This window comes from Bradyrhizobium sp. LHD-71, assembly GCF_031157255.1.
In the GTDB taxonomy this organism is placed as follows: Bacteria; Pseudomonadota; Alphaproteobacteria; order Rhizobiales; family Xanthobacteraceae; genus P52-10.
Window position 1 is genome coordinate 55,014 of sequence record NZ_JAVIFX010000012.1, and the last position, 110,356, is coordinate 165,369.

Here is a 110,356-nt window from a genome sequence, read left to right on the forward strand (position 1 = left end):
AACACACGGCGCTGATCCGGCAAGACGCGTCCGTTGTATTTTGTACCGTGTCGCATAAATTGAACCTGATCAAGGATTATTTTGCGAAGTGGTACAAAAAAGATCAGATCGTCCGGCCAAGAGCGAGGCGCCGACGGCGCCAAGGAAGCGCGGTCGGCCGCGCGCCTATGAGCCGGACGTTGCGCTCGCACGGGCGATGGACGTGTTCTGGCGCGACGGATTTGCCGCGACCTCACTCGATACGCTCAGTGCTGCGACCGGTATGAATCGGCCGAGCCTGTACGGCGCGTTCGGCGACAAGCGCGACATTTATGTGAAGGCCTATGAGCGTTATCGCGAGCGGGGGCGGCAGCGGATGGCCGATATCTTCGCATCCGATCGGCCGCTGCGCGAGCAGTTGCGCCAGATCTATGCGGTCGCAATCGATATGTACGTCTCGGGTGAGGACGGCCCGCGCGGCTGTTTCACCGTCATGACCGCGACGTCGGAAGCCGTGTTCGATCCTGTTCTGCGCGAACTTGCCGTCAGCGGCCTTGATGAGATGGACCGTGCCTTCGCACGCCTGTTCAAGGCGGCGCAGGCGAAGGGCGAGCTTGCCGCCACCGCCGATCCCGCGCTGCTGGCGCAGCTTGCGAGCGCCGCCATCCACACGCTGGCGGTGCGTGCGCGGGTGCGTGTGCCGCGCAAGGATCTGGAAGCCATTGCGGCAGCGGCGGCCGACCTCATCTGCGGCAGGCCGAAGGATCGATAGAGCTCGCCTAAACTTGCGCCAGAACCCTTCGGCTTGGGCGCAAATCCTTCAGTGACGGTTCACTGCAAGTCATGTAATAGCCATTCACATGAGCTGGCGCAGGGATCGCGGCCGCAGCGAACGCGGCTATCACCACGGCAACCTGAAAGAGGCGTTGCTGCAGGCCGCGCTCGATCTGATCGCAGAGAAGGGCCCTGCCGGCTTTACCTTCGCCGAGGCGGCGCGTTCGGCGGGCGTCAGCCCCGCGGCGCCTTACCGTCACTTCCGGGATCGTGACGAGCTTCTGTCCAGCATCGCGCAACGCGGCTTCGAGCAGTTCGAGGCGCTGCTGACTGCTGCCTGGGACGATGGTCGTCCCGATACACCGACCGCGTTTGAGCGCCTTGGCAAAGCGTATCTCAAATTCGCGCGGGACGAGCCGGCGTCTTATTCGGCGATGTTCGAGTCGGGCCTGGCGATCGATGCCTATCCGGGATTGTTCGCGGCGAGCGAGCGCGCTTTCGCTGTGATCCGCAACGCCGCTGAACGGCTTGCGGCAATGACGCCGCCGGGCGTCTCGCGCCCGCCGGCGATGATGATGGCGCTGCACATCTGGTCGTTGTCGCACGGCATCGCGTCGCTGTTTGCGCGCGGTGACGGTTCGCGGCGCAAGTTGCCGATGTCGCCCGATGATCTGCTGGAGGCCGGCGTGCTGATTTACCTCCGCGGCCTTGGATTTCCGATCGGTACGGACGCCGAGAAGCCAAGGTAGCTGGGCCGCGGTGCCGCAGTTCCTGAAGAAACATTTTTCACGCGTTTGTGGATTTGGCTCGCTTGACTTCCACGCCATCTCCGCTAACTATGTAAATGTTATTTACATTCACGGTGGCAGTCAGTCACCCACGGGAGAGGATCATGTCCAATACCGCAGACAGCGAACGGTGGGGCCGTCCTGCCTGGAACGACAGCCCGAGTTTCTGGGAGACCCCGTCACACCCGGGCTGGATTGCCCTGATGATCCTCGGCTTCGTGTTCTGGTGGCCGATTGGTCTCGCCATTCTCGCCTACATCATATGGGGAAGAAAAATGTACGGATGCGGCGGCCGCTGGCAGCACAAGATGGAAAAGATGCAATACAAGATGGAGAAGATGCGCTCGCGCATGGAAGGGCGATACCCCTCCAGCGGCAACCGCGCCTTCGACGAGTATCGCACCGAGACGTTGAGGCGGCTCGAGGACGAGCAGAACGAGTTCAAGGATTTCCTGAACCGTCTTCGTCACGCCAAGGACAAGGCCGAGTTCGATCAGTTCATGTCCGAGCGCCGGTCGCGTCCGCCGACGCCGCCTGCGACCGATAATCCGCCGCAGAGCTGATCGCGCCCGAGCGGACCAACCAGGAAAGACCGCCCGCCTGCACACTGCAGGCGGGCTTTTTTCTGCGGGTGCGATGACCTCTCGCGCCGACCCATGCAGGAGCGGCCGTCCTTGCTTCGGCCTCCACGCATGCGCTCATGACGCGCATGGTTGCAGCAGCGGCGGTTCAGCCGGTCGCTAGCGTGCCGTTGCGAATATCGGTGACGAGCATGCAGCCCGGGGCGTGGGTGATGCAGAACCCGGGCCGCACAGTGGCGATCACGGCTTGCGGTGTGACGCCGCACGCCCAGAACACCGGTATTTCGCCAGGTTTGATCTCGACGGGGTCGCCGTAGTCGGGGACCGCGATGTCCTGAATTCCGATGGCAGCAGGGTCGCCCAGGTGAACCGGCGCACCATGGACCGACGGAAAGCGGGCGGTCACCTGGACCGCCCGGATCGCATCGGCCGGCGACAGCGGACGCATCGATACGACGAGCGGGCCGGAGAAGCGGCCCGCCGGAGTGGTCGCGATCGAGGTGCGATACATCGGCACGTTCCGGTTCTGCTCGATATGGCGCACTGGAAGTTCGGCGGCGATCATCGCCTCCTCGAAGGAGAACGAGCAGCCGATCAGGAAGCTGACGAGATCGTCGCGCCAGAGTTCACGGATGTCCGTCGGCTCCGCCACGAGCTCGCCATCGTGCCAGACGCGGTAGCGTGGAAGATCGCTGCGGACGTCGAGTTCGCGCCCGAGTGCCGGCAGCATGGGATCGCCGATCTCCGACATCCCGATCAGCGGACAGGGCTTCGGATTGCGCTGGCAAAACAGCAGGAATTCGAATGCGAGGTCGCGCGGCAGGATCGCCAGATTGGCCTGCACGAAGCCCGGCGCGACATTCGCCGTTGGCCCGTCGAGGGCGCCTGAGCGGGCGGCAAGCCGCGCCGCATAAGGATCGGATATGGACAGATTGCTTTGCATGGCCTCAGTCGTCATTAGCTGCGCGTAGCGCCAGTTTCATCACCTGTCCGATGGACAGGATCGCGATCGCAACCGGCTGAGCCGGCGATTATCAATCCAGTCAACCAAAGGAGGTCGCCCGCGCCGTTGCGCGAGCGTCCTTGCAGTTCGGTCGCCGTCCGGCGCATGATCAGGCCACAACCGGCAACTGCTCTATCCGGTAGACGTGCTCGATGGTGCGGCCGAGCACCGGGTCAAACAGCTCCATTGCGAAGACCGGGGCGGGTCGGATCCCGCCGATCGCCCCGACTGTGCCGCAGATCATGCCCGTTCCTTCCGGCAGGAGCGTGGCGCCGCCGGTGAAGCCGCGGATAAGTTCGAGCGGCGGCCGTAGCGCGGCCAGCGGACCTTCCTGGTAGAGGACCCGCGCTCCGTTCTCCTCGATATAGGAGCGGATGACCATCTCGTCCCAGTGCCCGGCGACCTCGGCGAAGCGCCACGCTGAACGCGCCAGAGGCTTGGCGCAGATCTGCTTGGAAAGCGCGACCCCCAGCGTCTCCAGCTTACGGTCCGTATGGTCGGAAGCGAGGCTGACATACATCTGGCCACCTGCGCTGAAGACGAAAGTCTCGACTTCGCCGGAGCTTTCGCCGCCGAGCACCTGGATGCGGTTCGCCTGCGTCATCAGGTTCTCGGCGACGCGATAATAGAGCGGCACCGTGCTCGGGCGCGGCACGCCGATGGCGGCGAGCTCCTCGATATGATGCTCGATCGCCGCGCGGTCGCGCCCGGCCCAGCCCGCGACTACCAACTCGGTGAGATCGACGCTGAGCGCCTGCCCGCCGGTGCTGCCGTCGACAATGAAATTCAGTTCCATGACGTCCTGCGGTTATTTGATTGGAAGGCAGTGCGCCGCGGCTATTCGAAAACGCGGGGCAGGAAGAGCGCGAGGTCGGGAAAGATCGCCAGCAGCAGCATCAGCACCGCCATCGCTGCCACGTAGGGCATGCTGCCGGTGATCACTGCGTTCATCGAACCGCTCTTGCGCAGGCTTTGCACCACGAAGAGGTTCAGGCCGACCGGCGGCGTGATCAACGCGGCCTCGACGAGGACAATGATCAGAATGCCGAGCCAGATCGGATCGTAGCCGAGCTGGATCATGATCGGCGCTACGATCGGGATTGTTGTAATCATCATGGAAAGCGTCTCCATGAAGCAGCCGAGGATCAGGTAAAAGACCACGATCACCACGAGCATCTGTACCGGCGACAAGCCCAGGCCTCTGATCGAGCCGGTGATTGCGTCGGTGATGCCGGTCGCCGACATCACGAAGTTCAGGAAGGCCGCCGCGATGATGATCAGCATGATCATCGCAGTCGCCTTCATGGTGCCTTCGACGGCTTCGCGCAGCATCGAGAGCGTCAGCCGTCGGGACCATGCCGCGAGGGCCATCGCGCCGGTAACACCGAGCGCGGCAGCTTCCGTCGGTGTGGCAAGGCCGGCATAGATCGATCCGACCACAAGCAGGAAGATGCCAAGCGGCGGCACGAGATGGGCAAGGCTGACGAAACGCTCGCCCCAGGTCGCGGTGATGCGCCGCCCACCCCATTCTGGCTTCGCCACGCAGCCGATGATGACCGTGAGCATGAACAGACCGGCCAGCAGCAGGCCCGGAATGATCCCGGCGAGATAGAGCTTCGGCACGGAGGAGTTGGTCAGGACCCCGTAGAGTACGAGGTTGATCGAGGGCGGGATCAGGATGCCAAGCGTTCCGCCCGCCGCCAGGCTGCCGAGGAACAGCGGCTCGTTGTAGCCGTAGCGCTTGATCTGTGGCAGCGCGACCGTGCCGACAGTCGCGGCCGTTGCGACGCTTGATCCCGAGGTCGCCGCGAACAGGGCGGAGGCGCCAATATTGGCGTGCATCAGTCCGCCGGGCAGCCAGGAGAGCCACAGGCTCATCGCGCCGTACATGCGTTCGGCGAAGCCGGCGCGCAGCAGGATTTCACCAAGGAGGATGAAGAGCGGGATGGCGACGAGAAGAAACTCGTTATTGGTGCTCCATGCGAGCTCGCCGATGCCGCGCGTCAGCGGCAACATCGAGTAGAGCGGGTCAAGGATCAGGCCCAGCACGCCGAGCGCTGCGGCGACTGGAATCGACAGGCCGATCAGGACGAGCAGAAGGATCAGGGTCGTGGCGATCATGCGGCCTCTCCCTTGACCATGCGCTCGCCGGCGGCAGCTTCCTCTTCGGCTTCCTCCTGCGTCGAGCGAACTCCGGCGATCGCCTTCACGGTTGCGATATCGCCGGTCACCAGCGCGATCGAGGCGCGTAGCAGCATCAGCGCAAGAATGACGCACATGAACACGAGGCCCGAGAACCACAGCCCCTGCGGGATCGCCAGCGGCGTCGCTAGCGGCGTATTGGCCCGCGAGCCCTGGGCCAGCGACGCACCGACCACGTCATAGGCGTAATAGGTCAGCATCGCCATAAAGACGCCAAGCGCGACCAGGGACAGCCAGTCGACGACTGCAGCCAGCCGCACGGGGAAGTACTGGTAGAGCGCATCGACACGGACGTTGGCCCGCTGCAGGGTGGCGAAGGCGAGCGACCAGCTCGTGCTGACGGCGAAGGCGTAACTCGAGAGCTCATCTGCGCCACCGGTGGTGAAGCCGAGGAATTTCCGAGCCAGTACATCGAACGAGATCAGCAGAACGCTCGCGATCGTCAGCGCCCCGGCGCACCAGACGGCGACGCGCGACAGGGTTTCGGCATGACGCAGCAGTGCCGCAAGAGCGTCAGGCGGGGACGAGCTTGTCATGGAATCCTGGGCTCCCGAGAGATGGCGGAGACCGGCGCGCCGGTCTCCGTTTGCAGCGGTCACTTCTTGGCTGTCAGGCCGAGCTCCTTGCCGATCGTGGCGTTGAAGCCGGAAACACAATCGGCCGAGCAGCGAGCCGCCCATTTGGGCAACACCTTCTCCTGCAGCACGGTCTTGAGCAGCGCCTTGTCGGCATCGCTCGGAACGACGAGCTGCATCTTGCCTTTCACGGGGAGCGTGCAGGCTGCGGCGCCAGTATTGCAGTCATAGCCTTGCTGGGTCTGTTGCGCGGCGGCGTCCCAAATCTGCGCGACCAGGGTCTTGATGTTGGTGGCCAGAAACTCGCGGACTTTCGGATCGATCTTGTTCCACGCAGCCTCGTTGACCGCATGGATCTGCTGGTTCCAGTTGATCGGGAGCGCCAGAAGGTGGGTGGAGACCTCGTACCATTTGGCTGAATAGCCCGAGAGCGAACCGGTAATGGCGCAATCGACGACCTTGTTCTGCAAGGCCGGCACAACCTCGCCGAAGGCCATGGTCACGCTGGAGCCGCCGAAGGCTTCGACAAATTCGGCCTGGGTGCGGCTCGAGGTCCGGACCTTCTTGCCCTTGAGGTCTGAAAGCCCCTTCATCTCGGCGTTGCAGAACAGGACCTGCGCCGGATAGGGCGAAATACCGAGCAGGCGGACCTTCGAGCCTTCGCCGTAGAACTTGGCATAGACCGGCTCGAACGCCTCGGTGACCATGCGCGCTGTCTTGGCGTCGGGCGCGAGGCCGGCAAGATCGATCGCTTCGTTGATCGGGTTGTCGCTGGCGAAGTAGGACAGGGTGGCGGTGCCGAATTCGATCACGCCCTGCGACATCAGCCGCAGCAGCTCGGGCCCTTTCAGCCCCATCTCATTGAAGCCCTTGATTTCGGCCGTGACCTGGCCCTTCGACTTTTCTGGAATCGTCTTGCTCCAGAACGGCTGCTCGTAATCCTGGTACGCTGTGAGGTTGCTCAGCCCACCCACGACCTTGAGGTTGGTTTTCGGCAGGTCCTGTGCGGCGGCACCGGTCGCGGTGAGCAGACCGGCGGCTAGAATGAGAGCTTTCATCGATTTCCCCTGGTTGCTTGTTGTTGATGCGGTTCTCCGCGCCTCGAGTCGCAGGACCGGCACGCGCGGCGTGGCCAGCAGGCGTTCTTGGCTGTTCGGCGTGACGAGAACCATCTCGGATCAGGCCGAGACGAGCGCAGCGCGTGTGATAAAGCGCACCGAAACAGTGGGTGTTTGCAACGTTCAACGCCTGACCCTTGCCGTGACTTTAGAGCCGTCTATGCCCTGTCATTGCAAGGGCATCATGGACATTGCTGTCCAATCGTATGTTTGGAACCAGGGTATAAGCCAAATTTATCACTGTCCGGCACCGGACGCGTCCTGCCGGGCAACCGCTTGCGCCATGCGTGCGATGATGCGGGATGGATAGCTATCGGGCCCGTCGATCCAGCTCGCGGTGAAGCTCAGGTCGGGCAACGGATCGGCCTCGACCTGGAGGATGCGCAATTCGCCCCGCGCCAGTTCACGACCGAGGAAGACTGGTGTGATGACCGCCGCACCGATGCCATCGAGCACCATCCGCACCACCATCGAGAGCGAGGCGCTGCCATACATGCGCGGGGTCGAAATGCCGGCGCGCATCAGCATGTCGCGGACCTGTCGGTAGGGCGTGCTGCTGGAGGCGTAGGTGATGATGGGGAGCTCGGCGATGCGTGCGAGCGGGACCGGGCTGGGTCCGAGATCGGCGCCGGGTTTGACGACCCAGGCGAGCGGATACGTACAGAGCGGCAGGTTCTCCACCCGCGGCTCGAGAACCGGGCCGAGCAGGAAGGCGAGATCGATCTTGCGCGCCATCAGATGGGATTGCAGCACATGTGTGCTGTCGACTTCGATCTCGAGGACGAGTGCCGGATAGGCGACGTGAACTTCCTCGATCAGCTTGGGCAGCCAGGTCTGGACAATGGTCTCGGCTACGCCGATACGTAGCGTTCCGCTCATTGTGGTCTGGTCGCGGGCGGCCTGGATCATGTCGCGCCGCGCCTGCATCATCCGTTCCGCATAGGCGAGCAGTTCATGGCCCTTGGCCGTGAGCTTTACGCCGCGCGCGTCGCGCTCGAACAGGCGAACACCGAGCGCGGCCTCCAGCGAGGCGATCCGCTGCGAGATCGCGGGCTGGGTGGTGCCGAGCTTCTCCGAGGCTGCGCGAAGGCTGCCAAGCGCGGCTGCCCAGAAAAAGGTCTCGATGTTGCGGAAGTCGATCATGACTCGATGATGCCGAGGGGCCGACCGGGAACCAACAAGAAAACGGCCAAGAGCGCGAACGGTCCGCTTCCGCCGGGACTACGTCTCATCTGCCGGCTGCGATCGCCTTGATAAGTGGACCGATCATGGAATCTCGCCGGCGCGAAGCCGCTTCGGCCTGACATCAGCCGTCGCCGCTCCCGTTGTTCGCCGGTGCATGTGGAGCGTGTCGTCGAGCCAGTCGAGAAACACCCGGTTCGCCAAGGAGCGGTTGAGCTGCTCGCAGTGCATGCCGGCGCCGTCCGCGTCCGAGAACTCGCGGAACGTCTTCGGGCAGGCCAGCGCATCATACAGGTCCTTGGCGTTCGACGAGACTGGATCGGACTCGGCCGCAGCGACGAAGGTGGGACATCGGATGGCCGCCACCTCATCGGGTTCGAGCTTCCACTTCGACATCTCGGCCAGATACGACCGCAGGTCGGCCGCGCCATTGGTCCAGAAACCGCGCTGCACGATCGTCCATCGCGCACGACGGTTGCTCCCGATCGCGGTCATGATCTTCTTCTCGTGCTCGGGATCGATGGCCGGCAGTCGGGCCACGGCGGCGTCGTCGAGGCCGAGCATTTTCATCATCTGGAAGATCTTCACGCCCACGTCGAATTGACCGGGGTCTGCGATGACGGCGGCCAGCCGTGGTTCGTACGCGGCGACCCGTGGTGCGAAGTAGCCGCCGAGACTGCACGCCTCGTAGACGACTCGGTCCTGGTCGACGACGTCGATGGCCAGTGCGGCGTCGACGACGGGGGTGACCACCTTCTCCCAGTCATGGCGAAGCGGGAGTCCTTCGTCGATGAGGAGGCGGCCTTGACCGGGGCCATCGTGGACGAGGACGTGGTAGCCCCGCCGCAGGGCGGCGACACCCATCTCGAGGTAGCTTTCGACGAACGTGGAGTCCCAGCCATCGCTGATGATGATTGTCGGCCGGACTTCGGTCGCATGCCCATGCGCGCGCAGGAAGTAAGCCGGCAGCGTGGTGCCTTCGTACGGGATCTCGAGCTTCTCGCCCGGCGGGTCGAGGAGCGCCATCGCTCGGTCGAAAGTGTCCATCTGGAGGTGGAATGCGTCGGCGAGACGCGGATCGACCGGCGTGCCGTAGAGCGGATGGTAGGCCATGCCGAGCAGGGCCGCGGCGCGCAAGTAGCAGTCGTGCGCGCTCTCGCGATGCCCGTTGGCCGCGGCGGAATTGCCCTCGTCGATACGGCGACGAGCGTAGGTGACGAACGCGTCGAAGTAGGAGCCGTCGTCGCCGTCCTTCATCGCGCGGGCGATCGCCTGGATCTCCCCGACGTCACCACCGCCGTAGGGCGCGAACCCGAGAACAACGCTCGCGAACTCGTCGTGCAGTGGATCGCTGAAGAACGTCATGGCCGGACCTTCCACCTTCGAGGACGACGGTACGAACCCGCCATGCACGCAGTGGGTCGGCGGCGTCCGGTCACGCTCGCATCATGGGCGCGAGAACTCAACTGCTGCTGAACATTTGCCGCCACTGTGAGTTTAGAAGCGGTGACTGTTGCGGTTCGCAATTTTATTAAACCGAAGTGGCCCGCCAGCGCATCGCAGCGCGTTTACGAGCGCAGTTAGTGCAGCAGGCTGATGCTGGCGACTTGGGTAATACATGAAGAAGCCGGGAATAGGGGGCGTCCAGTTCTCCAGCACTCGAATGAGGCGGTGCTCAGCAACATGCTCCGCAACCTGCTCTTCATAAGCGAGCCCAAGGCCGGCTCCGGTGAGCGCCGCCTGAATCACTAGGTTGGTATCATCGATTATGAGCGGGCCATTCACACCGACTGTGATCGTCTTGCGGCCCTGCTCGAACTCCCACCGATACGGACCGCTCGGAAGGCGCAGGTTTAGACATCGATGATCGTTTAGATCCTTGGGCTTCTGAGGAATGCTGCGTGACGCAAAATAGCCGGGCGATCCCACCACCGCCAAACGCAAATCGTGCGTGACGCGCACCGCGATCATATCTTTTTGGACATACTCGCCGAGTTGAATACCAGCATCGAACTCGCCCGCGACGATGTCCACGGGACCAGTGACAGTAACAACGTCAAGAACGATGTCAGGGTAAGCCTCGGCAAATGCCGTGAGCCTCGGCAACAGCACCATCACCGCAGCCGAGCGCGACATTACAATTCTAAGCCGTCCCGCAGGCCGGTGGCGAACGCTTCGGGCTTTGTCCAGCGCACGAGTAATTTGCTCAAGCGCCGGAGACAGGTCCTTCAAGAGGGCTTCGCCGCCCGCAGCGGTTGGCGCTACACTCTTGGTCGTCCGAGCAAGAAGCCGGAGCTCCAGTCGCTGCTCGAGTCTCCGGATCGTGTGGCTCAGAGCGGACTGGGAGACGCCGAGCTTCGCTGCAGCACGTGTAAAGCTTCGCTCACTGGCGACGATTGCAAACGTAGCGAGTTCATTCAGCTCATTGCCCATGATTGATGAATATCACTCATGACCCCATCCTGTGCAACATATCTAGTTTCATAAGCGCCTTTTTCCTAGATTTGACCGGCAAGGTGACGCGAGTCGACGGTTTGTCCGCTTCGGCCTGCCTGGCGCTCGACGCGAGATCGCAGCGCGTATGCAATAGTTAGACGTAACAGGAGGTGGCCATGGATGCCGATGTTCGTGCTTTGCGCACCCTGGCGCAGACCTATTTTGACGCCGCCTATGAAATGGATGCTGAGAAATTTGCATCCATATTTCATCCCTCGAGCTCCGTGACGAAGGTGGCCGACGACGGCGACGTGGGCGTGACGCCGGTCGCGATGTGGCTGGCAGTCGTGCGTGATACGAAAGCCCCAAAACAAAAGGGCGAGGAGCGTGACGACGAGATCCTATCAATTGACGTCGAAAGAGACCTCGCGCTTCTGAAGGTGAAATTGCAGGTACCGCCACGCCACTTCACGGACCTCTTGTCGTGCTTGAAGGTCAACGGAACCTGGAAGATCGTTCAGAAGGTGATGACTTCGAAAGCATAACGGCTTCAGTGACGCGATAGAAAATTGAAACACCCCGCTTGGCAGGTTACCCGTGAAATTTCTGTCTCAAAGCGCCAACGTCATGGCCTGTGCTTCGGGATCGTCGAAAGTTTGGTCGCTCTCCGACGGATATGTCGACCTGCCGGCTCAATCGCTCAGGTATCCGAACGACAAGGTATGTACGCAGACAGCATCGCCTCAGCGGGAAGAGTCGCTGGTTCGCCTGTCGGTCAACTGCTTCCTACTCGATCGTTCAGGCAGTGACCGCGTTTTGATAGATTGTGGAGCGGGGGGAAGCTGGGACCCGTCCATGGGCTACCTCGAGGAGACGATGTGCGAGGCAGGCATCGACACATCATCCATCACGGTGGTCGCCCTCACGCATGCCCATGGCGACCACATCAACGGTCTTCTTACCCCTGACGGGCGGCGAACATTTCGAAACTTGAGCAAGATCGTGATTGGGGAGGACGCAGTTGAGGATTTCCTCGCAGAGCCACGACTAGCGGATTTTCGGCCACTCCTGGCTCCAGTTAGCGGAGGAGACCGGCCGGACGATCATTTGCTGGCGGTGGCGATGCCCGGGCATGCTCCGGCCATATGGGTTACCTCCTCAGCACTGGCGAAGACGATATCTTATCCTGCGGCGACCTGATCCACGTTCCTGCTGCACAGTTTGCCCGTCCCGAGCTTACTTGGGCCTATGACGCCGACGAGTCCGTGGCGAGGGCTAGCCGGCTCAAGCTGCTCCAACACGCCGCGGATGCACATATTTGGCTAGCCGGCGCTCACATGGGACGACCCGGCATGGGCAAAGTAGTCAAGGAGGGGCATGGATATGCGTTTATTTCGGCAGCGCGAGCTCTATCCGACGCAAGAGGCTTGATGAACTTTCAAGGTAAGTCGGCCTGGGCATCCAGGCCCGCCTGACTCAGCCGCCGCCCGAGGTCCGGGCTTGGGCGCTTAATCGATCAATATGTAGGCTTCCGACGCATTTCTCGTTCACAGCGCAGTGCTAGGGAAATGGAGATTCTGTGGACTCGGTCTGCTGCCGCGGTGGCTAGATCTGAAGGACCAGCAAATGATCAAGCGAGCGCTTTGTGGGAAACAATAGCTGAGCTTTCAATCGTGAAGATCTCGCAGAGTCCAATTGCTCCTGAGAAGCCAACCTCCGACGTTGCAGCACAATCTTCTACTTTGCCCGGCCCGGTGTTCCTTGACTATAGCCGGGAGCAACTCGACAAAGCCTACGATCAATCGCTCTGGGCGCCCCAGATGGCCGAACTCGAGGCGAATGACGGCGCCAGGAGCGCAGCCGTGCGGCTGACAATGCCGCCACGGACGGAGCAATACGGCCCGAGCGATGTGGAACAGATCGACATTTTCGCGCCGACGGATGCGCGCGGCGTCCCGGTTCTGGTGTTCATTCATGGTGGCGCATGGACACGCAATACAAGGCAGGACGCGTCCTTTGCAGCTCCGACCTTTGTCAGGCGCGGCGCCGCCTATCTTGCTCCCGATTTCGGGAGCCTGAAGACAGCTCGGCTTCCGGATCTCGTGGAGAATTGCCGGCGCGCCCTGGAGTGGACGGTGCGGAATGCTGCCAGCTTCGGCGGTGATCCAGGTCGCGTCTTTCTTTCAGGCCATTCGTCAGGCGCTCACCTTGCCGCATGCGTGCTCGTCACGGATTGGACTAAGCGCGGATTGCCCGCAGATGTCATCAAGGGCGCTCTGCTATTGAGCGGCATGTACGATCTCTATCCGGTCCTGCTCTCATCGCGCAGCGCATATCTCCACATTACGGCTGAGGAGGAGCGAGCGCTCAGCCCGATGCGTCATCTGGATCGGATCGCTTGCCCGATCGCGATTGTCTCGGCCGACGAAGACAGTCCGGAGTTCAAGCGCCAGTCGGCAGTGTTCGCAGATGCGCTCGAAGGGATGGGACGGCTTGCAAGCCGTAACGTCGCATTCAACACGAACCATTTCCAAGAAGCCGAGCAGCTTGCTCATGCAGACAGTATGGTCAGCCAGGTGGCGCTCTCGATGATTGGGGTGTCGTGATGAGATCGCCGTAGTGCGGCGAGGCCGTTATCGCGCCAACAGAAGGCGACGGCACATTATCGACTACCCGGCGATCCTCTCCTGTGAAACGGCGCGCATGGTTCGAGCGTGGCCTTATAGTCTTCAACCGCAGATCTGCCGGCGAGAGGTCAACGCCGCCCCGGTTACGCGGATGTGCGGGTGAGAGCAGCGCGACCACGGCTATTCGAGAGTCAGTCGTATTGAGTGTAATTGGAATGGAGAGCAACAGGATGCTGCCATTGCAGAATTCTGCCAGAGCGCAGGGCAGGTCGGCGGCCGTCCTCGCCCTAATCGCCGGGTATGTCGATTCTTACACCTTGCTGAATTACTCGGTCTTCTCATCATTCATGAGTGGCAACACGACACAGACCGGCTTGCAGGCAGGGCAGGCAAATTTTGCGGAAGCCGGACACAATTTGCTACCGATCCCTGTTTTTGTTGTCGGCGTTTTCGTGGGAGCACTCCTCGTGCATCCCGGCAACCGCCATCGGCTGCGCTGGGTGTTCGGGCTCGTGGCGGCCCTTCTGGCGGCTGTTGTCGTCACCTTTCACGCGGGCCCACTACCTGGATGGTGCAACATTATGATCCTCAGTTTGGCGATGGGCATCATGAACACCACGATCACCCGGGTGGGCGAACAATCGGTGAGCCTCGGCTATGTTACAGGCACATTGAACAATGCGGCTCAACATCTTGCGCTGGCGGCCAAGCGCGAGCCCCTGCCCGATGCAGAGGGGTCCTGGGATACTCATGTGCGGCGGGCGGCCCTGCTCGCCGGCATTTGGACCGCCTTCATCGTTGGGGCGCTGCTGGCAGGGGCTGCAACGCCTCGCTTCGCTGCTTGGTCCCTGGTGCCGCCCATCCTCATTCTGTTGATGCTTTCTGCGTCTTACCGCGCCGCCAACCCGCGTGCCTGATGGCCGTCGCCAGGCCGATCCCACCGGCGTCTGCCTGTCGGTCGTGAGGAGCCCTTTGTCACCGCCGTACCGCTCACGGGAGGTGAGGGCGGGGCTGGACGGCCAGATTGGCGCTAGGCGGCACGGCGTGGGATGATTCAAACACCACTCCGCCAGCGGCCGCCGGGCCTGCTACGCCGACGTAGCCGGGAGGTAACGGCGGCAGACGGCGGTATTTGGCGCCCCATCGTAGACGAAACTGATAACTACGTTTCCGGCGCGGTACTATGAATTTCTATCCGTTAGACGGCGAATTCCGCCGCGTGCATCCGGCTCTTGCCAAGGTTGCTACAATCGATCGCTGCGATCTACGTGTGGGTCATTTTATTAGGACGGGCGATGGGAGAACACGATTGGGCCGACGCTTTGCTGGGCCGTTGGGGTTGCAGTTGGATACCCGTAAGCACTGGAGAATCGAGCGATCTCGTCTATCGGCGCGACGATAGGCTCGCCTACGCCAAATTGGCACCGTCCACCCGGTCCATCGACCTTGCCGGCGAGCGCGACCGCCTCACATGGCTCGACGTCCAAGCGATTGCTTGTCCCAAAGTTATCGACTGGCAAGAGGCCGAAGAGGGCGCTTGTTTGGTGATGAGCGCCATCCCTGGCATCGCGGCGGTCGAACTCTCGGCGCCTGAACTGCTGAAGGCTTGGCCGTCAATGGCGCGACAGCTCGGCGCTCTCCACGAGCTTGCGGTCGACCAATGTCCGTTCAATCGCGGCCTCTCACTCATGTTTGAGCGCGCTGTGAGTGTCGTCACGCGCAACGAGGTCAATCCCGATTTTCTACCCGACGAGGATAAGGATACGCCCGGGAGCGAGCTGTTGGCGCGGATTGCAAGCGAAGTTCCGGCCCGACGCGATCAGGAGGATGCCGACAGGGTTGTTTGTCACGGCGACCCTTGCATGCCGAACTTCGTGGTTGACCCGCAGACCCTCCAGTGCACCGGTGTCATCGATCTGGGTCGCCTCGGTACTGCCGACCGGTACGCCGATCTGGCTCTAATCATTGCGAATGCTGCTGAGACATGGACGACACGAGAGCAAAGTGAACAGGCCGGTGCAATTCTGTTCAATACCCTGGGGATAGAGGCGCCGGATCGGGAACGGCTCACCTTTTATCTCCGGCTTGATCCGCTGACCTGGGGCTGATGTGCCGCGGCGGTATTTGGTGCGCCCGACACGATTCGAACTTCTGCCTCTCGAATGCGGGGATCTCGGCATCTCGAGGACGCGAACGACTGCCAACAGCGCCCGAGGGGTACCGGCCCTCGCGGCCTGGATCACAAGCCGGGAAAGGGATCTGGTGCCCCTCCTGCAGATCGCTGCTTTATCTCGGGTTCAAAGGCCGCCGCCGAACGGTTCCATCTGTCTCCTGTCATCTTGAAATAGTTCCTCTTTTCCCGTCGGCGGGGATTTGTGGTAACCGCGCATTAACCAACCCTGGCGTTTGGTCGAGGGGTGTGCCGGAGGCGGGTTCAGCCCTAGTTTGGACACCTTAGGCGGAGAAGCATGCGCGGCCTTGGGACAGGGGCCTCCCGTGCGACATGAATCCGGCTGCGGCGACTTGGGTGGACTCCCGGGCGCGCGCCGATTGATCGGCGTCGAGCTTATCGGGCTCCACCCCCGAGTTGGGTGCGTATTCACGGGGCACGCGTTGAGAGGACACGAGCGATGAATCCAGCCGACGTTGCGCAATCCGCGCTGCCCGTTGCGGCTGCCGCCGACGTATCGTTGATTGCCTTGTTCTGGCAGGCTCACTGGATCGTGAAAGCGGTCATGCTCGGCCTGATGGGCTGCTCGGTCTGGGTCTGGGCGATCGCCATCGACAAGATGTTCATGTATGCGCGCGCTAAACGCGCCATGGACCGTTTCGAACAGGCGTTCTGGTCGGGACAGTCGATCGAAGAGCTTTATCGGGCGCTGGCGGCCAAGCCGACGCAATCGATGGCCGCTCTGTTCGTGGCGGCGATGCGCGAATGGAAGCGCTCGTTCGAAAGCCAGTCGCGCTCGTTTGCCGGCCTGCAGATGCGCATCGAAAAGGTGATGGACGTGTCGATCGCCCGCGAGGTCGACCGGCTGGAGCGGCGGCTTCTGGTGCTGGCGACGGTCGGCTCGGCCGGACCCTTCGTCGGTCTGTTCGGAACCGTCTGGGGCATCATGAGCAGCTTCCAGGCGATCGCGGCGTCCAAAAACACCTCGCTGGCGGTAGTGGCGCCGGGCATTGCGGAGGCCCTGTTTGCTACCGCGATTGGCCTTATCGCTGCCATCCCAGCGACGATTTTCTATAATAAGTTCACATCCGAAGTGAACCGGCAGGCACAGCGTCTCGAGGGGTTTGCGGACGAGTTCGCCGCGATCCTGTCACGGCAGATTGATGAACGCGCCTGATCATGACCTTGAGGGTCCGTCGAAAGCCAGGACTGTGAGCGCACCATGGGGATGAGCGCGGCCGGAGCATCGGGCGGAGGCGGCGGACGGCGGCATCGGCGCCGCCGCGCGGCCGTGATGGCCGAAATCAACGTCACACCGATGGTGGACGTGATGCTGGTGCTGCTGATCATCTTCATGGTTGCGGCGCCGCTTCTCACGGTTGGCGTTCCGCTCGATCTGCCGCAGACGCAGGCGAAGACGCTCGACATCGACAAGGAGCCGATCACGCTGTCCGTGCGGCTCGACGGCAAGGTCTTTCTCGGTGAGAACACCGAGATCGCGCTTGATGAGCTCGTTCCGAGACTGACAGCAATCACCGCGGCGCGCGGCGGCATGGACGAGCGGATCTTCGTGCGCGGCGACAAGAAAGTCGACTACGGCACGGTCATGCGGGTCATGGGCCGCCTGTCGGCAGCGGGCTTCAAGCGCGTCGCGCTGGTGACTGAAATGGAGCAAGGGTCCTAATTCGCTTGAAGATCGCCGGATACGAGATCGACAAGTCGCTCGCAGCATCGCTCGCCCTGCATCTCGGGGTGATCGGCTGGGGAATCGTGTCGTTTTCGACCCGCTCGCTTGATGCCAAGCAGGAGGAAGCACTGCCGGTCGATATCATTTCGACCGAGCAGCTTTCACAGATCACCAAGGGCACCAAGACCGGCCAGAAAGAAAATTCGAAGCCGCTGGTCGAAAAGGTCGGCGAGCCGACGCCGAACGATGAACCGGTTGGGAAGGTGACCGAGAAGAAGGAAGTCGTCGCAGCCAACGACAAGCCGCCCGAGCCGAAGCCGCCGGAGAAAAAACCCGAGCCGCCGAAGCCGGTGGAGAAGAAGCCCGAGCCGCCGGTCGACCAGATCGCCGAAGCCCTGAAGAAGGATCAGGCGAAGAAGCCGGTCGAGAAGAAAGAGACCAAGGCCGAGCCGAAAAAGGAAGAGAAGCCGAAGAAGGAGCGCACGTTCGACCAATCGAAGATCGCGGCGCTACTCGACAAGCGCAGCCCGGAGCGCCACGCGGTGGCCGGCGACACGATCAATCCGCATTCGTCCTTGGGCACGGCGGCCGGCCAGGCGCAGAAGCTGTCGATGAGCTGGGTCGGCGCGCTGCAGGCGCGCATCAAGCAGTGCTGGAACGTGCCGGCGGGCGTGCGCGACGCAGAGAACATCGAGATTCGCGTCTATTTCGAGTTGCGCAAGGACGGCTCCGTGTCAAGCCAGCCACGTCTCTTGGCCGGGCCGCCGAGCGCGAACGGTCCTGCGATCGCCGAAAGCGCGATCCGCGCGATTCAACAGTGCCAGCCCTATTCGTTCCTGCCGCAGTCCGAATATGTCGGCGGCTGGGATCGTCTCGACATCACGTTCAGTTCCAAGGATATGTTCCGGTAAAGGTCATTTCGATCATGAGCAAGCGGCGCGAGCAAGAGCTCGCACAGATTTCGCCTTCCACCTTCACGCGCCGGCAGGTGTTGGCTCTCGGCGCGGGACTTTCGCTCGCATCGGCGATTTCGATCAGGGCGCACGCGCAAACGCGGTTGCAGGTTGAAAGTGGCAACATCCAGCCGATTCCGATCGCCATTCCGAATTTCGTTGCGGGCTCGCAGGTGGATAGCGAGGCCGCCGCCGGCGTGACACAGGTCATCACCAACAACCTGCGGCGCAGCGGCCTGTTCTTGCCGATAGACCAGGCCGCTTATATCGAGAAGATCACCAACATCGACGTGCCGCCGAACTTCCAGAGCTGGCGCACCATCAACGCGCAGGCGCTGGTGACGGGCCGCGTCACGCGCCAGCCGGACGGGCGGCTGAAGGCGGAATTCCGTCTGTGGGATATTTTCTCCGGCCAGCAGCTCACGGGACATCAGTACTTCACGGCCGCGGAATTCTGGCGCCGCATCGCCCACATCATCTCCGACCAGGTGTATGAGCGCCTGACCGGAGAGAAGGGCTATTTCGATAGCCGCGTGGTGTTCGTCGATGAAAGCGGGTCGAAGGAGCGCAGGGTCAAGCGGCTCGCGATCATGGACCAGGACGGCGCCAATGTCCGCTACCTGACGCGCGGCGAGGATCTGGTGCTGACACCGCGTTTCTCCCCCTCGACGCAGGAGATCACCTACATGGCGTTCGGCCAGGGTGACCCGCGCGTGCTGTTGTACAACATCGAGACCGGGCAGCGCGAGGTGGTCGGTAACTTCCCCGGCATGACGTTTGCGCCGCGCTTTTCGCCGGATGGGCAGCGCGTGATCATGAGCCTCCAGCAGGGCGGCAACGCCAACCTGTTCGTGATGGACCTGCGCTCGAAGTCGACGACGCGGCTCACCGACACGCCGGCGATCGATACCTCGCCGTGCTACTCGCCGGATGGGCAGCGGATCTGCTTCGAGTCAGACCGCGGCGGCAAGCAGCAGATCTACGTGATGGCTGCGGGTGGCGGTGGCGCACAGCGCATCTCGTTCGGCGACGGCAACTACTCGACGCCGGTCTGGTCGCCGCGCGGCGACTATATCGCCTTCACCAAGCTGGGCGGCGGCAATTTCTCGATCGGCATCATGAAGCCGGACGGCTCCGGCGAGCGGCTTTTGACGTCGGGCTACCACAACGAGGGACCGACGTTCGCGCCGAACGGACGCGTCGTGATGTTCTTCCGCGATGCCGGCGCGGGCCCCGCCCTGTTCACCATCGATGTCTCCGGCCGCAACGAACTGCGCGTGCCGACGCCGGCTTTCGCGTCCGATCCCGCCTGGTCGCCGCTGTTGTCTTGAGGCAATCCAGGAGGACCAATCGTAGCCCGGATAAGCAAAGCGCCATCCGGGGCTGGCTCTCCGCAAATCCCGGGGTCGCTTCGCTCGCCCGGGCTACTGATCCGCCACTCGCCCCTACGTGATGATCTCGTTGAGCTCCTTGCCGGAGTGTTCCGGCACCATGAAGACCACGCCGATCGCCATGGCGATCATCAACACCGGAATGCAGAGGAAGGACAGCGCGAATGATCCCGTGGCCTGCTGCAGCGCCACGGTGACGAACGGGAACAGGACGAAGCCGACGAAATAGGCGATCGCCCAGACCACGCCGTTGGCTGCGCCGCGGATCCGCGTCGGAAACACTTCCGCGGTAAGCGTGGTGCTCGGTCCCCAGAAGCCGAGGAAGCCGAAGCTCCAGGCAAGGCCGAACACCCAAAGCAGCAGCCGATCTTCAGTATAGACCCACAGTGTCATGAAGATCGCACCTTCGATCAGCGTGACAACGAAGGCGAGTCTTCGGCCGATCTTGTCGGCGAGCCAGCCAGCGACGCACAGGCCGAAGAACCCCGAAATGCCCCACAGCACGTAGAAGGTGCTGTATTCGGCAGTGCTCCAGTGCTTTTCCGTCGCGAGATAAAGCGGCATCCAGCCGCCGACGGTGCCGAAGATCGAGGTCGAGCAGCAGGCCACAAACAGCGCCACCAGTGTCGCCGGCAGCACATCCGGCATGAAGACTTGGCGGATGCCGACCGATTTCGCCTTGTTGAACCACTGCTGGTCCTCGTCGCTGACACGGCCGCCGGCCGCCAGCGTTTGCGTGATGCGCCGCTTGCGGTCCTGTGCACGCACCCAGTAGGGAGATTCCGGACAGGTGGCACGGACATAGATCGCGAGCAGGGCGATGATGCCCGGCACGATCACGGCTGCACGCCAGCCCCACTCGGTCGCAAAGGCGAGCGTGATGGCGCCTGCGAGCGAGGCGCCGAGGCACCATGTCGATCGGGTGATGCTGACCACCCGTCCGCGCAGCCGCGCCGGCCATGTCTCCGCGACCAGCATGGAGCCGAGCGCCCACTCTCCGGCCAGCGCGAAGTTGACGATGCAGCGTGCGATGACAAAGAACGCAAAAGTCGGCGACAGCGCCACCACCGGCATCAGCAACGAAAAGATCGCGATGTTGACTGCGAGCAGCGTGCGCCGTCCGAGGCGATCGGAAAGCCATGGCCAGAAGTAAAGTCCGAGGATGCTGAACATCAGCGCGAGCTGCAGGCTCCAGCGATATTCCGGCACCGTCAGCGAGAATTCCTGGATCACCAGCGGCGAGATCAGTGCGAAGATCACACCGTCCATGCCGTCGAAGCCCCAGCCTGCGGCATTGGCGGTGGCAATGTGCCAGTGCGTTGGCGTGAGCTTGTCGCCCGCCTCAGCGACCGCGCGGTAGTTCGGGTTCTTCAGGTGCTCCTGTTCGAGCGGACCGATGACTTGATCCGAATCCGCGCCGGTCTTGATGCCGGCATCGCCGTCAGCCGTAATGCTGCTCATGTGTCCTCCCCAAGCGCGCCGCACGTTGTCGGCGTGATGTTGTTGTTCTCGTCAGCAACCGCGTTGACGCGGTTTGCTGCGTCAGGGTGACGCGCCTTTTTGCACGCGGCAAGTGAAATGCCGGACCGGCTGCACGCGTCAGGCGAGATAGAGAGTTGCAAAAATGACGGAGCCGTCAGCAAAGCGACGGCGGTAGCCGGCACGCGCGAAGCGATACCCGGTGCTGACCGCTCGTCATTACGAGGGCGCGACCGGCAGGGGCTCAGGCCGAACAAAGAACGGGACGAGGCTGCACGCGTGGTCCGGATGAGCGAAAGCGGAAATTCGGGAGCTGACTCTGCGTCCGTATCACCCGGATGTCGCTTCGCTCATCCGGGCTACAGGTTACGGGCTGTTTGACAACTGAATACGAGCGAACGGGCGAGCTTGCGCGGCGCCTCACTCGGCGAGCTTCACCAGCATCTTGCCGGTGTTCTCGCCGTTGAGCAGGCCGATCAGCGCGCGGGGCGCGTTCTCGATGCCGCTGACGATCGTCTCCTGGTACTTGATCCTTCCGCTCTTCACCCAGCCGGTCATCTCTTCATTGAACTTCGGCCGCAGGTGAGGGAAGTCGTCGGCCGTGAAGCCGCGGATCGTCACGCGCCCGTAGATGATGTTCGACAGAGTGTTGATCGGCGCCGACAGCGCGCCCGGATTGTTGTAGGCCGAGACCATGCCGCAAACCGGAATCCGTCCGAGCAGGTTCATGCGCGGCAGCGCGGCGTTCAGGTGGTCGCCCCCGACATTGTCGAAGTAGACGTCGAGGCCCTTCGTCGCCGCCCGCTTCAGCGCGTCGCGGATCGGCTCTTTCTTGTAGTTGATCACGACGTCGAGGCCGAGCGACTTGAGCCACGCAGCCTTCTCATCCGAGCCGGTCGAGCCGATCACGGTGCAGCCCTTGATCTTGGCAATCTGCGCGACGATCGAGCCGACCGAGCCTGCCGCCGTCGAGACGAACACCTGCTCGCCGTCCTTGAGCCTGCCGATCTCGAGCAGCCCGCCATAGGCGACGAAGCCACCGTTGCCGAGCACATGCATGTAGACGGTCAGCGGCAACGCCGGATCCACAGCGAGCTTCGTCACGCCTCCACCATCGCAGACGGCGTATTGCCGAAACGAAAGGCGGTGCTGGACGATATCGCCCTCCTTGAACGCGGGGTTTCTCGACTGGGTGACGCGTCCGGTGGCCGGGCCTCCGATCGGCTGATTGATCTCCTGCCCACGCGACAGGCGTGGCCGCATCGCCGGATCGACCGACATGTAGAGATTCTGGATCTGGATCTCGCCGTCACGCGCGTCGGGAATGCTGCGTTCGATGGCGGCGAAATCGCTCTCGCGCGGCATCCCGTCGGGCCGGTTAACGAGATGAATGTCAATGGTTTTGGGCATGCTGTTCCCCCGGATGATCAATGGAGCGTGATGACCAATTCGCCAGATTTCCGAAAATTTAGCGGTTCGGTCAAAGACTTGGTAACGATGTTGTATCAGAGAAACTTCATAGGCTCGACGTAGGAGTGGCGCTCGACCTTGTAACGGGACGCCTCGATGTTGAGAGCCGGCAAGCGGCCAAGAGACGAGACCGAACTGTCGCCGTCGATTTCGACAGCGCTGGTCGATTCCCTTTTTCAGAATTATCTCTCGGTGTTCGCAGGCAGCCTTTCGGCTGCAGTGGCGGCGGTTATGATTGCCTGGAGGCTCGGCAATCTCTCGCTTTGGCTGTGTGCGCTCTTCATCATTACTGTCGGAATCGCCCGCGCCATTCAGATGCGGATATATGAACGTGAGCGGCGCAACGAACCCTTGACGCTGGAGCGCGCGGCCTGGTGGGAGCCGCGATACAAGGTCGGAGCCGATCTGTTCGCCGCCTCCCTCGGCATCTGGTGCTTCGTGGTTCTGGTCTGGTCGGACGATACGATCGCCCACATGCTGTGCACCTCGGTGACCATAGGCTACACGGCAGCGAGCGTTGGTCGCAATTACGGGCGTCCCTGGATCATCCAGCTTCACATTCTGTTTGCGTGCGCGCCGCTTTCGGTTGGTCTCGCACTCAGGGGCGATCTCTATTACCTGGGGCTCGCCCTCCTGCTCGTGCTGTTCTTCATCGGCCTCAAATATATCAACCTCAATCTGAACCAGATCTTCGTGAAGGCGCTGGTTTCGCGGGAGCGCGAGGCGGCGCTTGCAGGACAGTTCGATACTGCGCTGAACAACATGCCGCATGGCCTCTGCATGTTCGACGCTGACGGAAGTCTCGCGGTGATCAATCGCCGGTTCGTGGAGATGATGCGCCTGCCTGACGCAGAGGTCGAGCGGGGCATCTATCTCGATGAAATCATGTCGGCTTGCGTAAAGGTCGGTACACTGCAATCAACCAGCGCCGAGATGGTTGCGGATGGCGTGCGGAACGCGCGAGCCACCAATATCGTCACGATCGATCCGGGTGAGGCTCGTGAGCGCGCGCTCGAATGGACTTTCCAGCCGATGCCGCAGCAGGGCACGGTGGTTCTCGTCGAGGACGTCACGGAGCGACGGCAAGCCGAAGCCCGCATCAACCATCTGGCCCGGTTCGACGAACTGACGGGGCTGCCCAATCGCGTCGCGTTCCGTGATCTGATCGGAGAAGATCTCGCGCGCCGCGACAACAAGCGGACGTCGGCGCTCCTGTTTATCGACCTGGATCAGTTCAAGCAGGTCAACGATACGCTCGGTCATCCGTGCGGCGATATGCTTCTGTGTGCGGTCGCCGACCGGCTGCGGGAAATGCTGCGTCCGGACGATGTTGTCGCCCGTTTCGGCGGCGACGAGTTCGTTGTGTTTCAGCGTGAGATCCAGTCGCACGAAGATGCGGCTTCGCTCGCACGCAGGATCGTCAATCGTCTGAGCGAACGCTACGAGATCGAGCATCATCTGGTCGAGATCGGCGCCAGCATCGGCATCGCGCTGACGCCGCCGCACGGGATTTCCGCCGACCATCTGCTGAAGAACGCAGACGTGGCGCTGTATCGGGCGAAATCGGATGGACGCGGGACGTTCTGCTTCTTCCGCGAAGAGCTGGCGACCCGGGTCGAGGCGCGCCGCACCCTCGAACTCGATCTGCGCCATGCACTCGCGAATGAGGAATTCGAACTCCATTTCCAGCCGTTGGTGAACCTGAAGTCCGGTCGGGTCACGACATGCGAGGCCCTGCTGCGCTGGAATCATCCGACGCGCGGAGCAGTGTCCCCGGGCGATATCATTCCCGTCGCCGAGGAGATGGGGATGATCATCGACCTCGGACGCTGGACGCTGCGAAAGGCGTGCATGGAGTGCATGAAATGGCCGGGTCCGGTTGGCGTCGCCGTCAACCTGTCACCGTTGCAATTCCATCAGCGCGACGTCGTCCAGGACGTTCGCTACGCGCTTGAGGTGTCGGGGCTGCCTCCGCACCGGCTGGAGGTGGAGATCACGGAGTCGTCTCTGTTGAGAAACACGCAATGGACCCGGGACGCGCTGGCGGAACTCCGGAAGATCGGCGTGCGGATCTCGCTGGACGATTTCGGAACCGGCTATTCCAGTCTGAGCTACCTGCACAGCTTCCCGCTCACGAAGGTTAAGATCGATCGATCCTTCCTCGAGGGAATTGCCAGCGACAAGCCGCTGACGCTCCTTCGGGGCATCGCGCGGCTGAGCGCCGATCTCGGCATGTCCGTGGTGGTGGAAGGGATCGAAACCAGCGAGCAGCTCGAGCTCGTCGGGCGGGACGGGACGGTCACGGAGGTGCAGGGCTACCTGTTCAGCCCGCCGGTTACGGCCCCCCGGATTCGACGCTTGCTCAGAGCTTCGCATGGCCGCGGCCCGGTTCTGGCACCGGAACAGGTCCCATTGCGACCCGCAGCTCTCACCTGAACCTGAACCGCCCGCCGCTTTATTCACCTTCGGTCCGTCACGCCGGCCAGTTAGGGTTACTGGCCGGTTTCTTTTGCAAAAAATTAAGAAAGGATTATCTTTCAACGTAAGCGGGACGCCGGCATTGGAGTGCGTTCAGAGGTTGCAGATGAGTGCGCAGGTTGGGGCGACGACCCAGTTGGACGAGCGAGTTTTCCGTCTTCTTGAACGTGTCGATTACCGGTTGGCCGAGACAAGTGCCGAAAAAGCGGAAATCTATCGCCTGCGCTATCGGGCCTATTTGGACGAGGAAGCGATCGCACCTAATTCCGAAAAGCGGTTGTGGGATCGGTTCGACGATTTGCCGAATTCTTGGATTTTCGGCGTTCACATCGACGGGATGCTCGTAAGCTCGCTCCGCATTTGCGTCGCGTCACCGGAGAATCCGGACACGCCGGCCGTCGAGGCATTCGGCGACCTGCTTCGGCCTCTGCTGGCGCAAGGCAAAGTGATCGTCGATCCCAACCGCTTCGTCGCCGAGCCTTCGCGCGCGAAGTCGCCCATGCTGCCGTATCTGACGTTGCGTCTCGCCTATGCGGCTTGCAGCTACTTCAACGCGGATGTCGGGACCGCGACCGTGCGTTCCGAGCATCGCGCGTTTTATCGGCGGGTCTTTCTTCACGAGCCGCTCTGCGAACCGCGACCCTATCCGACATTGACGAAGCCGCTGTGCCTGATGGCCGTGGATTTCCCGGCACGGCGCGAGAAGGTCTTTCGGCGCTACCCATATTTCAGTTCGACAATGTCCGAGCGTCGTGCGCTGTTCGAGCGCCGCATGCCGTTCAAGCGCAGCAGCCTGGCTCCGGACCGGTCGCTTGGCGTCGACGCCATAGGCGACGCGGAGCGCATTACTTTGCAGCCGGGACAGGCCGTCCGCTGACCCGAGGCCCGGGGCTTCACCGTCGCGCCACATTTACCGGCCATTAACCATACGGGGCGCTTTAGCTCGATTCCGGGCATTTGAGCGATCCCGGCAACCTCTCATCAAGGTTGACGGAACGTTCGTTTAACCATCGCCCTGTAGACCGGATGCGGGATCCGAGAAACGTGAGCGTGGAGGCTCCGGAAAAATGAACAGTCCAATGCGTATCCTCCAGGGGTTGAAGTTTGCCGCGGTCTTGGCCGTCGCACTGACGATGGCGGCTTGCGCTAACAAGAACCAGCTCGGAGCGGACGGGGCGATGGCGAATGCGGCCTCGCCGGGTAGCCAGCAGGATTTCGTCGTCAACGTCGGCGACCGTGTCTTCTTCGAAAGCGACCAGACCGACCTGACGCCGCAGGCGATCGCCACGCTCGACAAGCAGGCGCAGTGGCTGCAGCAGTACAATCGTTACTCGTTCACGATCGAAGGTCATGCCGACGAGCGCGGCACACGCGAATACAACATCGCGCTCGGCGCGCGCCGAGCGCAGGCGGTGCGCAGCTATCTCGCCTCGCGCGGCATCGATCCGAACCGCATGCGCACGATTTCCTACGGCAAGGAGCGCCCGGTCGCAGTATGTAACGACATCTCCTGTTGGTCGCAGAACCGTCGTGCGGTCACAGTGCTGAACGCGAGCTCGTGACCAGCCGTCAATGGTTGATATTTGGACACGATGAAGTGACGGCGCCTGCGGGCGCCGTGTTCGTTTCGGGCCGCTCGCCCTTTGCGCGCATCACATTTTTGGCGTACTCCAGCGGCACATGGTCACCACGGTTCCGGTGAGGCGGGAACCGCCAGGCATCCGTCGGGCAGCGATGTTTTCCAGATTGAGAACGATGACGTGCGCAGCGGTGCTGATCGCGCCGGCGCCGGCATTCGCGCAGTACGCACCTATGGGCGAGACCGATGCGGTGGTCCGCGTCGAGCAGCTTGAAAACCGACTGCGGCAGCTGACCGGAGAGAACGAGCAGCTCCAGTTCCGAGTCCGCCAGCTCGAGGAGCAGCTGCGCCAGCAGGGCGGCGCGGCGGCGCCGGCCGGTCGAACGAACACAGCCACGGCGCCACCCCAGCGGCAGGTGGGAACGCCGCAGGATGCCGCGCCGCCGCCGCCATACCAGCAGCAGCCAACCTATCCGCCGCCTCCCTATCAGCAGAGCGCGCCGCAACAAGTGGCCGTTCCGCCGGGCTACCCGCAGCAGGCAGGCCGTCGCGGCGACGCTTTCGATCCCAATGCCAACCCGAATGCGCCCGGCGTGCCGCGGCCGCTCGGCAGCATTGTCGGCCAGCCGAGCGCGCCGGAACGTGCCGATGTCGGCGCACCGGGCGGCCGGGCGGCCGGCGAGCCGCTCGACCTGGGACAGATGTCGCCGCAGCAGAGCGCCGGCCCGACGCTTGCGACCACCGCGCCGACGCAGACGCCGAGGGACGAATATGATCTCGGCTACGGCTATATTCAGCGCAAGGACTACGCACTCGCCGAAGAGACGCTGCGCGGCTTCGTCAGGAAATATCCGAACGATCGCCTTGTCGCCGACGCTCAATATTGGCTCGGCGAGAGCCTGTTCCAGCGCCAGCGCTATCGCGATGCGGCGGAGTCGTTTCTGACCGTGACGACCAAGTACGACACTGCGACGCGAGCGCCCGACGCGTTGCTGCGCCTCGGCCAGTCGCTCGCAGCGCTGAAGGAGAAGGAGGCCGCGTGTGCGGCCTTCGGCGAGGTCACGCGCAAATATCCGCGGGCGTCCGGTGGCGTGAAGCAGGGCGTCGACCGCGAGCAGAAGCGCAACGGCTGCTGAACCATGCCGCGCAACGGCGAGAGGCCTCAGTCAAGACTCTCGCGCGGTCCTTCACCGATTTCATCTGCGGAAGTTTCGCGACTGTTTGTGGATCTTAGGCGGGCGGCGGTGCTCGTGCTCGCCGTGTCGGGGGGGCCGGATTCGACCGCGCTGATGTGGCTCGCCGCGCAGTGGCGCAGACGGCTGCGGCGCGGCCCTGAGCTCGTCGCGATCACCGTCGATCACGGCCTTCGCAAGGAGTCGCGCGCGGAAGCGCGGGGCGTCAAGAAGCTGGCTGCAACGCTGGGAATCCGGCACACGACCTTGATCTGGTCGGGCACCAAGCCACCGCGCGGGCTACCCGCTGCGGCGCGCGAGGCACGCTATGCGATGCTTGCAGACGCTGCACGCAAAGCGGGCGCCGAGTGCATCCTGACCGCGCATACCCGTGACGACCAGGCCGAGACCTTTCTGATGCGCCTGTCGCGCGGTAGCGGTCTTGCGGGGCTTGCGGCGATGGCCCGCTATTCGGTCCGGGGCGATGTCGTTGTCGTGCGCCCGTTGCTCGACATGCCGAAGGGCCGGCTGATCGCGACGCTCGACAAGGCAAGGATCTCGTTTGCCGACGACCCGACCAATCGCGACCCCGCATTCACCCGGCCGCGCTGGCGTCAGTTGATGCCGCGACTGGAACAGGAAGGGATCGACGCGCGCAGCATCGCAAGACTTACGGCGAGACTTGCGCGGGCGAACGCGGCGCTGGAGGCCGTGGTTCATCGTGCAGAGAGCGTGCTGGTACGGAGCGAAGACGGCGGCGCGCAGCGACGGACGATCGATGCCTCGGCCTTTCTCTCGCTTCCGCCTGAAATCAGACTGCGCCTGCTTCACCGCGCCGTCGATCGCGCCGGGCACGAAGGACCCGCCGAACTCGGCAAGGTGGAAACGCTTCTGGAAGATCTGACCGACGCGCTGACGGCAAAAACTGCGCGTACGTTCCGGCGCACCCTGGCCGGCGCGCTCGTCGGATTTGCGCGGGGGGTCATCAGCATCGAACCCGCCCCGTTGCGGCGCCGTTAGAATCCCGGCCCCTATGTTTCGGCGCCAAGATGCTCTTAACCGAACGGGGCAATAGGTCGCGCTGGACCCCGGAACACGCCTTAAATATCGCCGGAATCTGATAAAAGGTGTGTCCGTTTCCCTTGGCAGGACCGTGGCCGCTACATAAGTTACCCGCCAGCCACCAGCCGTCCGGCCGAACAAAAAACCCGAGCCGGTTCAAGGACACCGGACCAAGGCCGCGCGGCGCGCGGCCATGAAGGAAGCCCGATGAACGCCAATCTGCGTAATTTCGCCCTGTGGGTCATTATTGTCCTGCTGTTGCTGGCGCTGTTCACGCTTTTTCAGAACCCGGGTCAGCGGACCTCGTCGCAGGATATTCCGTTCTCGCAGCTTCTTTCCGACATTGACGCTGGCAAGGTGCGCGACGTCGTGATCCAGGGGCCGGAGATTCACGGGACCTACACCACTGGCGGCAGCTTCCAGACCTACGCGCCCAACGATCCGACGCTGGTCAAGCGCCTGTACGACGGCAAGGTAACCATCACGGCGAAGCCGCAGGGCGACAACGTCCCGTGGTTCGTGTCGCTCTTGGTTTCTTGGCTCCCATTCATCGCGCTGATCGGCGTGTGGGTGTTCCTGTCGCGGCAGATGCAGGGCGGCGCCGGCAAGGCCATGGGTTTTGGCAAATCGCGCGCCAAGATGCTCACGGAGGCGCACGGCCGCGTCACCTTTGAGGACGTCGCCGGCGTCGATGAAGCCAAGCAGGATCTGCAGGAGATCGTCGAGTTCCTGCGAGACCCCGGCAAGTTCCAGCGCCTTGGCGGGCGCATTCCGCGCGGTGTGCTGCTGGTCGGTCCTCCCGGCACCGGCAAGACCTTGATCGCGCGTGCGGTCGCCGGTGAAGCCAACGTGCCGTTCTTCACCATTTCGGGCTCCGACTTCGTCGAGATGTTCGTCGGCGTCGGTGCGTCGCGCGTGCGCGACATGTTCGAGCAGGCGAAGAAGAATGCACCGTGCATCATCTTCATCGACGAAATCGACGCGGTCGGCCGTCATCGCGGCGCGGGTCTCGGCGGCGGCAACGACGAGCGCGAGCAGACGCTGAACCAGTTGCTCGTCGAGATGGATGGCTTCGAAGCCAACGAAGGTATCATCCTGATCGCCGCGACCAACCGCCCCGACGTGCTCGATCCGGCGCTGCTGCGTCCCGGCCGCTTCGACCGGCAGGTGATCGTGCCGAATCCGGACGTCGTCGGCCGCGAGCAGATCCTGAAGGTTCACGTCCGCAAGGTGCCGCTCGCGCCCGATATCAACCTGAAGACCATCGCCCGAGGCACCCCCGGCTTCTCCGGTGCCGACCTGATGAACCTCGTCAACGAGGCAGCGCTGATGGCAGCGCGGCGCAACAAGCGCATGGTCACGCAGAGCGAATTCGAGGATGCGAAGGACAAGGTGATGATGGGCGCCGAGCGCAAGTCGCTCGTCATGACCGAGGAAGAAAAGCTTTTGACCGCCTATCATGAGGGCGGCCATGCGATCGTGGCTTTGAACGTCAAGGCGACCGATCCGGTGCACAAGGCGACGATCATTCCGCGCGGACGCGCGCTCGGCATGGTCATGCAGCTGCCGGAGCGCGATAAGCTGTCGATGTCGCTGGAGCAGATGACCTCGCGCCTCGCCATCATGATGGGCGGGCGCGTGGCCGAAGAGCTGATCTTCGGCAAGGACAAGGTCACCTCGGGCGCTGCCTCGGATATCGAGCAGGCGACGCGGCTCGCGCGCATGATGGTGACACGCTGGGGCCTGTCGGACCAGCTCGGCACCGTGGCCTATGGCGAGAACCAGGACGAAGTGTTCCTCGGCATGTCGGTATCGCGGCAGCAGAACATTTCCGAGTCCACCTCGCAGAAGATCGACTCGGAGATCCGCCGTCTTGTCGAGGAAGGTTATCAGGAAGCAACGCAAATTCTCACCGAGAAGCGCGATGACCTGGAGAGCCTTGCCAAGGGCCTGCTCGAGTTCGAGACCCTGACGGGCGACGAGATCACCGACCTGCTGAACGGCAAGAAGCCGAACCGCGAGTCGATCATCGAGCCAACCGGGCCGCGTTCGTCGGCGGTGCCGAGCACCAAGAACCGGCCGCGGCCTGAGCCCGGCGGTGACGTCGCGCCGCAGCCGCAGGCCTGATCCGGCGGACCCGAAACATGAAAACGCCCGCCTTTTCGGCGGGCGTTTTTTTTTGTTTTGCGGGACTTGAGGCGAGGCTATTGCTTCCGCAGATTCTTGAAGCCTTCCATTTCCTTGATGTTGATCTTCATGCCTCCGGCCATCATCACGTCGCCGGGCTTCTGATCCGGCTTACAGGCGCCGACAAACCTGCCTTCGAGCGTCACATTGGAGACGACCGGCGCGCTGTCCGGTTCGTCCTGTATCTTTTTTTCGGCGGCCACCGTGTAGCTCGTCTGAAAGTCGCCGGTCACATCGGCATGCACGGCGAAAGTCTTGTTGTCGATGCGGCAGACCGCGTCGATCGTGTAGTGCTCGGCGTGCTTCTGGATATCGCTCTTTGGGCAGTGGTGAGGGGCAAGCGGATTGAACATCGTGCTCATTTGCCGATCGGTCGACTCGTCGGTGCAATGATGCATCATCGCGGTCGGCGCTGCGCCGCCGGTCAGCTTGATCTTGATCTCCCAGAGGCCGGGGCGCCGGATCGGCAGTTCTGCCGCGCTGGCGGGCAGCAATCCGCCGAGCGAGATCGACAACACCGCTGCGGCGGCAAGCCCTGCTCGCACCATTCTATGGCCCCTCGGGTCATTCGGTGCCACGATTAGACGCGCGCATGCCCGCGGACGCAAGCCTGCAGCCCTCGTGCTGCGGTGCAAATCCGCCGGCCTTGGCAATGCGATGGGTCTGATCGACGCGTTTCGCGTGCAGGATCAGTATCTGACCCGCAGGACGTGAATCGGACGTTCCGCCCGAGGCCAGACGCAGGCGAACGAAATGTATCCGCCGTAGCGGCGTTGCGTGGCGAGCCGCTTCGTGAGCTTGCCGTAGCGCGCGCAGTGGTCGACCGCGAGCCTTCGCGCGTCGATCTCCCCGGCCAGGGTCCAGGCGATGATGCCGCCGGTGTCGTTGCCCTTGAAGGGGGGCACCGTGTCCAGGAATGCGTTCGCCGGGCTCGACACGCACACCGCAAGGCAGATGGCCGCAAGGCCGGCAAGGGGAAGGGCGCGACGATTGACCTGCATGTCGTTCTCCGGTGCGATTCAGTGGCGGATTCTAGTGTGGCCGGCGGGTAAGGGAAAGCCACGCGCAGGCGGTTTTCGTCTCGTCGCTTGACGACTGTGGCCCTGCTGCACTTGACCCGGGGGCGGCGCAGCGGCACCGTCCGATAAACTGACTCGGTGTACCAAATGCCGCGACGAAATCTGCTGACCGCCTGCCTCCTCGTGCTGATCGCGACCGTGCTGTCGGCCGCTTCCGGCCCTGCAAACGCGGCCAATCTGTGGGAAAAGAACTTCTGGCTCGAGGGGCCGCGCTACGACAGCGTGGTACCGCCATGTGAGGCCATGCTGGGCAAGGTCGCCAAGAACTTCGCCGATAAGGAAAGCAAGTTCTGGAATTCGAGCCTGCAGATTCTCGAGTTCGCAAACGTTCGCGAAATCGCCTTCCGACCCTGGGAGTCGGACAACATTCCGCGCCGCTTCTGCACAGCGCGGGCGACGATCAGCGATGGAAAGGTCCGGACGGTTAATTTTTCCGTCATAGAGGACGGCGGCTTCGCAGGCATCTGGCCCGGCGTAGAGTTCTGCGTGGTCGGACTCGATCGCAATTGGGCGTTCAACCCAGCCTGTCGCATGGCGCGCCCCTGAGGCGGCGCCTTTGTTCCAACACACAGTTTGTTCTTGAAATGTTCCGGGCAGCATGTTTAGTGCCTCTCGGATAGGTTGCGTCGGGGCTGTTTTCATGTCGCGCGTTCTCTGGTGCGGGCTGGTCAGGCTTGCGGTCGTGATGTCGGCGATCGTCGCAGCCGGCACGGCGAGCGCACAGGATCGGCGGCAAAACAGCCCGGGCGAGTTCGACTTCTACGTGCTGGCCCTGTCGTGGTCGCCCTCCTACTGCGCGGCAGCGCACGAGCGGGGCCGGCTCAGCCGGTCGCACCAGCTCCAGTGTGGCGGGCGGCCTTACTCGTTCGTCGTGCACGGGCTCTGGCCGCAATATGAGCGAGGCTTCCCGAGCTATTGTCAGCAGCCTTCGCCTCGCCTGGACCGCCGTATCGTCTCCTCGATGCTTGATCTGATGCCTGCTCCCGGCTTGATCTACAACGAGTGGGACAAGCACGGGACATGCTCCGGCCTGCAGCAGCGCGCGTATTTCGAGACCATCCGCAAGGCGCGCGCCGCGATCAAGATCCCCGAGCCGTTCATCGACCTCGCCGACTATCAGATGGTCACGCCGGGTGACGTCGAAGACGCCTTCATCACGGCCAATCCCGGCCTCAGCGCGTCGGCCATCTCCGTCACCTGCGATGCGCGGCGCCTCACCGAAGTGCGCATCTGCGTGAACAAGGACCTGCAATTCCGCGCCTGTGATGAAGTCGATCGCAGGGCCTGCCGGCGCGAGAAAATCGTCATGCCGCCGATGCGCGGTGGCTGACCCGCAAAGCTGCCGCGCGGCGCCGGCTGCGAGGAGATCGCTGATCGCCCTGCATTCGTGTTACAGCGCTGCCCATGAATTACCGACACGCCTTCCACGCCGGCAACTTTGCCGACGTCGTCAAACACATCGTGTTGACGCGCGTGCTGGGCTACCTGCACGAGAAGCCGTCGGCCTTTCGTCTGATCGATACCCACGCCGGCGCGGGTCGCTACGACCTCACCGGCGACGAGGCCCGGCGCAGCGGTGAGTGGCGGCATGGCATTGCGAAGCTGTTCGAGGCCAAGCTCGATGCGACCGCAGCAGGCTTGATCAAGCCGTATCTGGACATCGTCCGATCCTACAACGCCGACGGGGACCTCACGGTCTATCCCGGGTCGCCGCTGATCGCCCGGGCACTGCTCAGGCCGCAGGACCGGATGACGGCCTGCGAACTCGAACCTGGCGCGCATGCCGAGCTCGTCGCTGCGCTGCGCCGCGACCGGCAGGCACGGGTGGTCAAGATCGACGGTTGGGCCGCGTTGCCGGCCTACGTGCCACCACACGAGCGGCGCGGCGTCGTGCTGATCGATCCGCCGTTCGAGCAGGCGGACGAGTTCGACCGCCTCGCGTCCGGCTTCAAGTCCGCGTTCGCCAAGTGGCCGACTGGAATTTTCATGCTCTGGTATCCGCTCAAGGATGCCCGCGCCGCGGGCCAGCTTGGTCAGCGCGTGGCGGACGTGCTGGTGTCAGGCCAGGTGTCCGCAAACGCGTCCGCCCGCAAAGCGCTGGCCGAACGATACCTGGCAATCGAATTCCAGACCGGCAGCACAGTGCGTACGGACGGGCTGACGGCCGCGGGACTGATCGTCGTCAACCCGCCTTGGACGCTTGAGAGGGAGATGGCGGCAGTCGCGCCTGCTCTCGTCACGGCTCTGGGCACCGAGGGACGGGGACGCTTCCGGATAGGCGCTTACAATCCTTGAGTGTGCCGGCCGCGCGCCGAGCGTGCGCCAACCGGCCTCACAAAAAAATGATGTCACCCATAGTCGCCCGCGCACAACCGTATTATGTTTTGCCGCATGGCTGGCTTTACGTTCCGCTTTCGCAAATGATCGCGGCGGAGTGACAAGGCTTTGGATGTCTCCCGGCGCACGCACGGTTTCGCCGCAGGAAACAGCCCTGTTGCCGATGCTTTCCGGGAGTGATGTCCGGTCGTGCCGTTGCGCGGGGGGCGCGCGGCAAAGCATGACGGGGAGGAGTTTCCCGATGGCAATGACGGGGACAGTCAAGTTCTTCAACGGCGAACGCGGCTACGGTTTCATCAAGCCGGATGATGGCGGGCGCGATGTATTCGTTCACATCACGGCAGTCGAGCGAGCGGGACTGAAGGGACTGAACGAGGGACAGCGGATAACCTTCGAAGTCGAGCCCGACAAGAAGGGCAAGGGACCGAAGGCGGTGAATCTCGTGATATCGCCTTAAGTCCGCTGCACCTGCTGCGCATTGCCGATGCAAGATAATCCCGGACAAATCCGGGATTCTCGTCCACCAGCTACGCGGATCAGAACTTGTAGTTCACGCCAAACCGCACGACGCTGAAATCATAGCTGTTCGGCATGCCGGTCACCATGAAATGGTTCTCGTTGAGACTGACGTAGAGGTATTCGGCCTTTACCGACCAGTTCTGCGTGAGGCCGATCTCGGCACCCGCGCCCAGCGTCCAGCCCGCGGTTGTGTTGGTTTCGGTGAGGTTCAGCACCTGGGCGCGGACGCTACCGAAGGCGAGACCGCCAGTGCCGTAGATGAGGATATTATTCATAGCGAAGCCGGCGCGACCACGCAGCGTGCCGAACCATGGATTGGAAAATTTCCATGCCGCGAAGGTATCGCTGGCGCCGCTTGCCTGGATGTCCACTTCGCCGCCTAGCACGAATTGACCGAACTGCCAGTTGTAGCCGCCCTGAACGCCGCCGTTGAGGCCTGACGGTTCTGCCCTGTTCTGGGAGACGTCGCCCCACGCGTAACCGATGTTGCCGCCGACATAGGGGCCTGCCCAGCTGTAGCCGTTCAGCGGTTGCTCCACCGTGTAGGGGGCGCGATAGCCGTAGGGGTCGGCCGCCTGTGCGGACGTGACACCGATCAACACAAGCGCGATCGCGACGGTGAATTGGATACGCATGTTACTTCTTACTTCCTCTGGAACCCTGCCCCGTGAGCCTCAATTTGACGTGCGTTGGGGCGCTCGGAGTTCGAAGTTGTTCCGAGCTCCCTGCTGTCATGGCTAAAATTTATCGAGAGTTTTAAGTTAAGCATCCATTAAGCCGGCGAGAGCGGCGCACGATCGTCGTTAAGAGAGTTTTACTTGCAGTGTCGGGCGCAAGGGCGCGCTGGTGGTCCCTCGACACTCTCCAGAAACCGTCAGCAGTGGCGTCCGAACATGGTGATTTTTTGGTAAAAAATCCTGCGGAAGAGGCGTAGTCGGCGTCTGGCCGCAGCCATTGCATGCGCTTAACTTGGGGACGATGAACGAGAGCACTGACGACCCTAAGACCCCGCACGAGCAGTCGTTTGAGAGAAACGGGACTGCCGGCGACATCGATCCTGCGACCACGGCCGTCGAGGAGGACGACGAGGCGCGCCTGCCGGAATCCCAGGATGAGCCCGTCGAGCCTGTCGAGGAAGGAACTCTCGCTTTCGGTCGGGCAGCGATCGCGCGCGCGGTGCGGCTCGCGCCGGCCTCGGCCGGCGTCTATCGGATGCTGAATGCCGCCGGCGACGTGCTCTATGTCGGCAAGGCCAAGAGCGTCCGCAAGCGTCTTGCCTCGTATGCGCGCCCGACCGGCAACGCCATCCGCATTTCCCGCATGATTGCGGCCACCGCGAATGTCGAGATCGTCTCGACCGCCACCGAAACCGAAGCGCTGCTGCTCGAAGCCAATCTCATCAAGCAGCTTCGGCCGCGCTTCAACGTGCAACTGCGCGACGACAAGTCGTTTCCGTACATCCTTTTGACGGGTGATCACTGGGCGCCGCAGATCCTCAAGCATCGCGGCGCTCAGACGCGGCCCGGCAGCTATTTCGGTCCGTTCGCATCTGCCGGCGCAGTTGGGCGAACGATCACTGCTCTGCAGCGTGCATTCCTCATTCGCTCCTGCACCGATGCCTTCTTCGAAAGCCGGACGCGGCCATGCCTGTTGTACCAGATCAAGCGCTGCTCGGGCCCATGCACGCGCGAGATCGACTTCACCGGCTACTCGGAGCTCGTGGGCGAGGCCAAGGACTTTCTGTCCGGCCGTAGCCGTGCCGTGAAGGAGCAGCTTGCGCGCGAGATGGAGCAGGCATCCGCCGGTCTGGAGTTCGAGCGTGCTGCGCTCTATCGCGACCGGCTGGCGGCGCTCTCTGCTGTGCAGGCCCAGCAGGGCATCAATCCGCGCACGCTCGAGGAAGCCGATGTGTTCGCGATCCATCAGGAGGGCGGCTATTCCTGCGTCGAGGTGTTTTTCTTCCGCACCGGCCAGAACTGGGGCAATCGCGCCTATTTTCCGCGTGCCGACCGTAGCTTCTCGGCGGCTGAGGTGCTCGGCTCGTTCCTCGCGCAATTCTACGAGGACAAACCGCCGCCGCGGCTGGTGTTGCTCTCGCACGAGATCGACGAGCGCGAACTGCTGAGCGAGGCGCTTACCGCCAAGGCGGGCGTGAAGGTCGAGGTCAGCATTCCGCAACGAGGCGAGAAGCGCGATCTCGTCAACCACGCGCTGGCGAACGCGCGAGAGGCGCTCGGCCGCAAGCTTGCCGACTCGTCGTCGCAGATGCGTTTGCTTCAGGCGCTGGCCGTGACGCTCGGTCTGCCGCGCGTACCGAAGCGGATCGAGGTCTACGACAACAGCCATATCCAGGGCACCAACGCGGTCGGTGCGATGATCGTCGCGGGCACCGAAGGCTTTGCGAAAAACCAGTACCGGAAGTTCAACATCCGTTCCGAAGCGCTGACGCCCGGCGACGACTACGCGATGATGCGCGAGGTGCTCGAACGCCGTTTCAAGCGGCTTCTCAACGACGCGCCGCGCGCGCAACAGCCGGCGCCGCCAGCGACTGCACAAGCAACGCCGGATGCTGCGACCGTAGCGGAGGACACGGCGCCGCAGGACGACGCACCGCAATGGCCGGATCTCGTAGTGATCGACGGCGGCCTGGGCCAGCTCAGCGCTGCCCGGGAGATCCTCACGACCCTGGGGCTCGCCGACGTGCCGCTGATCGCGGTCGCCAAGGGGCCGGAGCGTGACGCCGGTAAGGAAACAATTTTCCTGCCGGACCGGCCGCCGTTGAAACTCGAGCCGCGCGACCCGGTTCTCTATTTCATCCAGCGGATGCGCGACGAGGCGCATCGGTTCGTGATCGGATCGCACCGCAAGCTGCGGCATAAGGGCATCCGTGAGGCAGGCCTGCAGGAGATAGCTGGCATCGGGCCGTCACGTAAACGTGCTTTGCTGCATCACTTCGGAACCCTGAAAGCGATCGAGCATGCCTCGGTTGCGGACCTTGCGAAAGTTCCGGGAATCAGCGCCGAGAGTGCACGTAGAATCTACGAGTTTTTTCATTCTGCGGCGGGTTAACCCTTGAGGCAGCGGAATGGGTCGGTAGGCAACGATGTGTGGCCTTCGTTCTGGAGCATGAGCCGTGATAGACCTTGTGAAAGTTGACCGCGGCGGTGGAGACGTATTGGTAGGACGGATGAAAGACACGGTCACCCGGGCGCCGGTCGATCGGTCTCTGGCGCTGCCCAATATTCTGACCTATTCGCGGATTGCGGCCGTCCCGGTCGTGGTTGCCTGCCTGTTTGCCCAGTCGGTGCACGGCGGCCCGCTCTGGCTGCGCTGGGTGGCGCTGGCGATCTTTATCGCGGCCGGCGTGACTGACTTTCTCGACGGCTACTATGCCCGCACCCTGGGCCAGCAATCGGCCTTCGGCCGGATGCTGGATCCGATCGCCGACAAGCTGCTGGTGGCGTCCTGTCTCTTGATGCTGGCGATGGACGAAACGATCCGCGGCTGGACGCTGTGGGCGGCCATCATCATTCTCTGCCGCGAGATCCTGGTGTCTGGCTTGCGCGAGTATCTCGCCGCACTGCGCGTCAGCGTGCCCGTTACCAAGCTCGCGAAATGGAAGACGACGGTCCAGCTCGTCGCCATCGGCTTCCTGATCGCAGGTGAAGCGGGCGACGAGATCCTGCCATGGACCTCGCAGATCGGCATCACGCTGCTGTGGATTTCAGCGATTGTCACGCTCTACACGGGATGGGACTACTTCCGTGCGGGCGCGCATCACATCATGTCGGAGTGAGGGTTTGCGCGTTCTCTATTTCGCCTGGGTTCGCGAGCGTATCGGTAAGGCCGAGGAAAGCGTCGAGCCGCCGGCGTCGGCGGCGACGGTCGCGGACCTGATCGCTTGGCTCGCCTCGCGCGGCGAGGAATATGCTCATGCCTTCGAAAAGCCCGGCGTAATCCGTGCGGCGATCGACAAGGTGCATGTCAAACCGGAGACGGCGATCCGCGGTGCGAAGGAAATCGCATTCTTTCCGCCGATGACCGGCGGCTGAGAGCTGATATAAGGCGCGCATGAGCGCTCCCGTCACCATCCGCCTGCAGACCAGCGATTTCGACGTTGCCGCCGAGACCGCCGCGCTGACGCGCGGGCGCACCGACATCGGCGCGGTCGTCAATTTCGTCGGTATCTGCCGCGGCGGCGAGGGCGAGGGTGCCATCTCGGCGTTGACGCTAGAACACTACCCCGGCATGGCCGAGGAGGAGATCGCGCGCCATGCCAACGAGGCGCTGGCGCGCTGGCCGCTGACCGGGCTGACGATCATCCACCGCTATGGTCGGCTCATGCCCGGCGAGAACATCATGATGGTGCTCACCGCGTCGGCGCATCGCGCGGCGGCATTCGAGGCAGCGCAGTTCCTGATGGATTACCTGAAGACGGCCGCGCCATTCTGGAAGAGCGAGGAGCGCGCGTCCGGAGCGCGGTGGGTGGAGGCGACGCGAGAAGACGACGCAGCGGCGGCACGCTGGACGAAATCCTGATGGCGAAGACGGCGAAAGTCGCCCGTCGCAAGGCCGCGACTGCAAAAAAGGTTTCGCGCCGCGCCGCGCCGACCTCCGCGGCGAAGGTGAGGCAGGCAAAGAAGAAGCCGATCAAGTCGGTTGTCGCCAAAACCCAACCGGCCACGGTCCTCGATCACATCCGGACTGCCGCCAGCCGTCTCAGGAAAGCGCGCGTGGTGTTTGCGCACGGCACGACCGATCCGGTGGCGGAGGCTGCGTTCATCGTCGGCGAAACGCTGGGTCTCCGCCCTGACGCCATCGAAGACGCCTGCGATCGCCGGGTCACGAAAGCCGACAGTGCCAAGATCCGCGAGCTGGTGGAGCAGCGCGTTCGCACCCGAAAGCCGGCCGCCTACCTCCTCAATCGGATGTATATGCGCGGGCTGCCGTTCTACGTCGATGAACGCACGATCGTGCCGCGGTCGTTCATCGGCGAGATCCTCGACGATCATTTTGGCGACGAAGCCAGCTTGCAGCTGCGCGACCCCGCAACGGTGACGCGCGTGCTCGATCTTTGTACCGGCTCGGGCTGTCTGGCGATCCTCGCCGCCCGCGCATTTCCGAACGCCGTGATCGACGCCGCCGATCTTTCGGCCGACGCACTCGCCGTAGCCCGACGCAATGTCATGGACCATGGGCTAGAGCGACGGATCCGTCTCGTGCAGGGTGACCTGTTCACGGCGCTCGGCGGCGAACGCTACGACCTCATCATCTCCAACCCGCCCTACGTGGATGCGGAAGGCATGGCTGGCCTGCCGCGCGAATGCGCGTATGAACCGAAGATGGCATTCGACGGGGGCGCCGACGGCATCGCCCTGGTTCGCCGTATCCTGAGTGACGCCGGGGCACATCTCGACGATGACGGCGGCCTGTTGTGCGAGGTCGGCCGCTGCCGCCCGGCGCTTGAGGCGGCCTATCCGAGGATGCCGTTCCTCTGGCTCGACACGGAGGAATCGGAAGGCGAGGTGTTCTGGCTGGAGGCGAGCCAGCTCTAGGTGCTAGGCTCCTCCCGCAGCAAACGAAGGGACATCTGCGTGGAGCAACGGTTCTCGTTTGACAGGACGGCCGATCTCTACGGCACCTCGCGTCCGATCTATCCGGAAGCCTTGTTCGACGAGATCGCGAACTTCGCCGATCTTGCCCACGATGATGCCGTCCTTGAGCTCGGATGCGGAACGGGGCAGGCGACGCGGGGTTTCGCGCGTCAGGGGTTGAGCGTCCTGGCGCTGGACCCGGGCGCCGAGTTGCTGCGCGTCGCGCGCCAGACTCTCGCAAGCTTCCACAGCATTGAATTCGTCCAGGCGACGTTCGAAGCGTGGCCGCCGCGGTCGGCCGCATTCAAGCTGGTCGCCTCGGCGCAGGCATTTCATTGGATTGCGCCTGACGTACGCTTCGTGAAGGCCGCCGAGGTGCTTGCGCCGAGGGGCACATTGGCGGTTTTCGGCAACGTTCCGGTCGGGCTTGACGCGGCGCTGCTTGCTGAATTTCGACGGGTTTATGCAGCGCACGGCTTTCCGGAAACGAGTCCGCCCGAACGCTGGTATCTGCCGAGCGGGCCGATCGCGCAGTTATTCGCCGAGTCGGAACTGTTCGAACCCACCGTTCACGCGAGCTTTGCCTGGAACAGGCTGTTTACGTCGTCGAGCTATGTCGCGTTTCTTCATACGCGCTCCGATCATCAGATGATGGAAGCCGTCACGCGCGAGAAGCTGATCGCCGATATCGCCCAGGAAATTGTTGCGCATGGCGATGAGTTCGAGATGAACTACGAGACGCATCTCTATATGGCGCGCCGCGCGAGCTAGATCTTTTTGTCGTCCCGGCCAAGCGAAGCGGCGTGGCCCAAGCGTAGACGTCTCGCGCTACGCCGCCTTCCGGCCTTTCGGCTGCACCTCGAACGTGTAGTCATCCATGAGCCGCTTGGAGACCGCGCCCGGCGTGAATTTCCAATCGGCGATCTCGGACACCGGTGTGACTTCGGCGGCCGTGCCGGTGATGAAGCACTCTGAGAAGCCGGTGAGCTCCTCCGGCATGATGCGGCGTTCGATGACCTCTATGCCGCGCTTCTTCGCCAGGTCGATCACCGTCGTCCGCGTGATACCGTCGAGGAAACAGTCGGCAATCGGCGTGTGCAGCTTGCCCTCCTTGACGAAGAAGATGTTGGCGCCGGTGCATTCGGCGACCCGACCTTCCCAGTCGAGCATTAGAGCGTCGGCATAGCCTTTGCGTTCGGCTGCATGCTTGGAGATGGTGCAGATCATGTAGAGGCCCGCCGCCTTCGCCAGCGCGGGGATCGTGCGCGGGTCGGGTCGACGGTACTCGGCCATGTCGATGCGGATACCCTTCAGCCGCTCCACGGGATCGAAATAGCTCGGCCATTCCCAACATGCGATCGCGAGGTGGATCGTATTGGATCGCGCCGACACTCCCATCATCTCCGAGCCGCGCCAGGCGATGGGCCGCAGATAGGCGCCTGGCAGGTTGTTCTTCTCGATCACCAGTTGTTTTGCGGCGTCGATCTCGGCGACCGAATAGGGAATCTCGAAGTCGAGGATCTGCGCCGAGCGCTTCAGCCGCTCGGAATGCTCCCTGCTCTTGAACACCTCGCCGCCATACGCGCGTTCGCCCTCGAACACACAGCTTGCATAATGCAGGCCATGGGTCAGCACATGAACATTCGCCTCCGCCCACGGCACAAGTTTGCCGTCGAACCAGATGATACCGTCGACCTTGTCGAAAGAAACTCCCATGGCATGCCTCCAAAAGGATGCGTCGAAGCGACGACCGCCTGACCGCGGCGCGACGTGGCGCACGCGGGCGCTTTCAGCCCTGCGCTAACGAGAGAGAAGCGAATGTTACGGAAGCGGCGGAGTCCGTCGCCACTTACAGGATTTTTCTGATCCAGTTGTGCGGGTCGGCCGCGCGACCGTACTGGATGTCGACAAGCTTCTTGCGCAACCCCATGGCGACGGGGCCGGCGGCGCCGCCGCTGATGAGGAAATCGCCGTTCACGGAACAGACCTTGCCGATCGGCGAGATCACGGCCGCCGTTCCGCACGCAAAAGCCTCTTTCAGCTTCCCGCTAACGGCATCGGCGCGCCACTGGTCGATCGTGTAGGCTTCCTCGCGCACGGGTGTGCCGGAATCCTTCGCGAGGGCGATGATCGAATCGCGGGTGATCCCCGGCAGGATTGTGCCGAGCGGCGGCGTCAGCAGCGAGCCGTCGTCGAATACAAAGAAGACGTTCATGCCGCCGAGCTCCTCGACGTAACGGCGCTCGACCGCGTCGAGAAACACCACCTGATCGCAACCGTGCTCGATGGCCTCGGCCTGGGCGCGCAGGCTCGCAGCGTAGTTGCCGCCGCACTTGACGGCGCCGGTGCCGCCGATCGCGGCGCGCGTGTAGTTCTCCGATACCCAGATCGACACCGGCGCAGGTCCGCCCTTGAAATAGGAGCCGACAGGCGAGGCGATGACCGCGAAGATGTATTCGGCAGAAGGTTTCACGCCGAGAAACACCTCGCTCGCGATCATGAAGGGCCGCAGGTAGAGACTGCCTTCGCCGCCCGGAATCCAGGCACGGTCGATGCGCACGAGCTGCTCGACCGCTTCGATGAACACGGGCTCGGGCAGCGGCGCCATGGCCATGCGCTCGGCCGAACTCTTGAAGCGGAGGGCATTGGCATCGGGGCGGAACAGGTTCACGCCGCCGTCGTCGCGCTTGTAGGCCTTGAGGCCTTCAAAAATCTCCTGCGCATAGTGCAGGACGGCCAGTGCCGGATCGAGCGGGAAATTCGCGCGGGATTCGATGCGCGCGCCATGCCAGCCCTTCGCCTGATCGTAGCGGACGATCGCCATGTGATCGGTGAAAATCCGGCCGAAGCCCGGGTCCACCAGCTTGGCCGTGCGGTCCTTCTCGGACGTGGGCTTGCTCGTGGGCTGGATTTCGAATTTCAAGTTCATCTCCGTGCTTCCCGGCTGTCGGAACAGCATGGTCTTTCTCCCGGCTCCGGTCGGCGCCGTCCGTGGCGCGCGGCCCGTTTTGCGTCCAAACCTTATTCCCAGTATGTTTCGCGAAATGCCGACCGACAATCGCAGCGGTAATCACTTCGCCAAGGCGTTTCGCCGATGCGCCTGGATCGATCACTCGTCGATACGGCGCCGCGAACGAAAATTTCGCTTCAGTCCTGATTTTTGTAACACTCGACCGAAATTATGTCAACATGACTGACATAAATTTGAAGGGCACGGGCTCCGTGCGCCCGGCTGAACAACCGACCCGGTCGGGTGAGCCGCTCTGGGATATCATCGAATTGCTGTTCTACGCCTATCGGGACTTCGTCGGCGATGCTGATGACGTGCTGAAGGAGTTCGGCTTCGGCCGCGCCCACCATCGGGTGATCCATTTCGTCCACCGCTATCCGGGACTGAAGGTGGCGGACCTCCTGGACGTCCTGCGGATCACCAAGCAATCGCTAGGTCGTGTGCTGAAGCAGCTGATCGACGAGGGCTACATCGTCCAGCGGGCTGGCGAGAGCGACAAACGGCAGCGCCTGCTGTTTGCGACGCCCAAAGGCGAGGCTCTGGTCGCGAAGCTCGCAGGCCTGCAGACCGATCGCATCACTGCGGCGCTCAAGGGGCTCGATCCGGCCGGGGCAGACACAGTTCGGCGATTTTTGCGCGCCATGATCGACCACGACGATCCGGACAAAGTGCTGCAGATCGTGCTTGGCGGCGCCCGTTCGGGGCCGCGCGACACCACGAGGTGACCTTAAGGTGAGCGATATCTTGACCGCTGTTCCTGTCAGAGCGGAGCTCGCCGACGACGCGCCGCACCTGATGCTCGTCGACGACGACCGGCGCATCCGTGATCTGCTGTCGCGCTTTCTCGCTGGCGAGGGCTATCGCGTGACCACGGCCATGAGCGCGTCGGACGCCCGCGCGAAACTCTCCGGCCTGCATTTCGATCTCCTGATCCTCGACGTGATGATGCCGGGCGAAAGCGGCTTCGATCTCGCCCGTTCGATCCGCCAGTCGTCGAACGTGCCGATCATCATGCTGACGGCACGCGCCGAAGCGGACAGCCGCATTGAAGGCCTGCAGATCGGCGCCGACGACTACGTCGCCAAGCCGTTCGAACCGCGCGAGCTGGTGCTGCGCATCGGCAACATTCTCAAGCGGGCGGCACCCGAGCCACCGCCCGCAGCGGACTCCATCAGCTTCGGTCCATACGTATTTCATCTCGAACGCGGCGAATTGCGACAGGGTGAGGAAGTCGTGCGGCTGACCGACCGCGAGCGCGAGATGCTGCGCGTCCTGTGCGCGACGCCGGGAGAAACCGTGCCGCGATTGGCGCTCGCCGGCGGCGGCTCGGTCAACGAGCGCGCGGTCGACGTCCAGGTGAACCGCCTGCGGCGCAAGATCGAGCGCGATCCCGCCAATCCGCTGTTCATTCAGGCCGTACGCGGAATCGGCTACCGCCTGGTGGCATCGCCGTGAAACCCGCCGTCAAACGCTGCTGAGCGCGATGAGCACGCTCGACACCCGCACGACGTTGATCCGCACCGCTTCGCGTCATGTCGCCAGTGCGAACGACTGGCTTGGGCAGGCGTTCAAGGATTGGATGCCGAAGGGGCTCTATGCCCGCGCGCTTCTCATCATCATCGTTCCGATGGTCCTGCTGCAGTCCGTGATTGCGTTGGTGTTTATGGAACGGCACTGGAACACGGTGACGCGCCGGCTCTCCACCGTCGTCGTGCAGGATATCGCGGCGCTGATGGATATCTACAGCATGTATCCGCAGGACAAGGATCGGCTGCGATATGTTGCACAGCACCGGCTTGGTCTCGTCGTGGACTTCCTGCCAGTTACCGACATGCCGCCTCCCGGGCCGAGGCCGTTCTTCTCGCTGCTCGATCAGACGCTGTCGGTTCGATTGAGCCAGAACGTCGGCCGGCCATTCTGGATCGATACGGTCGGCCGGTCATCGCTGGTGGAAATCCGGATCAAGCTCGACGATGCGGTAATGCGGGTGTTCGCCCAACGCAGTGCGGCCTATGCCTCGAACTCGGAAATCTTCCTGTTCTGGATGATAGGTACCTCGCTGGTCCTGCTGACGGTCGCCGTGCTGTTCCTGCGCAATCAGATCAGGCCGATCGTGAGGCTTGCCGATGCCGCCGAGAGTTTTGGCAAGGGGCGGGAGGCGCCGGGCTTCCGTCCGCGCGGCGCGCGTGAAATCCGTCAGGCCGCACTAGCATTCATCGAGATGAAGACCCGCATCGAGCGTTCGATCGAACAGCGCACAGCGATGCTTGCGGGCGTGTCGCACGATTTGCGAACCATCCTGACGCGCTTCAAGCTCGAGCTGGCACTGATCGGCGACAGCCCGGAAGTCGAGGCGATGCGCAAGGACGTCGACGAGATGAACGGCATGCTTGAAGGCTATCTGGCCTTCACCCGCGGCGACTCCAGCGAACAGGCTGCGCCCACCCATATCGGCGTGCTGCTGGATGAGCTGCGCAGCGAGGCCGAGCGGCAGGGGCACAAGGTGACGGTCACCTTCACCGGCCAGCCGGTCGTGATCGTCAAGCCGGCGGCCTTCAAACGGTGCGTCGGAAATCTTGTTTCGAACGCGGTCCGTCATGCCGACGCGATCGTCATCCACGGTCAGCGCGATCATCGCTGGCTGACGGTGGCGATCGACGACGACGGCCCGGGCATCCCGCAGAACATGCGCGAAGAGGTCTTCAAGCCGTTCCTCCGGCTCGACGCGGCGCGAAACGTGGACGAAGGCGGCAGTGGACTGGGCCTCGCCATCGCCCGCGACATCGCTCGCTCTCACGGCGGCGATATCTTCCTCGGCGACAGCCCGATGGGCGGCCTGCGCGCAACGGTACGTGTGCCAGTGTAATTGTCCGCTGCGACTGACAACGCGGCTCAGCCTGCGAGCTCCCTGGAGCGCCTTGTCGCCGCGGCGACGGCACGGGTCATCAGGTCCTTGAGGCCATCCTTGCCCATCAGCACTTCGAGCGCGGCCGCGGTGGTGCCGCCGGGCGACGTCACGTTCTTGCGCAAGGTTGCGGCATCGAGATCCGACTGGCGCAGGAGTTCGCCTGAGCCGGCCACGGTCTCGCGCGCCAGTCTGGTGGCGAGATCGGCCGGCAACCCCGCCGCGACGCCCGCCTGCGCGAGCTCTTCGGCGAGCAGGAAAATGTAGGCGGGACCTGATCCTGAAACCGCCGTCACCGCATCCATCAACGCTTCGTCAGCGACCCACTCGACCTCGCCGGTTGCACGCAACAACGCGTCCGCGAACACGCGCTGATCGGCGCTGACGGAGGGCGCGGCGACGGCCACCGTCATTCCGCGGCTGATCGCTGCCGGCGTATTGGGCATGGCCCGAACCACCGCGCCGCCGCAGCCGCCGCTGATCTTGTCGATCGTCACGCCCGCCATGATCGAGACGACCAGCGTCGAAGGCGTCGTAAATGTCTTAAGCAGGGCGGCCGCTTCGCCGAAGGTCTGTGGTTTGACTGCCACGACCAAAGCAGCGAGCGGCCCTGTCTCGTCCTTGGTTGGATTGATACGGAGGTCCAGTGCGGCGAGCGCGCGGAGATCGTCCGAGAGGTGTGGTTCGATCACGGCGATGCGGCCGAGCGCGACACCCGCGTTCAGCCAGCCTGTCAGCATTGCGCCGCCCATCTTCCCCGCACCGGCCAGAAGGATCGTGCCGGGAACAGCAGTCAGCGCCTGTGCGGTGTCCTTGGTCATCTGTCGTCCCGTCGAGATTTGATGTCGGGCGCACTGTCGCCGAGGAATCGTCTGAGATCAATGTAGCGGGAAATACTCCCGGTGGCGGCTGGCTGGAACAGCTATCTGGAAGTCATCTCATCGACCTGTCGTCGCGGCACGGGCTCTCTTATTCATCGTTGCGCGAGGCCGCATCGAAGCTGTGCAGCACGCGATGAAAGATCGGTGCCAGAACCACGCCGGCGGCGACCAGAACGAACAGGCCGGCAAATATCGAATAGGCCCCGAGAAAGATCTTGCCGGGAGTTGTCTTGGCCGAGCTGAAATCGCCCATGCCCGACAGGATCATCGCGGAATTGGTAAAGGCATCGACGAACGACATGCGCTCGAGCACGAGGAAGCCCACCATGCCGATTGCGAGCCCGATGAGCGCGAAGCAGAACCATACGGTCACGGCCTTCGACATGCGTGCGGCGAAACGCCGTCGCGACGCCAATTTCTGATTGCGGCTTTCAAACCGAAACAAGCGAGGCATGTTCCGGATTGGGTATGACGAGGGACTTGCCTGTTCAAGCGCGCTGCCGCAGGCGATCCGATGAAATCAGCAAGGATGCTTCACGCAGGGTAAATCGATCCAACGTACTTGAAGCGTCAGGTGCGGCAATCAGGCCTCGCCTTCGGTATCGAACATCGCGGCTTCCATCGCCTCGCGCGCGGTCTTTCCAGCCCAGACGACGAACTGGATCGCCGGAAAATAGCGTTCGCTGGCATCGACGCCGCCACTGAGCATCGCCTCGCATTGCAGGGTGGTCGCGGTCAGTCCGCCGTTCAGCGGCAGCGCTTGACGGAACATGATCAGCCCGGACTGCATCCAGATATCGAAGTGGCCGACCCAAAGTTGCTCATTCACCATTGCAATCAATCGCTGCACTTCCGCGCGACGCGCTTCCGGAATCTTCATGTCGAAAGAGCAGGCGAGATGCAGCGCTTCAATCTCGCGCATCCAGGTGAAGCAGATCTGATAATCAGACCAGCGGCCTTTGACGAGAATGGTGATCTCGTCATCGCCCGAGCGCTCGAATGCCCACGAATTGACCGAGGCGACGTCTTCCACCACCTGCAAGGGATGAGGCGCGGAATCGCTGATGAATTCGATCAGGGACATGCCGTGTCGACCTTATGTTCGTAAGCTGTTGGATACGCACGCTGCAAGCTTGACTGCTTTCACCGATCGCGAGGCGCGGCGTTGCCAGACGCCCTTGGCGGTTGCCGTGGTCGACCGAAGCTTGCGGAGATCAAGTGATGTGATTTGCGGAATCCGTGCAACCGCGACGCGGCCCATTCCACAAGCAAACGGAAGATTGTGACTCAGCATCCACAAGTAAGGACGCCGCGTCGAATTCCTGATGAGAACAAAACGGAATCGGATTCGCCTCATGCGAGTCCGTCCGTACAAGTTCTCGGACTATGATGTACGCAATACATAGGCTGCCACATAAAATTCTACCGATGGTGCTTTTGCGGCCAACTTTTAGCGGGAAGTTGTTCGTTAGTGGCAAAAAAAGGGCGCTTGCAGCGGCGGAGGGAGTTGCTCGGGATGCGCGGATGCATGCGCTGGCGCCATAGGCCGGCCTTATTTGCGGATGGCTCAGAACTTGTCCTCCACAATTTGGCCGCCATAATCATCGGGCCGCCGATGGTGGCGGTAACGTTCTCAGGGCGGGGTGAAAGTCCCCACCGGCGGTAACGACGGTCTTGCGGCCGTCCAAGCCCGCGAGCGCCTAGCCGGACGCAAGAGCCGGCAGGGTCAGCAGATTCGGTGCAATTCCGAAGCCGACGGTCAAAGTCCGGATGGAAGAGAGCGGGAAAGACTGGCCGCAACGGGTGTTCTCATACCCGTGCGCGGCATTGCTGGCCCGTGTGCCCTGATTCTGGTCCCAACGAGGAAATCCATGAATCAGCTGACTGCTAATCCAAACTCATCGTCGTCTCAGCCCATCTCCGGACAGCGGATCGCCTTCATCCAGTCCGGCTGGCACCGCGACATCGTCGATCAGTGTCGCTTCCCGTTCATGAAGGAGATGGCGGCAAAGGGCTTTTCCGAGTGGCAGGTGGATGTGTTTGATGTTCCCGGCGCCTTCGAGATTCCGCTGCAAGCCAAGTTGCTGGCGAAGACTGGTCGCTATGCGGCGATCGTCGCTGCGGGCTTCGTCGTCGACGGTGGCATCTATCGCCACGAGTTCGTGGCAGGTGCGGTGATCGACGCCTTGATGCGCGTGCAACTCGAGACCGAGGTGCCGGTGCTGTCGGCGGTGCTCACCCCGCAGCACTTCCACGAGCACGCAACCCATGCGGAGTTCTTCCACAAACACTTCGTGGTGAAGGGTGCAGAGGCCGCCAACGCCTGCTGGGCGACAATGGCGAACATCGGTCGGCTCAAGCAGGAGCAGACGGCGGCGTGATTCTTCGCGTCATGCGTGTGAGATGAGTGAGAGCAACTGCGCGCTCAGCCTAAGTCCCTCTCTCCACCGGGGAGAGGGAGCACACCAAGTTCGTTGCGACTTCTAAGAGTCCGATACGCTTCAATGCTGCGCTCAAGGGGAAGGTTGAAGCGGAGTGCGTGGCACCCTGCTCAATTGAACAGGCTGGAAACCGACTCTTCGGCAGCGGTGCGTTCGATCGCTTCGCCGATCAGAGTCGCGACCGACAGCACGCGTACATTGCGCGCGACACGGACAGCTTCGGTCGGCTGGATCGAATCGGTAATGACAAGCTCTTTCAGCTTCGAGGCGGTGATGCGCGCCACCGCACCGCCGGACAGCACACCGTGAGTGATGTAGGCGTAGACGTCCTTGGCTCCGTTTGCGAGCAGGGCGTCGGCAGCGTTCACCAGTGTGCCGCCTGAGTCGACGATGTCGTCGATCAGGATGCAGGTGTGGCCGGTGACATCGCCGATGATGTTCATGACCTCGGACTCGCCGGCACGCTCGCGCCGTTTGTCGACGATGGCCAGCGGCGCGTTGATGCGCTTGGCGAGTCCTCGCGCTCGCGCGACGCCGCCGACGTCCGGCGACACCACCATCACGTTCGCGAGGTCGAAAGTCTCCTTGATGTGGCGCACCATCATCGGCGCCGCATAGAGGTTATCCGTCGGAATATCGAAGAAGCCCTGGATCTGTCCGGCGTGGAGGTCGAGCGTCAGCACGCGGTCGGCGCCGGCATTGGTGATCAGGTTGGCGACGAGCTTCGCGGAAATCGGCGAGCGGGAGCCAACTTTACGGTCCTGTCGCGCGTAACCGAAATAGGGAATGACCGCCGTGATCCGCCGCGCTGACGCGCGGCGAAGCGCGTCGATGATGATGAGCAGCTCCATCAGGTGATCGTTGGCGGGATAGGAGGTGGACTGCAGCACGAACACGTCCGAGCCGCGAACGTTCTCCTGGATCTCGACGAAGATCTCCATATCCGCAAAGCGGCGGACGATCGCCTTGGTAAGCGGAATGCGCAAATGTGCGGCGATCGCATTAGCGAGCGCCGGATTGGAATTGCCTGCGACGAGCTTGATGTCGCCGTTTTTCGCCGACGTCACTGTTTTATCCTGCAAACCGGTGGATGCATTGTTCAGCATGACAGCCGCCTTGACTGGCTTTGGAACAAGCCTCGGTTTTCGCGCGATTGCGCCAGCGTGATATCAAGGAGGGGCAGCCAAAGGCAATATGCCGCAGCTGTTTTCCTGCGCTAAATCGAGACGTTTTTGCCGCCAAGTGTGCCTATTCGCGCTGGAACGCGAGGGTGGTCGGACCTTGCGAGTCAGCCGCTCCGGAAGGCGGCGGTATCGGGGCCTCCGCGATTGCAGGCCCGCCGCCCGTCGCCGGGGCAGCCGGCGGCTCCGGCGCCTGAATTCCGTTCATGAGGTCGGCCATGCCGGCTATGCCGTTTTGCGCGATCCGACGCAGCAAAGCGGCATCCGCGAGCATCCAGGCGTCCCGTCCCGGCTTGCCGGCCACCTCTTCGCCGGTCAGCCGCAGGGCGCGCTGCTGACCCGCCTCATAGACGTCGAATGTCCAGGCAATTGTCGTCCGTCCGCGGATGACCTGCGCCGCCAGATAGGCCCGCACCCGATAGGTGGCCGTTCCGTCTCGCGACACGATCGGCAGCGCTTTCGCCTGCGCCTCGGTACTTAGTGCCTCGACGAAACGCTCGAAAACCTGCGGTGGCGGCCCATCGACGGAATCAAAGGTGACGGTCGCGCTGCTTCCTTGCGCAAACGAGTTCATGCGCTGATCGGTGACGCAGCCACCCGCGGCAAAGGCGATCGCCAGCAATGCCAGCGCAGTGCGTCCGCGCGAAGCGCGAACGCGCTTGGCTGATGCGGAATAACGGCTGGTCAGATGCCTGAACAACGCTGCAACGGTCCCCGTCCGTCAGTCGGTCGAGCGGTAACCGCTCCGCCAGCCTGTGAAAGGCACCGATAACGTTAATAGCTGTTAACGTCTAGGGCAACGATGTCGATCGTCGGCCTCGTCAGGAGGGCTCGATCACGGGCCTCTCAAGCACGCGGGCTGCCGTTGAGTCTGGCCTCGAGTGCATCGATCCGCGCTTTCAGCGCGTCGTTCTCCTCGCGCGCGATCCGCGCCATTTCCTTCACGGCCTCGAACTCCTCACGCTTCACCACGTCCATGTCGTTCAGGAATTTCTCGGCTTGATGCTTGACGACGGTGTCGACCTCGCGCTTGAAACCCTGTGCTGCGCCGGTCGCGTCGTTCACAAGTCGCGCCATCTCGTCAAAAAACCGGTTGCTGGTCTGGGTCATCGGACCGATCTCCTGCCGCAAGCGCCTACTGGACTAGTCCTCATGACAATGGCGATCGGCAGGCCATTGTTCAAGCGGCTAAAGTCCCGGTTCGAACGTTCGCCGTCGCGACTGGTCTGCGAGCGCTCGAATCAAGAGCGACACCAGCAACCTTAAGTAGCCGGTGCGCTTTTGGATTGGAGGTTCGTACCGAGGCTCGCGGCAAGGCAGATCGAGCGCCAAATCCGGTGCACTGGCGGCACTCCGTTGCTTGTCACACAGCAGAATCCTTGCGAGCCTGAACTTCAGCGTGCATGAGGGGCAGAGATTCTGGCTCGGTCGACTCCTTCATCATGCACACCAGGACCATCTGACCCGCATGCCCTTCCTTGCCCTGCCGTTTCCGAAATTCGATCCGGTCGCCATCAGCCTCGGTCCGTTCGCCGTGCGCTGGTATGCGCTCGCCTATATCGTCGGAATTCTTCTCGGCTGGCTCTATGCGCGCAAAATCCTGCGCACCGACAGATTCTGGGGCGGGCCCGCGCCAATCTCGGTTACGCAGTTCGACGACTTCGTGCTTTGGGTGACGCTTGGCATCATTCTCGGCGGTCGCGCCGGCTATGTGCTGTTCTATAATCTCGACCACTTCATCCAGCACCCGCTCGAGATCCTTCAGCTATGGCAAGGCGGCATGTCGTTCCACGGCGGCTTTCTCGGCTGCGTCGTTGCGGTGCTGCTGTTCGGCTGGCTCAACAAGGTACCGGTGCTCTCGCTCGGTGACATCACCTGCGCAGTCGGTCCGATCGGTCTGCTGCTCGGCCGGCTGGCGAACTTCATCAACAGTGAATTGTGGGGCCGAGTGAGCGATGTGCCGTGGGCGATTGTGTTCCCGACCGGCGGCCCGCTGCCGCGGCATCCGAGCCAGCTTTATGAGGCGGCGCTTGAGGGCGTCCTGCTGTTGGTCGTGCTGGCGCTGATGATCCGCCGTGGTGCGTTGCAACGGCCGGGTCTGATCATTGGCACCTTCGCTGTGCTTTACGGCCTTGCGCGAATTTTCAGTGAATTTTTCCGCGAGCCGGACCCACAGCTCGGTTTCCTGTGGGGAGGTCTCACCATGGGCATGCTGCTGTCGCTGCCGATGATCGCCGTGGGCGCGGCTTTTATGCTATGGACTTTGGTTCGGCCTCGAACCGGCGAGGCCGCACGCTAGCCTTCCTTCCGTCCGGCAAAAATGGATGCCGGTTTGAGGCAAGACATGCTGCGAACATAGCTTGGACCCAGTCGTGAGCGCCTATCCGTCCGCTGCCGCGGAAATCCGCAAGTTGATCAGGTCGGCCGGTCCCATGCCGGTGTCGCGCTACATGGAACTCTGCCTCACGCATCCCCAGTTCGGCTATTACATGACTCGCGACCCGTTGGGCCGTGAGGGTGATTTCACCACCGCGCCGGAAGTCAGTCAGATGTTCGGCGAATTGCTGGGCCTCTGGGCCGCGGCAGTTTGGAAGTCGATGGGCATGCCGGAGCCGGTGCGGCTCATCGAACTTGGCCCCGGCCGCGGCACCATGATGGCCGATATGCTGCGCGCGATCCGCGTGCTGCCGAATTTCCATGAGGCGGTGACGATCGATCTGGTCGAGATCAACCCGGCATTGGTCGACCGGCAAAGGGAGGCGCTGGGCGGCGCGAAGCTCCCCATCAATTGGCATGACCGCATCGACGGCATCGGCGAAGGGCCAGCCATCGTATTCGCGAACGAGTACTTCGACGCGCTGCCCGTTCACCAGGTGATCCGCCGGCAACACGGCTGGCATGAGCGTGTGGTCGATATCTCCGAGGGCGGGCAGCTCGTGTTTGGCGCGGCGCCGGAGCCGCTCAAGCACTTCGACCTGTTGCTGCCGCCGCTGGTGCGTGCCGCGCCGATCGGTGCGATCTTCGAGTGGCGTCCGACACAGGAAATCATGCGCATCGCCCGCCGCCTGCGCGACCATGGCGGCGCAGCGCTGATCATCGATTACGGCCATGTGCGCAGCGACGCTGGTGACACCTTCCAGGCAATCGCCCGTCACAGCTTCACAGACCCGCTGCGCAGTCCGGGGCAGGCCGACCTGACGGCACATGTGGATTTTCAGGCGCTGGCTCTCGGTGCCGAAGACGCCGGGGCGCGGCTGCATGGGCCGGTCGAGCAAGGCGAGTTTCTGCGGCGCCTCGGCATCGAGACGCGCGCGGCCACGCTGATGAGCAAGGCGAACCCGCAGGTTGCGGCAGACATTCAATCGGCGCTGAAGCGGCTGACGGGAACCGGCCGCGGTGGAATGGGCGCACTGTTCAAAGTGCTCGGCGTGTCGCATCCGGACTTGAGAATCCTGCCAGGGCTGTCAGATGGTCAGCAGGACGATGTGGACGCGTCGGAGGCGAATGAATGACGGTTGAGTCGCTGTTGCTCTCGAGCGTGCCGGGCATTCGTCATGCATTCTTCACCCGCGCCGGGGGCGTTTCGTCCGGGATCTATGCGGGATTGAACGGCGGAATCGGCTCGCAGGACGAACCCGACAAAGTCCAGGAAAATCGGCGCCGGATGGCGGCTGCACTCGATGTGCCGCCGGAAAAGCTCCTCACGCTGCACCAGATCCATTCGCCGGACGTCGTCGTCGCAACCGAGCCCTGGCCGCTCACCGTGCGGCCGAAGGGCGATGCGATGGTGACCAAGGTGCCAGGCATCGCACTTGGCGTCACCACAGCCGATTGCGCGCCGGTGCTCATGGTCGACCCCAAGGCGCGCGTGATCGGTGCGGCGCATGCAGGCTGGAAGGGGGCGCTCGGCGGCGTACTCGAAGCGACCATCGATTCCATGGAGGGCCAGGGTGCGTCGCGTGGCGACATCGTTGTCGGGCTCGGTCCGATGCTCCGGCAGCGCAACTACGAAGTCGGCATGGAGTTCGTCGCGCGCTTTCAGGAGGCCGGCGCCGATAACGAACGTTTCTTCTCGTCCGCGTCGCGGCACGGTCACGCCATGTTCGATCTGCCGGGCTACATCCATGCACGCTTGCATGGCGCGGGCATCCTGATGGTCGATGATGTCGACCTTTGCACCTACGCCGACGAAGACAGCTTCTTCAGCTACCGCCGCTCGACCCACCGCAAGGAGGCCGATTACGGCCGCCACGTTCACGCGATTGTACTGGAGGACTGATAGGCGAAAGGCTCGAACAGCCGAATCAGCCTCACATTGTTATTTTTTTACGGTGATCCCATGTCAGATCGCGCTCCAGTTCTCACTCGCCACCTGAACCTCGCCGGCGCCAGCAACTTTCGAGATCTCGGCGGCTATTCGGCCCGCGGTGGCAGGCTGACGCAGTGGCGGCGGCTGTTTCGTTCCAATCACCTGGGCCATCTGACCGAAGATGATATCGCGGTGCTGCGCGAACTTGGCCTGAAGAGCGCGTTCGATTTGCGCGGTGTCGACGAGCGCCTGCCGGCCCTGTGCCGGTATGACGGGATTGCGGTCCATTCGCTGCCGATCGAGCCGGTGACACTTGCCGTGCTCCGTGAGCGGCTAGTGACCGGCAAGCCGCTGCGTGCCGAGGAGACCGCAGAGATCATGCGCGACTCCTATCGGAACTACGTCCGTCACAACACGGAAAGCTACAGGACGCTGTTCACGCACCTGCTCGACGACTCAGCGCCGCTGGTGATCCACTGCACCGCTGGGAAGGACCGGACGGGCTTCGCCGCAGCCTTGATCCTGAAGGCGCTCGGCGTGTCCGATGAGCTGATCATCGAGGACTATCTGCTCACGAACAGGTTTTATAAACGCGTCGAGCTCGGAACCAGCAGCGACTTTCCAGACGAGGTTCGCACGGTACTTGGCTCGGTCGAGGCATCGTTCCTGGCTGCTGCGCTGGACGCCATTCGCACCGACTACGGTGATCTCGAAGCCTATTTCGAAGCCGGCCTCGGGGTCGGCCCTCGCGAGCGCGCAATGCTGGACCAGCGCTATCTCGACTCATGAGCGCGAGCCAGCGCCGCCGGAACCGCGCCAGGGCCTTTTAGTGCTTGATTTGACTGCAATAATTGTTTTTTTGCGCCGGTAACGCTAAGCGCCCCATTTCCTTGTCATTTCGCGGGTTCGGAGCTATAAGCCGCCCGTCCGTGGCCCCCGCACCCCTGGAGGCTTGCCGCGGCTCGAGAGCGATCCTGGAAAGTGGGTACCGGTTTTCCGAAAGGGGTCGTGCTCAAAGTTAAGTAAACGGGCCGCCTGGGCGGCCCTTTCCATTGGAAAAGGACAATAACGATGGCGACCGTCAGGGAATTGAAGGCGACCGCACGTCCGAAGAGCGGCAAGGGGGCCGCCCGGGCAGAGCGTCGCGCCGGCCGAGTGCCGGGTGTGATCTATGGTGACAACCAACCCCCGCTGCCGATCTCGGTCGAGACGGTCGAGCTGCGCACGCGCATCTACGCCGGCCACTTCCTCACGACGATCTACGACATCGATCTGGAAGGCAAGAAGCACCGCGTGATCCCGCGCGACTACCACCTCGATCCGGTGAAGGATTTCCCGATCCACGTCGACTTCCTGCGGCTCGGCGAAGGCGCGACCATCCGCGTCAGCGTGCCGTTGCATGTGAAGGGCACGGAAACCTCGCCCGGCATCAAGCGCGGCGGTACGGTCAACGTCGTCACGCATACGCTTGAGCTCGAGGCATCAGTCGAGAACATTCCGCAGTTCATCGAGGTCGACGTTTCTGCCCTCGAGATCAACTATTCGCTGCATCTGTCTGACGTGACGCTGCCGGTGGGCACAAAGCCGCTGTCGCGCGTCGATGCCACGCTGGTGACGATCGTTCCGCCGTCGGGCTATGCCGAAGAGCAGAAGGCCGCCGCCGCTGCGCCCGCCGAAGGTGCCGCTGCGCCTGCAGCTGGCGCTGCCGCGCCCGCCGCGGGTGCCGCCGCTCCCGCCGCCGGTGCGGCCAAGGCTCCGGCCGGAGGCGGCAAGAAGTAAGCTTGCCCGGAGGGCGTCATGCGCCTCTTTGTGGGGCTCGGCAATCCTGGTGCGAAGTACCGGGGCCACCGGCATAACATCGGTTTCGTCGTCGTTGACGAGATCCAGCGGCGTCACGGATTCGCTCCGTGGCGCCGTCGCTTTCAGGGCGAGACGGCTGAGGGGACGCTGGAGCGCGAGCGCGTGATCCTGCTCAAGCCGACGACGTTCATGAACGAGTCCGGTCAATCGGTCGGCGAGGCGGCGAAGTTCTTCAAGCTGGATTTGAGCGACATCGTCGTGTTTCACGACGAGCTTGATCTTCCGGCCGCGAAGCTGCGCGTCAAGGTCGGCGGCGGCAATGCCGGCCACAATGGCCTGCGGTCGATCGATGCGCATGTGGGCAACGCGTTCCGCCGCGTGCGCATCGGCATCGGTCATCCGGGGGTCAAGGAGCTCGTTCACCCCTATGTGCTGAACGATTTCGCAAAGGCGGAGCGGCCGTGGGTGGACGCGATGGTCGATGCGATTGCGTCGAACGCCGGCATGATTGCGACCGGGCAGGACGCGAGCTTCCAGAACAAGGTGCACCTGGCAATGCGGGCGAAGGGATTTGGCGACGACAGCAACGGCGACAAGCTGAGCTAGTTCGCCGTGCAAAGCCGCAACTCGCGGCGGTGACGAAAAAATACTGAGGAAGTCATGGGATTCAAATGCGGCATCGTCGGACTGCCGAATGTCGGCAAGTCGACGCTCTTCAATGCGCTGACGGAAACAGCGGCGGCGCAGGCGGCGAACTATCCGTTCTGCACGATCGAGCCGAATGTCGGCGAAGTCGCGGTGCCCGATCCGCGGCTGGACAAGCTCGCAGCGATCGCAAAGTCCGCGCAGATCATTCCGACGCGGCTCACCTTCGTCGATATCGCCGGGCTCGTGCGCGGCGCATCGAAGGGCGAGGGCCTCGGCAACCAGTTCCTTGCCAACATTCGTGAGGTCGATGCGATCGCGCATGTGGTGCGCTGCTTCGAGGACTCTGACGTCACCCACGTCGAAGGCAAGATCGATCCGATCGCCGACATCGAAACCATCGAAACCGAATTGATGCTGGCCGATCTCGACAGTCTGGAGAAGCGTGTCGACAACCTGACGAAGAAGGCGCGCGGCAACGACAAGGAAGCGAAGGAGCTGCTTGAGCTCGTCAACCGCTCGCTGGTGCTGCTGCGCGAAGGCAAGCCCGCGCGCATGGTCGAGCGCAAGGCGGAGGAAGAACGCGCTTTTCGCATGCTCGGCCTGATGACCTCCAAGCCGGTGGTCTATGTCTGCAATGTTGACGAAGGCTCGGCCAAGGAGGGCAACGAGTTCTCACGCCGGGTCGAGGTGCGGGCGAAGGAGGAGGGCGCAGTCTCGGTCGTGATCTCGGCCAAGATCGAATCGGAGATTGCGACGCTGTCGCGCGAGGAGCGCACTGAATTCTTGCAGACGCTGGGGCTCGACGAGGCGGGCCTCGACCGGTTGATCCGCGCCGGCTATGAGCTGCTGCATCTCATCACTTACTTTACGGTCGGTCCGAAGGAAGCGCGCGCCTGGACCATCAACCGTGGCACCAAGGCCCCGCAGGCGGCCGGCGTCATCCACACGGATTTCGAGCGCGGTTTCATTCGCGGGGAGACGATCTCCTACGACGATTACGTTACGCTCGGCGGCGAAGCGGGCGCCCGCGATGCCGGCAAGCTGCGGCTCGAAGGCAAGGACTATGTCGTCGTCGATGGCGACGTGATGCACTTCCGCTTCGCCACTTAGCCCATTATTCTGCGACGGTCGGATTCGTCGGGCGGACTATTGCGCGAACCGCTTGATCGCGTCGTAGTCGGGGCCGACCCCGAGCCCGGGAGCCTGCGGGACGATCACGCGGCCGCTCTGCGTGGCGTCGAGCTCGCCGCCGAATGGGCGTGCGGCCAGATCGCAGAAATACCATTCGACCAGCGACGACGGCAGCAACGCTGCGATGAGATGCACGGTCGCTGCGAGCCCGGGGCCGAAATACGGCGAATGCGGCGCAACCGTCACGCCGCGCGCTTGCGCGAAGCGGATGATACGGACCATTTCGGAAATGCCGCCGACCTTGGTCACGCTGGGTTGCACGAAGGCGACCTTGCCGATGTCGATCAGCCGCTCGAATTCCTGCAGCGATCCGGCATTCTCGCCGGCCGCGAGCCTGATCGGCGACCTCGCGGCGAAGGTCGCCATCGCCGAGAAGTCATCGGGCGGCCAGATCGGCTCCTCCATCCAGTAGAGGTCATAGGCCGTCCACGCCTCGGCCATCGCCAGCGCTTCGTCACATGACCAGGGGCAGTTCATGTCGACGGTCAGCGGCGTTCCGGGCCCGATCGCGGCGCGGGCGGCGGCGACCTCGGCGGTGCTGATCTCGTGCACCTTGATGTTGGCGAAGCCGCGTTCGACGGCGAGTTCGGACGCGCGGGCAACGACGCCCGGATCGCCATAGCGCAAGAGGCTCGCATAGGCCGGCAGGTCGGCCACGGTCGGTTCTGAGAGCAACTTGTAGATCGGCTTCCCGGCAATCTTGCCGGCGATATCCCACAGCGCGATATCGATGCCCGACAGGCCATAGGCAACCGCGCCGGTGCGGCCGTAGTTATGCAGCTTGCGCGCCAGCTCGTCCATGAGGGATGCGATGTCGCGCGGATCCTTGCCGATGCAGAGCGGAGCGATCAGCGTTTCGACGGCACGCCGCGTGGTTGCGCATGACATGAAACCGAAGGCCTCGCCCCATCCTTCGACACCTTCGTCGGTTTCGATCCGGATCAGCAGCGTGTCGATGGTCGGCCAGCCCGACGATCGGCTGGACGACGCCGGCCGATGATAGGTGTAGGGCAGTGCGCAGTGGATCGCTTCGACCTTGCTGATGATCACGATGCACCTCGCTGGGAGACTAGCGCTGGTCGTTCTGATCGCGGATGGCGCCGAGATGTTCGTTGATGCGGAAAACGATCAGGATGAACTCCGCCGCCACGCGGGCGAAGATGATGCCGGCGACAACGCTGGCGATGCTCGCCAGCACGACGATGAAACCATTGAAAGGGTTGATCGCCATGGTCGCCAAGCCTGTGAAGATGCCGGACAGGCCGTAGAGCACCGCAAGCACGATCGCCAGCCAGTAAAAGATCTTAATAATCGTCGGTGTGATGAAGCGGTCCCACTGAAAGAGATCCTGCCAATCGAACATGAACGTCTCCTCGCACAGCACGCGTGCTCCGGCCCCGCCTCCGAAGCTTGTGATACCGAATAGCCGATATGCGGAGCTGCCCCAAATCTGGTTGCCGGCACCCTCGTCGCCTATAATAGCGGCGATAATCGGATTATTGACGCAATCCCCTCCGCTTTCCGCCCCAAAGACCACAATTTCCCACATGCCGCCACTGACATTCGAAGACTTCAGGCCCGGCCATTTCGCGACGCTGGGACCGCGGCATGTCACGCGAGCGGAGATCATCGCGTTTGCGCGCGAATTCGACCCGCAGCCGATGCACCTCGACGATGAGGCCGCTAAGCTTTCGATGGCCGGCGGCCTTTCAGGCTCGGGCTGGCACATGTGCGCGCTGGCGATGCGCATGCAGGTGGACGGGTTCATCGGCAGGTCCGCATCGCTCGGCGGTCTCGGCGTCGATGAGGTGAAGTGGCTTGCATCTCTGCGGCCGGGTGATGACCTGACGCTCGAGGTTCATGTCGATGCGGCACGCCCATCGAAGAGCCGGCCCGACTGCGGCATCGTCAAGTTCAGAGCGGAGATGTACAACGCCGCCGGAACGCGGCTGATGACTATCGTCAGCAACGGCTTGATGCGGCGGCGCGAGCCGGCCGCGCTTCAAAGCGAGAGCGACGCGTGATTTTCCTCGAGGATACCAGGATCGGCGTGCGGCAGGCGCTTGGCTCCTACACCTTCACAGCGGACGCGATCAAAGCGTTCGCGCGGGCCTACGATCCGCAAGCGTTCCATCTCGATGAGGGGGCGGGCGAGCGATCGCTGTTCGGCGGGCTGGCGGCCTCCGGCTGGCATACTGCGTCCGTCTACATGAAGCTGCTGGTCGCATATCTTGAAACGCTCGCGTCCGAAGCGAAGGCGTGCGGCGAAGAGGTCGCTGCAAGCGGGCCGTCGCCGGGGTTCAAGAATCTGAAATGGCCGCGTCCGGTGCTGGCCGGCGACACCATTAGCTACTTCTACGAGGCGACCTCGATGCGTCCCCTGGCCTCACGGCCCGGCTGGGGCATCGTTTTCGGCACGACGACGGCCGTCAATCAACGCGACGAGTTGGTTTTATTTTTCGAGAATTCCGTCTTTCTTCGGCGCCGCAGTTTGTGACTGCACCTCTCGCAAGTGGCGAGGAGTCTGTTGCTTCACCGGTGCGTCGCGAACCATCCTTTAACACTTGGCCTCTAGGTTGAACCTTCAGGGAGAAATGTCCGACAGAACGCCTGTAAAGGACGGACGACCATGGCTGACCGAAACGGATTGAAATTTTTAGGCGTTCTTTTCGCGAGCGTGACGCTCGCGGTGATGCTGACCACTGTGTTCGTGGTGAAGGGTCACGCCGACGGCCGGTACACGCTGGACGGCGTCGAGCCTGCGGTCATCGAAGCCGCCGAGTAGGCGAGCGTTCTGCCGGGCCTGGATTGCTTTTTCGGATTTGTTTTTGATCCGTGTGCCGTGCGGCTAACGCAGCCACGCAAACAGCAGAAGTCCGCTTGCGATCACGACCAGCAGTCCAAAGCGGAGGATGACTTGTCCTAACCGGGGCGGGTCGGTGCGAACCGGGATCGGCTCCGGCTTGTCCGGGCGAATCGTCTTCACGGCAAAATCCCATCGGCAATTGACTTAAAGCGCAGCTGTTCGTCGCGGCACGAGCAGGTGCGGTTCACGCCGGGGCACCGATCTCACGGTCGGCCAAGACCGGAAATGGCCATCATTGCCTGATGCAAAACTGAATCGCCGCGCCCGAGGGGCGCGGCGATGTGACCAGAGGCCCGATGAGCCTCTGTCAGCCCTGCCGGAAATTCTCTGCGGCGCTTTTCCACTGCGACAGGTTTTCGGCGATGATGCGCGTGGACTTCATGGCCTGGTGGCTGAGGTGGGCGTAGCCCGCGATCTCGCGCTGCACCCGCTGGCCCTCGGCATGCAGCAGATCGCGCAGGCTCTCGAGTTCGGTGATCAGGTTCTCGATTTCGGCAAGTGAGGTACCGGCAACGCGCTGGATCAGCGAATTGACGTTTTTCACCGTCGCGTCGTTCTCCGTCGAATCAGGCGGGGGCGTCTGGCCAGGCCTGCGCAGATAAGCGACGTCGTTGCGAACAAACTCTCGGATCCCCGCTTCGACCTCGGTGACGGCGGCCAGGCTCGGATTGGCCTCCTCGGTATTCTCGTTTTCAACTTTTTCGGATGGAATTGCGTTCATCGGCTTTTTCCCTATTTCGCAACCTGCGCAAGTGGTGTCCCCCGCACGACGGACGTTGAAGCCCGATCTGGTCAGTTGAATTTGTCTAGACAGGGGCGAGTTTACGGCAACTGCTCGTTCATTTGTCGCGTAAATTGATGAAAATTCAGGAAATTCCCCTCATAGTCCGGTTCCACGTACCGGTACCCCGATCCAGATCACCAGCTGCTTTTGAAGCCGGCGGTAAGGCTCGTGTTGCTGAAGCCTTCCGGCGTCTCACTCACCGAGCCGCTAATGCTCAAACCGCCGAACAGCTTCTGCTCCGCGCCAATGCTGTTCAGCCAGCGGTCGCCCGCGGGCGCGAGGGACTGGCCGGCAAGGAAACTTGTGCCGGTGTCGGCGATGCTGAATTTGGCAGAACGGTCCATTTCGAAACTGCGCCCATGGTCGACGCCGCCCGGCAGCCCCGGAATCGCGTCGTGCTGGGTGATGTAGTAGCCGTGTCGCAGCGTCACCGAGACGTGGTCGCCCCAGAGAGGCAGTGATTTGCTGAAAGCGGTTCCCAGCCGCGCGTCGTGCGCCATGCGCGCTTCGATCGCCACGTTGTCAGACAGGTAGGGCACGCCCGGCGCCTTGGCGGTCATCCAGGCCGCGGCCTGCGAGTCCTGCACGCGGTGATCGCTTGCGAGCTTTTCCGGAAGCGTATCGGGGATCCGCAGCGGCGATGACGCAGTCGCGACGTCGAGATCGACGCCGGCCTTCATGTCCCAGAACGGGCTGAGCTGCTGCTTCAACGATAACGCCGCCGTGCCGTTCGCATTGTCGTTGCGCGACCAGGCTGCCGCGGTACCGGTGTTGCCAGGCGGCCGGGCGGCGCGAAGCTTCGGTCGTGACGTATATGGCATATCGAGCGGCGCCGACAGCGCATTCCAGTCGATCGCTTCGGGCGGTGGCGCATCATCGGACGGCGGGATAGTCGCCGCGTCTTGCCCGGCGGGGGGAGAGATCTCTTCTGCGCGCACCACATCTCTTGTGATGACGGCGGCGAGGATCAGCATGGCGGCACCGATCAGCGAGCGCGCGGCGATCGGCATGGGAATTCCGAACATCATGTAAAGGCAGTAGTGCGACGGCAACAGCGTTGCCACCCTGCATACGCGTTTAATGTGGCGACTTGTTGAATCGCGTGATGGGCGAAGCAAATGAACCGAGAAAAAGAACAGCCCCGCGACCGCGGGGCTGTTTCACTTGCGCGGCAGGCTTCGATTGGAGACTACACCATTGCCGGCAAATGAATCGGCCGGCCGAGTGCCTGCTCGACCAGATCGAATGTATCGATGACTGCGCGCAGGCTCGCGAGTTTGCCGTCCTTGAAGCGCAGGAACGCGGCGAGGCGCACGCTGATCGGGCGATTGGTCTCATTCGAGTTCAGCGAGCAGCGCAGCAGCGCCGACGCCGAGTTGTCGCCGAGCACGACATCCTCCTGCTTGATCTTGTGCAGTCGGAAATTATCAGCCATCCGCGCGATCGAATCGAGCGCGGCCTCCTTGCCCTGGCGGGCGCCGAGGTAGGGAAACATATCGATCGGACCGAATATGGCCCAGTCGACCTCTTCGTGAAGGCACGGCGCGATCTCCGCGCTGCTCTGGCTTCCAAGCCCTTTGCGCAACGCATGCGTGAATGTCCAGAGGGGGTGCCCCGACATGGCCGACTCTTGATCCCGGATTTTGTGTGTACGAACAGCAATGGCCCTGAAGGCATCGTCGATGACGCCGTTCCAGGTTGCTGCATTCCATTTCAACTGTTGGCAGCTAAATAGAATGCTGCACGTCTGTTACACAACCGTCGTTTTTGCATTGCACAAATGCACGCTGCTGCGCGGCAAATGGCGATTGTCTGCGCCCGCCTGAAGCCGGAGCTACCCATTAACTCTTGTAATTACTGAAGAAATTGGTCCGTAGGACGGGGCGGGCCGGCGCGCAGCTCCGCCCTGTAGCTGTCTGCTGACACGGCTCGAAGGTTCAATGCTCAAGGGGCGGCGATGCGTATCAAGGGTTGACCGCAAGCGGGCTTTCGCGCTGAGAATCGCCGGCAACCACACCGCCAATGAATCCCTGAACAAATCAGCCCACCGGGAGTGAACCTCGATGTCCGTCCAGGCCCTGAATCTGCCTTCGGCGCCGCCTTTGAACGCGCCGACCGCGTCGCCGGAATCTGTCGGCATGTCTTCGGCCCGCCTCGGCCGCCTCGAGGATCATCTCAAGCGCAACTACATCGATTCCGGTCGTTTTCCCTGCACGCAGACGATCGTCTACCGGCGCGGCAAGCTCGTCCATTCGGCGGTCCAGGGCATGGCCGATGTCGAGCGCAAGACGCCGGCGAAGGACGACACGATTTTTCGCATCTATTCGATGACGAAGCCGATCACGTCGGTCGCGTTCATGATGCTGGTGGAGGAGGGGCGCGTCGCCATCGACGAACCTGTCCACAAGTACATTCCCGAGTGGAAGAACCTCGGCGTCTATGTCGGTGGCATTCCGACCCTCGGCACCAAGCCCAGCGCCGTGCCGCAATTTCTCACCCGGCCCGTGGCCCGGCCAATGCAGATCGTCGACCTGCTGCGTCACACCTCGGGCCTCACCTACGGCTTTCAGAACCGATCGAGTGTGGATGCGGCCTATCGCCAGTTGAAGATCGGCGAGATCGAGAAGGCCGGGACGATGCAATCGATGATCGACGGCCTGTCGAAGATGCCGCTCGAATTCTCGCCCGGCGACGCATGGAACTACTCTGTCTCGACCGATGTGCTGGGCTATCTGGTTGAGAAGATCAGCGGCATGCCGTTTGCGCAGTTCCTGAAGGAGCGGATTTTCGATCCGCTCGGCATGAAGGACACGAGCTTCCACGTCGCCTCGGCCAAGGCCGATCGCCTCGCCGCCTGCTATTCCGCTGACGGCAAGGGCGGCAAGGTCCTGCAGGATGACCCGAAGACGTCGAGCTTCCTGTCAGCGCCGTCGTTCATTTCTGGCGGCGGCGGACTGACCGGCACGGCGGCTGATTATCTGACCTTCTGCCGTGCGTTGATCCATGGCGGTGACATCGGCGGTGTGCGGCTGCTCGGCCCAAAGACGCTGCAACTCATGACCAGCAACCATCTGCCCGGCGGCAAGTATTTGCCGGAGATGTCGCGCTCACTGTTCGCAGAGGCCGCCTATAACGGCATCGGCTTCGGCCTCGGTTTCTCGGTCACCATCGATCCGGCATTGACCCTGATTGCGGGCAGCGCCGGTGAGTATTCATGGGGCGGCGCTGCGACCACCTCGTTCTGGATCGACCCGGTGGAAGAACTGATCGCGATCTTCATGACCCAGGTGCTGCCGTCAGGCGCCTATCCGATTCGGCGCGAGTTGCGCACGCTGGTCTACTCGGCGATCACCGAGAGCAACGTGTAGGCGCAGTGCAAGCGATGAAGCGATGGCGGTTCTCGAGCGGCCAGGGCGGGGATGACGCTGAGAGGCTGGCTGCGCCAGCTCTGCTCATCGTCGCTAGCGCCCGGCCAGCGAGCGGAACAGGTCGTAGCGCCATTCAAGGAGGAGGCACAGCAGGGCGGTAAGGATGATGACAGTAGCGCTTGCCGCCGCGACTGATGGTTCCGCTAGGTTTTCCATGCGGCTGAACAGCACCACTGGCAGCGGATTGACGCCGGGCTGGGCAATGAACGCCGAGACGACGATGTTGTTCAGCGAAGCGAGCAGCGCGAACAGGCCGCCGGAGATCAGCCCGGGCCGCATCATTGGCAGCGTGACATGCCAGATCACTTGCCGCGGCGAGGCGCCGTGAATGGCAGCCGAACGCGGCAGCGAGGGATCGGCGAGCGAAGTGCTGACGAGGGCCGAACGCAGGACATAGGGAACAGAGACAACAGTGTGACCGATGATGAGACCCGTCTCGTTGAGCAAGCCAAGCTGCGTGAGAAACACCAACAGCGAGAAGCCGGTCAACACCAGCGGCACGCTGAGCGGCGCGGAGAACACCGAGCTCAACGAGGTCCGCCAGTTCGGCGAGAGGCGACTTAGCTGGATTGCCGCAAGGGCGCCGATCGGAACCGACAGCGTCAGGGCCCAGAGAGCGATCCGTGCGCTAATGGCGAAGCCGGCGATCATGTCGGAGTCCTCGATCATCGCCTGCCACCAGCGCAACGACAGGCCTTGCGGGGGAAAGACGAGATAGCCCCCGGCAGTGAGCGAGGCGCCCGTCACCATGACGATCGGGATGAGCATCACCGCATAGACGCCATAGGCGGCGGCTGAGAACAAGCGATCCATCAGGCAGATTCCCACGGCATCCGCCGCTGCGCGAGCGAGGCGGCAAGCGCCGTGCAGCCAAGCGTCAGGGCGAACAGCAGGACTCCCAGCGCCGCGGCGCCCGGCCAGTCGAAAAGCTGGAGCGTGAACTGGTAGATCATGAGCGGCACCACGTGGACCCGGCCGCCGCCGATCAGGAACGGGATGACGAAAGCCGCCATGTTCAGCGCGAAGACGATGAGACCGCCGGAGATCACGCCCGGCAGGCTGAGTGGAAGCAGCACCTTGGCGAACACCTGCGCGTCGCTCGCGCCATGAATGCGCGCCGAGCGGCCAAGGTCGGCCGGAATGTTCTCGAGCGCCGCGAAGATCGTAAGGATTGGATAGGACAGGCTGCTGAAAGTCCCGACGATGATCACGCCAGTCATCGTGTTCATCAGCTCGATCGGCTGGCTGATCAACCCCAGTCTGATCAGGTTGGCGTTGATCACGCCGTTGTTGCCGAGCAGCAGCATCCAGGCAAAGGAAGCGACGACCAGACTGATCATCAACGGCAGCAGCACGATCAGCGTCAGCCAAAGCCGTGCGAAGCCGGATTTCACCCGGTGCAGGTGGAGCGCGACGGGATAGCCGAGCAGAACACTAAGCACCGTGGTGGCTGCCGAGATGTAGACGGTGCGCGCAAAGGCTGCGACGTAGTTTGGATCGCCGATGAACCGTGTGAAGTTCCTGAGCGTGAATTCCGTGCCGACGAGTGCATGGGCGTCGTAGGGCCGGAACGCGAGCGACAGCACCATGGCCATGGGAACGACGAAGAATACGCCAATGAGCACGGTGATCGGCAGACAGAGGACGCTGCGGCCGAGGAGTTCAGAGAGGCGTGCCATCCTCAGCTGCCCCGCCGGTCGAAGACCAGCCAGTCACAGGCCTTGATCCGCGCGATGACTGTTTCGCCTTCCTGGGGCAGGTCCTCGGCGCCGGCTGGCATCTGGGCTGCGAGCTCAGTCCCGTCAGCCAGTCCAAGCACATAGCGCACGAAAGGCCCGACGAATGCGCGTGCGAGAACTTGCGTGTCCAGTCCCCCGGCAGCTTGCCTATCGAGCCTGACACGGTCGGGACGGACCGCCAGGCGGAGAGTGTCGCCGGCCGAGAAGCGCCGGTCGGCGGGAAGCGTTATCATGCATCCTCCCGGCAAGCGAAGCGAGACACCGTTTGGACCCGCTTCGATCACAGTGCCGTCGAGGAACGTGGCCTCGCCGATGAAACCAGCGACGAATTCACTGGCCGGGCGCGAATAGATCGCGTCCGGCGTACCAGCCTGCTCGATCACGCCCTTGTTCATCAACACGATGCGATCGGACAGCGTCAGCGCCTCCTCCTGGTCGTGAGTTACGTAGATGGCCGTGACGCCGACGGACCGCTGGATGCGTCGAAGCTCCACTTGCATCTCGCGCCGCAGCTTGGCGTCGAGGCTGGAGAGGGGTTCGTCCATCAGGATGACGCGCGGCTGGACGGTGAGCGCGCGTGCGATGCCGACGCGCTGCTGCTGGCCGCCGGAGAGCTCGCGCGGATAGCGCGTCTCGAAGCCAGAGAGCCGAACAATTTCAAGCGCTGCGCCGACCCGTCGGTTTATTTCGGCCTTCGGCATGCGACGCATCGCAAGTCCGAAGCCGACGTTGTCGAACACCGTCAAGTGCGGAAACAGGGCATGGCTCTGGAACACCATGCCGAGCTCGCGCCGATAGGACGGTGTCCGGACGATCGAGCGGCCGCCGATGAGCACGTCACCGGAATCAGGATGTTCGAAGCCGGCGATAATGTTGAGCGTTGTGGTCTTGCCGCACCCGGAGGGACCGACCAGTGACACGAACTCGCCATGGCCGGCGGAAATGCTGATCTCGTTCAGGACGGTCGAGCCGTTGAACGCCTTCCGAAGTGCGCGTAGCTCCAGCGCACTCCCGTTCTCGGGCGCCGCAAGTGTCATCGCCTGACCTTTACTGCTGGATTTCGCGCTGCCAGCGCTCGGACAGGGTGACCCGATCCCGGTTGTAGATGGCCCAGGGCACGTGCGCCGCGTTGACCACTGCCTCGGTCGGCGGGAAGTTGGTCGCGACCGCCGGCGAAAGCCGGGTTTTGGTGTTGACCGCGCCCATCGAGGCATCCTCGGCGAGAAAGGCCTGGCTTTCCGGCGACAGCATGAAGTTGGCGAGCTTCTGCGCCTCTTCCGGATTGGGCGCGCCCTTCGGGATGGCGATGTAGTGTGCGGTGGCAACGGCACCTTCCTTCGGCAGGGCCCAGCGGATCGGCAGGCCGGCCGCTGCGGCCTGCACCGCCGAGAACTGCGGCACGAAGCAGAGCCAGATTTCCTTTTGCTGGAAGAGCTGGATGACCTGGCCGAGCGGCCCCATGAAGGTGCGGATATTCGGCTTCATTTCGCGGATCTTGGCAAAGCCCGGGTCCATCGTGACGGCGGGATCGCCGCCGAGCAGGCTGGTTGTGCGTGCGAGCGTCGCGAAGGCATAGGTGTTGGTAAACTGGGGGATCGAGACGCGGTTCTTGTAGCCAGGCGCCCATAAATCAAAGAACGAATCCGGTGTCGGCAGGCCCGCGGCCTTCACGGCTTCGGCGTCGTAGACCATGACCGTCAGATTGCTGAAGACCGCTGATCCCATGCCGTCGGCGTCGCGGTATGCGGCCGGGATGTCGGCGAGATTGGGGACGATCTTCGGATCGAGATTGGTCCAGAGGTCGAGCTCCTTGCCCTGCAACCACGGGCCCTGGTCAAGCGACACCAGATTGACCTGCGGGCTCGCCTTCTGGGCGATGCTGCGGGCCAGCGTCTCGGCGCTGAGGAGAGCCGAGCTCGAAATCTCGATGTTGTGGAGCTCCTTCATCTTCGGGATGACGAAGCGATCGAACGAGCGCTTGTAGACTGCGGAGACCACCACGGCGAGCCGCTTGGTCTGGGCGATGGCAGGGCTGGCGCACAGGGCGCTGGCCGCGGCCGCGCCGACCGCCATCTTGCCGAGGCCGCGGCGGGTGATCGCTGGTGTCATGCTCATCGGGGCGTCCTTGCAGTCGCTGGAGGTTGCGGAAATCCGGCGCCGGCGGCGCGCGGAGGCGGATGGTCAGGGAAACTCGATTTGCCGGGGCATGGTGTTGGCGCGCGGAACGAGACGCACTGCATACTGGTAGCGCTGCGGGTGGTAATGGGCTTCGGTCGCGTCGAGCACCGAGCCGTCGGTGGCGAAGTAGACGCGCTCCATGCGGATGATGGGATGCCCGACCGCGAGGCCGAGCGCCTTTCCGACATGCGCGGGAGCGGCGACGGCTTCCATCGTCTGCTCGGCATGGGCGAAGACCTTGCCGCTTCGCATTTCCACCACGCGAGCCGAGGGAATATGCCCAGCGAAATCCGCCGCGCCGACGAAGCGCGCGCTCTCGTCGGGAAAATAGGCCTCGATATAGGAGAGCGGCTCCTTGCCGGCCTGGTTCACGCTGACGTAGCACTGGCACTCCTGCCCTGGGGGCACGCCCATGGTGCGCGCGAGCGTGACTGGCGGGACACGTCGGCCGGCGCTGAGCAGCTTCAGGTTAAGGTGCGGGTGGATGTCGTCGATGTAGCCGAACAGGCTGGCCTTCTTCACCGCCTGATCCGGGCCGATGACGAAGGTGCCGACGCCTTGCTGCCTGCGCACCAGATTGCTGCGTATGAGATTGTCGAGCGCGTGACGGATGGTGATCCGGCTGACGCCATATTGCGCGCAAAGATCGCCGTCCGACGGCAACCGCGAACCGGGCGGAAAAACCCCGTCGTGAATCTGCCGTGCCAAATGCTCCTCAACCTGCCGATAGAGCGGCGCGGCGACGAGGCGAACAGGTGTGTAGTTCATCCGTGCTATCCTAGTTAATATCATCATATGATAGCATATTCTGCACGCCAGCACATCTTTTGAGCGGCGCCGAGATTTTTCGGCTAACACATAACCATATGTTATATCTAATTAATTTCATATTTCGGTCATCCCTCGCAATCCACAATAAGGCAGTCGCTTTCCATTATTTGAGCATTACATGATATCATAATATGTTGTAATAAGAACTCCCGCTCGCGGCGACCGCGTTCCCTTGCGGGGGACTGGGGAAATTACGAATGGCGAGGCGTCACGCCGAGATTGCGGGAGCCGGTATCACGGGGCTCACCCTGGCCGCGGCCCTCGGCCAGGCTGGCTGGAGCGTCCGCGTCCACGAAAGCGCAGCCGAATTACGATCGACCGGCGGCGGACTCTATCTGCGGACCGACGGTCAGCAGGCTGCGCGCCGTCTGGGCCTGTCGGACCAGATCGCGGATGTTGCCTTCACGCCCGACGGGTTCGAGGTTCGGATCGACGGCGCCCACCACGCCCTTCACCCGCGCAACGACGCGACACGGACGATGTTGCGCAACGAACTGCACGCGATCCTCCTGCGTGCGGCCAAACGGGCGGGCGCGGAGATCGTCATCGCCTCGAAAGCGGTCGCTCTCGTCGACGACGGGCAATTGGTGCTCGCCGATGGTTCACGCCTCGAGGCGGATTTGGCGATCGCGGCCGATGGCGTCGGCTCTCGCCTGCCGGAGACGGTGGGCATCGCGGGCCAGCGCCAGCGCTATGACGACGGCCTCATCCGCGTGTTGCTGAATCGCGCGATCCTGGCCGGATCGCAATGGGAGCGGACGATCGATTTCTGGCGCTACGGCGACGTCGCGTTGCGCGTCCTGTATACGCCATGCAGCCCAACGCACTGCTATCTTTGCCTGATGAGCGCGATCGACGATGCGCGCGCCTCGGCGGTGCCGATCGATGTCGCCTATTGGTCGGAGAATTTTCCCGAACTGCAGCCGTTGCTGGCCATTCCGGGGGCCAGCGCCCGGCACGATCGCTACGGTAAGATCTGGCTTCCTCGGTGGTCGAAGGGCCGCGCAGTAATCATCGGTGATGCCGCCCACGGCATGCCCTCGAGTCTCGGTCGTGGTGCCAGCGTCGGCATGCTGAACGCAGTCGAACTGGTCGACCGTCTGAGCAGTGGCGCGACGATCGAGACCGCGCTTCACGGTTGGGAATTGGCCCAGCGCCCGGTTGTCGAGGAGGTTCAGGCAGAGGCTGAGCGCGTGGCGTTGGCGCGCGCCCTCAGCGCCGGCAACCGCATTGATCTCGCTGAGCGCGACGGCGACGTTCACGCCCTTCAAGCGACACCCTCAGCATAGGATATCCATCATGAGTCTGATTCCGACCGAAGCCTGGTATCGCGACCGCCTGAAGCTCGTGCAGGAGGAGCACGGCGCAACGCAAGATCGCATCGGCCGTCCCTGGTACCAGCATTTCGAGCGCGTCGCGCTGCGGCTGATGTTCCGTTGTCCGGGTGCGAGCCAGGCCCAGATCGAGGCTGCGTTGATGCATGATGCGCTGATGGCCGGCGGCAAAGGGCGTGGCTTCCTGGAGGAAATCGGACTGCTCGATGAGGCGATTGAGATCATCGAGCTGATCACCCCGCCGCCGCACGGCAATTTCTTTCGCGACTTCGAGGCGATAACGGCTGCCGACAATGCGATCTATCTCGCCTACATCCGCGGCGTCGTCGCAAGCGGCAACAAGGCTGCGATCCACGTCAAACTCGCTGATATCCGTGACACGATCGAAGCCTTCCAAGCGGCCTCCTCGCCGGTGCTGAAAGGTCAGCTTCGTGATCGCTATCAGCCTTCGGTCGACCTGCTTGCGGTAGCGGTCGAAACACTCGAAGCGTGAGAAGTCCGTTCCTGAACCTGGCGGATCGCTATTTCTATGCCTCGCCCTTCATAATCGCTATCGCGGGAGAGCGGATCGTAGAGTGCGTGCATGCCGACGAGCGATGTTCGCGCACGTTAAATGCTCAGTACACACGTTCGCCCGGCGCGACCGCGCTGCGTGGCGACAGCAGGATCACTCTGCCGTCGGAGTCAGCGGCGCCGAGAATCAGCACCTCGGAGAGAAATCCCGCGATGTTGCGCGGCGGGAAGTTGCAGACGCAGACCACCAGCGTGCCGATCAGTTCATCCACTGCATAATTGGTGATCTGAGCGCTCGACCATTTTTCCCCGAGCGGTCCGAGATCAAGTTGGACTTTCCACGACGGCTTTCGCGCCTTCGGAAACGGCTGCACGTTAAGCACGCGTGCAACACGCAGCTCAACCGCTGCGAACTGATCGTAGGTGATTTGTGGATTGCCGTCGCTCATTGTCATTCTCTGAAATTGTGATGCCGGGCGCGGCCGTCAGCTGCGCCTTGCGTCTCTGAACAAGACCGTCAGGTCAAGCCCGGCGATTTGCAGAGGCGAGGCTTCCAAACGTGACCGTGTGGCGCTCCGCCGCACCCGTGCTGCAATTGACCCTTATACACACGTCCACATAATGCGTTTGTCATGTCGGCTCGGCGCCGGCCATGATGACAGACCCGTGCCGGCCAGGGGGCTTGCCGCAAGCGCGGATCGTCAGAGAAACATCGAGGCCCTCGGCCAAGGGTGAAGCCTGCCCTTCGGGGGCGGGCCGATCGCGGCGCATTGCTGCTTTCGGTCTTTCGCCCAAGCGGGGAACCCTTGCATGAGGGCCATCGTTCGCGCCGCGCGAACATTCTTTTCGCTCGCCTTGCCGTATTTCCGGTCGGAGGATCGCTGGATCGCGGGCGCGCTGCTGATCGGCATCCTCGCCGCCGAGCTTGGCCTCGTCGCCATCCTCATCGCGATCAACGAGTGGAACAAGCGCTTCTTCAACGCGCTGGAGGGCCGCGACTGGAACGCTGCGCAGCTCGAGTTGCTGGTCTTCTGCGGCATCGCCCTGGCTGCAGTGGTGGCCGGGATGATGCAGTACTTCCTCGGCCAGCGGCTGATCATTCGCTGGCGGCGCTGGATCACCGAACGCTATGTGTCGATGTGGATGGCGCACGGTCGGCACTATCGGGTCCGGCTGGTCGATCCCGGCGTGGATAACATCCACCTGCGCATCGCCAGCGACGTGCTGATTTTCCTTACACGCACGCATGAGCTGTTTACACAGCTGGTCGGCAGCATCGTCACGATCTTCTCGTTCGTTGCCATCCTCTGGTTTCTGTCGGCTGCAACGCCGCTGCCGCTGTTCGGCCACGATCTGTCGTTTGCCGGCTGGCTGATCGTCGTTGCGGCCTGCTATGCGGTGATCGGCACGCTGTTCACGCATCTGATCGGTCGCCCGCTGATCCCGCTCAACTTCAACCAGCAGCGCTACGAGGCCGACTTCCGCTTTGCTCTCGCGCGGGCGACGGATCAGTCCGAGCCGGTGGCGCTGATGGGCGGCGAGGCGGTCGAGCGCCGTGAACTGCGCAACCGTTTCACCAACCTGGTGCACAACTGGACACGGCTCGCCAATCGTCAGAGCTCGCTGGTCGGTTTTATTGCCGGCTATGCGCGCATGTCGACGGTCTTTCCAACGCTGGTGGTGACGCCGGCCTATCTTTCCGGCGCGATCACGCTTGGCTCGCTGGTGCAGACCGCGCTCGCGTTCCAGCACGTCGAGGGTGCGCTTGCTTACTGCATCAGCGCCTACAGCAAAATCGCCGAATGGAAGGCGGTGATGGACCGGCTCGCGCAGTTCGAGGCGGCGATGCACGCGGTGGATGATCACAGCGCCTCCGCGAAGATCGACATGACGACGCGGCCCGACAGCCGGCTGCAGGTCGACGATCTGGTGTTGCGGTTGCCAAGCGGCGAGGCGATGGCGTCGTTTGGCCAGGTCGGGTTGGCGCCGGGCGACCGGCTGCTGGTTAGCGGCGCGTCCGGCGCGGGCAAATCAAGCTTCTTCCGCGCACTGTCGGGTCTGTGGCCGCTCGGCGAGGGCGCGATCCACTTTCCCAAGAACGCCAAGGTCTTTACGCTGCCGCAGCGCTCCTACTTTCCGCTCGGCTCGCTGCGACAGGCGATTGCTTATCCGACCCCGGTCGAGGACGCCGACGACGAGGCGATCCGCGCAGCGCTCACAGCCGTCGGTCTGCCACATCTCACCGGCCGCCTTGACGAGGAAGGCGACTGGCCGACCGTGCTCGCCGGCGGCGAACAGCAGCGCGCGGCGTTTGCGCGTGCGCTGCTGGCGAAGCCCGACATTCTCCTGCTCGATGAGCCGGTCTCCGCGTTGGAGGAGGACGATGCTGACGTGCTCTATCGGCTGCTTGCCGAGCGCCTGCCGCACGCCATCGTCATCACCATCGGCCGCGCCGGCCTGCTCGGACACCTGCACGATGCGGCGATTCATCTGGAGCGCGGCGCTACAGCCTCGATCGAGCCGCTCACACCAGAGCAACAGGCTGCCGCAGGCGGCTGACCCTTTCATACATTTCCAGGGAGAGAGTGACGATGGCCAAGCTGAACTACTGGACCGACAAGTGGGACCTGCATGTCGATGTCTGCCCGTGCGACGTGCACGTCAACGAGTGGCTTGCCGAGCAGAAGGCGACGAGCAAGTTGATCTACCACTTCGGCACCGGGACCCATCATGTGATCGGCAAGGAGCAGGCGGAGAACGGGTCCGGAAACATGGTGTTCGGCATCACCGCCTCGATCGAGGAGTATGATGCCTATGTGAAGCTGGTCGCGAGCAACGCGCGCGTGGCGAAGAGCTACGTCGCTTATTTCGGCGATATCTATCTCACCAACCCGAAGCTGCTGCCCGATTTCGACGTGGTGACGATGCTGCACCTGTGCGAGTTCTTTTACCCGAACACGGCAAGCGCCGATTACGGCGGCATCGACGACCGCGGCCTGCTCGACCTGTTCACCGCGAAGACCAGGCCCGGCGGGCACATCTTGTTTTATACGAAATCGATCGCCTTTGATAAGGTGAGGCCGATCCTCGCGAAGTGGGAGACCGAAGCCCCGGTTGCCCGCCTTGGCGAATTCAAGACGCTGGCGGTGTACAGAAAGACGTGACGCCGCCGCATTTTACCGGACGCTTGAAACCTCGGCCTTGTCACGACGTTGATGGGCCGAGGGATGCTTCATGAGGACGGAGCGAGAAATGGTCAAACGACCCGCGGGTCAATCGCTGTCGGTTGGCTTGGTATCGTTGCTGACGCTGTTGTCCGCTGCACCGATTGTCTCGGCTCAGGATTCGGGGCGGCTCAAGTTGACCGGTCCGCAGGAGATGAAGCTGCGCAACGAAATCGGTCTGCACGCGACGCGGCAGAAGGCCCCGTCGGGATTCAACGCCGCAGTCGGCGCAACATTGCCGAGCCAGGTGACACTCTCTCCGCTTCCTGCAAGTGCGGCGACCGAGGTTCCGGAGGCGAACTCGTATTATTACGCCGTGGTGGACGACCAGCTGCTGCTGGTGAATCCGTCCGACAAGAGGATCGTCGACGTCATCAAGCGTTAGCCGCAGGATCGGTTATCTTCCCCGCTTCCACCCGCCTCGCGACCCCGGCCGTCCGGCGGACGATCGCCCGCCCGGGCGGTATGGCGCGCTCTCCGGGCCATGCATTTCGTCGAGTGTGGGCTTGCGTGCTCGCGCTTGCGGCTCGTCGCCGTGTCCGTCCCGATAGGGCTTCGACTCTGGCCCTGCCATCTCGTCGAGGGTCGGTTTGCGTGCGCGCGTCTTTGTCTTGGCCGGCAGGTTGGCTGCATCGCCGTATTTGCGCGTGCCGCCGTAGGCTCCGGCCTTCGCTTCCACCCCGCGCTGCTTGATGGTCGGGTCGTCGACCACCGCGAGCTCGGTTGCGCGCAGGCGCTTCACCTCGTCGCGCAGGCGGGCAGCTTCCTCGAAATTCAGGTCGGCGGCGGCTTCGCGCATGCGCGCTTCGAGGTCGGCCAGCACCGTCTCGAAGTTGTGGCCGATAGCGATGGCGTCGTCGGCCATGCCGCCGTCGCCGATCTCCACCAGCACGTGGTCGCGCTCGTACACCGAGTTGAGGATGTCGCCGATCGACTTCTTCACACTCTCCGGCGTGATGCCGTGCTCGGTGTTGTAGGCCACCTGCTTTTCGCGGCGGCGGCTGGTCTCGGCGATCGCGCGCTCCATCGAGCCGGTCATTGCATCGGCATAGAGGATCACCTTGCCGTCGACATTACGCGCGGCGCGGCCGATGGTCTGGATCAATGAGGTTTCGCTGCGCAGAAAGCCTTCCTTGTCCGCGTCGAGGATCGCCACCAGCGCGCATTCGGGAATATCGAGGCCCTCGCGCAAGAGGTTGATGCCGACTAGCGCATCGAACGCGCCGAGGCGCAGGTCACGGATGATTTCGATGCGCTCGATGGTGTCGATATCCGAGTGCATGTAACGGACACGAATGCCCTGCTCGTGCAGGTATTCCGTGAGGTCCTCGGCCATGCGCTTGGTCAGCACGGTGATCAGCGAGCGGTAGCCCTTCGCTGCGGTTGCGCGAACCTCGCCGACCAGATCGTCCACCTGCGTTCTGGCCGGACGAATGTCGACCGGCGGATCGATCAGGCCGGTCGGGCGGATCACCTGCTCGACGAACACGCCGCCGCTCTCGTTCAGCTCCCAGCCGCTGGGAGTGGCCGACACGGCGACCGACTGCGGCCGCATCGCGTCCCACTCCTCGAAGCGCAGCGGCCGGTTGTCCATGCAGGAGGGCAGGCGGAAGCCGTATTCGGCGAGCGTTGCCTTGCGGCGAAAATCGCCGCGGAACATGCCGCCGATCTGCGGTACGGTGACGTGGCTCTCGTCGGCGAAAATCAGTGCATTGTCCGGTACGTATTCGAACAGCGTCGGCGGCGGTTCGCCCGGCTTGCGCCCCGTCAGGTAGCGCGAATAGTTCTCGATGCCGGCGCAGCTTCCGGTTGCCTCCAGCATTTCGAGATCGAACATCGTACGCTGTTCGAGCCGCTGCGCCTCCAACAACCGGCCCTGCGCGTTGAGCTGTTCGAGCCGCTGCTTCAACTCGATCTTGATGCCCTTGATGGCCTGGATCAGCGTCGGACGCGGCGTCACATAGTGCGAGTTGGAGTAGACCTTGATGAACTCCAGATCGTCGCTCTTTTGTCCGGTGAGCGGATCGAACTCCTCGATCCCATCGATGATGTCGCCGAACAGGTTCACGCGCCAGGCGCGGTCCTCATAGTGCGCCGGGAAGATGTCGATGGTATCGCCGCGCACGCGAAACGTGCCGCGGGTGAAGTCGGCGGACGTGCGTTTGTACTGCAGCGCGACCAGATCTGCGATGATCTGGCGCTGGTCGATCCGCTCGTTCCGCTTGAGCGAGAACGTCATGGCCGTGTAGGTCTCGACCGAGCCGATACCGTAGATGCACGAGACCGAGGCGACGATGATGACGTCGTCGCGTTCGAGCAGCGCGCGTGTCGCCGAGTGGCGCATGCGGTCGATCTGCTCGTTGATCGAGGAGTCCTTCTCGATATAGGTGTCGGTGCGCGGGACGTAGGCCTCGGGCTGATAGTAATCGTAATAAGAGACGAAGTACTCAACCGCGTTGTCGGGAAAGAAGTTCTTAAACTCGCCGTAGAGCTGTGCGGCCAGCGTCTTGTTTGGCGCAAGGATGAGAGCCGGGCGCTGGGTCGCCTCGATCACCTTGGCCATGGTGTAGGTCTTGCCGGAGCCGGTGACGCCGAGCAGCACCTGGGTGCGGTCGTTGTGGTCGATGCCCTCGACCAGCTCCCTGATGGCCGTCGGCTGGTCGCCCTTCGGCTCATAGTCCGACTTGATCTCGAAACGCACGCCGCCTTCGGATTTTTCCGGACGCGGCGGACGATGCGGGGTCCAGATCTTCTCGCCGCCGAACTCGGGACGGCCATCGCGGAGTAGCGTTTCCAGCGCGCCGGCGGTGGCGGCGACGCCGAGCGCCTCCATCTTGTTGCGCGCGGGCCGGGCGAGGGTGTCGTCGTCCTCGACATCGAGGCCGAGTTGCTTCGCCAGTTCCGGATCGAGTGTCGGCACGGACGCCGTGGTGCCGTAGTTCGCCTGATAGCCGGCCGGCGCTTCATGGAAACCCGCGCGCGGATCCGCGCGCACGCCTCCACGCTTTGCATCCTGCTGCGGGCTGTCCCGCCGCACGATGGTATTGCGCGTCATGTTGCGGTCGACCGACGGTTCGCGCGGCAATGCATCGTTAGCCTGGGTCGAAGCCCGGGCGCGATGCGCCGCCGCCTCTCCGCCGGCGCGGCGCTCCTTCGAATTGTCCGGCGGTGGCGTCAGGCCTGTGCTGGAGCCGATGCCGGCCGCGCCGGTGTTCAGCGCCGGGTTCAACAGTTCCGCGAGCGCCGGCCCGATCGGCAATACGTCCGGCCGATGCGCTTTCGCGCGCGTCGGCTTCGCCGGATCCTTGCGCGGCTTTTTCTTGTCGGAAGTCGTTTTGTCGGAAGTCTTGGCCATGGTCACGGAATATGGCCTCACAGCTGTGCAGACGGAAGCCCCCCGCAGCAGACGAATGCGATGGAACAGCCGCCAACTCTATCTGCCGCATCTGCCAATTTATGGCAGGAGCAATCTGGCATCCCGAAGCGGTGGCGATGCGGGCGAACCCTCTCGCGCTACAGCAGCCAGCCTGCGATCATCAGCGCGGTGGCGATCGCACATCCGATCAGGGGGATGTGAAAGAAGAACCGCCAGGCGATGAACGTCAGAACAAGACCAAGTCCGATCATCAGCAGTTTTAGCGCCGGCAGTGGCGTGATGACCGTCAGCGCGATCAGCAGTGCAAAAAGCAATAGTCCAATGCCGTGGGTCAGATGAATACCCAACAGAACGGACCAATAGTCGTGGCCGTTTGGCGCCACCGCGATCTGCGTTCCCCGCATAGCTTCCAGCAATACCGGATCGCGCGGCGCAAAGTAGCGCGGGCGGGAGAGCAGGTCCCGCAATGTATAGATCAGATGAATCAAGCCGAGGGTGCCAATGATCGCCGCTGCGGCGAGAGGCAGATAGGCCATGGATTCCTCCTCGCGGTCGAACGCCAAGCGCTTACCCGGCCAATCCATACGTTGGCGTATGGATTGATAGACATCGAGCTTGCGGTTGTCAATACGCCGCCGTATGGATGGCCATGGGAACCGCGAATCGAACCAGCCCGGCGCGTGGCAAGGCCGGCGCCGAAACCCGAGCCGGCAGATCCGACTGGATTGACGCAGGACTGTCACTGCTTGGCAGCGCCGGCATCGAGGCGGTGCGCGTCGAGCCGCTTGCCGTGACGCTCGGCGTCACCAAGGGCAGCTTCTACTGGCATTTCAAGGATCGCGACGCGCTGCATCTGGCGATGCTGGAAGCCTGGCGCACCGGCACAACGGCAAACGCGATCGAGCGGGTCGAGAAGGAGAGCGCCGGCAAAGGGGAGCGACTGAAGCGGCTGATCAGTATGGCGGCGAAGAACACCAAGCTTGCGCGGCTGGAAGTTGCCATCCGCGCGTGGGCCAGGACCGATGAGCGAGTCGCAAAGTCGCTCGCGGAGGTTGACAGGCAGCGCGTGGACTATCTTGTCGCGTTGCTGCGCGATGCCGGCATCAATGCGCGAAGCGCGCGCTTGCGGGCCCAGATCCTCTACCTGACGCTGGTCGGCGGCTTCTTCACCGAGATCGGCAAGTCTGCCGTCTCCGATGAGGCGCTTTGGTCGGAGCTGGAGCGGCTGATCGTGCGACCCTCCTGACGGATTTGCGTCGGCTGCGACCTACAACGCCTTGGTCCGTCGCAACAGCCACCAGGTCAGGCCGCCGGCGGCGATAACCAGCATCAGGGCATACCAGGTCCCGCCGTCGCCGGTCTGGAACGGCATATCCTTGGTGTTCATGCCGAAGAAACCGGTGACCAAGGTCGACGGCAGCAGACACGCGGTCAGGATCGACAGCGTGAACAGCCGCCGGTTGGTGATCGCGGTCATGCGCCCGGCGATTTCGTCCTGCAGCAGGCGTGCCCGCTCGTAAATTGCGCCGAATTCGTAGTCCAGCGCGTCGAATTTCTGTGCCAGCTTGCGCATCGCGGTCACCAGCGCCTCTGACTCGACATCTTCGCGCATCTCGACACGATGAAATAGCGCGCGGATCTGCGACAGCTGGCGCCGGGTACGGATCGCCTGCAGCCGAACCCGGCCGAGCCGCATCCGCTCGTCGTCGACCTCATCGTGCAGGACGTGATTTTCGACGATGTCGAGCTCATCACCGAGGCCCGCCGAATACCGTCCGATCACATCCGCGAACTGGTCAGCGATCGCATCGAACAACGAGATCGGCGTTGGGAACCTGCGACCCAGATCGATCGCCCGTCGCGTCAGTTCGATTGCGCGAAGCGGCCTGCGCCGCGTGGTGATCATCAAGCGGGGAGAGATTGCGAAATGCACCCGCATGAGATCATCGCCCTCCTGCATGAACTCCTGATGCAGGTCCGGCAGCACGCCGGCGATCTCGTCGCCGAAAATGTCGAGGCGAATGTGTTCGTCGGGATCGAGCAGCGTCTCGCGCGCGATGTCCGACAATGGCGCGCGAGTGGCCAGCCAGTCATGACAGCGGCGGTTGGCGAGGCTGAAATGCAGCCATAACCAACCGCGCGGATCGGCCAGCTCCGCGTCGAGATTGGTGATATCCAGTTTCGTCGCCGAACCGTCGTCGGCAAAGCGATAAGCCGAGATGATTCCGATGTCGGACAGCGATTGATCCATCGATCGCAGCCAATGGGTTAGTCCTATGACAGGCTGATGACAGCCTGTGGCTGAACAATGGCGCGAACCGCAAGTCGCCGTCCACACCGAACCGTGAAGAATTTTCTGAAACCGGATCGCGAGCGTCCCGTAGCTCAGCGCATGGCCGTCCGGCCTGAACGCCGAACCGAGGAGACGACAATGAAAGCTCGCACCGTCCTGGCCGCGATAGCCGCCACTCTCATGACGTCAGCCGCCAATGCCGCGCAACTCGCCGCGCTCGTCGGCAACGACACCATTGTCTGGGTCGATGCCAAGCAAAAGAAGTCGACCGGTATCGTCCAGGTAGCGGGCCTGTCCGGCGCGCTCGTCGGCATCGACGTGCGTCCGGCAGACGGCATGCTGTACGGCGTCGTCGATGACGGCACCGTCGTCGTCATTGGCAAGGACGGTAAGGCGACCACCAAATCAAAGCTGGAGACGATGATCGTCAAAGGCGCGACCGTTACCGTCGATTTCAACCCGGTTGCCGACCGGCTGCGCGTAATTGGATCCGACGGCATGAACCTGCGCGCCAACGTCGATGACGGCAAGGTGACCAGAGATGGCGACCTGAAGTTCGCCGAAACCGACATGCACAAGGGCGAAACGCCGAATGTGATCGGCGGCGCCTACATCAACTCGGTCAGGGGCGCCAAGGAAACGGCACTCTACGATATCGACGGCACCATCGGGGGGCTGCTCAAGCAGGCGCCGCCGAACGACGGCATTCTAACCGCGGTCGGAAAGCTCGGAATCAAGGCCGACAAGGTCGCTTTCGACATCTGGTCCGACGGCAACGGCAAGAATGACGCCTGGCTGATGGCTGGCGATACGCTCTACAGCGTCGATCTCGCCACCGGCAAGGCGACAGAAGCTGCAAAGATCGCCGGCGTCAGCGGCATCGTCCGCGACGTCGCAATCTTGCCAGGCATGTAAACGCGCCTCGTGTTTACATGCCGGCGACGCCGCGTCCTCCAGCGCGGCGTCGCCTGCATTTGCGGACGACCGTCATGCGACGCGCCTGTTCAGGAAGAGCGCCTAAGTGGTGTAGTGTCATGCCGAGGCTTGACCCGGTGATCCGATCATCAAGGCTGGCCTCTCGAAGCGGAGATGCCGGCGGGCATAACAGTCGATAGCGAGAACGGCCGGATGACTCGTAAACTGTTTGAGCTTGTTGGCACCGACGCGGGGCGGCCGTTCAGCCCTTACTGCTGGCGCACCCGGATGGCGCTGGTTCACAAGGGCCTCAACTGCAAGACCATTCCCTGGCGCTTTACTGAGAAGGGTGCGATCGCACCCTACGGTTCCGAGAAGGTGCCGGTGCTGCTCGACGGCGAGACGTCCGTCGCCGATTCCTGGGCGATCGCCAACTATCTCGAAGATACCTATCCCGAACGTCCGTCGCTGTTCGGCGGTGAGGGTGGACGGGCGAACGCGCGCTTCCTCAATAGCTGGGGTGATCTCGTCATCATCGCCGGGATCTTCCCGATGATCGTCGCCGATATCCCGCAACATCTGGCGCTTGCGGACCGCGACTACTTTCGCCGGACGCGTGAGGCGCGTTTCAACGACAAGCCGCTGGAGCAAATCTCCGCGGATCGCGACGAGAAGGTCGTGGGTTTCCGCCGAAGCCTCGATCCACTGCGCCTGATGCTGCGCACTCAGCCCTTCATTGGCGGAGCGGCGCCCAACTACGGCGACTACATCGTGTTCGGCGGGTTTCAGTGGGCTCGGGGCGTCAGCCCGTTCAAGCTGCTGATGCAGGACGATCCGGTTTATGCATGGCGCGAGCGGATGCTCGATGCGCTTGGCGGCATTGCGCGGGCGTCGCCTGGGTTTGCGGTGTAGCCGTTCTGGCCGATTGTGGGAGTCTCGCGGACTTCATCCGGCCGGCTGCATCGCTCGAACGGCATCGTCCACGTAGCGGTCAAGGTCGTCGCGCAGCTTGCGCCAGGCGGTCTCCATCGTCGGCGACCAGTCCTCGCCGAGCAGATCCCGCACAGTGTCCGCAATTGCCGCAAAGAAGACGTTGAACAATTCCGGCGGCGTGCCGTAACCGTCGTGTGACTGAACCTCGCAAAGGATCAGCCGATGACTGGCCTTGCGCTCGCCTGCGAAGTCGAGGATGGCTTCCAGCGCGAGTTGAAGCATCGAGCCCTTGACGAGATCGTTCGCCTCGGCGCGGAACATTGCCCGCGTTTCGGGGCGCACGCGAAACAACCGCGCATAGACCAGTGGCGTCAGATCCTCGCAGCGCTCCGCGGCGCGTTCCAGGCTCTCGACGATCGCGTTGCTCGCGGCCACTGTCCGCAAACAATCCCGGCAGAGACAGTCGGTAAAGCCCGTAGGGCTGGCCTCGCCCGGCAGCGGCAGTCTGAGGGCCTCTTCGCCGCACCAGCACGGCCCGTTCAGGTTGCAGGCGAACGCCGCACCGCAACGTGCGCAGGCGAGCTGACGCGTGCCAGTCGGAAGCGGTTGTGAAGTAGGTCCCGTCACACCTTCATTCCCGTGCGTTCATGTGCGTGTCCGATCTTTAATTTGATCTTCGCGCGATCGGGGCAAATAGTTGCCAGATAGGATCATATCACAGGCTGGTCAGCCAGCCTGCCACCGGTGCCGACAGAACTCGGTAGGAGGGACGCAGTTTGGCGCGCGATCCGCAAGGTGCATTGGTGGCGCTCAATCGCTTCGGTTTTGGAGCGCGCGGCGGCTCATCCGGGGATTTTGCGAGTGCGGCGGCGGATCCGCGCGGCTTCGTCAAGGCGGAACTGACAAGACCGAGCGCCGCGTTGCTCGAGCAGCCGTCGTTGCGGCCTTCGCCCGAAATCGGCAAGGCGTTCTTCGCCTACAGAGCCGACGTGCGCAGACAGCGTGCCGCTACCAAGTCGGCGCAGTCGTCACCCTCCGAACCGCAGGCGCAGATGGCGAACGGCGCCGGAAGCGACGCCAATGATGGTGCCAGGCGCGCCGGCGCTTCCGACCAGATGCAGCAAGGCGGCCAGGTGGAACCGCCACAACCCGGCATGGTGCGGCCGCCGGAGGCCGCAGGGCGCGAAGTGCCGCAACCTGTCGACATCGTCGTGAAAACGTACCGCGCCGAAGCACTTGCACGCTTCCAGCGTGCGACACTTGCGGAGAACGGGTTCGTCGAACGGCTGGTGACGTTCTGGTCGAACCATTTCTGCATTTCAGCGAGCAAGGGCATTGCGGTGCGGATTCTGGCCGGCGCGTTTGAGCGCGAGGCGATCCGGCCACATGTGCTCGGCCGGTTCTCCGACATGTTGCTCGCGGTCGAACAGCACCCGGCGATGTTGCTGTTTCTCGATAACCAGCAGTCGCTCGGACCAGCCTCGCGCGCCGGCGTCAACCGCAAGCGCGGCCTCAACGAGAATCTGGCGCGCGAGATCCTCGAATTGCACACGCTCGGCGTCGGCGGTGGCTACACGCAGCAGGACGTGACGTCGCTCGCGCGCATCATCACCGGCTGGACCTTTGCCGGTCCGGACGGACGCCTTGCCGATCCGGGCCGTTTTGCATTCAACGTCAACGCCCACGAGCCGGGTTCGCAGACGCTGCTCGGCAAATCCTATCCCGACACCGGTTTGTCACAGGGGCAGTCGGCTCTGAAGGATCTAGGGCGTCATCCTTCGACGGCAAAATTCATTGCGACCAAGCTCGCGCGCCATTTCGTCGCCGACGATCCGCCGCCTGCGCTGGTCGCGCGGCTGGCGCAGCGCTTCGTCAAGACTGACGGCGATCTGAAGGCGCTTGCGCTCGAGCTGGCCGATGCCGACGCGGCGTGGAAGGCGCCGCTGACCAAGATCCGTACACCTTACGATGCGGTGATCGCCACCGGACGGATGCTCGCCCGTGTTCCCGAACAGCCGGTGCGCTATCTCGGAAACCTCAATCTGCTGGGCCAGCCGCTTTGGTCTCCGGCAGGGCCCAACGGTTTTGCCGACACCGGCAGCGTCTGGGCGTCGCCCGAGGGGTTGAAGCTGCGGCTCGATCTGGCTGCGCAGGTAGGCGCGCGGCTCGGCGATACCTTCGAACCGCGCGAGCTGATGGAGGTGATTGCCGGCGATGCGACATCGAAGGAGACGCGGGAGACGATCGCGCGCGCCGAGTCACGGCAGCAGGCGATGGCGCTGTTGCTGATGTCGCCTGAATTCCAGCGGAGATAGACGGATGGATTGCCGCGAGAATCGTCTGCTCGTTTCCACGCGCCGCTCGCTGCTGATCGGTGGCGCTTCGTTTGCGGCGTGGGCCTACCTGCCAAAGTTCGCGCGAGCGAGCACGAGCGGAGGCGACCCCAGGCTGATCGTCGTGATCCTGCGCGGCGCGCTCGACGGGCTCGCCACCGTTGCGCCGATCGGTGATCCGGACTACGCGAAGCTGCACGGCTCGATCGCGTTGTTGCCCACTGGCGCCAACGCGGCGCTGCCGCTCGATTCGTTCTTCTCGCTACATCCGGCGATGCCGAATTTCGCGCGGCTGTACCGCGAGAAAAACGCTGCGGTGGTGCATGCCACCGCTACCGGCTACCGCGAGCGCTCGCATTTCGACGGCCAGGATGTGCTGGAAAGCGGCTATGCGGGACCCGGCCGTGTGCAGTCCGGCTGGCTCAACCGCGCCCTGGAACAACTGCCGCGCGGCGAGCGTGTCGCCGGCGCGCTTGCGGTCGGTCCGACCGCACCACTGATCCTGCGCGGCGCTGCACCGACCGTCGGCTGGGCGCCCGTCGCCGTTCCGCAGGCCGCCGAAGATACCGCCAGTCGTCTGCTTGATCTGTATGCGCGCCGCGATCCCGTGCTGGCGAAGGCGCTGACACAAGGCCTGCAGCTCGATCGCACGGCCGCGCGCGAGGACAACATGCGGCCGGGACGCGGTGTCGGCTATATGCGTGTTGCGGCGCGCGGCGTCGCCAAACTGATGGCGGCCGACGATGGCCCGCGCATCGCGGCTCTCGCATTCGACGGTTGGGACACTCATGCGAATGAAGGCGGGCCGGTCGGTCGTCTCGCCTTGCTGCTCGGCGGACTCGACAACGCGTTCGCCGAATTCGAGCAGGGCCTCGGCGCGTATTGGGGCAACACCGCGGTTGTGGTCGTCACCGAGTTCGGCCGCACTGCGCGCATCAACGGCACCGATGGCACTGACCACGGCACCGGCACCGTGGCGCTGCTTGCCGGTGGCGCCATAGCCGGCGGCCGCGTGGTCGCCGACTGGCCGGGTCTGAAGGAGGCCAGCCTGCATGAAGGCCGCGACCTGAAGCCGACCACTGATCTGCGCGCGGTGTTGAAGGGCGTGATGAAGGATCACCTCGGCCTGAGCGACAGCGCGCTGGTGACCTCTGTGTTTCCCGACTCCGGCGCGATCAAGCCGATGCAGGGGCTGGTGGGATAAAGCCAGAGATCTACTCAGAGTCGTCCCAGCCAAGCGAAGCGCCGAGCCGGGACCCATATCCTCTGTCATTCATGAGGCGACAAGCGGTTGTTGCCTTCGTCAACAGCCGCTTGCGAACACAATCGGCGTTGGTGTTCATGGGTCTCTGCGTTCGCAGAGACGACTAGAGTGCTTTCCGATTACTTTGAATCGGAAAGCGTTCTGGATTCGTTTGTTTGGTCGCATTTTCTGCAGAAAACCGGTGTCCACTTTTCCGGAAAATGCTCTAACGTTCATTGCGAGCGTTTCGCTCGCCTGACGGCTATCCATTCCCCAGCGTGACGCGGTCGATCTCGGTAGTTTCGTCTGGCGTCAGCTTCCACGCGATGGCCTTCGCGTTCTGCTCGACCTGTTCGGGCTTGGTTGCGCCGGCGATCACGCTCGAGACCTGCGGGCGCGAGGCGAGCCAGGAGAAGGCCAGCTCCAGCATCGAATGACCGCGCTCGGTCGCGAACGCCTTCAGCTTCTCGACAATGCCGACATTCTTCTCGTTGACGTACCGGTCACGCAGGCGCGGTGTCTGCGCGAAGCGTGTGTCGGCAGGTGCTTCGGCGCCTGCAACGTATTTGCCGGTCAGAAGTCCGCTCGCGAGCGGGAAGTAGGGCAGGATGCCGAGATTGTAGGCTTGTGCCGCCGGCTGCAGCTCCTTCTCGATGTCGCGCACGACGAGGCTGTACTCGTCCTGGATCGAGGAGAACGGCGTAACGTTGATCGCCTTTGCCGTCATCGCTGCTTCCGCCACGCGCCAGGCGGGCAGGTTTGAGCAGCCGATGTAGCGCACCTTGCCCTGGCTGACGAGGTCCTGCAACGCGCGCAGCGTTTCCTCGATCGGCGTCAGCGGATCATACCTGTGCTGCTGGTAGAGATCGATGTAGTCGGTCTTGAGCCGTGTCAGGCTGTCCTCGACCGCCTTCATGATGTAGCGGCGCGAGGCGCCCTTCTTGACGCCTTCGTCATCCATCTCCATCGCGAACTTGGTCGCGAGCACGATGTCCTTGCGCCGGTCGCCAAGCACCTGGCCCATAGCTGTTTCGGAGCCGCCGCGGTTGCCGTAGACGTCGGCGGTATCGAACAAGGTGATGCCGACGTCCAGCGCCTTGTGGATCACCTTGCGAGTGCTTTCGAGGTCCAGACGCTGGCCGAAATTGTTGCAGCCGAGGCCGACTGCGGACACGCGCAGGCCGGAGCCGCCGAGATTGCGAATTTCCATGATGGGATCCGTTCGTTGACACGCCATCGTGCCTTGCTCACGGCGCGAATTCAATCAAGCAGCGTTAATAATCTTCGTAGAGGCGTGAAATGTCACGCCGACGCTGCAGCGGACGGACTGCCAGCGACGGTCTCGGTTCGCTGCGGCAGCGGTCGTGCCGTTCTACGGCTCTGCGCCGTCATCCTGCGCACCGCTTGTTCCGCGACGCGGGCGATTTCCTTGCGATCGGCACTCATGTCGTAGGAGACCGGCTCACCCCAGCTCACTGTCACGTCGACGGCGCCGGCCGCGCACACGCGCACCAGATGCGGAACGAGATCGGCGTCGCCGTACCAGGCGACGCGGCTGCGGAAGGTGCGTCCGAGCGGCAGTCCATTGAGATTGACATAGGCGAGCGACAGCGGCTGCACCGTCACGCGGTCGTGATGCGTAGAGCTGCCGAGGGCATGATGCAGGGCGCCGATCAGCGCCGAGCGAAAGGGCAGGATGCGATTGCCGTCGCTCGATGTCCCTTCGGCGAACAGCACCACCGCGTCGCCGCCGACCAGGCGCTCGGCGATCTCCTGCGTCGCGGCGCCGGTGCGATGCCGCCGCTCACGGTCGATGAAGACAGTGCGCTGCAGTTTCGCGAGCCAGCCGAAGATCGGCCAGCCGGCCACCTCCTTCTTCGCGACGAACACCGCGGGCGTCAGCGCGGTGATGACGACGATGTCGAGCCACGAGGCGTGGTTGGCGAGAATGAGCAGCGGGAAGTCCGGCGAGCGCCTGCCAATCTCGCGGATGCGGACGCCGATGAGCGAACAGAGGATGCGATGATAGAGGTAGGGGACGCGTCGCTGCAGCGGCAGGCGGAACGCCATACCGACAAGCTGAAACGGCAGCAGCACCAGCGTCAGGACCACAAAGGCAAAAACGACAAAAAAGCAGCGGATCATCGGTGGAAAAGCGGTGGATGTCGGTGCCCGGAAGGCGGAGTGCGGCCTTCCTTGCATGATCCGCGCCAGAGCGGAAGCGCGTCAAACGCATGATTTCAGGAATGTGAGCGATCGGGCGCCGATCGTGCAAAAAAATGCGGCCCCGGTCAGACGCGGCGACTGACGGGGACCGCCTTGGGGTGCGGAGATCTGGACGGGGATCGATCTGCGCATGCACTGGGTAGTCTCGCCGTGTTACAGGCGAATGACGGGCGAGTTATCCACAGGTGTGCTACCGCTCGATCAGTTCAAGAAAGGCCTGCCTGGAAGTCTCATGTCGAAACTGATTTCGCCGCTCGTTCTACCAGTCCTGATGCTGTTCGCCTCCAACGTGTTCATGACCTTCGCCTGGTACGGCCATCTCAAATTCAAGCAGTCATGGCTGCCGGTGGTCATCGTCGCAAGCTGGGGCATCGCCCTGATCGAATATTGCTTCGCGGTTCCTGCAAACCGCTGGGGCAGCGAGGTGTATTCGGCGGCTCAGCTCAAGACGATCCAGGAGGTCGTGACGCTGGTCGTGTTCGCCGCATTCTCGGTACTGTATCTGAAGGAGCCGCTCGCCTGGAATCACGTGCTCGGTTTCGGACTGATTGCAGCCGGAGCGTTCTTCATTTTCCACAAGTGGTGAGGTCGAGATATGTCGGATCACAGCGCAAAGCTCGCAGAGATTCCGCTTCCGCCGGGTATACGCGCGCGTATGGTGCCGGACATCAACGGCTTGACCATGCACGTCCTGGAAGCTGGTGTCGCCGGTCGCCCCGTCGTGCTGCTGCTGCATGGTTTTCCCGAACTCGCCTATAGCTGGCGCAAGGTCATGCTGCCGCTGGCCGACGCAGGCTTTCATGTGATTGCTCCGGACCAGCGCGGCTATGGTCGCACCGTCGGCTGGAGTGCGGACTATGACGGCGACCTTCGTCCGTTCAGCCTGCTCAATCTGGTGCGCGATGCGCTCGGGCTGGTGTCAGCGTTCGGCCTCCGATCGGTGGCGGCGGTTGTCGGTCACGATTTCGGCGCGTCTGTCGCAGCCTGGTGCGCGCTGGTGCGGCCGGATGTATTTCGCGCCGTCACGCTGATGAGCGCCCCGTTTGCCGGGCCGCCTGCCATACCGTTCGATACCGTGAACAGGCCCGCGGCGGCGAAAGCGCCGGACCCCATTCATGCAGACCTCGCCGCGCTGGCAAGGCCGCGCAAGCACTATCAGTGGTTCTATTCGACGCGTGAAGCCAACACCGACATGCAGAACTGCCCACAGGGTGTTCACGCGTTCCTGCGCGCCTATTACCATCACAAAAGCGCTGACTGGCCGGACAACAGACCCCGTCCGCTTGCCGCATGGACTGCAGACGAACTCGCCAAACTGCCGACCTACTATGTCATGGACCTCGATAAGGGGATGGCGGCAACCGTGGCCGAGCAGATGCCGAGCGCCAAACAGATCGCCGCTTGTCCGTGGCTCACTGAACGCGAGTTGAGCTTCTACAGCGCCGAATACGAGCGCATTGGCTTCCAGGGCGGTCTACAATGGTATCGCTGCGGCACCAGCGCACGCTTCGTCTCCGAGCTGGAAGTGTTTACCGGCCGCACCATCGACGTGCCATCGTGCTTTATCTCCGGCGCGAGCGATTGGGGTATCCATCAACGGCCCGGCGCACTTGATGCGATGCAGCGTCGGGCCTGCACGCAAATGCTCGGCCTTCATTTGCTCGAAGGAGCAGGCCACTGGGTGCAGCAGGAGCAGCCGGAGCGCGTCAGCGAGCGGTTGCTCGCGTTTCTTAGCGAAGCTTCGCAGCGCGGCGCTACCGACCGGCCGGCGTGATCCGAAGGATTCGGCCGGCGACGTTGTCGGTGAGCAGCCAGAGTGCGCCGTCCGGCCCCTGGCGCACATCGCGAATTTCTTCATTGAGGTTCTGCAGCAGGCGTTCTTCGCCGGTCACCTTTTCGCCGTCGAGCGAGAGCCGGATAAGTCCCTTGATGCGATTGATCGAGCCCGTGAACAGGCTGCCGCGCCAGGCCGGAAACAGGTTGCCGGTATAGAAGGCCATGCCCGACGGCGCGATCGAGGGCACCCAGTACTTGATCGGCTGCTCCATTCCGGCCTTGTGCGTGCCTTCGTGGATCTTCGCGCCGGAGTAGTCGACGCCATAGCCGATGACCGGCCAGCCATAGTTCTTGCCTTTTTCGGCGATGTTGACCTCGTCGCCGCCGCGCGGCCCGTGCTCGATCTCCCAGAGACGGCCTGTGGTCGGGTGAATGGCGAGCGACTGTACGTTGCGGTGGCCGTAGCTCCAGGTCTCGGCCTTTGCGCCCGCCCGACCGACGAACGGATTGTCGCGCGGCGCCGCACCGTCCGGCGTAATGCGGATGATCTTGCCCAGGTGGTTGGCAAGGTTCTGCGCCTCGTCGCGCGGGCCGAAGTGATCGCCGAGCGAGACGAACAGGTTGCCGTCGGAGGCTTGCGCAAAGCGGCAGCCATAGTGGTTTCCGGACGACAACGGTCCTTCCTGACGAAAGATGACCTTCACCTCGCCAAGAAGCGGCTGTGCGCCGTCACTGAGCTTGCCGCGTGCAGCCGCCGTGCGGCCTCCGCCGCTGACGCGCTCGGCGTAGCAGAGATAGAGCGTCGCGTTGTTCGCGTAATCCTTGTCGAGTGCGACATCGAGCAGGCCGCCCTGGCCCGACGCCCACACCTCGGGTACGCCGCTGACCGGCGATGAAACCTGGCCGTTGCGCGTGACGACGCGCAGGCGACCCGGCCGTTCGGTCACCAGCATGCGTCCATCCGGCAGGAACGCGAGTGACCAGGGATTCGAAAGTCCGCTCGCGACGGTCTCGACCTCAAGTGGCCCGGCCGAGGAGTCGAACGACGTGTTCGCGCCGCGCGTCGTCGTGATGACTAGAAGCGATGCCGTCAGCGTGATCGCTGCGGCGAGCGTCGCAGTGACGATAACCAGAGGCGCTTTCATCGTATCCCCGGCCAGGAAGCGGATCAGTTCCCTGCCGCTCTGACGATCTCGATCGATATGGTAATGACCGCAATCGTCGTTGCGAGCGTCAAGCCGAGAGTGAGATAGGCGTTCGCGTGCCATTCCGCGACCGCCCGCCGGGCGTTGGTTTGAAATCCCTTATTCAATTGCTCGTTCAATTCTTTGGCCTCGCAGGTGGGCCGGGTCATGTCGGAAATCCTGGGTTCTCGCGTCGTGCGCCGGATCCGGCGTTCGTACCAGCCTTGCCGCGAGTTCTCGGTACGAGCGCAAATCGATGCAGCGCACCAGCTTCATAAAGTCGCTAGTGTCCCTGCTGGTTCACGTTCGCAGATGGAAGTCGCCGCAAGTGGCGCGAACGTCAGACCGGGAGACCAGCGGCGAATCACTCCCCGCGCCTACGATGGGAAAAAATCCTGTCAGCGCCTTGTCGGGATTTGTGGCGTGCGGCGTCAAAACAATGGCCGAAAGGCGGCAGGCGCGCTTTCGGAAGGGCCGCGACTCTATCCTGCTACCGCTTCCTTGCGGTCTTCGCTTGCACCGGCTTGCCAGTCCATCGCCACGAAACCCGGCTGGCGCGTCACCCGCTCGAGCCATTGCCTGACTGAGGGGAATGCGTCGAGGTCGAAGTCGCACTGTCCGGCGAGGTGGGTATAGGCGTAGAGCGCAATGTCGGCGACGGTGAACCGTCCGGCGGCGAACCAGTCGCGAGTCTTCAGGTGATTGTCCATCACCTGAAGCGCGCGATAGCCGCGCTCCATCCAGTCCTCGATCGAATTCGCGTGGAGCTCGCGCCCGCCGCGTACCAGCGACAGCCAGAAATAGGCGGAGCCGATGTTCGGTTCGAGCGCATGTTGCTCGAAGAACATCCACTGCAGCGTTTCGGCGCGATCGATGCGATCTTCGGGTGCAAACGATGTCCCGCCCGCGAGATACCAGATGATGGCATTGGACTCGGCGATGAAGCGGCCCGGCGCGACCTCGAGCAGCGGCACCTGACCGCTGGGATTTTTTTTCAGGAAATCGGGTGTCCGGCTTTCGCCGCGCAGAATATCGATCTCGACAAGCCGGTAAGGTGCGCCGAGCACCGCCAATGCAAGCCGGGCCTTGTAGCTGTTGCCCGAGCGCTGCATCGAATAGAGCGTGTACATTCAGCTTGCCCCTTCGCTGGACGAACCGGCTTGGCCCCCGCAATAGCGCTTTTTCAAAGGTGGTATTTCAGCGATCGCGTTGCAAGAGCAAACGTTTGGAATGAATTGAAAATGCTGCCTTCTCGCTGCTTTGCAGCAACGATCTCCTCTCACGCAGCCTTGATCAGAATCACGCGCGCGAGATCGACAGCGCGCGGATCAACGCGAGGCCTCTTTCTGGCCGGACAGAGAAACAGCCGTCGCGATCGACACGCGCTGTCATTGACGCACGCGGGACCGTACATGCGCGGCGCCTGCCAAAACTATCCTCACCGAAGCGCCATGGCGCCCGACTACGTCGGGGGGCGATCGGCGCTTCAGGAAGATCTTTCGTGAGAGAGCAGTCGATTGTCATTTAGGCATAAATTCTTAAGGTTAAAACTTCGTTAACGGAAGGTCCCTTGCAAGCGGTTCGCTGTCGTGTTGCAATTAAGACTTATTCGCAATTGGAGTGTCGGCCATGGTCGACTCGATTCCGCGAGCCACCCTGACGAATTGGCGCCGCGAACGCGGATCTCCGTCGCTCTCTGACGTTCACCGCTCCATCCCGGTGACGGGTAAGAACTGGCGCCGTTTGGTGTCGTTCTTGGGTCCCGGATATCTGGTCGCGGTCGGCTATATGGATCCGGGAAACTGGGCGACGTCACTCGCGGGCGGCGCCAGGTTCGGATATGCGCTGCTCTTCATTGCGTTGCTTTCGAACGTGATGGCCATCGTGCTGCAGCACCTCTGTGCTCGGATGGCCATCGCGACGGGACGCGATCTCGCGCAGGCTTGCCGAGATGCATATCCGAGAATGCTGTCCTATCCGCTCTGGTTTCTCGCCGAGATTGCCATTTGCGCAACCGATCTGGCCGAAGTCATTGGCACGGCCATTGGATTGAACCTCATGTTCGGGCTTCCGCTGGAGATCGGCGTCGTGATTACGGCGCTGGATGTCTTCATGATCCTATACTTGCAGAACAAAGGATTTCGCTGGATCGAAGCATTCATCATCACGCTGCTGGGTGTCATTGCCGTTTGCTTTGTTGTTCAAATCGCGATGGCACGGCCGGACTGGCGAGATGTCATTTCCGGCTTTGCACCGACAACGCAACTGCTCACCAATCCTGACATGCTTTACCTCGCGCTCGGCATCATCGGCGCGACGGTGATGCCGCACAATCTCTATCTCCATTCCGGAATTGTGCAGACGCGCGACTTCGGTCACACCTCGGCCGAGAAACGGCAGGCGATGAAGTATGCCACCATCGACAGCACCATTGCGTTGATGTTTGCGCTGACCATCAACGCCTCGATCCTCATCCTCGCTGCGGCAGCTTTCAACCAGACCGGTCATACGGGAGTAGAGGAGCTTGAGAAGGCTCACACGCTCCTCGCGCCCCTGTTGGGGTCTGCCATTGCACCGACGCTCTTTGGAATTGCGCTTCTGTGCTGCGGCATGAACTCGACGGTGACCGCGACCATGGCGGGACAGATCGTGATGGAGGGATTTCTCGACATCCGCTTGCCGCCTTGGATTCGCCGATTGATAACCCGCCTTGTCGCCATCGTTCCAGCCGTGATCGTGACCGTGTTCTACGGTGAGAGCGGAACCGCGAAGCTGTTGATTTTGAGTCAGGTCATACTGGGATTGCAATTGCCGTTCGCGATCATACCGTTGGTCATGATCTCTGCCTCGCGCAGAAAAATGAGCGAACTGGTCGCCCCGAAGTGGCTGACGGTCATTGCCGCTTTCGTTGCCGCGATCATCGTGACGTTGAACGTCAAGGTCGTCGTCGACCTGATGATTGGAAACTGAGTGTGTCGGGGCGCTCCTTAGCGCCTCCGGCGTTCCTGCCTAAATCATTGCGTGGTTTGCGGGGACAAGGCTTCGATGATACGGCACTCAGCGACCGTGCCGTGGTGGCACTGGTTGACCATGCTGTCCAGTTCGCGTCGCAGCGCGCGCAAATCGGCAATCTTGCGATCCACCTCGGCCAGATGGGCCTTCGCGATCGCATCGACGGCGGCGCAGGGCCGTTTCCGATCATCCGATAGATCGAGCAGCGCGCGGATCTCCTCGATCGAGAAGCCGAGATCGCGCGAGCGGCGGATGAAGCTCAGACGGTTCAGATGCTCGGAGCCGTAGGCGCGATAGTTTGCGGCCGTACGTGCCGGCGCGGAGAGAAGCCCAATCCGCTCATAGTAGCGGATCGTCTCGACCTTGGTGTCGGTCAGTCGCCCAAGCTCGCCGATCGCCAGATTGTCGCCTTTCATGGGGTTGACCCTGTAGTTGCTATAGGGTGCATATGGGAGGTCACATCGAACCTGTCGAGGTGACGGTATGACGGTGGCCGGTTCCTTCAAGTTGCGTATCGAGGGCATGGATTGCGCCGCCTGCGCTCTCAAGATCGAGAACGCCATGCAGCGGTTGCCGGGCGTGAGCGACATCAATGTCAGCTACACGGCCGGGATGCTCGCGTTGACCCTCGATGAGGATCGCACCTCGCCGCGCGTCGTCGAGGAGAAGGTCAGGGCGCTCGGCTACACGCCGGTCGCGGCGGCGACGACGCCGGAACCGAAGGCCCTGCGGTCGCGGGATCGGCAGCCCTGGTGGAGGGAAACCAAGGGACAGCTCGTCCTGGGCACCGGTGCGCTGTTCGTTGCCGCCTTCTTGCTCGCCCAGTTCTTTCCTGCGTGGGAGCGATGGCTTTACTCCGCGGCCGCCTTTGTCGGCGTGATCCCCTTCGCGCGGCGCGCGCTGTTCGGCGCGATGGCCGGCGCACCCTTCACGATCGAAACGTTGATGACGATTGCCGCGCTCGGCGCGCTTGCCATCGGCGAGGCCGAGGAAGCGGCTGTCGTCATCTTCCTGTTTGCAGTTGGCGAGCTCTTGGAAGCGGTCGCCGCCGGCCATGCGCGATCCGGCATCGAGGCGCTGATCGAGCTCGTGCCGCGAGTGGCGTTCCGCGAGCGCAGTGGCACAATCGAGAAGGTTGCCGCAGAGGAACTGAAGGTCGGCGACATCGTGGTCGTGCGGCCGGGCGACCGCATCCCCTCGGACGGCGAGGTGATCGATGGTGCGTCGGACGTGGACGAAGCGCCGGTGACGGGCGAATCCGTGCCGGTACTGAAGGAGCCCGGCGCGAAGGTCTATGCCGGCAGCATCAACGCCAATGCCGAACTGCGCCTGCGCATCAGCCATGTCGCCGCCGACAACACCATCGCGCGCATCATCCACATGGTCGAGGAAGCACAAGAGTCGAAGGCGCCGACCGCGCGTATGATCGATCACTTCAGCCGCTGGTACACGCCGGCTGCGATGCTGATTGCATTGATGGTCATCATCGTTCCACCGCTCGTCTTCGGTGGCGACTGGATGACCTGGATCTATCGCGGCCTCGCAGTGTTGTTGATCGCGTGTCCCTGTGCGCTCGTGATCTCGACGCCTGCGGCGATCGCGTCGGGGCTTGCTGCAGGCGCACGGAGGGGGCTGCTGATCAAGGGCGGAGCGGCACTGGAGACGCTTGGTAAGGTCAAGACGGTTGCTTTCGACAAAACCGGAACGCTGACACGCGGTCGCCCGCAGGTCACCGATGTGGTCGCGATTTCGGGCAGCGAAGATACTGTCCTGGCGACAGCGGCCGCGGTCGAACGTAACACCAGTCATCCGCTCGGTCAGGCGATCATCGAGGCCGCACAGGCGCGCCGGCTGGAACTGCCCGTTGCCTTCGGCGGTGGGCTTGCCACACCCGGCAAGGCCGTGACGGCGCGCCTGAAAGATGGATTCGCCTCGGTCGGTTCGCCGCGTTATGCCGCCGAGCAGACAAGCATTTCGGCGGAGGTGGCCGGGACGATCACTGCGCTCGAAAACGAGGGCAAGACCGTCGTCGTGCTCCTGTCGGGCAGGACAGTCACCGGCGCGATCGCGCTGCGCGATCAGCTGCGTGAGGATGCGATCGAGGGCGTGAAGCGACTGACGGACCACGGCATCCGGGCCGTGATGCTGACGGGCGACAATCGCCGCACGGCCGACGCCATCGCCGGTCAGCTCGGCATGGAGGCGCAAGCGGACCTTCTGCCTGACGCCAAGCTTGCCACAATCGACAGGTTGAAGGCCGCTGGCGTGACCGCCATGGTCGGCGACGGCATCAATGATGCGCCAGCATTGGCCGCGGCTTCTGTCGGCGTCGCCATGGGCGCTGGCACGGACGTGGCGCTCGAGACGGCTGATGCGGCGCTGCTCAAGAACCGCGTCACCGGCGTTGCCGAGTTGATCGCGCTCTCTCGGGCGACGGTCGCCAACATCTGGCAGAACATCACGATCGCCCTCGGCCTGAAGGCCGTGTTCCTCATCCTGACACTGTTCGGCGTCATCACGCTCTGGATGGCGATCCTTGCCGACACAGGCGCCACAGTGCTGGTCACGGCCAATGCGCTGCGCCTCCTCGCCCATCGCTCGCACTGAAGGCGACGGCGCGTACCCGCAAGCGGCCGGCCACGGCCAAGCCGAGAAGGGGAGGAGAATCGGCGGGGGCCACTTCCCTGGCTCGCCACATTATTTGCGTGATGCAGGGCTCGTGCTCTTAATGTTGCGTTAGCTGTTGGCGCCGCCTCGCTTGGCAAGCTTAATTCTTGCGGCGCAGCGAAAGCCCCCTTAGTGTGCGTCCGCCCCCGAAACCGGCAGAATCGCCGGATTTCCGGAAGGCCCGAACCAAATCCCGTTCAGGTTGTTCAGGAGACCATGATGCCGTTTCTTTCCGCTGCGCTCGCCCGCGTGAAGCCGTCCGCCACGGTGGCGGTCACGGACAAAGCGCGCGCGCTGAAAGCCGCCGGGCGGAACGTGATCGGCCTGGGCGCCGGCGAGCCGGATTTCGACACGCCGGCGAATATCAAGCTTGCCGCAATCCATGCCATCGAAGCCGGCAAGACCAAGTATACCGATGTCGGAGGCATTCCGGAGCTGAAGGACGCGATCGTGGCGAAGTTCAAGCGCGAGAACGGTCTCAGCTACAAGCGCGAGCAGATCGTCGTTTCCACCGGCGGCAAGCAGGTCCTCTACAATGCGCTGATGGCGACCATCAATCCGGGCGACGAGGTGATCATCCCCGCGCCCTACTGGGTCAGCTATCCGGAGATGGTGCTGCTGGCCGGCGGCGAACCCGTGCCGGTCGTGTGTCCGGCGGAACAGGGCTTCAAGCTGAAGCCCGAGGCGCTGGAGAAGGCGATCACGCCGAAGACCAAGTGGATCATTCTCAACTCGCCCTCGAACCCGACCGGCGCAGCCTACACGGCCGCCGAGCTCAAGCAGCTGACTGACGTGCTGTTGAAGCACCCGAACGTGTGGGTGATGACCGATGATATGTACGAGCATATCGTCTACGATGGCTTCAAGTTCGCGACGCCGGCCCAGGTCGAGCCGAAGCTCTACGATCGCACGCTCACCGTAAACGGTGTGTCGAAGGCCTATTCGATGACCGGCTGGCGCATTGGCTATGCGGGCGGGCCGGTCGAGCTGATCAAGGCGATGACGACGATCCAGAGCCAGGCGACGCATGCACCGTCGTCGATCTCGCAGTGGGCCGCAGTCGAAGCGCTGAACGGGCCGCAGAACTTCATCCCGCAACACGCCCAGACGTTCAAGGAGCGGCGCGACCTGGTCGTGTCCATGCTCAATCAGGCGAGCGGGATCACCTGCCCGCGGCCGGAGGGCGCGTTCTACGTCTATCCGTCCTGCGCGGGCACGATCGGCAAAACCTCGCCGACCGGCAAAAAGCTCGAGACCGACGAGGACTTCGTGACCGAGCTTCTGGAGACCGAGGGCGTTGCGGTGGTGCAGGGCTCCGCGTTCGGACTCGGTCCGGCGTTCCGCATCTCCTATGCGGCAAGCCTTCGCGATCTCGAGGATGCCTGTCGCCGCATTCAGACCTTCTGCGGCAACTTGAAATAAGCGCCGTTGGGATGTCGCGGGACGTCGCACGGCGACGTCCCGCGAATTTCAATCTGCCATGCTCCGGAATAGAGAACCTTTAGCTTCCGGCTGAACAGTATCCCGAGCGAGATCGTGACGCTGATTGGCGTCACAAGGCGATCTGGTCGGCAACTATGGCGGCGTCTCCGGCAGCGGTGGGCTTCGGTCTCGCCGCCAATGTCTTGCTGGGTGGATCGAATAAGTCGATCGCCCTGCGGCCGGTCAGCGTGCAGGCGCAGGTAGGCTTCAACGTGCAGGCTGCTCTCGACGGATTGGAATTGCGTCCGGCGCGCTAGCTCTGGCATGCCACAAGTGGTCGCCTGATTGTCCAGCCCGCTCATCGACTGCTGCTGGCAGGTATCTTGAAACCTCCTTGGCGTTGGTCATTCGCTGCGATCGGGTCGTGCTCATTCGCCTCAAATTTTTTCAAAAGAGAGAACTTGGTTCCAACAATGAAAACGTGATGCGCGGCGCGTCGGAACGGCGGCGAGCGTCAGGCGTTCATGAGACAGATCCGGCCGTCGAGAGATCGAAGGCAGGGTCGTAGAGAGCCCCCGCCTAAAAACCGGAGGCTCTCGATTTTTTTGATGTGCCGGCATCGCCGAAACTAATGGAATACGTCGTGCTCGGTTGCTTCGGAGGCAGGTTTATCCGCACTGCCGGTCGACGAACTGGATGCAGTCAGGAGCGACGCGCACCAGGCGGTGCGCCTGTCAGCCCCCCGCACTAACGTCAATACGCGAATCTCAATGTCACGCGACATCAGTTATGTTCTGGCAAAACTCGATTGGATGCGTTCGGAGCGCATCTGGCCAAACGGCTCGCGATACCTGTGGACCGATGCGTTCGGTCTCGTACTCCTCACCTCACTGTACCTGGAGCTGCGTGATCGGCATTGGCTGGAGGAAGCGGAGAGTCTCGTCGCCAATGTCGAGCGCGTGCTCGGTCGCCGGCGCGGCATGCGCATCGGTGAAGCCGCTGATCACGACGGCCAGTACTTTCACTATTTGACGATGTGGTTGTTTGCGCTCGCGCGCCTGGGCGACGTCAAGCCCGAATATCGCGCGCGCGGCATCGCGCTTGCACGCGATGTTCATCGCGCCTTCGTGATGCCGGGTCGCGGTGTCACCTGGAAGATGCAGGAAGATCTGAGCGGGCCTTATCCGGGAGTCGGGTTCGGTGCCATGGACGCTTACGACGGCTATGTCTCCTATCGTCTCCTGGACCAGGACGCACTCGCGCCGGAGATCGCCGACATGCGCGCGCTGATCGAGCGCGACTGGCGTACGCTGACGATCGAGCAGGACCTCGGCCTCGGCATGATGCTTTGGCTCGCGCACTTCTGGCCGCAAGAGCCCTGGGCAACGGCACAGAGCGCACGAGCGCTGCGGACTCTCGATACGATGTGGATCGAGCCTCCGGGCTATTTCTGCCGCGCGCCGTGGCTCGGCGGAACGAAATTTGCGTTTACAAATTTTGGCGTGTCTCTCGGTCTGCAGGCTGCCAACGCCTGGCCCGCGCGCGTCGATCGACTCAATGCGTTCTTCGAGACCTGTTGTTCCGGGGATGAATACGATCAGGAGGCGATCACCTGCGTAATGGCATGCGTCTCGCATTTCCCGGGCGCATTCATCCAGTCCCCGAAGGTGGGTTGAAGCCGGTCCGGCAGCCGCTGAGGATACGAGATCCCGGTCTAACGCGTGCGCTGGTGCCCCGTGATTGCCACAAATATCAGGCGGACTTTACGGGCATGGAACTGGGCCCGTCCATTTTGTATTAGATCTTCTCAGATCCCATTCATCGGAGAGCATCATGCATCGTTTCCGAATGGGTTTTGGCGCAGCCGCAGCCATGTTGGCCGTGACTATCGTGCCCGCGACCGCGCAACAGCCGACGGCACTTATCGGCGTTCTCGAATGTACGGGCGGGCGAAGTGCGGGATATCTGGTTGGATCCGTCACCGAGCTGAATTGCATGCTGACCCGGAACGGCCGCAGGGTCGAGCCCTATGTCGCGCAGGTCCGCCGGATCGGATTCGATGTTGGATTCACCGATCGATGGATGATGGCGTGGGAAGTGTATGGTCCGACACCGCGCGTCCCGCCCGGCGGGACCTCCGGCGGCTATGGTGGGGCAGGCGCCAGCGCGACGGTCGGTGTCGGTGCAGCCTTAAATCAATTGATCGGCGGACCCGGAGGCTCGCTGTCGCTGATTCCGCTGGGCGTGAACGGACAGCGAGGTGTCAACCTCGCCTTCGGCTTCGAAGGCATGGAAATTCGCCCCGCGCGCTACTGAACGGATTCCAGCTTGCAGAACTGCCGGGCGGTTCCGGCCGAGCCGGGCTTTCGTTCAGCTGGACAATTTTTCATGATTGCTGCGAAGCGCAAACGATCTTCCTTGCCAAAGCTTCGCTGCGCTGAGACGATGTCTGGCCGACCCGCAGGAGCGCTTTCGCAGAAACGGGTTACGGTCGATCACGTTGCAATGCGCTCCGGTTGACGTAAGCGCGGGCCGACTTCCCATAAGGAGGCGGCAAATGGGACATGATGCTAGAAGTCCCCGCGGTCCCCGGTGCATCGCACTGGTTGGACCATTCCAAAGCGGCAAGACGACACTTCTCGAAGCTATCCTCGCGCGAACAGGCGCAATCTCCAGACAAGGTACGGTTGAAGGCGGCAGCACAGTCGGCGATTCCAATCCCGAGGCACGCGGCCATCTCATGAGCACCGGGCTCACCGCGGCGACGACGACGTTCATGGGCGAAAGCCTTACCTTCGTCGATTGTCCGGGCTCTGTCGAATTCATCCACGATATGCGTGCGGTGCTTCCGGCGGTGGATGCCGCGGTCGTCGTCTGTGAAGCGGACGAACGCAAGCTGCCGCAATTGCAACTGATTCTGCGCGAGCTCGAAGAGGCTGGCGTCCCGCGCTTCCTGTTCCTCAACAAGATCGACCGCGCCGAAAAGCGCGTCCGCGAGACGCTCACGACGCTGCAGCCGGCTTCGCGGGTGCCGCTGGTCTTGCGGCAAATTCCGATCTGGAAGGGTGATCTGATCGCGGGTTTCGTCGACCTCGCACTCGAGCGCGCCTTCATCTACCGCGAACACCTGCCGTCGGAAGTCGTGTCCCTCGACGGCGGCGACCTCGATCGCGAGAAGGAGGCACGCTTTTCGATGCTGGAGAAGCTCGCCGATCACGACGACGCGCTGATGGAACAGCTGCTGGAAGACATCCAGCCGCCGCGTGACGCAGTCTTCGACGACCTGTCGCGCGAGTTGCGCGAAGGACTGATCTGTCCGGTTCTGCTCGGCTCGGCGGTTCGCAGCAACGGTGTGCTGCGGCTGTTGAAGGCACTACGCCACGAGGCGCCGGGAATTGTGGAAACTGCGGCGCGGCTGAAAGTCGAGAACGGTGCGGGCACCCTCGCTTACGTGTTCAAGACAGTTCATGTGCAGCACGGGGGCAAGATTTCGCTTGTCCGCGTGCTGTCTGGGCAACTGACGGACGGCGCGACACTCATATCGCAGCGCGGGGACGCGGATCGTTTTTCCAGCATCCTGGCGCTGACGGTCGGACAGGACAACAAGCGCAGCGTCGCCAATGCCGGCGACGTGGTCGCGCTCGGCAAGCTCGACCACGTGCGCACTGGCGACACACTGACAGCGGCCAAGTCGCCGCACGCCGCCTTGTGTGAGGTCGGCCCGCACGCGGCGGTGCTCGCGCTCGCAGTCGCAGCCGCCGACCGCAAGGACGACGTGAAGCTCGGGCAGTCGCTGCTCCGGCTGGCCGAGGAAGATCCATCGCTGACCGTCGTGCATCACCCTGAGACGCACGAGGTGGTGCTTTGGGGACAAGGCGAAATGCACTTGCGGGTCGCGCTCGAACGCCTGCGCGGTCGCTTCGGTGTCAACGTCAACCAGCGGACTCCGGCTGTGGGTTATCGCGAGACCATTCGCAAGTCAGCGACGCAGCGGGGACGCCACAAGAAGCAGTCGGGCGGTCACGGCCAGTTCGGTGATGTGGTGCTGGAGATCAAGGCGTTGCCGCGCGGCGAAGGCTTCAAGTTCGATGAACGCGTGGTGGGCGGCGCCGTGCCACGCAACTATATCCCGGCGGTCGAGGAGGGTGTGCGGGATGCAATGTTGCACGGACCGCTCGGCTTTCCGGTGGTCGACGTTGCAGTGACGCTGACAGACGGTTCCTATCATACGGTCGATTCCTCTGATCTCGCCTTCCGTACGGCGGCGCGCATCGGCGTGAGTGAAGCGCTGCCCGGGTGCCAGCCGGTGCTGCTGGAGCCGATCCATAGCGTCGAGATCGTCTGTCCGACTGATGCCACCGCGCGGATCAACGCGATTCTCTCCGGGCGGCGTGGACAGATCCTGTCGTTCAACACGCGCGAAGGCTGGCCGGGCTGGGATGTCGTGCGGGCGCTGCTGCCCGAAGCCGAAATCGGCGACCTCATTATCGAGGTGCGGTCGGCGACCACCGGTGCAGGCAGCTTCACCACGCAGTTCGACCACATGGCGGAAGTGACGGGTCGGACGGCAGATCAGATCGTCGCAGCGCATCGCGCTGCGGCGTGAGGCATTATTGCGGCCCGGCTCACCTCTCTGAGGTCTGCGCCGGGTCGTCGTGAGAAAAATGCTTAGCTACGCCCGCGTCACATGCGCCGAGACGCAGAGCCAGCGATCGTCGCGTTTCCACCAGATATCGGTGTAGCGGCCGGCGCCCGGGCCGCCGTCAGGCTTTGTGTAGGTCGTGCGCGCGTGAATGAAGGCGAAGTCGCCGCGGATGACGATCCGCACATCCTCTTCGCGAAGGTTGGTCACCGGCGATTTTCTCGCTATCTGCGCCAGGAAGCCGGTGCGGTCGACCAGCGTTCCATCCGGGTTGCTGTTGAGGAAATCGTCTGCGAGGTTGGCATCGAACCAGCCGATATCGGCCTCCTGCACGGAGCGAACATAGTTGTGGTTGAGGTCTTGCAGGGCGTCCAGATCGGAGACGTTGCTGACTGTTGCTGTGGCGGTCGTCATGGCTACCTCCCGTCGTTTGATGCATCATGCGCCCGTTTTCTGGCACATGACAGTGCCACCTTGTGGCAGCGGTCGATGCCGTTGACAGTTCGGGTCAGGGCGTGATTTGACGCATCAGGAATCTGATCGAGTTGATTGGTGATGACGAACAGGCGCGCCGCATGTCTGATCGGCTGGCCGGCGGGACATTCACGTTCGCCGATCATCCACAAATACTGGATGAAGTCGTTCGGCATCGACGGCGACTATCGCATCGAAGCCGTGAATCCGGAGGATCTTGCCGATTTTCTCGCGCGCCTCGGCGAGCATGGCTATATCGGGGCCAACCTCACCATCCCGCATAAGGAACGGGCGCTGGCGCTGACTGATGCCGATGCGCGCGCCCGCGCGGTCGGCGCCGCCAACACGCTGTGGCTCGACGGTAGTACATTGCGTGCGACCAACACCGACGTTGAGGGTTTCCTCGATAATCTCGATGCGTCGTCGCCCGGCTGGGACCGGGCAACCCGCGAGGCGCTGGTGCTTGGCGCGGGCGGGGCGGCGCGCGCTGTCGTATTTGGCTTGATCGAGCGTGGCGTCCCGACCATTCACCTCGTCAACCGCAATCTGCCGCGCGCCGAAGAGCTGGCGCGAGATTTCGGCGCCGCCGTCAGGCCTGCGACATGGGACCGGATTGCGAGCCTGTTGCCGCGCGCCACGTTGCTCGTGAACACGACCTCGCTCGGCATGAAGGATCAGCCGCCGCTCGACGTCGACGTGACGTTGTTGCCGCCGAGCGCCACCGTCGCCGATGCCGTTTACGTTCCGCTCGACACGGATCTGCTGAAGGCGGCGCGCGCGCGCGGGCTGAACACGGCCGACGGCCTCGGCATGCTGCTGCACCAGGCCGTTCGCGGGTTTTCGCTTTGGTTCGGCAAGCGCCCTGTCGTGACGGCGGACCTGCGCGTACTGGTCGAGGCCGATTTGAGAGCCTGAAGCAGGAATAGGGCGGCCGGTGCGGGGTTTGAGGGACCGTGGGGCGTCATCTGCCGACGGAGTTTCCCAATGATTCTCTCATTTCGATCGCTGCCGCTGCTTGTGCTTGCTCTGCTCTTGATCTGTTCGCAGATGATCGCCCAGCCGGCGCAGAACCGGCGCATCCGCGGCACCATCGAAAGCCTCGACGGCAACGTGCTCATGGTGAAGGCGCGTGACGGCAGCAACGTGAAGGTCAGCCTCACGGACAACTGGCAGGTGACTGCCTACAACAAGGCGCAACTTTCCGACATCAAGGTCGGTTCCTTCATCGGCGTTGCCGGCACGCCGCAATCGGACGGCAGCCAGAAGGCCATCTCGATCAACATCTTTCCCGAGAGCGCACGCGGGCTCGGCGAGGGATTTCACCCCTGGGACCTTCCGAACAGCACGATGACCAACGCCAATGTGGCAGAAGCCGTCACAAGCGTGGATGGCCAGACGCTGCTGCTGAAATACAAGGACGGCGAGAAGAAGATCACGGTGCCGCCAGCGACCCCGATTGCGATCTTCGGCCCGGGTGACAAGGCCGAGGTAAAGCCGGGCGCGGCGGTGGCGATCAGCGCAGTGACGAAACCCGACGGTTCGCTCGAGGCGACGCGGGTTGGTGTCGGCCGTGAAGGCGTGGTGCCGAACTGACGAAGGCGTCCGCGTTCCGCAGACGCCTTCGTCGGCTTGACCCCCATAGCCGTTCGGTCGCCTATGGCCGTTCGAAGGCCGCGCTGCCTCCCCTGATAGGGATGGCCGGGCCATGCCCGGCCATAACAAAGCGAGTCCTAATTGAACTCTATGATGCTGCGCACGGTTTTGCCGGCCTTCATGTTGGCAAAACCCTCGTTGATCTCCGACAGCTTGATGCGAGCCGAGACCCAGTCGTCGAGATGCAGCTTGCCGTTGAGGTAGAACTCGACCAGGCGTGGCATGTCCTGGCGGAAGTGGTTCGAGCCCATCGACGAGCCCTGGATGCGGCGTTCGCGCAGGAAGTCCGCGCCATGCAGCTCGATCTTGGTTCCGAACGGGATCATGCCGACGATGGTGGCAGTGCCACCCGGCGCCAGCATGCCGAACGCCTGCTCGGCGGTGATCTTGGCGCCCAGCACCTCGAAGGCGTGCTCGACACCGAGGCCGCCGGTCTTGTCCTTGACCTGTTTCACGGGGTCGCCGTCGTTCGGATTGACGAGATCGGTCGCGCCGAGCTTCGTCGCCAGCTGCAGCTTCACCGGATTGGTATCGACGGCGATGATACGGCCCGCGCCTGCAATCGCCGCGCCGTTGATCGCCGCCATGCCGACGCCGCCGCAACCAATCACCGCCACGCTCTCGCCGGGCCGCACTTTCGCCGTGTTCACGACCGCGCCGTAGCCGGTAATGACGCCGCAGCCGATCAGCGCTGCGAGGTCGAGCGGCATGTCCTTGCGGATCTTCACCACTGCGTTCTCGTGCACGAGCATCTGCTCGGCGAATGAGGAGAGGTTGATGAACTGGTTGAGCTTCTCGGGCTTGTTCCAGTTGAAGCGATTGGCAACTCCGGGCAGCAGCTTCACGTCGGTGCCGGTGCAAAGCACCGGCCGGCCGGTGGTGCACATGTCGCAGGTCCCGCAGAACACGGACAGGCAGGTAACGACGTGATCGCCCGGTTGCACGTAAGTGACGTCGGAGCCGACCTGCTCGACGATGCCGGAGGATTCGTGGCCGGGAATGGTCGGCAGCGGCCAGGGATAGAGCCCTTCCATGAAGTGCAGGTCAGAGTGGCAGAGACCGGCGACCTTGGTGCGGATCAGGACTTCGCGCGGCCCCGGCTTGTTGACGCTGACCTCTTCGATGACGAGCGGCTTGTTGACTTCATACAGAACGGCGGCCTTCATCGGCGTACTTCCCTTGCGTTTGTGTTTTCGTCGCGTAGCGGTAGGATTTGCTCGCTGCCGAATATCAATCTAGCGCAAATCCGGCAGACCGGGTCAACCGCCATTCGGGCAAGGGCCCACTTGCCGCGGCGCATAAGGTCCGCATTCAGGGACGGGATCATCCAGGGACGGGTTCAATGACTTCCTTTGCTCACATTCTGACCGACGATCCGTTGCCGCACGTGCGGCGGATTACGCTCAATCGCCCCGAGAAGCGCAACGCGCTGAACAATCTTTTGCGCAAGGAAATCCTCGAGGCGTTGCAGGCTGCCGATCGCGATCCGGAAATTTCGATCATGATCCTGCGTGGCGCCGGCCCCTGTTTTTCGGCGGGCTATGACCTCTCCGCAGATAACAAACAGGGCCAACCCTATCACACCGCAGGCGGCGCCGGGCAATGGTCGCGCCATGTGGTGGACGGCTGGTTCACGATCTGGGACCTCGCCAAGCCGGTGATCGCCCAGGTGCATGGCTATTGCCTTGCCGGCGGCTCGGAGCTTGCAACGGCGTGCGACGTGGTGTTCGTCGCCGAAGATGCGCAGATCGGCTATCCACCGGTGCGGCTGATGAGCCCGCCGGACATGCAGTTTCATCCCTGGCTGGTCGGCATGCGCCGAGCGATGGAGCTGATGCTGACGGGTGATGCGATGTCAGGCCGCGAGGCGGCCGAATGGGGCTATGCGACGCGCGCGTTTCCGCTCGCCGAGCTTGAGCAGGCCACGCTCGCCTTCGCCGAGCGTGCCGCGAAAATCCCGACCGATCTGCAGCAGCTCAACAAGCGCTCCGTGCACCGCGCGATGGAGATCATGGGCGCGCGGGCGGCGATGCGGGCCGGCACCGAGATTCAGGCCCTGGCTTTCACGACAGAATCGTCGCTTGCTTACCGCAACAACTTCAAGCGCGACGGGTCCAGCGTCCGCGATCAACTCGACAAACGGGACGCGACGTTTGGCGATTACCGGACGAAGAAATAGAATAAGGAACAAAGGCCCCGCCCATGCTCTTTCTCGTTGTCTCCACGCCGCGTCCGGAGCGACCGTCCGAAGTTGCCGCTGCGCGGCAATCCTTCTGGCCATGGATCGCCAGCTATCGCGACAAGAACATCTGTCGCCACATCTACGCACGTACCGGGCGGGGTGCGGTCGCCGTGTTCGATGTCGAAAGCAACAATGACCTGCATCGCATTCTGAACGAGTGGGCCGATATCATCCCGGCGCATTTCGACACCTATCCGCTGGTCGATGCCGAGGCGACCGCGCAACTGCTCGCCGCGCAAGCGGCAGCAAAAACATAACAGGTATCATCATGACCGCGCGTCCCGTTCCGGTTTTCGACGGCCACAACGACGTGCTGCTGCGCCTTTATCGCAGGAAGGATGCAGCGGCGGCGTTTCTGGACGGCGACGGCAAAGGCCAGCTTGACCTTCCACGGGCGAAGCAGGGCGGATTCGCCGGCGGCTTGTTTGCGATCTTCGTGCCGGCGCCGCAGCGAAAGCGCGTGGACGGCGAAGTGCCGCCGCCTCCGGACGCTGTAGGCGCGGCTCGCGGCGAGACTGCGGATACGCCGCCGCTGGACATTGCGACGGCGCTAGAGGCGACGCTGGCGATGGCGTCGCTTCTCTTCGGCATCGAACGCCAATCTGGCGGCAGGGTGCGCGTGTGCCGCAGCGTCGCGGACATCGAACAATGCGTCGACCAGGGCATCCTCGCGCCGGTGCTTCACATCGAAGGCGCCGAGGCGATCGATGGTGATTTTCACGCGCTCGAGGTGCTGCATCAGGCAGGCCTGCGATCGCTCGGGCCGGTGTGGAGCCGCTCCAATGCCTTCGGGCATGGTGTGCCGTTCAGCTTTCCTTCGTCGCCGGACACCGGGCCCGGCCTCACCGATCTCGGCAAGGAGCTGATCCGTGGCTGCAATCGGCTGAAGATCATGATCGACCTGTCGCATCTCAACGAAAAAGGCTTCTGGGACGTTGCCGCCATTTCGGACGCGCCGCTGGTGGCGAGCCACTCCAACGCCCACGCGATCTGTCCGCACTCGCGCAATCTCACCGACAAGCAGCTTGCAGCGATCAGGGAGACCGGCGGCATGGTGGGCGTGAACTATGCAGTGACCTTCCTCAGGCCCGACGGCAAACGCGACAGCGATACGCCGCTGTCGCAGGTGGTCGATCACATCGACTATCTGATCCGCCATCTCGGCGAGGACGGCGTGGGCCTGGGATCGGACTTCGACGGCGCGGCGATACCGAAAGGGATCGGCACTGCCGCCGGTTTGCCAAATCTGGTGGAAGAGATGCGCGCGCGCCAGTATGGCGAGGCGCTGATCGAAAAGGTCTGCTTCCGCAACTGGCTGCGCGTCTTGAAGACGACCTGGAGCTAGTGTCCCGAATCCGAAGTTCGCTATACTTTGCAGCGAGCTCAGAGCGAACTTCGGATTCGATCAGGACATAGCAAGTTTATGATTCCAGTGTCGTTATGGATCAGAAATTCGCACGATGGACTCGCGGCAACGATGGTGCGAATTTCTGATCCACGACACTAGGGGACGGAAACAAATCGATGGTTTCGCGCTTGTTTATGGATGAGCGCTTCGGCATTTTCCGCATTTGAGGCCGTCGAGCTGCAAACGGAGGAAACCTCGATCTTCCTGCGGCGCGGTGGTTCGGGGCCTCCGCTTCTGCTGCTGCATGGGTTTCCGCAAACCCATCTGATGTGGCGGGACATTGCGCCGCTGCTGGCGCGCCACTTCACGGCTGTCTGCGCGGATATTCGAGGCTACGGCCGCAGCGGCTGCCCACCTTCGCGCGCCGATCATGCGCCGTATACGAAGCGGGCGATGGCCCGCGACATGGTCGCGGTGATGGAGAAGCTCGGCTTTCCGCATTTCTCGGTTGCCGGCCACGATCGCGGCGGTCGCGTGGCTTATCGCCTGGCGTTCGACCATCCGCAGCGAGTGCAGCGTCTCGCCGTTCTCGACGTGCTGACCATCGCCGACGCGTGGGAGCGGGCTGACAAGCGGCTCGCGACCGGCTACTGGCCGTGGTCACTGCTCGCGCAGGCCGAGCCGCTGCCTGAGAGGCTGGTTTCGGCGGCGCCAGATGCCATCGTCGACAGCGCGCTCGGCGGCTGGGGTTCGCCATCGCATGTTTTCAGTGACGATGTGCGCGCGGCCTATATCGATGCACTGCGTGATCCATCACACGTACATGCGATCTGCGAGGAATATCGCGCGGCGGCGACGACCGACCATGCGCATGACATCGCCGATCGCAAAGCGGGCCGGCGCATCGCATGTCCGCTGCTGGTGCTGTGGAG

Annotated in this window: 113 protein-coding genes and 1 riboswitch (1 of these 114 running past the window's edge); of the genes, 68 read left to right on the top strand and 45 right to left on the bottom strand. The window is 63.0% G+C overall.

Going from position 1 to position 110,356, the window contains the following annotated elements; genetic code table 11:
• The first annotated feature begins 88 nt into the window (after positions 1–88).
• The 3 genes from RCO31_RS14745 (at position 89) to RCO31_RS14755 (ending at position 2,104) form a co-directional block, all read left to right on the top strand.
• Entirely contained in the window at positions 89–751 is a 663-nt protein-coding gene (locus RCO31_RS14745; protein ID WP_308969163.1) for a TetR/AcrR family transcriptional regulator, read from the top strand.
• Positions 752–839: 88 nt separating this feature from the next.
• The gene (locus RCO31_RS14750; RefSeq protein WP_308969164.1) at positions 840–1,502 is read left to right on the top strand and encodes a TetR/AcrR family transcriptional regulator; all 663 of its coding nucleotides are present in this window, start codon (positions 840–842) and stop codon (positions 1,500–1,502) included.
• 143 nt (positions 1,503–1,645) lie between these two features.
• Positions 1,646–2,104, top strand: a complete 459-nt coding sequence (locus RCO31_RS14755) for a DUF2852 domain-containing protein (RefSeq protein WP_308969165.1) — start codon at positions 1,646–1,648, stop codon at positions 2,102–2,104.
• Between the two features lie 166 nt (positions 2,105–2,270).
• On the opposite strand, the gene RCO31_RS14760 is transcribed toward RCO31_RS14755, so the two are convergent.
• The 8 genes from RCO31_RS14760 to RCO31_RS14795 form a co-directional block, all read right to left on the bottom strand.
• Positions 2,271–3,080: a putative hydro-lyase gene (locus tag RCO31_RS14760; protein WP_374991484.1), complete on the bottom strand. Its 810-nt coding sequence runs from the start codon at positions 3,078–3,080 to the stop codon at positions 2,271–2,273.
• A gap of 154 nt (positions 3,081–3,234) precedes the next feature.
• Complete coding sequence (locus RCO31_RS14765; RefSeq protein ID WP_308969167.1) at positions 3,235–3,921, bottom strand: DUF2848 domain-containing protein; 687 nt, start codon at positions 3,919–3,921, stop codon at positions 3,235–3,237.
• Positions 3,922–3,962: 41 nt separating this feature from the next.
• Positions 3,963–5,246, bottom strand: a complete 1,284-nt coding sequence (locus tag RCO31_RS14770; protein ID WP_308969168.1) for a TRAP transporter large permease — start codon at positions 5,244–5,246, stop codon at positions 3,963–3,965.
• Entirely contained in the window at positions 5,243–5,863 is a 621-nt protein-coding gene (locus RCO31_RS14775; RefSeq protein ID WP_308969169.1) for a TRAP transporter small permease, read from the bottom strand. Before RCO31_RS14775 ends, RCO31_RS14770 begins: the two co-directional genes overlap by 4 nt.
• 59 nt (positions 5,864–5,922) lie before the next feature.
• On the bottom strand, positions 5,923–6,960 hold the full coding sequence (locus tag RCO31_RS14780) for a TRAP transporter substrate-binding protein (protein WP_308969170.1): 1,038 nt from the start codon (positions 6,958–6,960) through the stop codon (positions 5,923–5,925).
• A gap of 297 nt (positions 6,961–7,257) precedes the next feature.
• The gene (locus RCO31_RS14785; protein WP_308969171.1) at positions 7,258–8,163 is read right to left on the bottom strand and encodes a LysR family transcriptional regulator; all 906 of its coding nucleotides are present in this window, start codon (positions 8,161–8,163) and stop codon (positions 7,258–7,260) included.
• 123 nt (positions 8,164–8,286) lie between these two features.
• Positions 8,287–9,567: an alpha/beta fold hydrolase gene (locus RCO31_RS14790; RefSeq protein ID WP_308969172.1), complete on the bottom strand. Its 1,281-nt coding sequence runs from the start codon at positions 9,565–9,567 to the stop codon at positions 8,287–8,289.
• A gap of 132 nt (positions 9,568–9,699) precedes the next feature.
• On the bottom strand, positions 9,700–10,635 hold the full coding sequence (locus RCO31_RS14795; protein ID WP_374991485.1) for a LysR family transcriptional regulator: 936 nt from the start codon (positions 10,633–10,635) through the stop codon (positions 9,700–9,702).
• A 179-nt stretch (positions 10,636–10,814) separates the two neighbouring features.
• Here RCO31_RS14795 and RCO31_RS14800 point away from each other — a divergent pair, with 179 nt between their 5' ends.
• The 9 genes from RCO31_RS14800 to tolB all read left to right on the top strand — a co-directional run bounded on the left by RCO31_RS14800 (position 10,815) and on the right by tolB (position 19,406).
• A complete protein-coding gene (locus tag RCO31_RS14800; RefSeq protein WP_308969173.1) occupies positions 10,815–11,183 on the top strand; it encodes a nuclear transport factor 2 family protein in 369 nt (122 codons plus the stop codon).
• Positions 11,184–11,235: 52 nt separating this feature from the next.
• Positions 11,236–11,838, top strand: a complete 603-nt coding sequence (locus RCO31_RS14805) for an MBL fold metallo-hydrolase (protein WP_308969174.1) — start codon at positions 11,236–11,238, stop codon at positions 11,836–11,838.
• A 620-nt stretch (positions 11,839–12,458) separates the two neighbouring features.
• Positions 12,459–13,244 carry an alpha/beta hydrolase gene (locus RCO31_RS14810; protein WP_308969175.1) on the top strand — a complete coding sequence of 262 codons (786 nt, stop codon included), beginning with the start codon at positions 12,459–12,461 and terminating at the stop codon, positions 13,242–13,244.
• Positions 13,245–13,495: 251 nt separating this feature from the next.
• On the top strand, positions 13,496–14,182 hold the full coding sequence (locus tag RCO31_RS14815) for a YoaK family protein (protein ID WP_308969176.1): 687 nt from the start codon (positions 13,496–13,498) through the stop codon (positions 14,180–14,182).
• Between the two features lie 378 nt (positions 14,183–14,560).
• Positions 14,561–15,373 (top strand): APH(3'') family aminoglycoside O-phosphotransferase, encoded by an 813-nt coding sequence (locus RCO31_RS14820; protein ID WP_308969177.1) that lies wholly within the window; start codon positions 14,561–14,563, stop codon positions 15,371–15,373.
• A gap of 522 nt (positions 15,374–15,895) precedes the next feature.
• On the top strand, positions 15,896–16,612 hold the full coding sequence (tolQ, locus tag RCO31_RS14825; protein WP_308969178.1) for a protein TolQ: 717 nt from the start codon (positions 15,896–15,898) through the stop codon (positions 16,610–16,612).
• 45 nt (positions 16,613–16,657) lie between these two features.
• A complete protein-coding gene (gene tolR / locus RCO31_RS14830) occupies positions 16,658–17,119 on the top strand; it encodes a protein TolR (protein ID WP_308969179.1) in 462 nt (153 codons plus the stop codon).
• Positions 17,120–17,124: 5 nt separating this feature from the next.
• A complete protein-coding gene (locus RCO31_RS14835; RefSeq protein WP_308969180.1) occupies positions 17,125–18,033 on the top strand; it encodes a protein TolA in 909 nt (302 codons plus the stop codon).
• Between the two features lie 14 nt (positions 18,034–18,047).
• On the top strand, positions 18,048–19,406 hold the full coding sequence (gene tolB / locus RCO31_RS14840) for a Tol-Pal system beta propeller repeat protein TolB (RefSeq protein ID WP_308969181.1): 1,359 nt from the start codon (positions 18,048–18,050) through the stop codon (positions 19,404–19,406).
• Between the two features lie 114 nt (positions 19,407–19,520).
• On the opposite strand, the gene RCO31_RS14845 is transcribed toward tolB, so the two are convergent.
• Together RCO31_RS14845 and RCO31_RS14850 are read right to left on the bottom strand one after the other, a co-directional pair.
• A complete protein-coding gene (locus tag RCO31_RS14845; RefSeq protein WP_308969182.1) occupies positions 19,521–20,927 on the bottom strand; it encodes an MFS transporter in 1,407 nt (468 codons plus the stop codon).
• Positions 20,928–21,365: 438 nt separating this feature from the next.
• The gene (locus RCO31_RS14850) at positions 21,366–22,355 is read right to left on the bottom strand and encodes an NADP-dependent oxidoreductase (RefSeq protein WP_308969183.1); all 990 of its coding nucleotides are present in this window, start codon (positions 22,353–22,355) and stop codon (positions 21,366–21,368) included.
• Between the two features lie 156 nt (positions 22,356–22,511).
• On the opposite strand from RCO31_RS14850, the gene RCO31_RS14855 reads away from it, so the two are divergent.
• The 6 genes from RCO31_RS14855 to ftsH all read left to right on the top strand — a co-directional run bounded on the left by RCO31_RS14855 (position 22,512) and on the right by ftsH (position 30,833).
• A complete protein-coding gene (locus RCO31_RS14855; RefSeq protein WP_308969184.1) occupies positions 22,512–24,851 on the top strand; it encodes an EAL domain-containing protein in 2,340 nt (779 codons plus the stop codon).
• A gap of 148 nt (positions 24,852–24,999) precedes the next feature.
• Positions 25,000–25,770, top strand: a complete 771-nt coding sequence (locus RCO31_RS14860; protein ID WP_308969185.1) for a hypothetical protein — start codon at positions 25,000–25,002, stop codon at positions 25,768–25,770.
• 190 nt (positions 25,771–25,960) lie between these two features.
• Entirely contained in the window at positions 25,961–26,455 is a 495-nt protein-coding gene (pal, locus tag RCO31_RS14865; RefSeq protein WP_308969186.1) for a peptidoglycan-associated lipoprotein Pal, read from the top strand.
• Between the two features lie 193 nt (positions 26,456–26,648).
• Positions 26,649–27,608, top strand: coding sequence for a tol-pal system protein YbgF (gene ybgF / locus RCO31_RS14870; RefSeq protein ID WP_308969187.1), 960 nt, complete (start codon positions 26,649–26,651; stop codon positions 27,606–27,608).
• 3 nt (positions 27,609–27,611) lie between these two features.
• Positions 27,612–28,664 carry a tRNA lysidine(34) synthetase TilS gene (tilS, locus tag RCO31_RS14875; protein WP_308969188.1) on the top strand — a complete coding sequence of 351 codons (1,053 nt, stop codon included), beginning with the start codon at positions 27,612–27,614 and terminating at the stop codon, positions 28,662–28,664.
• Between the two features lie 249 nt (positions 28,665–28,913).
• Positions 28,914–30,833, top strand: a complete 1,920-nt coding sequence (gene ftsH, locus RCO31_RS14880; protein ID WP_308969189.1) for an ATP-dependent zinc metalloprotease FtsH — start codon at positions 28,914–28,916, stop codon at positions 30,831–30,833.
• A gap of 77 nt (positions 30,834–30,910) precedes the next feature.
• On the opposite strand, the gene RCO31_RS14885 is transcribed toward ftsH, so the two are convergent.
• Together RCO31_RS14885 and RCO31_RS14890 are read right to left on the bottom strand one after the other, a co-directional pair.
• The gene (locus tag RCO31_RS14885) at positions 30,911–31,441 is read right to left on the bottom strand and encodes a DUF3617 family protein (protein ID WP_308969190.1); all 531 of its coding nucleotides are present in this window, start codon (positions 31,439–31,441) and stop codon (positions 30,911–30,913) included.
• 141 nt (positions 31,442–31,582) lie between these two features.
• Positions 31,583–31,894, bottom strand: a complete 312-nt coding sequence (locus tag RCO31_RS14890) for a hypothetical protein (RefSeq protein ID WP_308969191.1) — start codon at positions 31,892–31,894, stop codon at positions 31,583–31,585.
• 165 nt (positions 31,895–32,059) lie between these two features.
• On the opposite strand from RCO31_RS14890, the gene RCO31_RS14895 reads away from it, so the two are divergent.
• The 4 genes from RCO31_RS14895 to RCO31_RS14910 all read left to right on the top strand — a co-directional run bounded on the left by RCO31_RS14895 (position 32,060) and on the right by RCO31_RS14910 (position 34,766).
• Entirely contained in the window at positions 32,060–32,518 is a 459-nt protein-coding gene (locus RCO31_RS14895) for a hypothetical protein (RefSeq protein ID WP_308969192.1), read from the top strand.
• Between the two features lie 94 nt (positions 32,519–32,612).
• Positions 32,613–33,302: a ribonuclease T2 gene (locus tag RCO31_RS14900; RefSeq protein ID WP_308969193.1), complete on the top strand. Its 690-nt coding sequence runs from the start codon at positions 32,613–32,615 to the stop codon at positions 33,300–33,302.
• 74 nt (positions 33,303–33,376) lie between these two features.
• Positions 33,377–34,267 (top strand): 23S rRNA (adenine(2030)-N(6))-methyltransferase RlmJ, encoded by an 891-nt coding sequence (locus RCO31_RS14905; RefSeq protein WP_308969194.1) that lies wholly within the window; start codon positions 33,377–33,379, stop codon positions 34,265–34,267.
• Positions 34,268–34,550: 283 nt separating this feature from the next.
• On the top strand, positions 34,551–34,766 hold the full coding sequence (locus RCO31_RS14910; protein WP_308969195.1) for a cold-shock protein: 216 nt from the start codon (positions 34,551–34,553) through the stop codon (positions 34,764–34,766).
• Positions 34,767–34,845: 79 nt separating this feature from the next.
• Here the strand turns inward: RCO31_RS14910 and RCO31_RS14915 are convergent, their stop codons facing one another.
• A complete protein-coding gene (locus tag RCO31_RS14915) occupies positions 34,846–35,463 on the bottom strand; it encodes a porin family protein (protein WP_308969196.1) in 618 nt (205 codons plus the stop codon).
• Positions 35,464–35,806: 343 nt separating this feature from the next.
• Between RCO31_RS14915 and uvrC the strand changes: the two genes are divergently transcribed.
• From uvrC to RCO31_RS14945, 6 genes are all read left to right on the top strand, one after another.
• The gene (gene uvrC / locus RCO31_RS14920) at positions 35,807–37,897 is read left to right on the top strand and encodes an excinuclease ABC subunit UvrC (protein WP_374991486.1); all 2,091 of its coding nucleotides are present in this window, start codon (positions 35,807–35,809) and stop codon (positions 37,895–37,897) included.
• Between the two features lie 118 nt (positions 37,898–38,015).
• Positions 38,016–38,624, top strand: coding sequence for a CDP-diacylglycerol--glycerol-3-phosphate 3-phosphatidyltransferase (gene pgsA, locus RCO31_RS14925; RefSeq protein ID WP_308969197.1), 609 nt, complete (start codon positions 38,016–38,018; stop codon positions 38,622–38,624).
• 4 nt (positions 38,625–38,628) lie between these two features.
• The gene (gene moaD, locus RCO31_RS14930) at positions 38,629–38,880 is read left to right on the top strand and encodes a molybdopterin converting factor subunit 1 (RefSeq protein ID WP_308969198.1); all 252 of its coding nucleotides are present in this window, start codon (positions 38,629–38,631) and stop codon (positions 38,878–38,880) included.
• Positions 38,881–38,899: 19 nt separating this feature from the next.
• Complete coding sequence (locus RCO31_RS14935) at positions 38,900–39,367, top strand: molybdenum cofactor biosynthesis protein MoaE (RefSeq protein ID WP_308969199.1); 468 nt, start codon at positions 38,900–38,902, stop codon at positions 39,365–39,367.
• Positions 39,367–40,383: a 50S ribosomal protein L3 N(5)-glutamine methyltransferase gene (prmB, locus tag RCO31_RS14940; RefSeq protein WP_308969200.1), complete on the top strand. Its 1,017-nt coding sequence runs from the start codon at positions 39,367–39,369 to the stop codon at positions 40,381–40,383. The genes RCO31_RS14935 and prmB overlap by 1 nt, the downstream gene beginning before the upstream one ends.
• A 39-nt stretch (positions 40,384–40,422) precedes the next feature.
• Complete coding sequence (locus RCO31_RS14945; RefSeq protein ID WP_308969201.1) at positions 40,423–41,193, top strand: class I SAM-dependent methyltransferase; 771 nt, start codon at positions 40,423–40,425, stop codon at positions 41,191–41,193.
• Between the two features lie 57 nt (positions 41,194–41,250).
• On the opposite strand, the gene RCO31_RS14950 is transcribed toward RCO31_RS14945, so the two are convergent.
• Together RCO31_RS14950 and RCO31_RS14955 are read right to left on the bottom strand one after the other, a co-directional pair.
• Positions 41,251–42,138: a branched-chain amino acid aminotransferase gene (locus RCO31_RS14950; protein ID WP_308969202.1), complete on the bottom strand. Its 888-nt coding sequence runs from the start codon at positions 42,136–42,138 to the stop codon at positions 41,251–41,253.
• 133 nt (positions 42,139–42,271) lie between these two features.
• Positions 42,272–43,351 (bottom strand): branched-chain amino acid aminotransferase, encoded by a 1,080-nt coding sequence (locus RCO31_RS14955; protein ID WP_308969305.1) that lies wholly within the window; start codon positions 43,349–43,351, stop codon positions 42,272–42,274.
• A 260-nt stretch (positions 43,352–43,611) separates the two neighbouring features.
• Here RCO31_RS14955 and RCO31_RS14960 point away from each other — a divergent pair, with 260 nt between their 5' ends.
• The 3 genes from RCO31_RS14960 to RCO31_RS14970 all read left to right on the top strand — a co-directional run bounded on the left by RCO31_RS14960 (position 43,612) and on the right by RCO31_RS14970 (position 46,298).
• Positions 43,612–44,157 (top strand): MarR family transcriptional regulator, encoded by a 546-nt coding sequence (locus RCO31_RS14960; RefSeq protein WP_308969203.1) that lies wholly within the window; start codon positions 43,612–43,614, stop codon positions 44,155–44,157.
• Between the two features lie 70 nt (positions 44,158–44,227).
• Positions 44,228–44,887 carry a response regulator transcription factor gene (locus RCO31_RS14965; protein ID WP_308969306.1) on the top strand — a complete coding sequence of 220 codons (660 nt, stop codon included), beginning with the start codon at positions 44,228–44,230 and terminating at the stop codon, positions 44,885–44,887.
• Between the two features lie 28 nt (positions 44,888–44,915).
• Positions 44,916–46,298 (top strand): ATP-binding protein, encoded by a 1,383-nt coding sequence (locus RCO31_RS14970; RefSeq protein WP_308969204.1) that lies wholly within the window; start codon positions 44,916–44,918, stop codon positions 46,296–46,298.
• A 26-nt stretch (positions 46,299–46,324) separates the two neighbouring features.
• Here RCO31_RS14970 and proC read toward each other — a convergent pair whose 3' ends face one another.
• From proC to RCO31_RS14985, 3 genes are all read right to left on the bottom strand, one after another.
• Entirely contained in the window at positions 46,325–47,158 is an 834-nt protein-coding gene (gene proC, locus RCO31_RS14975) for a pyrroline-5-carboxylate reductase (RefSeq protein ID WP_308969205.1), read from the bottom strand.
• Between the two features lie 148 nt (positions 47,159–47,306).
• A complete protein-coding gene (locus tag RCO31_RS14980) occupies positions 47,307–47,603 on the bottom strand; it encodes a hypothetical protein (protein ID WP_308969206.1) in 297 nt (98 codons plus the stop codon).
• A gap of 198 nt (positions 47,604–47,801) precedes the next feature.
• On the bottom strand, positions 47,802–48,302 hold the full coding sequence (locus tag RCO31_RS14985; RefSeq protein WP_308969207.1) for a YbjN domain-containing protein: 501 nt from the start codon (positions 48,300–48,302) through the stop codon (positions 47,802–47,804).
• Between the two features lie 541 nt (positions 48,303–48,843).
• Positions 48,844–49,004, top strand: a riboswitch (FMN riboswitch).
• Between the two features lie 85 nt (positions 49,005–49,089).
• Between RCO31_RS14985 and RCO31_RS14990 the strand changes: the two genes are divergently transcribed.
• Entirely contained in the window at positions 49,090–49,599 is a 510-nt protein-coding gene (locus tag RCO31_RS14990) for a 6,7-dimethyl-8-ribityllumazine synthase (RefSeq protein ID WP_308969208.1), read from the top strand.
• A 170-nt stretch (positions 49,600–49,769) separates the two neighbouring features.
• Here the strand turns inward: RCO31_RS14990 and RCO31_RS14995 are convergent, their stop codons facing one another.
• The 3 genes from RCO31_RS14995 to RCO31_RS15005 all read right to left on the bottom strand — a co-directional run bounded on the left by RCO31_RS14995 (position 49,770) and on the right by RCO31_RS15005 (position 51,950).
• Positions 49,770–50,765, bottom strand: a complete 996-nt coding sequence (locus RCO31_RS14995) for a ribose-phosphate pyrophosphokinase (RefSeq protein ID WP_308969209.1) — start codon at positions 50,763–50,765, stop codon at positions 49,770–49,772.
• A gap of 142 nt (positions 50,766–50,907) precedes the next feature.
• Complete coding sequence (locus tag RCO31_RS15000; protein ID WP_308969210.1) at positions 50,908–51,540, bottom strand: hypothetical protein; 633 nt, start codon at positions 51,538–51,540, stop codon at positions 50,908–50,910.
• 146 nt (positions 51,541–51,686) lie between these two features.
• Positions 51,687–51,950 (bottom strand): accessory factor UbiK family protein, encoded by a 264-nt coding sequence (locus RCO31_RS15005; RefSeq protein ID WP_308969211.1) that lies wholly within the window; start codon positions 51,948–51,950, stop codon positions 51,687–51,689.
• A gap of 358 nt (positions 51,951–52,308) precedes the next feature.
• Between RCO31_RS15005 and lgt the strand changes: the two genes are divergently transcribed.
• The 7 genes from lgt (at position 52,309) to ychF (ending at position 58,707) form a co-directional block, all read left to right on the top strand.
• A complete protein-coding gene (lgt, locus tag RCO31_RS15010; RefSeq protein WP_308969212.1) occupies positions 52,309–53,139 on the top strand; it encodes a prolipoprotein diacylglyceryl transferase in 831 nt (276 codons plus the stop codon).
• Positions 53,140–53,272: 133 nt separating this feature from the next.
• The gene (locus RCO31_RS15015; protein ID WP_308969307.1) at positions 53,273–54,352 is read left to right on the top strand and encodes an SAM-dependent methyltransferase; all 1,080 of its coding nucleotides are present in this window, start codon (positions 53,273–53,275) and stop codon (positions 54,350–54,352) included.
• Positions 54,349–55,119, top strand: coding sequence for a peptidoglycan editing factor PgeF (pgeF, locus tag RCO31_RS15020; protein WP_308969213.1), 771 nt, complete (start codon positions 54,349–54,351; stop codon positions 55,117–55,119). Before RCO31_RS15015 ends, pgeF begins: the two co-directional genes overlap by 4 nt.
• A 60-nt stretch (positions 55,120–55,179) precedes the next feature.
• Positions 55,180–55,938, top strand: coding sequence for a tyrosine-protein phosphatase (locus RCO31_RS15025; RefSeq protein ID WP_308969214.1), 759 nt, complete (start codon positions 55,180–55,182; stop codon positions 55,936–55,938).
• A 282-nt stretch (positions 55,939–56,220) separates the two neighbouring features.
• On the top strand, positions 56,221–56,928 hold the full coding sequence (locus RCO31_RS15030; RefSeq protein WP_308969215.1) for a 50S ribosomal protein L25/general stress protein Ctc: 708 nt from the start codon (positions 56,221–56,223) through the stop codon (positions 56,926–56,928).
• An 18-nt stretch (positions 56,929–56,946) separates the two neighbouring features.
• Positions 56,947–57,555 (top strand): aminoacyl-tRNA hydrolase, encoded by a 609-nt coding sequence (gene pth / locus RCO31_RS15035; RefSeq protein WP_308969216.1) that lies wholly within the window; start codon positions 56,947–56,949, stop codon positions 57,553–57,555.
• Between the two features lie 54 nt (positions 57,556–57,609).
• Positions 57,610–58,707, top strand: a complete 1,098-nt coding sequence (gene ychF, locus RCO31_RS15040) for a redox-regulated ATPase YchF (RefSeq protein ID WP_308969217.1) — start codon at positions 57,610–57,612, stop codon at positions 58,705–58,707.
• Positions 58,708–58,743: 36 nt separating this feature from the next.
• On the opposite strand, the gene RCO31_RS15045 is transcribed toward ychF, so the two are convergent.
• Together RCO31_RS15045 and RCO31_RS15050 are read right to left on the bottom strand one after the other, a co-directional pair.
• A complete protein-coding gene (locus RCO31_RS15045) occupies positions 58,744–59,838 on the bottom strand; it encodes a mandelate racemase/muconate lactonizing enzyme family protein (protein ID WP_308969218.1) in 1,095 nt (364 codons plus the stop codon).
• Between the two features lie 19 nt (positions 59,839–59,857).
• Entirely contained in the window at positions 59,858–60,151 is a 294-nt protein-coding gene (locus RCO31_RS15050) for a DUF4282 domain-containing protein (RefSeq protein ID WP_308969219.1), read from the bottom strand.
• Positions 60,152–60,335: 184 nt separating this feature from the next.
• On the opposite strand from RCO31_RS15050, the gene RCO31_RS15055 reads away from it, so the two are divergent.
• From RCO31_RS15055 to RCO31_RS15065, 3 genes are all read left to right on the top strand, one after another.
• A complete protein-coding gene (locus tag RCO31_RS15055) occupies positions 60,336–60,812 on the top strand; it encodes a MaoC family dehydratase (RefSeq protein WP_308969220.1) in 477 nt (158 codons plus the stop codon).
• The gene (locus tag RCO31_RS15060; RefSeq protein ID WP_308969221.1) at positions 60,809–61,285 is read left to right on the top strand and encodes a MaoC family dehydratase; all 477 of its coding nucleotides are present in this window, start codon (positions 60,809–60,811) and stop codon (positions 61,283–61,285) included. The genes RCO31_RS15055 and RCO31_RS15060 overlap by 4 nt, the downstream gene beginning before the upstream one ends.
• A gap of 132 nt (positions 61,286–61,417) precedes the next feature.
• A complete protein-coding gene (locus RCO31_RS15065) occupies positions 61,418–61,573 on the top strand; it encodes a hypothetical protein (RefSeq protein ID WP_308969222.1) in 156 nt (51 codons plus the stop codon).
• A gap of 63 nt (positions 61,574–61,636) precedes the next feature.
• On the opposite strand, the gene RCO31_RS15070 is transcribed toward RCO31_RS15065, so the two are convergent.
• The 4 genes from RCO31_RS15070 to RCO31_RS15085 form a co-directional block, all read right to left on the bottom strand.
• Positions 61,637–61,774, bottom strand: a complete 138-nt coding sequence (locus RCO31_RS15070) for a hypothetical protein (RefSeq protein WP_308969223.1) — start codon at positions 61,772–61,774, stop codon at positions 61,637–61,639.
• Positions 61,775–61,961: 187 nt separating this feature from the next.
• Positions 61,962–62,375, bottom strand: coding sequence for a hypothetical protein (locus RCO31_RS15075; RefSeq protein ID WP_308969224.1), 414 nt, complete (start codon positions 62,373–62,375; stop codon positions 61,962–61,964).
• A gap of 197 nt (positions 62,376–62,572) precedes the next feature.
• Entirely contained in the window at positions 62,573–63,502 is a 930-nt protein-coding gene (locus RCO31_RS15080) for a hypothetical protein (RefSeq protein WP_308969225.1), read from the bottom strand.
• 125 nt (positions 63,503–63,627) lie between these two features.
• Entirely contained in the window at positions 63,628–64,059 is a 432-nt protein-coding gene (locus RCO31_RS15085; RefSeq protein ID WP_308969226.1) for a nuclear transport factor 2 family protein, read from the bottom strand.
• Positions 64,060–64,540: 481 nt separating this feature from the next.
• Here RCO31_RS15085 and RCO31_RS15090 point away from each other — a divergent pair, with 481 nt between their 5' ends.
• Positions 64,541–65,806: a serine hydrolase domain-containing protein gene (locus tag RCO31_RS15090; RefSeq protein WP_308969308.1), complete on the top strand. Its 1,266-nt coding sequence runs from the start codon at positions 64,541–64,543 to the stop codon at positions 65,804–65,806.
• A 93-nt stretch (positions 65,807–65,899) separates the two neighbouring features.
• On the opposite strand, the gene RCO31_RS15095 is transcribed toward RCO31_RS15090, so the two are convergent.
• From RCO31_RS15095 to RCO31_RS15115, 5 genes are all read right to left on the bottom strand, one after another.
• Positions 65,900–66,679 (bottom strand): ABC transporter permease subunit, encoded by a 780-nt coding sequence (locus RCO31_RS15095; protein WP_308969227.1) that lies wholly within the window; start codon positions 66,677–66,679, stop codon positions 65,900–65,902.
• A complete protein-coding gene (locus tag RCO31_RS15100) occupies positions 66,679–67,545 on the bottom strand; it encodes an ABC transporter permease (protein WP_308969228.1) in 867 nt (288 codons plus the stop codon). The genes RCO31_RS15095 and RCO31_RS15100 overlap by 1 nt, the downstream gene beginning before the upstream one ends.
• Before the next feature lie 2 nt (positions 67,546–67,547).
• On the bottom strand, positions 67,548–68,642 hold the full coding sequence (locus RCO31_RS15105; protein WP_308969229.1) for an ABC transporter ATP-binding protein: 1,095 nt from the start codon (positions 68,640–68,642) through the stop codon (positions 67,548–67,550).
• A gap of 10 nt (positions 68,643–68,652) precedes the next feature.
• Positions 68,653–69,720, bottom strand: a complete 1,068-nt coding sequence (locus tag RCO31_RS15110) for an extracellular solute-binding protein (RefSeq protein WP_308969230.1) — start codon at positions 69,718–69,720, stop codon at positions 68,653–68,655.
• A gap of 66 nt (positions 69,721–69,786) precedes the next feature.
• Positions 69,787–70,551, bottom strand: a complete 765-nt coding sequence (locus RCO31_RS15115; RefSeq protein WP_308969231.1) for a GntR family transcriptional regulator — start codon at positions 70,549–70,551, stop codon at positions 69,787–69,789.
• A gap of 260 nt (positions 70,552–70,811) precedes the next feature.
• On the opposite strand from RCO31_RS15115, the gene RCO31_RS15120 reads away from it, so the two are divergent.
• Both RCO31_RS15120 and RCO31_RS15125 read left to right on the top strand, forming a co-directional pair.
• A complete protein-coding gene (locus RCO31_RS15120) occupies positions 70,812–71,903 on the top strand; it encodes an NAD(P)/FAD-dependent oxidoreductase (RefSeq protein ID WP_308969232.1) in 1,092 nt (363 codons plus the stop codon).
• 10 nt (positions 71,904–71,913) lie between these two features.
• The gene (locus RCO31_RS15125) at positions 71,914–72,441 is read left to right on the top strand and encodes a hypothetical protein (protein WP_308969233.1); all 528 of its coding nucleotides are present in this window, start codon (positions 71,914–71,916) and stop codon (positions 72,439–72,441) included.
• Between the two features lie 124 nt (positions 72,442–72,565).
• Here the strand turns inward: RCO31_RS15125 and RCO31_RS15130 are convergent, their stop codons facing one another.
• Positions 72,566–72,910: a tRNA-binding protein gene (locus RCO31_RS15130; RefSeq protein ID WP_308969234.1), complete on the bottom strand. Its 345-nt coding sequence runs from the start codon at positions 72,908–72,910 to the stop codon at positions 72,566–72,568.
• A 361-nt stretch (positions 72,911–73,271) separates the two neighbouring features.
• Between RCO31_RS15130 and RCO31_RS15135 the strand changes: the two genes are divergently transcribed.
• The 3 genes from RCO31_RS15135 to RCO31_RS15145 all read left to right on the top strand — a co-directional run bounded on the left by RCO31_RS15135 (position 73,272) and on the right by RCO31_RS15145 (position 76,070).
• Positions 73,272–75,020: an ABC transporter ATP-binding protein/permease gene (locus RCO31_RS15135; protein ID WP_308969235.1), complete on the top strand. Its 1,749-nt coding sequence runs from the start codon at positions 73,272–73,274 to the stop codon at positions 75,018–75,020.
• A gap of 32 nt (positions 75,021–75,052) precedes the next feature.
• On the top strand, positions 75,053–75,625 hold the full coding sequence (locus RCO31_RS15140) for a hypothetical protein (protein WP_308969236.1): 573 nt from the start codon (positions 75,053–75,055) through the stop codon (positions 75,623–75,625).
• 88 nt (positions 75,626–75,713) lie between these two features.
• A complete protein-coding gene (locus RCO31_RS15145; RefSeq protein ID WP_308969237.1) occupies positions 75,714–76,070 on the top strand; it encodes a DUF1236 domain-containing protein in 357 nt (118 codons plus the stop codon).
• A gap of 12 nt (positions 76,071–76,082) precedes the next feature.
• Here the strand turns inward: RCO31_RS15145 and uvrB are convergent, their stop codons facing one another.
• Together uvrB and RCO31_RS15155 are read right to left on the bottom strand one after the other, a co-directional pair.
• Positions 76,083–79,040 (bottom strand): excinuclease ABC subunit UvrB, encoded by a 2,958-nt coding sequence (gene uvrB, locus RCO31_RS15150; protein ID WP_308969309.1) that lies wholly within the window; start codon positions 79,038–79,040, stop codon positions 76,083–76,085.
• A 158-nt stretch (positions 79,041–79,198) separates the two neighbouring features.
• On the bottom strand, positions 79,199–79,597 hold the full coding sequence (locus tag RCO31_RS15155) for a hypothetical protein (protein WP_308969238.1): 399 nt from the start codon (positions 79,595–79,597) through the stop codon (positions 79,199–79,201).
• 113 nt (positions 79,598–79,710) lie between these two features.
• Here RCO31_RS15155 and RCO31_RS15160 point away from each other — a divergent pair, with 113 nt between their 5' ends.
• Entirely contained in the window at positions 79,711–80,307 is a 597-nt protein-coding gene (locus RCO31_RS15160; RefSeq protein WP_308969239.1) for a TetR/AcrR family transcriptional regulator, read from the top strand.
• Between the two features lie 21 nt (positions 80,308–80,328).
• On the opposite strand, the gene RCO31_RS15165 is transcribed toward RCO31_RS15160, so the two are convergent.
• Complete coding sequence (locus RCO31_RS15165; RefSeq protein WP_308969240.1) at positions 80,329–81,312, bottom strand: CorA family divalent cation transporter; 984 nt, start codon at positions 81,310–81,312, stop codon at positions 80,329–80,331.
• Positions 81,313–81,492: 180 nt separating this feature from the next.
• Between RCO31_RS15165 and RCO31_RS15170 the strand changes: the two genes are divergently transcribed.
• Both RCO31_RS15170 and RCO31_RS15175 read left to right on the top strand, forming a co-directional pair.
• A complete protein-coding gene (locus RCO31_RS15170) occupies positions 81,493–82,269 on the top strand; it encodes a DUF4394 domain-containing protein (protein ID WP_308969241.1) in 777 nt (258 codons plus the stop codon).
• Positions 82,270–82,482: 213 nt separating this feature from the next.
• On the top strand, positions 82,483–83,181 hold the full coding sequence (locus tag RCO31_RS15175; protein ID WP_308969242.1) for a glutathione S-transferase family protein: 699 nt from the start codon (positions 82,483–82,485) through the stop codon (positions 83,179–83,181).
• Positions 83,182–83,214: 33 nt separating this feature from the next.
• Here RCO31_RS15175 and RCO31_RS15180 read toward each other — a convergent pair whose 3' ends face one another.
• Positions 83,215–83,829, bottom strand: a complete 615-nt coding sequence (locus tag RCO31_RS15180; RefSeq protein ID WP_308969243.1) for a cysteine-rich CWC family protein — start codon at positions 83,827–83,829, stop codon at positions 83,215–83,217.
• Positions 83,830–83,978: 149 nt separating this feature from the next.
• Here RCO31_RS15180 and RCO31_RS15185 point away from each other — a divergent pair, with 149 nt between their 5' ends.
• Positions 83,979–85,517, top strand: coding sequence for a DUF1800 family protein (locus RCO31_RS15185; protein ID WP_308969244.1), 1,539 nt, complete (start codon positions 83,979–83,981; stop codon positions 85,515–85,517).
• Between the two features lie 4 nt (positions 85,518–85,521).
• Positions 85,522–86,739: a DUF1501 domain-containing protein gene (locus RCO31_RS15190; RefSeq protein ID WP_308969245.1), complete on the top strand. Its 1,218-nt coding sequence runs from the start codon at positions 85,522–85,524 to the stop codon at positions 86,737–86,739.
• Positions 86,740–87,040: 301 nt separating this feature from the next.
• Here the strand turns inward: RCO31_RS15190 and RCO31_RS15195 are convergent, their stop codons facing one another.
• Together RCO31_RS15195 and RCO31_RS15200 are read right to left on the bottom strand one after the other, a co-directional pair.
• Entirely contained in the window at positions 87,041–87,988 is a 948-nt protein-coding gene (locus RCO31_RS15195) for an aldo/keto reductase (protein ID WP_308969246.1), read from the bottom strand.
• Between the two features lie 92 nt (positions 87,989–88,080).
• Positions 88,081–88,923, bottom strand: coding sequence for a lysophospholipid acyltransferase family protein (locus tag RCO31_RS15200; RefSeq protein WP_308969310.1), 843 nt, complete (start codon positions 88,921–88,923; stop codon positions 88,081–88,083).
• A 313-nt stretch (positions 88,924–89,236) separates the two neighbouring features.
• Here RCO31_RS15200 and RCO31_RS15205 point away from each other — a divergent pair, with 313 nt between their 5' ends.
• Positions 89,237–89,590 (top strand): DMT family protein, encoded by a 354-nt coding sequence (locus tag RCO31_RS15205; RefSeq protein ID WP_308969247.1) that lies wholly within the window; start codon positions 89,237–89,239, stop codon positions 89,588–89,590.
• 9 nt (positions 89,591–89,599) lie between these two features.
• On the top strand, positions 89,600–90,778 hold the full coding sequence (locus tag RCO31_RS15210; protein ID WP_308969248.1) for an alpha/beta hydrolase: 1,179 nt from the start codon (positions 89,600–89,602) through the stop codon (positions 90,776–90,778).
• Here the strand turns inward: RCO31_RS15210 and RCO31_RS15215 are convergent.
• The 3 genes from RCO31_RS15215 to RCO31_RS15225 form a co-directional block, all read right to left on the bottom strand.
• Positions 90,759–91,925, bottom strand: coding sequence for a PQQ-dependent sugar dehydrogenase (locus RCO31_RS15215; protein ID WP_308969249.1), 1,167 nt, complete (start codon positions 91,923–91,925; stop codon positions 90,759–90,761). The two genes, RCO31_RS15210 and RCO31_RS15215, sit on opposite strands and share 20 nt — an antisense overlap.
• Before the next feature lie 23 nt (positions 91,926–91,948).
• Positions 91,949–92,134: a hypothetical protein gene (locus RCO31_RS15220; RefSeq protein ID WP_308969250.1), complete on the bottom strand. Its 186-nt coding sequence runs from the start codon at positions 92,132–92,134 to the stop codon at positions 91,949–91,951.
• Positions 92,135–92,446: 312 nt separating this feature from the next.
• The gene (locus RCO31_RS15225; RefSeq protein WP_308969251.1) at positions 92,447–93,094 is read right to left on the bottom strand and encodes a glutathione S-transferase family protein; all 648 of its coding nucleotides are present in this window, start codon (positions 93,092–93,094) and stop codon (positions 92,447–92,449) included.
• Between the two features lie 499 nt (positions 93,095–93,593).
• Here RCO31_RS15225 and RCO31_RS15230 point away from each other — a divergent pair, with 499 nt between their 5' ends.
• Positions 93,594–94,934, top strand: coding sequence for an Nramp family divalent metal transporter (locus RCO31_RS15230; protein ID WP_308969252.1), 1,341 nt, complete (start codon positions 93,594–93,596; stop codon positions 94,932–94,934).
• 44 nt (positions 94,935–94,978) lie between these two features.
• Here the strand turns inward: RCO31_RS15230 and RCO31_RS15235 are convergent, their stop codons facing one another.
• Entirely contained in the window at positions 94,979–95,392 is a 414-nt protein-coding gene (locus RCO31_RS15235; RefSeq protein WP_308969253.1) for a helix-turn-helix domain-containing protein, read from the bottom strand.
• Between the two features lie 67 nt (positions 95,393–95,459).
• Here RCO31_RS15235 and RCO31_RS15240 point away from each other — a divergent pair, with 67 nt between their 5' ends.
• From RCO31_RS15240 to RCO31_RS15265, 6 genes are all read left to right on the top strand, one after another.
• Complete coding sequence (locus RCO31_RS15240) at positions 95,460–97,583, top strand: heavy metal translocating P-type ATPase (RefSeq protein ID WP_308969254.1); 2,124 nt, start codon at positions 95,460–95,462, stop codon at positions 97,581–97,583.
• A gap of 279 nt (positions 97,584–97,862) precedes the next feature.
• Positions 97,863–99,065, top strand: a complete 1,203-nt coding sequence (locus tag RCO31_RS15245) for a pyridoxal phosphate-dependent aminotransferase (RefSeq protein WP_308969255.1) — start codon at positions 97,863–97,865, stop codon at positions 99,063–99,065.
• Positions 99,066–99,220: 155 nt separating this feature from the next.
• Positions 99,221–99,382 (top strand): DUF992 domain-containing protein, encoded by a 162-nt coding sequence (locus RCO31_RS15250; protein ID WP_374991487.1) that lies wholly within the window; start codon positions 99,221–99,223, stop codon positions 99,380–99,382.
• 453 nt (positions 99,383–99,835) lie between these two features.
• Positions 99,836–100,741: a hypothetical protein gene (locus RCO31_RS15255; RefSeq protein ID WP_308969256.1), complete on the top strand. Its 906-nt coding sequence runs from the start codon at positions 99,836–99,838 to the stop codon at positions 100,739–100,741.
• Between the two features lie 157 nt (positions 100,742–100,898).
• Positions 100,899–101,381, top strand: coding sequence for a DUF992 domain-containing protein (locus RCO31_RS15260; protein ID WP_308969257.1), 483 nt, complete (start codon positions 100,899–100,901; stop codon positions 101,379–101,381).
• 241 nt (positions 101,382–101,622) lie between these two features.
• A complete protein-coding gene (locus tag RCO31_RS15265) occupies positions 101,623–103,671 on the top strand; it encodes an elongation factor G (protein ID WP_308969258.1) in 2,049 nt (682 codons plus the stop codon).
• Positions 103,672–103,737: 66 nt separating this feature from the next.
• Here the strand turns inward: RCO31_RS15265 and RCO31_RS15270 are convergent, their stop codons facing one another.
• Entirely contained in the window at positions 103,738–104,121 is a 384-nt protein-coding gene (locus tag RCO31_RS15270; protein WP_308969259.1) for a nuclear transport factor 2 family protein, read from the bottom strand.
• Between the two features lie 141 nt (positions 104,122–104,262).
• Between RCO31_RS15270 and RCO31_RS15275 the strand changes: the two genes are divergently transcribed.
• Positions 104,263–105,096 carry a shikimate dehydrogenase gene (locus RCO31_RS15275; RefSeq protein ID WP_308969260.1) on the top strand — a complete coding sequence of 278 codons (834 nt, stop codon included), beginning with the start codon at positions 104,263–104,265 and terminating at the stop codon, positions 105,094–105,096.
• A gap of 69 nt (positions 105,097–105,165) precedes the next feature.
• Complete coding sequence (locus tag RCO31_RS15280; RefSeq protein ID WP_374991488.1) at positions 105,166–105,774, top strand: DUF5666 domain-containing protein; 609 nt, start codon at positions 105,166–105,168, stop codon at positions 105,772–105,774.
• A 137-nt stretch (positions 105,775–105,911) separates the two neighbouring features.
• Here the strand turns inward: RCO31_RS15280 and RCO31_RS15285 are convergent, their stop codons facing one another.
• Entirely contained in the window at positions 105,912–107,000 is a 1,089-nt protein-coding gene (locus tag RCO31_RS15285) for a Zn-dependent alcohol dehydrogenase (RefSeq protein ID WP_308969261.1), read from the bottom strand.
• A 176-nt stretch (positions 107,001–107,176) separates the two neighbouring features.
• Between RCO31_RS15285 and RCO31_RS15290 the strand changes: the two genes are divergently transcribed.
• From RCO31_RS15290 to RCO31_RS15305, 4 genes are all read left to right on the top strand, one after another.
• Positions 107,177–108,013 carry an enoyl-CoA hydratase-related protein gene (locus RCO31_RS15290; protein ID WP_308969262.1) on the top strand — a complete coding sequence of 279 codons (837 nt, stop codon included), beginning with the start codon at positions 107,177–107,179 and terminating at the stop codon, positions 108,011–108,013.
• A 23-nt stretch (positions 108,014–108,036) separates the two neighbouring features.
• Positions 108,037–108,333: a DUF3303 family protein gene (locus RCO31_RS15295; protein ID WP_308969263.1), complete on the top strand. Its 297-nt coding sequence runs from the start codon at positions 108,037–108,039 to the stop codon at positions 108,331–108,333.
• Between the two features lie 11 nt (positions 108,334–108,344).
• Positions 108,345–109,421 carry a dipeptidase gene (locus tag RCO31_RS15300; RefSeq protein WP_308969264.1) on the top strand — a complete coding sequence of 359 codons (1,077 nt, stop codon included), beginning with the start codon at positions 108,345–108,347 and terminating at the stop codon, positions 109,419–109,421.
• 201 nt (positions 109,422–109,622) lie between these two features.
• On the top strand, positions 109,623–110,356 hold the 5' portion of the coding sequence (locus RCO31_RS15305; protein WP_308969265.1) for an alpha/beta hydrolase. Its footprint extends 169 nt past the window's final position; the window shows 734 of its 903 coding nt (coding positions 1–734); the start codon lies at positions 109,623–109,625; its stop codon lies beyond the right edge, outside the window.

Excerpts from the sequence above, each read along its gene's own strand:
- RCO31_RS14755 (WP_308969165.1), top strand. The coding sequence starts at position 1,646 with ATGTCCAATACCGCAGACAGCGAACGGTGGGGCCGTCCTGCCTGGAAC.
- RCO31_RS15160 (WP_308969239.1), top strand. The coding sequence starts at position 79,711 with ATGGGAACCGCGAATCGAACCAGCCCGGCGCGTGGCAAGGCCGGCGCC.
- RCO31_RS14845 (WP_308969182.1), bottom strand. The coding sequence starts at position 20,927 with ATGAGCAGCATTACGGCTGACGGCGATGCCGGCATCAAGACCGGCGCG.
- RCO31_RS14910 (WP_308969195.1), top strand. The coding sequence starts at position 34,551 with ATGGCAATGACGGGGACAGTCAAGTTCTTCAACGGCGAACGCGGCTAC.
- tolB (WP_308969181.1), top strand. The coding sequence starts at position 18,048 with ATGAGCAAGCGGCGCGAGCAAGAGCTCGCACAGATTTCGCCTTCCACC.
- RCO31_RS14885 (WP_308969190.1), bottom strand. The coding sequence starts at position 31,441 with ATGGTGCGAGCAGGGCTTGCCGCCGCAGCGGTGTTGTCGATCTCGCTC.
- pgsA (WP_308969197.1), top strand. The coding sequence starts at position 38,016 with ATGAAAGACACGGTCACCCGGGCGCCGGTCGATCGGTCTCTGGCGCTG.
- RCO31_RS14860 (WP_308969185.1), top strand. The coding sequence starts at position 25,000 with ATGAGTGCGCAGGTTGGGGCGACGACCCAGTTGGACGAGCGAGTTTTC.
- uvrB (WP_308969309.1), bottom strand. The coding sequence starts at position 79,040 with ATGGCCAAGACTTCCGACAAAACGACTTCCGACAAGAAAAAGCCGCGC.
- RCO31_RS15100 (WP_308969228.1), bottom strand. The coding sequence starts at position 67,545 with ATGGCACGCCTCTCTGAACTCCTCGGCCGCAGCGTCCTCTGTCTGCCG.
- prmB (WP_308969200.1), top strand. The coding sequence starts at position 39,367 with ATGGCGAAGACGGCGAAAGTCGCCCGTCGCAAGGCCGCGACTGCAAAA.
- RCO31_RS15270 (WP_308969259.1), bottom strand. The coding sequence starts at position 104,121 with ATGACGACCGCCACAGCAACAGTCAGCAACGTCTCCGATCTGGACGCC.
- RCO31_RS15205 (WP_308969247.1), top strand. The coding sequence starts at position 89,237 with ATGTCGAAACTGATTTCGCCGCTCGTTCTACCAGTCCTGATGCTGTTC.
- RCO31_RS14850 (WP_308969183.1), bottom strand. The coding sequence starts at position 22,355 with ATGCCCAAAACCATTGACATTCATCTCGTTAACCGGCCCGACGGGATG.
- RCO31_RS14750 (WP_308969164.1), top strand. The coding sequence starts at position 840 with ATGAGCTGGCGCAGGGATCGCGGCCGCAGCGAACGCGGCTATCACCAC.
- RCO31_RS14900 (WP_308969193.1), top strand. The coding sequence starts at position 32,613 with ATGTCGCGCGTTCTCTGGTGCGGGCTGGTCAGGCTTGCGGTCGTGATG.
- RCO31_RS14970 (WP_308969204.1), top strand. The coding sequence starts at position 44,916 with ATGAGCACGCTCGACACCCGCACGACGTTGATCCGCACCGCTTCGCGT.
- RCO31_RS15120 (WP_308969232.1), top strand. The coding sequence starts at position 70,812 with ATGGCGAGGCGTCACGCCGAGATTGCGGGAGCCGGTATCACGGGGCTC.
- RCO31_RS15170 (WP_308969241.1), top strand. The coding sequence starts at position 81,493 with ATGAAAGCTCGCACCGTCCTGGCCGCGATAGCCGCCACTCTCATGACG.
- RCO31_RS15050 (WP_308969219.1), bottom strand. The coding sequence starts at position 60,151 with ATGTTCGATTGGCAGGATCTCTTTCAGTGGGACCGCTTCATCACACCG.
- RCO31_RS15290 (WP_308969262.1), top strand. The coding sequence starts at position 107,177 with ATGACTTCCTTTGCTCACATTCTGACCGACGATCCGTTGCCGCACGTG.
- RCO31_RS14795 (WP_374991485.1), bottom strand. The coding sequence starts at position 10,635 with ATGGGCAATGAGCTGAATGAACTCGCTACGTTTGCAATCGTCGCCAGT.
- RCO31_RS15055 (WP_308969220.1), top strand. The coding sequence starts at position 60,336 with ATGCCGCCACTGACATTCGAAGACTTCAGGCCCGGCCATTTCGCGACG.
- tilS (WP_308969188.1), top strand. The coding sequence starts at position 27,612 with ATGCCGCGCAACGGCGAGAGGCCTCAGTCAAGACTCTCGCGCGGTCCT.
- RCO31_RS15140 (WP_308969236.1), top strand. The coding sequence starts at position 75,053 with ATGGCCAAGCTGAACTACTGGACCGACAAGTGGGACCTGCATGTCGAT.
- RCO31_RS15295 (WP_308969263.1), top strand. The coding sequence starts at position 108,037 with ATGCTCTTTCTCGTTGTCTCCACGCCGCGTCCGGAGCGACCGTCCGAA.
- tolQ (WP_308969178.1), top strand. The coding sequence starts at position 15,896 with ATGAATCCAGCCGACGTTGCGCAATCCGCGCTGCCCGTTGCGGCTGCC.
- RCO31_RS15285 (WP_308969261.1), bottom strand. The coding sequence starts at position 107,000 with ATGAAGGCCGCCGTTCTGTATGAAGTCAACAAGCCGCTCGTCATCGAA.
- RCO31_RS14790 (WP_308969172.1), bottom strand. The coding sequence starts at position 9,567 with ATGACGTTCTTCAGCGATCCACTGCACGACGAGTTCGCGAGCGTTGTT.
- RCO31_RS15030 (WP_308969215.1), top strand. The coding sequence starts at position 56,221 with ATGGCGACCGTCAGGGAATTGAAGGCGACCGCACGTCCGAAGAGCGGC.
- RCO31_RS14815 (WP_308969176.1), top strand. The coding sequence starts at position 13,496 with ATGCTGCCATTGCAGAATTCTGCCAGAGCGCAGGGCAGGTCGGCGGCC.
- RCO31_RS15280 (WP_374991488.1), top strand. The coding sequence starts at position 105,166 with ATGATTCTCTCATTTCGATCGCTGCCGCTGCTTGTGCTTGCTCTGCTC.
- RCO31_RS14995 (WP_308969209.1), bottom strand. The coding sequence starts at position 50,765 with ATGCTGAACAATGCATCCACCGGTTTGCAGGATAAAACAGTGACGTCG.
- RCO31_RS14775 (WP_308969169.1), bottom strand. The coding sequence starts at position 5,863 with ATGACAAGCTCGTCCCCGCCTGACGCTCTTGCGGCACTGCTGCGTCAT.
- proC (WP_308969205.1), bottom strand. The coding sequence starts at position 47,158 with ATGACCAAGGACACCGCACAGGCGCTGACTGCTGTTCCCGGCACGATC.
- RCO31_RS14935 (WP_308969199.1), top strand. The coding sequence starts at position 38,900 with ATGAGCGCTCCCGTCACCATCCGCCTGCAGACCAGCGATTTCGACGTT.
- RCO31_RS14960 (WP_308969203.1), top strand. The coding sequence starts at position 43,612 with ATGACTGACATAAATTTGAAGGGCACGGGCTCCGTGCGCCCGGCTGAA.
- RCO31_RS14915 (WP_308969196.1), bottom strand. The coding sequence starts at position 35,463 with ATGCGTATCCAATTCACCGTCGCGATCGCGCTTGTGTTGATCGGTGTC.
- RCO31_RS14950 (WP_308969202.1), bottom strand. The coding sequence starts at position 42,138 with ATGGGAGTTTCTTTCGACAAGGTCGACGGTATCATCTGGTTCGACGGC.
- RCO31_RS14785 (WP_308969171.1), bottom strand. The coding sequence starts at position 8,163 with ATGATCGACTTCCGCAACATCGAGACCTTTTTCTGGGCAGCCGCGCTT.
- RCO31_RS15265 (WP_308969258.1), top strand. The coding sequence starts at position 101,623 with ATGGGACATGATGCTAGAAGTCCCCGCGGTCCCCGGTGCATCGCACTG.
- RCO31_RS15165 (WP_308969240.1), bottom strand. The coding sequence starts at position 81,312 with ATGGATCAATCGCTGTCCGACATCGGAATCATCTCGGCTTATCGCTTT.
- RCO31_RS15110 (WP_308969230.1), bottom strand. The coding sequence starts at position 69,720 with ATGAGCATGACACCAGCGATCACCCGCCGCGGCCTCGGCAAGATGGCG.
- RCO31_RS15075 (WP_308969224.1), bottom strand. The coding sequence starts at position 62,375 with ATGAACGCAATTCCATCCGAAAAAGTTGAAAACGAGAATACCGAGGAG.
- RCO31_RS15300 (WP_308969264.1), top strand. The coding sequence starts at position 108,345 with ATGACCGCGCGTCCCGTTCCGGTTTTCGACGGCCACAACGACGTGCTG.
- RCO31_RS14980 (WP_308969206.1), bottom strand. The coding sequence starts at position 47,603 with ATGTCGAAGGCCGTGACCGTATGGTTCTGCTTCGCGCTCATCGGGCTC.
- ybgF (WP_308969187.1), top strand. The coding sequence starts at position 26,649 with ATGACGTGCGCAGCGGTGCTGATCGCGCCGGCGCCGGCATTCGCGCAG.
- RCO31_RS15190 (WP_308969245.1), top strand. The coding sequence starts at position 85,522 with ATGGATTGCCGCGAGAATCGTCTGCTCGTTTCCACGCGCCGCTCGCTG.
- uvrC (WP_374991486.1), top strand. The coding sequence starts at position 35,807 with ATGAACGAGAGCACTGACGACCCTAAGACCCCGCACGAGCAGTCGTTT.
- RCO31_RS15175 (WP_308969242.1), top strand. The coding sequence starts at position 82,483 with ATGACTCGTAAACTGTTTGAGCTTGTTGGCACCGACGCGGGGCGGCCG.
- RCO31_RS14780 (WP_308969170.1), bottom strand. The coding sequence starts at position 6,960 with ATGAAAGCTCTCATTCTAGCCGCCGGTCTGCTCACCGCGACCGGTGCC.
- RCO31_RS14905 (WP_308969194.1), top strand. The coding sequence starts at position 33,377 with ATGAATTACCGACACGCCTTCCACGCCGGCAACTTTGCCGACGTCGTC.
- RCO31_RS14990 (WP_308969208.1), top strand. The coding sequence starts at position 49,090 with ATGAATCAGCTGACTGCTAATCCAAACTCATCGTCGTCTCAGCCCATC.
- RCO31_RS15255 (WP_308969256.1), top strand. The coding sequence starts at position 99,836 with ATGTCACGCGACATCAGTTATGTTCTGGCAAAACTCGATTGGATGCGT.
- RCO31_RS15200 (WP_308969310.1), bottom strand. The coding sequence starts at position 88,923 with ATGATCCGCTGCTTTTTTGTCGTTTTTGCCTTTGTGGTCCTGACGCTG.
- RCO31_RS15225 (WP_308969251.1), bottom strand. The coding sequence starts at position 93,094 with ATGTACACGCTCTATTCGATGCAGCGCTCGGGCAACAGCTACAAGGCC.
- RCO31_RS15025 (WP_308969214.1), top strand. The coding sequence starts at position 55,180 with ATGTCAGATCGCGCTCCAGTTCTCACTCGCCACCTGAACCTCGCCGGC.
- RCO31_RS15155 (WP_308969238.1), bottom strand. The coding sequence starts at position 79,597 with ATGGCCTATCTGCCTCTCGCCGCAGCGGCGATCATTGGCACCCTCGGC.
- RCO31_RS14955 (WP_308969305.1), bottom strand. The coding sequence starts at position 43,351 with ATGAACTTGAAATTCGAAATCCAGCCCACGAGCAAGCCCACGTCCGAG.
- RCO31_RS15105 (WP_308969229.1), bottom strand. The coding sequence starts at position 68,642 with ATGACACTTGCGGCGCCCGAGAACGGGAGTGCGCTGGAGCTACGCGCA.
- RCO31_RS14760 (WP_374991484.1), bottom strand. The coding sequence starts at position 3,080 with ATGACGACTGAGGCCATGCAAAGCAATCTGTCCATATCCGATCCTTAT.
- RCO31_RS15085 (WP_308969226.1), bottom strand. The coding sequence starts at position 64,059 with ATGTCGGGGCACCCCCTCTGGACATTCACGCATGCGTTGCGCAAAGGG.
- RCO31_RS15195 (WP_308969246.1), bottom strand. The coding sequence starts at position 87,988 with ATGGAAATTCGCAATCTCGGCGGCTCCGGCCTGCGCGTGTCCGCAGTC.
- RCO31_RS15115 (WP_308969231.1), bottom strand. The coding sequence starts at position 70,551 with ATGAACTACACACCTGTTCGCCTCGTCGCCGCGCCGCTCTATCGGCAG.
- RCO31_RS14895 (WP_308969192.1), top strand. The coding sequence starts at position 32,060 with ATGCCGCGACGAAATCTGCTGACCGCCTGCCTCCTCGTGCTGATCGCG.
- RCO31_RS15230 (WP_308969252.1), top strand. The coding sequence starts at position 93,594 with ATGGTCGACTCGATTCCGCGAGCCACCCTGACGAATTGGCGCCGCGAA.
- RCO31_RS14800 (WP_308969173.1), top strand. The coding sequence starts at position 10,815 with ATGGATGCCGATGTTCGTGCTTTGCGCACCCTGGCGCAGACCTATTTT.
- RCO31_RS14770 (WP_308969168.1), bottom strand. The coding sequence starts at position 5,246 with ATGATCGCCACGACCCTGATCCTTCTGCTCGTCCTGATCGGCCTGTCG.
- ychF (WP_308969217.1), top strand. The coding sequence starts at position 57,610 with ATGGGATTCAAATGCGGCATCGTCGGACTGCCGAATGTCGGCAAGTCG.
- RCO31_RS15215 (WP_308969249.1), bottom strand. The coding sequence starts at position 91,925 with ATGAAAGCGCCTCTGGTTATCGTCACTGCGACGCTCGCCGCAGCGATC.
- RCO31_RS15275 (WP_308969260.1), top strand. The coding sequence starts at position 104,263 with ATGACGAACAGGCGCGCCGCATGTCTGATCGGCTGGCCGGCGGGACAT.
- pgeF (WP_308969213.1), top strand. The coding sequence starts at position 54,349 with ATGACGGTTGAGTCGCTGTTGCTCTCGAGCGTGCCGGGCATTCGTCAT.
- RCO31_RS15240 (WP_308969254.1), top strand. The coding sequence starts at position 95,460 with ATGACGGTGGCCGGTTCCTTCAAGTTGCGTATCGAGGGCATGGATTGC.
- RCO31_RS15065 (WP_308969222.1), top strand. The coding sequence starts at position 61,418 with ATGGCTGACCGAAACGGATTGAAATTTTTAGGCGTTCTTTTCGCGAGC.
- RCO31_RS14810 (WP_308969175.1), top strand. The coding sequence starts at position 12,459 with ATGGCCGAACTCGAGGCGAATGACGGCGCCAGGAGCGCAGCCGTGCGG.
- RCO31_RS15130 (WP_308969234.1), bottom strand. The coding sequence starts at position 72,910 with ATGAGCGACGGCAATCCACAAATCACCTACGATCAGTTCGCAGCGGTT.
- RCO31_RS15005 (WP_308969211.1), bottom strand. The coding sequence starts at position 51,950 with ATGACCCAGACCAGCAACCGGTTTTTTGACGAGATGGCGCGACTTGTG.
- pth (WP_308969216.1), top strand. The coding sequence starts at position 56,947 with ATGCGCCTCTTTGTGGGGCTCGGCAATCCTGGTGCGAAGTACCGGGGC.
- RCO31_RS14765 (WP_308969167.1), bottom strand. The coding sequence starts at position 3,921 with ATGGAACTGAATTTCATTGTCGACGGCAGCACCGGCGGGCAGGCGCTC.
- RCO31_RS15220 (WP_308969250.1), bottom strand. The coding sequence starts at position 92,134 with ATGACCCGGCCCACCTGCGAGGCCAAAGAATTGAACGAGCAATTGAAT.
- RCO31_RS15245 (WP_308969255.1), top strand. The coding sequence starts at position 97,863 with ATGCCGTTTCTTTCCGCTGCGCTCGCCCGCGTGAAGCCGTCCGCCACG.
- RCO31_RS15210 (WP_308969248.1), top strand. The coding sequence starts at position 89,600 with ATGTCGGATCACAGCGCAAAGCTCGCAGAGATTCCGCTTCCGCCGGGT.
- RCO31_RS14855 (WP_308969184.1), top strand. The coding sequence starts at position 22,512 with ATGTTGAGAGCCGGCAAGCGGCCAAGAGACGAGACCGAACTGTCGCCG.
- tolR (WP_308969179.1), top strand. The coding sequence starts at position 16,658 with ATGGGGATGAGCGCGGCCGGAGCATCGGGCGGAGGCGGCGGACGGCGG.
- ftsH (WP_308969189.1), top strand. The coding sequence starts at position 28,914 with ATGAACGCCAATCTGCGTAATTTCGCCCTGTGGGTCATTATTGTCCTG.
- RCO31_RS14890 (WP_308969191.1), bottom strand. The coding sequence starts at position 31,894 with ATGCAGGTCAATCGTCGCGCCCTTCCCCTTGCCGGCCTTGCGGCCATC.
- RCO31_RS14965 (WP_308969306.1), top strand. The coding sequence starts at position 44,228 with ATGCTCGTCGACGACGACCGGCGCATCCGTGATCTGCTGTCGCGCTTT.
- RCO31_RS15260 (WP_308969257.1), top strand. The coding sequence starts at position 100,899 with ATGCATCGTTTCCGAATGGGTTTTGGCGCAGCCGCAGCCATGTTGGCC.
- lgt (WP_308969212.1), top strand. The coding sequence starts at position 52,309 with ATGCCCTTCCTTGCCCTGCCGTTTCCGAAATTCGATCCGGTCGCCATC.
- RCO31_RS15015 (WP_308969307.1), top strand. The coding sequence starts at position 53,273 with ATGCCGGTGTCGCGCTACATGGAACTCTGCCTCACGCATCCCCAGTTC.
- RCO31_RS15145 (WP_308969237.1), top strand. The coding sequence starts at position 75,714 with ATGGTCAAACGACCCGCGGGTCAATCGCTGTCGGTTGGCTTGGTATCG.
- RCO31_RS15125 (WP_308969233.1), top strand. The coding sequence starts at position 71,914 with ATGAGTCTGATTCCGACCGAAGCCTGGTATCGCGACCGCCTGAAGCTC.
- RCO31_RS15250 (WP_374991487.1), top strand. The coding sequence starts at position 99,221 with ATGGCGGCGTCTCCGGCAGCGGTGGGCTTCGGTCTCGCCGCCAATGTC.
- RCO31_RS14820 (WP_308969177.1), top strand. The coding sequence starts at position 14,561 with ATGGGAGAACACGATTGGGCCGACGCTTTGCTGGGCCGTTGGGGTTGC.
- RCO31_RS14985 (WP_308969207.1), bottom strand. The coding sequence starts at position 48,302 with ATGTCCCTGATCGAATTCATCAGCGATTCCGCGCCTCATCCCTTGCAG.
- RCO31_RS15235 (WP_308969253.1), bottom strand. The coding sequence starts at position 95,392 with ATGAAAGGCGACAATCTGGCGATCGGCGAGCTTGGGCGACTGACCGAC.
- RCO31_RS15095 (WP_308969227.1), bottom strand. The coding sequence starts at position 66,679 with ATGGATCGCTTGTTCTCAGCCGCCGCCTATGGCGTCTATGCGGTGATG.
- pal (WP_308969186.1), top strand. The coding sequence starts at position 25,961 with ATGAACAGTCCAATGCGTATCCTCCAGGGGTTGAAGTTTGCCGCGGTC.
- RCO31_RS15135 (WP_308969235.1), top strand. The coding sequence starts at position 73,272 with ATGAGGGCCATCGTTCGCGCCGCGCGAACATTCTTTTCGCTCGCCTTG.